The organism is Caballeronia sp. 11_S32 (genome assembly GCF_056930355.1).
The window spans coordinates 451978-564407 of record NZ_JBXOWH010000003.1; the positions used below are offsets into that span (position 1 = coordinate 451978).

The 112430-nt window shown below is 63.5% G+C and carries 107 protein-coding genes, 3 tRNA genes and 1 pseudogene (1 of these 111 running past the window's edge); 59 read left to right on the forward strand and 52 right to left on the reverse strand.

The features are described from left to right. The 6 genes from AC1Z32_RS13680 to AC1Z32_RS13705 form a co-directional block, all read left to right on the forward strand. A protein-coding gene (locus AC1Z32_RS13680; protein WP_483479167.1) for a YraN family protein crosses the window boundary here: on the forward strand, nt 1-81 show its end. The gene continues 306 nt to the left of window position 1, outside the view; the window shows 81 of its 387 coding nt (coding positions 307-387); its start codon lies beyond the left edge, outside the window; the stop codon is at nt 79-81. Between the two features lie 102 nt (nt 82-183). Next, the gene (locus AC1Z32_RS13685; protein ID WP_483479168.1) at nt 184-771 is read left to right on the forward strand and encodes a phosphoheptose isomerase; all 588 of its coding nucleotides are present in this window, start codon (nt 184-186) and stop codon (nt 769-771) included. 23 nt (nt 772-794) lie between these two features. Further along, a complete protein-coding gene (locus AC1Z32_RS13690; protein ID WP_483479169.1) occupies nt 795-1601 on the forward strand; it encodes a BON domain-containing protein in 807 nt (268 codons plus the stop codon). Nucleotides 1602-1603: 2 nt separating this feature from the next. Continuing rightward, the gene (locus tag AC1Z32_RS13695; RefSeq protein WP_483479170.1) at nt 1604-1948 is read left to right on the forward strand and encodes a c-type cytochrome; all 345 of its coding nucleotides are present in this window, start codon (nt 1604-1606) and stop codon (nt 1946-1948) included. Nucleotides 1949-2017: 69 nt separating this feature from the next. Beyond that, a tRNA-Ala gene (locus AC1Z32_RS13700) sits at nt 2018-2093 on the forward strand. A 111-nt stretch (nt 2094-2204) separates the two neighbouring features. Further along, complete coding sequence (locus tag AC1Z32_RS13705) at nt 2205-2612, forward strand: VOC family protein (protein WP_483479171.1); 408 nt, start codon at nt 2205-2207, stop codon at nt 2610-2612. A 3-nt stretch (nt 2613-2615) separates the two neighbouring features. On the opposite strand, the gene AC1Z32_RS13710 is transcribed toward AC1Z32_RS13705, so the two are convergent. Continuing rightward, the gene (locus tag AC1Z32_RS13710; protein ID WP_483479172.1) at nt 2616-3167 is read right to left on the reverse strand and encodes a YaeQ family protein; all 552 of its coding nucleotides are present in this window, start codon (nt 3165-3167) and stop codon (nt 2616-2618) included. Nucleotides 3168-3437: 270 nt separating this feature from the next. After that, nucleotides 3438-3782: a surface attachment protein Sap1 gene (gene sap1 / locus AC1Z32_RS13715; RefSeq protein ID WP_483479173.1), complete on the reverse strand. Its 345-nt coding sequence runs from the start codon at nt 3780-3782 to the stop codon at nt 3438-3440. 400 nt (nt 3783-4182) lie between these two features. On the opposite strand from sap1, the gene AC1Z32_RS13720 reads away from it, so the two are divergent. Both AC1Z32_RS13720 and AC1Z32_RS13725 read left to right on the forward strand, forming a co-directional pair. Further along, entirely contained in the window at nt 4183-4809 is a 627-nt protein-coding gene (locus AC1Z32_RS13720; protein WP_062601506.1) for a LysE family translocator, read from the forward strand. Beyond that, nucleotides 4806-5276 (forward strand): SgcJ/EcaC family oxidoreductase, encoded by a 471-nt coding sequence (locus tag AC1Z32_RS13725; protein ID WP_483479174.1) that lies wholly within the window; start codon nt 4806-4808, stop codon nt 5274-5276. The genes AC1Z32_RS13720 and AC1Z32_RS13725 overlap by 4 nt, the downstream gene beginning before the upstream one ends. Nucleotides 5277-5288: 12 nt before the next feature. Here the strand turns inward: AC1Z32_RS13725 and mnmE are convergent, their stop codons facing one another. Further along, on the reverse strand, nt 5289-6674 hold the full coding sequence (gene mnmE, locus AC1Z32_RS13730) for a tRNA uridine-5-carboxymethylaminomethyl(34) synthesis GTPase MnmE (protein WP_483479175.1): 1386 nt from the start codon (nt 6672-6674) through the stop codon (nt 5289-5291). A 310-nt stretch (nt 6675-6984) separates the two neighbouring features. Here mnmE and AC1Z32_RS13735 point away from each other — a divergent pair, with 310 nt between their 5' ends. After that, nucleotides 6985-7401 (forward strand): transcriptional regulator, encoded by a 417-nt coding sequence (locus tag AC1Z32_RS13735; RefSeq protein ID WP_483479176.1) that lies wholly within the window; start codon nt 6985-6987, stop codon nt 7399-7401. Between the two features lie 109 nt (nt 7402-7510). Then, on the forward strand, nt 7511-8044 hold the full coding sequence (locus AC1Z32_RS13740; protein WP_483479177.1) for a hypothetical protein: 534 nt from the start codon (nt 7511-7513) through the stop codon (nt 8042-8044). 77 nt (nt 8045-8121) lie between these two features. Here AC1Z32_RS13740 and yidC read toward each other — a convergent pair whose 3' ends face one another. From yidC to rpmH, 4 genes and pseudogenes are all read right to left on the reverse strand, one after another. Next, on the reverse strand, nt 8122-9792 hold the full coding sequence (yidC, locus tag AC1Z32_RS13745) for a membrane protein insertase YidC (protein WP_483479178.1): 1671 nt from the start codon (nt 9790-9792) through the stop codon (nt 8122-8124). A gap of 83 nt (nt 9793-9875) precedes the next feature. Next, nucleotides 9876-10127 (reverse strand): annotated as a pseudogene (gene yidD / locus AC1Z32_RS13750) (membrane protein insertion efficiency factor YidD); the annotation flags it as partial. Nucleotides 10128-10185: 58 nt separating this feature from the next. Next, nucleotides 10186-10710 (reverse strand): ribonuclease P protein component, encoded by a 525-nt coding sequence (gene rnpA / locus AC1Z32_RS13755; RefSeq protein WP_483479179.1) that lies wholly within the window; start codon nt 10708-10710, stop codon nt 10186-10188. 23 nt (nt 10711-10733) lie between these two features. Next, nucleotides 10734-10868, reverse strand: a complete 135-nt coding sequence (gene rpmH, locus AC1Z32_RS13760) for a 50S ribosomal protein L34 (RefSeq protein ID WP_006998755.1) — start codon at nt 10866-10868, stop codon at nt 10734-10736. A gap of 406 nt (nt 10869-11274) precedes the next feature. Here rpmH and dnaA point away from each other — a divergent pair, with 406 nt between their 5' ends. From dnaA to AC1Z32_RS13780, 4 genes are all read left to right on the forward strand, one after another. Continuing rightward, a complete protein-coding gene (dnaA, locus tag AC1Z32_RS13765) occupies nt 11275-12855 on the forward strand; it encodes a chromosomal replication initiator protein DnaA (protein ID WP_483479180.1) in 1581 nt (526 codons plus the stop codon). 265 nt (nt 12856-13120) lie between these two features. Beyond that, on the forward strand, nt 13121-14224 hold the full coding sequence (gene dnaN / locus AC1Z32_RS13770) for a DNA polymerase III subunit beta (RefSeq protein WP_483479181.1): 1104 nt from the start codon (nt 13121-13123) through the stop codon (nt 14222-14224). Between the two features lie 113 nt (nt 14225-14337). Beyond that, entirely contained in the window at nt 14338-16821 is a 2484-nt protein-coding gene (gene gyrB / locus AC1Z32_RS13775; protein ID WP_483479182.1) for a DNA topoisomerase (ATP-hydrolyzing) subunit B, read from the forward strand. Nucleotides 16822-16906: 85 nt separating this feature from the next. Continuing rightward, nucleotides 16907-17830 (forward strand): phosphorothioated DNA-binding restriction endonuclease, encoded by a 924-nt coding sequence (locus AC1Z32_RS13780; RefSeq protein WP_483479183.1) that lies wholly within the window; start codon nt 16907-16909, stop codon nt 17828-17830. A gap of 2 nt (nt 17831-17832) precedes the next feature. Here AC1Z32_RS13780 and AC1Z32_RS13785 read toward each other — a convergent pair whose 3' ends face one another. Continuing rightward, nucleotides 17833-18693 (reverse strand): AraC family transcriptional regulator, encoded by an 861-nt coding sequence (locus AC1Z32_RS13785; protein ID WP_483479184.1) that lies wholly within the window; start codon nt 18691-18693, stop codon nt 17833-17835. 151 nt (nt 18694-18844) lie between these two features. On the opposite strand from AC1Z32_RS13785, the gene AC1Z32_RS13790 reads away from it, so the two are divergent. Together AC1Z32_RS13790 and dbpA are read left to right on the forward strand one after the other, a co-directional pair. Next, nucleotides 18845-19039, forward strand: coding sequence for a hypothetical protein (locus tag AC1Z32_RS13790; RefSeq protein WP_062601496.1), 195 nt, complete (start codon nt 18845-18847; stop codon nt 19037-19039). Between the two features lie 4 nt (nt 19040-19043). Continuing rightward, a complete protein-coding gene (gene dbpA / locus AC1Z32_RS13795; protein WP_483479185.1) occupies nt 19044-20426 on the forward strand; it encodes an ATP-dependent RNA helicase DbpA in 1383 nt (460 codons plus the stop codon). Between the two features lie 3 nt (nt 20427-20429). On the opposite strand, the gene AC1Z32_RS13800 is transcribed toward dbpA, so the two are convergent. Further along, nucleotides 20430-21812: an MFS transporter gene (locus tag AC1Z32_RS13800; protein ID WP_483481626.1), complete on the reverse strand. Its 1383-nt coding sequence runs from the start codon at nt 21810-21812 to the stop codon at nt 20430-20432. 194 nt (nt 21813-22006) lie between these two features. On the opposite strand from AC1Z32_RS13800, the gene AC1Z32_RS13805 reads away from it, so the two are divergent. The 7 genes from AC1Z32_RS13805 (at nt 22007) to AC1Z32_RS13835 (ending at nt 27498) form a co-directional block, all read left to right on the forward strand. Beyond that, a complete protein-coding gene (locus AC1Z32_RS13805) occupies nt 22007-22393 on the forward strand; it encodes a DUF488 domain-containing protein (RefSeq protein ID WP_483479186.1) in 387 nt (128 codons plus the stop codon). Between the two features lie 276 nt (nt 22394-22669). Beyond that, nucleotides 22670-24025, forward strand: a complete 1356-nt coding sequence (locus AC1Z32_RS13810) for a tyrosine-type recombinase/integrase (protein WP_483481627.1) — start codon at nt 22670-22672, stop codon at nt 24023-24025. 74 nt (nt 24026-24099) lie between these two features. Continuing rightward, nucleotides 24100-24651 carry a hypothetical protein gene (locus tag AC1Z32_RS13815; RefSeq protein ID WP_483479187.1) on the forward strand — a complete coding sequence of 184 codons (552 nt, stop codon included), beginning with the start codon at nt 24100-24102 and terminating at the stop codon, nt 24649-24651. Between the two features lie 112 nt (nt 24652-24763). Continuing rightward, nucleotides 24764-24991 (forward strand): helix-turn-helix domain-containing protein, encoded by a 228-nt coding sequence (locus tag AC1Z32_RS13820; protein WP_483479188.1) that lies wholly within the window; start codon nt 24764-24766, stop codon nt 24989-24991. Then, complete coding sequence (locus AC1Z32_RS13825) at nt 24988-25251, forward strand: hypothetical protein (protein ID WP_483479189.1); 264 nt, start codon at nt 24988-24990, stop codon at nt 25249-25251. The genes AC1Z32_RS13820 and AC1Z32_RS13825 overlap by 4 nt, the downstream gene beginning before the upstream one ends. 243 nt (nt 25252-25494) lie before the next feature. Then, on the forward strand, nt 25495-26715 hold the full coding sequence (locus tag AC1Z32_RS13830) for an AAA family ATPase (protein ID WP_483479190.1): 1221 nt from the start codon (nt 25495-25497) through the stop codon (nt 26713-26715). Between the two features lie 258 nt (nt 26716-26973). Then, nucleotides 26974-27498 (forward strand): hypothetical protein, encoded by a 525-nt coding sequence (locus AC1Z32_RS13835; protein WP_483479191.1) that lies wholly within the window; start codon nt 26974-26976, stop codon nt 27496-27498. Between the two features lie 7 nt (nt 27499-27505). Here the strand turns inward: AC1Z32_RS13835 and AC1Z32_RS13840 are convergent, their stop codons facing one another. Then, entirely contained in the window at nt 27506-27829 is a 324-nt protein-coding gene (locus tag AC1Z32_RS13840) for a hypothetical protein (RefSeq protein WP_483479192.1), read from the reverse strand. A 481-nt stretch (nt 27830-28310) separates the two neighbouring features. After that, nucleotides 28311-28386, reverse strand: a tRNA-Lys gene (locus tag AC1Z32_RS13845). Nucleotides 28387-28566: 180 nt separating this feature from the next. Between AC1Z32_RS13845 and AC1Z32_RS13850 the strand changes: the two genes are divergently transcribed. The 3 genes from AC1Z32_RS13850 to AC1Z32_RS13860 are packed head-to-tail and all read left to right on the forward strand — an operon-like array spanning nt 28567 to nt 30331. Then, nucleotides 28567-28974: a PaaI family thioesterase gene (locus AC1Z32_RS13850; protein ID WP_483479193.1), complete on the forward strand. Its 408-nt coding sequence runs from the start codon at nt 28567-28569 to the stop codon at nt 28972-28974. Further along, a complete protein-coding gene (locus AC1Z32_RS13855) occupies nt 28975-29844 on the forward strand; it encodes a patatin-like phospholipase family protein (protein WP_483479194.1) in 870 nt (289 codons plus the stop codon). A 10-nt stretch (nt 29845-29854) separates the two neighbouring features. Then, nucleotides 29855-30331, forward strand: a complete 477-nt coding sequence (locus tag AC1Z32_RS13860) for an OsmC family protein (protein WP_483479195.1) — start codon at nt 29855-29857, stop codon at nt 30329-30331. Between the two features lie 12 nt (nt 30332-30343). On the opposite strand, the gene AC1Z32_RS13865 is transcribed toward AC1Z32_RS13860, so the two are convergent. Beyond that, a complete protein-coding gene (locus AC1Z32_RS13865; RefSeq protein ID WP_483479196.1) occupies nt 30344-31360 on the reverse strand; it encodes a D-2-hydroxyacid dehydrogenase family protein in 1017 nt (338 codons plus the stop codon). A 487-nt stretch (nt 31361-31847) separates the two neighbouring features. On the opposite strand from AC1Z32_RS13865, the gene AC1Z32_RS13870 reads away from it, so the two are divergent. Then, nucleotides 31848-33719: a phosphoenolpyruvate carboxykinase (GTP) gene (locus AC1Z32_RS13870; protein ID WP_483479197.1), complete on the forward strand. Its 1872-nt coding sequence runs from the start codon at nt 31848-31850 to the stop codon at nt 33717-33719. A 322-nt stretch (nt 33720-34041) separates the two neighbouring features. Continuing rightward, entirely contained in the window at nt 34042-35127 is a 1086-nt protein-coding gene (locus AC1Z32_RS13875; protein ID WP_483479198.1) for a LysR family transcriptional regulator, read from the forward strand. Nucleotides 35128-35214: 87 nt separating this feature from the next. Here the strand turns inward: AC1Z32_RS13875 and AC1Z32_RS13880 are convergent, their stop codons facing one another. From AC1Z32_RS13880 to dprA, 3 genes are all read right to left on the reverse strand, one after another. Next, nucleotides 35215-37860 (reverse strand): DNA topoisomerase III, encoded by a 2646-nt coding sequence (locus tag AC1Z32_RS13880; protein ID WP_483479199.1) that lies wholly within the window; start codon nt 37858-37860, stop codon nt 35215-35217. A gap of 171 nt (nt 37861-38031) precedes the next feature. After that, nucleotides 38032-38409 carry a thioredoxin family protein gene (locus AC1Z32_RS13885; RefSeq protein ID WP_483479200.1) on the reverse strand — a complete coding sequence of 126 codons (378 nt, stop codon included), beginning with the start codon at nt 38407-38409 and terminating at the stop codon, nt 38032-38034. Nucleotides 38410-38482: 73 nt separating this feature from the next. Continuing rightward, complete coding sequence (gene dprA, locus AC1Z32_RS13890) at nt 38483-39694, reverse strand: DNA-processing protein DprA (RefSeq protein ID WP_483479201.1); 1212 nt, start codon at nt 39692-39694, stop codon at nt 38483-38485. Between the two features lie 201 nt (nt 39695-39895). Here dprA and def point away from each other — a divergent pair, with 201 nt between their 5' ends. The 9 genes from def to AC1Z32_RS13935 all read left to right on the forward strand — a co-directional run bounded on the left by def (nt 39896) and on the right by AC1Z32_RS13935 (nt 48576). Beyond that, nucleotides 39896-40399 (forward strand): peptide deformylase, encoded by a 504-nt coding sequence (gene def / locus AC1Z32_RS13895; protein ID WP_062601484.1) that lies wholly within the window; start codon nt 39896-39898, stop codon nt 40397-40399. A 3-nt stretch (nt 40400-40402) separates the two neighbouring features. Then, a complete protein-coding gene (gene fmt, locus AC1Z32_RS13900; protein WP_483479202.1) occupies nt 40403-41371 on the forward strand; it encodes a methionyl-tRNA formyltransferase in 969 nt (322 codons plus the stop codon). A 70-nt stretch (nt 41372-41441) separates the two neighbouring features. Next, entirely contained in the window at nt 41442-42089 is a 648-nt protein-coding gene (locus AC1Z32_RS13905) for a LysE family translocator (protein ID WP_483479203.1), read from the forward strand. Nucleotides 42090-42231: 142 nt separating this feature from the next. After that, nucleotides 42232-43086, forward strand: coding sequence for a zinc metalloprotease HtpX (htpX, locus tag AC1Z32_RS13910; RefSeq protein ID WP_062601481.1), 855 nt, complete (start codon nt 42232-42234; stop codon nt 43084-43086). A 152-nt stretch (nt 43087-43238) separates the two neighbouring features. After that, the gene (gene rsmB, locus AC1Z32_RS13915; RefSeq protein ID WP_483479204.1) at nt 43239-44657 is read left to right on the forward strand and encodes a 16S rRNA (cytosine(967)-C(5))-methyltransferase RsmB; all 1419 of its coding nucleotides are present in this window, start codon (nt 43239-43241) and stop codon (nt 44655-44657) included. Beyond that, entirely contained in the window at nt 44654-45250 is a 597-nt protein-coding gene (locus AC1Z32_RS13920; RefSeq protein ID WP_483479205.1) for a DUF4390 domain-containing protein, read from the forward strand. Before rsmB ends, AC1Z32_RS13920 begins: the two co-directional genes overlap by 4 nt. A 22-nt stretch (nt 45251-45272) precedes the next feature. Next, nucleotides 45273-47702, forward strand: coding sequence for a sensor histidine kinase (locus tag AC1Z32_RS13925; RefSeq protein ID WP_483479206.1), 2430 nt, complete (start codon nt 45273-45275; stop codon nt 47700-47702). Further along, nucleotides 47703-48416 (forward strand): response regulator transcription factor EsaR, encoded by a 714-nt coding sequence (gene esaR / locus AC1Z32_RS13930; protein WP_483479207.1) that lies wholly within the window; start codon nt 47703-47705, stop codon nt 48414-48416. An 84-nt stretch (nt 48417-48500) separates the two neighbouring features. Then, a tRNA-Phe gene (locus AC1Z32_RS13935) sits at nt 48501-48576 on the forward strand. Nucleotides 48577-48705: 129 nt separating this feature from the next. Here AC1Z32_RS13935 and AC1Z32_RS13940 read toward each other — a convergent pair. Beyond that, nucleotides 48706-50094 carry an Ig-like domain-containing protein gene (locus tag AC1Z32_RS13940; RefSeq protein WP_483479208.1) on the reverse strand — a complete coding sequence of 463 codons (1389 nt, stop codon included), beginning with the start codon at nt 50092-50094 and terminating at the stop codon, nt 48706-48708. A 1077-nt stretch (nt 50095-51171) separates the two neighbouring features. On the opposite strand from AC1Z32_RS13940, the gene queC reads away from it, so the two are divergent. The 5 genes from queC to AC1Z32_RS13965 all read left to right on the forward strand — a co-directional run bounded on the left by queC (nt 51172) and on the right by AC1Z32_RS13965 (nt 54675). Further along, nucleotides 51172-51906 (forward strand): 7-cyano-7-deazaguanine synthase QueC, encoded by a 735-nt coding sequence (queC, locus tag AC1Z32_RS13945; protein ID WP_483479209.1) that lies wholly within the window; start codon nt 51172-51174, stop codon nt 51904-51906. Nucleotides 51907-51931: 25 nt separating this feature from the next. Further along, nucleotides 51932-52564 carry a 7-carboxy-7-deazaguanine synthase gene (gene queE / locus AC1Z32_RS13950; RefSeq protein WP_483479210.1) on the forward strand — a complete coding sequence of 211 codons (633 nt, stop codon included), beginning with the start codon at nt 51932-51934 and terminating at the stop codon, nt 52562-52564. Between the two features lie 17 nt (nt 52565-52581). Next, the gene (gene queD, locus AC1Z32_RS13955; RefSeq protein ID WP_483479211.1) at nt 52582-53028 is read left to right on the forward strand and encodes a 6-carboxytetrahydropterin synthase QueD; all 447 of its coding nucleotides are present in this window, start codon (nt 52582-52584) and stop codon (nt 53026-53028) included. Nucleotides 53029-53215: 187 nt separating this feature from the next. Beyond that, the gene (locus AC1Z32_RS13960; RefSeq protein WP_483479212.1) at nt 53216-53998 is read left to right on the forward strand and encodes an HpcH/HpaI aldolase family protein; all 783 of its coding nucleotides are present in this window, start codon (nt 53216-53218) and stop codon (nt 53996-53998) included. After that, complete coding sequence (locus tag AC1Z32_RS13965) at nt 53995-54675, forward strand: tetratricopeptide repeat protein (RefSeq protein WP_483479213.1); 681 nt, start codon at nt 53995-53997, stop codon at nt 54673-54675. Before AC1Z32_RS13960 ends, AC1Z32_RS13965 begins: the two co-directional genes overlap by 4 nt. 71 nt (nt 54676-54746) lie before the next feature. Here the strand turns inward: AC1Z32_RS13965 and rodA are convergent, their stop codons facing one another. From rodA to AC1Z32_RS13990, 5 genes are all read right to left on the reverse strand, one after another. Further along, nucleotides 54747-55895, reverse strand: a complete 1149-nt coding sequence (gene rodA, locus AC1Z32_RS13970) for a rod shape-determining protein RodA (protein ID WP_483481628.1) — start codon at nt 55893-55895, stop codon at nt 54747-54749. 23 nt (nt 55896-55918) lie between these two features. After that, complete coding sequence (gene mrdA / locus AC1Z32_RS13975) at nt 55919-58210, reverse strand: penicillin-binding protein 2 (RefSeq protein WP_483479214.1); 2292 nt, start codon at nt 58208-58210, stop codon at nt 55919-55921. A gap of 89 nt (nt 58211-58299) precedes the next feature. After that, on the reverse strand, nt 58300-58812 hold the full coding sequence (mreD, locus tag AC1Z32_RS13980) for a rod shape-determining protein MreD (RefSeq protein ID WP_483479215.1): 513 nt from the start codon (nt 58810-58812) through the stop codon (nt 58300-58302). Then, on the reverse strand, nt 58809-59930 hold the full coding sequence (gene mreC / locus AC1Z32_RS13985) for a rod shape-determining protein MreC (protein ID WP_483479216.1): 1122 nt from the start codon (nt 59928-59930) through the stop codon (nt 58809-58811). Before mreC ends, mreD begins: the two co-directional genes overlap by 4 nt. Nucleotides 59931-60128: 198 nt before the next feature. After that, nucleotides 60129-61172 (reverse strand): rod shape-determining protein, encoded by a 1044-nt coding sequence (locus tag AC1Z32_RS13990; RefSeq protein WP_004189550.1) that lies wholly within the window; start codon nt 61170-61172, stop codon nt 60129-60131. Between the two features lie 376 nt (nt 61173-61548). Between AC1Z32_RS13990 and gatC the strand changes: the two genes are divergently transcribed. The 5 genes from gatC (at nt 61549) to AC1Z32_RS14015 (ending at nt 66678) form a co-directional block, all read left to right on the forward strand. After that, nucleotides 61549-61848: an Asp-tRNA(Asn)/Glu-tRNA(Gln) amidotransferase subunit GatC gene (gene gatC, locus AC1Z32_RS13995; RefSeq protein ID WP_483479217.1), complete on the forward strand. Its 300-nt coding sequence runs from the start codon at nt 61549-61551 to the stop codon at nt 61846-61848. 60 nt (nt 61849-61908) lie between these two features. After that, a complete protein-coding gene (gatA, locus tag AC1Z32_RS14000; RefSeq protein WP_483479218.1) occupies nt 61909-63402 on the forward strand; it encodes an Asp-tRNA(Asn)/Glu-tRNA(Gln) amidotransferase subunit GatA in 1494 nt (497 codons plus the stop codon). 2 nt (nt 63403-63404) lie between these two features. Next, nucleotides 63405-64874, forward strand: a complete 1470-nt coding sequence (gatB, locus tag AC1Z32_RS14005) for an Asp-tRNA(Asn)/Glu-tRNA(Gln) amidotransferase subunit GatB (protein ID WP_483479219.1) — start codon at nt 63405-63407, stop codon at nt 64872-64874. A 153-nt stretch (nt 64875-65027) separates the two neighbouring features. Further along, complete coding sequence (locus tag AC1Z32_RS14010; RefSeq protein WP_483479220.1) at nt 65028-65867, forward strand: PPK2 family polyphosphate kinase; 840 nt, start codon at nt 65028-65030, stop codon at nt 65865-65867. 25 nt (nt 65868-65892) lie between these two features. Continuing rightward, entirely contained in the window at nt 65893-66678 is a 786-nt protein-coding gene (locus AC1Z32_RS14015) for an exodeoxyribonuclease III (RefSeq protein ID WP_483479221.1), read from the forward strand. Between the two features lie 12 nt (nt 66679-66690). Here the strand turns inward: AC1Z32_RS14015 and AC1Z32_RS14020 are convergent, their stop codons facing one another. Genes AC1Z32_RS14020 through metX form a run of 4 tightly spaced genes read right to left on the reverse strand, consistent with a single transcriptional unit; the run spans nt 66691 to nt 70691 of the window. Next, nucleotides 66691-67608 (reverse strand): M48 family metallopeptidase, encoded by a 918-nt coding sequence (locus tag AC1Z32_RS14020; RefSeq protein ID WP_483479222.1) that lies wholly within the window; start codon nt 67606-67608, stop codon nt 66691-66693. Beyond that, a complete protein-coding gene (locus AC1Z32_RS14025; RefSeq protein ID WP_483479223.1) occupies nt 67605-68891 on the reverse strand; it encodes an AmpG family muropeptide MFS transporter in 1287 nt (428 codons plus the stop codon). The genes AC1Z32_RS14020 and AC1Z32_RS14025 overlap by 4 nt, the downstream gene beginning before the upstream one ends. A gap of 49 nt (nt 68892-68940) precedes the next feature. Beyond that, complete coding sequence (metW, locus tag AC1Z32_RS14030; protein ID WP_321794122.1) at nt 68941-69549, reverse strand: methionine biosynthesis protein MetW; 609 nt, start codon at nt 69547-69549, stop codon at nt 68941-68943. Next, entirely contained in the window at nt 69546-70691 is a 1146-nt protein-coding gene (gene metX, locus AC1Z32_RS14035; RefSeq protein ID WP_483479224.1) for a homoserine O-succinyltransferase MetX, read from the reverse strand. Before metX ends, metW begins: the two co-directional genes overlap by 4 nt. A 296-nt stretch (nt 70692-70987) precedes the next feature. Here metX and AC1Z32_RS14040 point away from each other — a divergent pair, with 296 nt between their 5' ends. Together AC1Z32_RS14040 and AC1Z32_RS14045 are read left to right on the forward strand one after the other, a co-directional pair. Next, complete coding sequence (locus AC1Z32_RS14040) at nt 70988-71269, forward strand: type II toxin-antitoxin system Phd/YefM family antitoxin (RefSeq protein WP_483479225.1); 282 nt, start codon at nt 70988-70990, stop codon at nt 71267-71269. Then, the gene (locus tag AC1Z32_RS14045) at nt 71266-71586 is read left to right on the forward strand and encodes a type II toxin-antitoxin system RelE/ParE family toxin (RefSeq protein ID WP_483479226.1); all 321 of its coding nucleotides are present in this window, start codon (nt 71266-71268) and stop codon (nt 71584-71586) included. Before AC1Z32_RS14040 ends, AC1Z32_RS14045 begins: the two co-directional genes overlap by 4 nt. Before the next feature lie 20 nt (nt 71587-71606). Here AC1Z32_RS14045 and AC1Z32_RS14050 read toward each other — a convergent pair whose 3' ends face one another. Both AC1Z32_RS14050 and argB read right to left on the reverse strand, forming a co-directional pair. Beyond that, complete coding sequence (locus AC1Z32_RS14050) at nt 71607-72353, reverse strand: pyrimidine 5'-nucleotidase (RefSeq protein WP_483479227.1); 747 nt, start codon at nt 72351-72353, stop codon at nt 71607-71609. A gap of 49 nt (nt 72354-72402) precedes the next feature. Then, nucleotides 72403-73302 carry an acetylglutamate kinase gene (gene argB / locus AC1Z32_RS14055; protein WP_014190130.1) on the reverse strand — a complete coding sequence of 300 codons (900 nt, stop codon included), beginning with the start codon at nt 73300-73302 and terminating at the stop codon, nt 72403-72405. Nucleotides 73303-73446: 144 nt separating this feature from the next. On the opposite strand from argB, the gene AC1Z32_RS14060 reads away from it, so the two are divergent. From AC1Z32_RS14060 to AC1Z32_RS14080, 5 genes are all read left to right on the forward strand, one after another. Further along, nucleotides 73447-73668: a cysteine-rich CWC family protein gene (locus AC1Z32_RS14060; protein WP_483479228.1), complete on the forward strand. Its 222-nt coding sequence runs from the start codon at nt 73447-73449 to the stop codon at nt 73666-73668. Nucleotides 73669-73805: 137 nt separating this feature from the next. Beyond that, complete coding sequence (locus tag AC1Z32_RS14065; protein WP_483479229.1) at nt 73806-75104, forward strand: ATP-binding protein; 1299 nt, start codon at nt 73806-73808, stop codon at nt 75102-75104. Between the two features lie 44 nt (nt 75105-75148). After that, entirely contained in the window at nt 75149-75691 is a 543-nt protein-coding gene (locus AC1Z32_RS14070) for a response regulator transcription factor (RefSeq protein ID WP_062601455.1), read from the forward strand. A 526-nt stretch (nt 75692-76217) separates the two neighbouring features. Continuing rightward, on the forward strand, nt 76218-77777 hold the full coding sequence (locus AC1Z32_RS14075) for a methyl-accepting chemotaxis protein (RefSeq protein ID WP_483479230.1): 1560 nt from the start codon (nt 76218-76220) through the stop codon (nt 77775-77777). A 161-nt stretch (nt 77778-77938) separates the two neighbouring features. Then, complete coding sequence (locus tag AC1Z32_RS14080; RefSeq protein WP_483479231.1) at nt 77939-79240, forward strand: solute carrier family 23 protein; 1302 nt, start codon at nt 77939-77941, stop codon at nt 79238-79240. A 777-nt stretch (nt 79241-80017) separates the two neighbouring features. Here AC1Z32_RS14080 and AC1Z32_RS14085 read toward each other — a convergent pair. Next, nucleotides 80018-81670 (reverse strand): Na+/H+ antiporter, encoded by a 1653-nt coding sequence (locus tag AC1Z32_RS14085; RefSeq protein ID WP_483479232.1) that lies wholly within the window; start codon nt 81668-81670, stop codon nt 80018-80020. 378 nt (nt 81671-82048) lie between these two features. Here AC1Z32_RS14085 and AC1Z32_RS14090 point away from each other — a divergent pair, with 378 nt between their 5' ends. Next, nucleotides 82049-83371: an EAL domain-containing protein gene (locus AC1Z32_RS14090; protein ID WP_483479233.1), complete on the forward strand. Its 1323-nt coding sequence runs from the start codon at nt 82049-82051 to the stop codon at nt 83369-83371. Nucleotides 83372-83380: 9 nt separating this feature from the next. Here the strand turns inward: AC1Z32_RS14090 and AC1Z32_RS14095 are convergent, their stop codons facing one another. Further along, nucleotides 83381-86950, reverse strand: coding sequence for an indolepyruvate ferredoxin oxidoreductase family protein (locus tag AC1Z32_RS14095; protein ID WP_483479234.1), 3570 nt, complete (start codon nt 86948-86950; stop codon nt 83381-83383). Between the two features lie 244 nt (nt 86951-87194). On the opposite strand from AC1Z32_RS14095, the gene AC1Z32_RS14100 reads away from it, so the two are divergent. Further along, nucleotides 87195-87845, forward strand: coding sequence for a glutathione S-transferase family protein (locus tag AC1Z32_RS14100; RefSeq protein ID WP_483479235.1), 651 nt, complete (start codon nt 87195-87197; stop codon nt 87843-87845). A gap of 14 nt (nt 87846-87859) precedes the next feature. On the opposite strand, the gene AC1Z32_RS14105 is transcribed toward AC1Z32_RS14100, so the two are convergent. From AC1Z32_RS14105 to AC1Z32_RS14145, 9 genes are all read right to left on the reverse strand, one after another. After that, nucleotides 87860-88105, reverse strand: a complete 246-nt coding sequence (locus AC1Z32_RS14105; RefSeq protein WP_483479236.1) for a hypothetical protein — start codon at nt 88103-88105, stop codon at nt 87860-87862. A gap of 73 nt (nt 88106-88178) precedes the next feature. Continuing rightward, nucleotides 88179-88400 (reverse strand): hypothetical protein, encoded by a 222-nt coding sequence (locus AC1Z32_RS14110; protein ID WP_062611169.1) that lies wholly within the window; start codon nt 88398-88400, stop codon nt 88179-88181. Between the two features lie 65 nt (nt 88401-88465). After that, entirely contained in the window at nt 88466-89377 is a 912-nt protein-coding gene (locus AC1Z32_RS14115) for a carbohydrate kinase family protein (RefSeq protein WP_483479237.1), read from the reverse strand. A gap of 17 nt (nt 89378-89394) precedes the next feature. After that, the gene (locus tag AC1Z32_RS14120) at nt 89395-90648 is read right to left on the reverse strand and encodes an AGE family epimerase/isomerase (RefSeq protein WP_483479238.1); all 1254 of its coding nucleotides are present in this window, start codon (nt 90646-90648) and stop codon (nt 89395-89397) included. Further along, complete coding sequence (locus AC1Z32_RS14125) at nt 90645-91664, reverse strand: LacI family DNA-binding transcriptional regulator (protein ID WP_483479239.1); 1020 nt, start codon at nt 91662-91664, stop codon at nt 90645-90647. Before AC1Z32_RS14125 ends, AC1Z32_RS14120 begins: the two co-directional genes overlap by 4 nt. Nucleotides 91665-91867: 203 nt before the next feature. Continuing rightward, nucleotides 91868-92479: a class I SAM-dependent methyltransferase gene (locus tag AC1Z32_RS14130; RefSeq protein WP_483479240.1), complete on the reverse strand. Its 612-nt coding sequence runs from the start codon at nt 92477-92479 to the stop codon at nt 91868-91870. Continuing rightward, complete coding sequence (locus AC1Z32_RS14135; protein WP_483479241.1) at nt 92476-93267, reverse strand: PIG-L deacetylase family protein; 792 nt, start codon at nt 93265-93267, stop codon at nt 92476-92478. Before AC1Z32_RS14135 ends, AC1Z32_RS14130 begins: the two co-directional genes overlap by 4 nt. Next, nucleotides 93255-94292, reverse strand: coding sequence for an acyl-CoA dehydrogenase (locus AC1Z32_RS14140; protein WP_483479242.1), 1038 nt, complete (start codon nt 94290-94292; stop codon nt 93255-93257). Before AC1Z32_RS14140 ends, AC1Z32_RS14135 begins: the two co-directional genes overlap by 13 nt. Before the next feature lie 325 nt (nt 94293-94617). Then, nucleotides 94618-95637, reverse strand: coding sequence for a bile acid:sodium symporter family protein (locus AC1Z32_RS14145; protein WP_483479243.1), 1020 nt, complete (start codon nt 95635-95637; stop codon nt 94618-94620). Nucleotides 95638-96151: 514 nt separating this feature from the next. Between AC1Z32_RS14145 and AC1Z32_RS14150 the strand changes: the two genes are divergently transcribed. Both AC1Z32_RS14150 and AC1Z32_RS14155 read left to right on the forward strand, forming a co-directional pair. Next, a complete protein-coding gene (locus AC1Z32_RS14150) occupies nt 96152-96520 on the forward strand; it encodes a hypothetical protein (RefSeq protein ID WP_483479244.1) in 369 nt (122 codons plus the stop codon). Between the two features lie 490 nt (nt 96521-97010). Beyond that, the gene (locus tag AC1Z32_RS14155; protein ID WP_483479245.1) at nt 97011-98108 is read left to right on the forward strand and encodes a porin; all 1098 of its coding nucleotides are present in this window, start codon (nt 97011-97013) and stop codon (nt 98106-98108) included. 70 nt (nt 98109-98178) lie between these two features. Here AC1Z32_RS14155 and AC1Z32_RS14160 read toward each other — a convergent pair whose 3' ends face one another. Continuing rightward, nucleotides 98179-99141: an NAD(P)H-dependent flavin oxidoreductase gene (locus AC1Z32_RS14160; protein WP_483479246.1), complete on the reverse strand. Its 963-nt coding sequence runs from the start codon at nt 99139-99141 to the stop codon at nt 98179-98181. 263 nt (nt 99142-99404) lie between these two features. Here AC1Z32_RS14160 and AC1Z32_RS14165 point away from each other — a divergent pair, with 263 nt between their 5' ends. Then, complete coding sequence (locus AC1Z32_RS14165; protein WP_483479247.1) at nt 99405-100295, forward strand: alpha/beta fold hydrolase; 891 nt, start codon at nt 99405-99407, stop codon at nt 100293-100295. A gap of 177 nt (nt 100296-100472) precedes the next feature. On the opposite strand, the gene AC1Z32_RS14170 is transcribed toward AC1Z32_RS14165, so the two are convergent. The 13 genes from AC1Z32_RS14170 to AC1Z32_RS14230 form a co-directional block, all read right to left on the reverse strand. Then, nucleotides 100473-101363 (reverse strand): MBL fold metallo-hydrolase, encoded by an 891-nt coding sequence (locus AC1Z32_RS14170; protein ID WP_483481629.1) that lies wholly within the window; start codon nt 101361-101363, stop codon nt 100473-100475. A gap of 29 nt (nt 101364-101392) precedes the next feature. Continuing rightward, nucleotides 101393-101950, reverse strand: a complete 558-nt coding sequence (locus tag AC1Z32_RS14175) for a DUF1289 domain-containing protein (RefSeq protein WP_483479248.1) — start codon at nt 101948-101950, stop codon at nt 101393-101395. Nucleotides 101951-101985: 35 nt separating this feature from the next. Then, a complete protein-coding gene (locus AC1Z32_RS14180) occupies nt 101986-102483 on the reverse strand; it encodes a YbaK/EbsC family protein (RefSeq protein WP_483479249.1) in 498 nt (165 codons plus the stop codon). Between the two features lie 16 nt (nt 102484-102499). After that, nucleotides 102500-103423 carry a hydroxymethylglutaryl-CoA lyase gene (locus AC1Z32_RS14185; RefSeq protein WP_483479250.1) on the reverse strand — a complete coding sequence of 308 codons (924 nt, stop codon included), beginning with the start codon at nt 103421-103423 and terminating at the stop codon, nt 102500-102502. Nucleotides 103424-103456: 33 nt separating this feature from the next. After that, complete coding sequence (locus AC1Z32_RS14190; protein ID WP_483479251.1) at nt 103457-104398, reverse strand: 2-hydroxyacid dehydrogenase; 942 nt, start codon at nt 104396-104398, stop codon at nt 103457-103459. Between the two features lie 106 nt (nt 104399-104504). Further along, complete coding sequence (gene bioB, locus AC1Z32_RS14195; RefSeq protein ID WP_483479252.1) at nt 104505-105560, reverse strand: biotin synthase BioB; 1056 nt, start codon at nt 105558-105560, stop codon at nt 104505-104507. Nucleotides 105561-105564: 4 nt separating this feature from the next. Next, on the reverse strand, nt 105565-106266 hold the full coding sequence (bioD, locus tag AC1Z32_RS14200) for a dethiobiotin synthase (RefSeq protein WP_483479253.1): 702 nt from the start codon (nt 106264-106266) through the stop codon (nt 105565-105567). Further along, a complete protein-coding gene (bioF, locus tag AC1Z32_RS14205; RefSeq protein WP_483479254.1) occupies nt 106263-107453 on the reverse strand; it encodes an 8-amino-7-oxononanoate synthase in 1191 nt (396 codons plus the stop codon). The genes bioD and bioF overlap by 4 nt, the downstream gene beginning before the upstream one ends. After that, nucleotides 107450-108757 carry an adenosylmethionine--8-amino-7-oxononanoate transaminase gene (locus tag AC1Z32_RS14210; protein ID WP_483479255.1) on the reverse strand — a complete coding sequence of 436 codons (1308 nt, stop codon included), beginning with the start codon at nt 108755-108757 and terminating at the stop codon, nt 107450-107452. Before AC1Z32_RS14210 ends, bioF begins: the two co-directional genes overlap by 4 nt. 286 nt (nt 108758-109043) lie before the next feature. After that, on the reverse strand, nt 109044-110300 hold the full coding sequence (locus AC1Z32_RS14215) for a dienelactone hydrolase family protein (protein WP_483479256.1): 1257 nt from the start codon (nt 110298-110300) through the stop codon (nt 109044-109046). Between the two features lie 329 nt (nt 110301-110629). After that, nucleotides 110630-111049: a YchJ family protein gene (locus AC1Z32_RS14220; RefSeq protein WP_483479257.1), complete on the reverse strand. Its 420-nt coding sequence runs from the start codon at nt 111047-111049 to the stop codon at nt 110630-110632. Beyond that, the gene (locus AC1Z32_RS14225; protein ID WP_483479258.1) at nt 111046-111654 is read right to left on the reverse strand and encodes a glutathione S-transferase family protein; all 609 of its coding nucleotides are present in this window, start codon (nt 111652-111654) and stop codon (nt 111046-111048) included. Before AC1Z32_RS14225 ends, AC1Z32_RS14220 begins: the two co-directional genes overlap by 4 nt. A 13-nt stretch (nt 111655-111667) precedes the next feature. Beyond that, nucleotides 111668-112345 carry an SDR family oxidoreductase gene (locus AC1Z32_RS14230; RefSeq protein WP_483479259.1) on the reverse strand — a complete coding sequence of 226 codons (678 nt, stop codon included), beginning with the start codon at nt 112343-112345 and terminating at the stop codon, nt 111668-111670. Nucleotides 112346-112430 lie beyond the last annotated feature (85 nt).

Below are 112430 nucleotides of genomic sequence, written 5' to 3' on the forward strand. Positions count from 1 at the left end.
GCGTGCCGCTTCGATATCGTCGCGTTCGATGCGGGTCGCATCCACTGGATGCCCGATGCGTTTCGCGCCGACGAAGCATGAGCGCGGTTCGCAGCATGATGCATGCGGTAAACTGCGCAACAACCGACGCTTCGGGCGTCATGCCATAGACCGCCGCGCGCCGCGGCCGATGATCGAGAGTCGATGTCAATCGAACGTATTCAACAGCAATTCCGCGACAGCGCGGCACTCAAACTCGACGCACTCGATGCGCTGGCGGTTCCGATCGCGGCCGCTGTCGATACGCTCTTCGGCGCACTCGCCAACGGCAACAAGATTCTCGTCTGCGGCAACGGCGGTTCGGCTGCCGACGCGCAACGGTTCGCGGCGCAACTGATCGGCCGCTTCGAGCGTGAGCGGCCGGGCTTGCCGGCCATCGCGCTCACGACAGATACATCGATTCTCACGGCTATCGGCAACGACTATGCATTCGAGCAGATCTTCTCGAATCAGGTCCGCGCGCTCGGCCAGTCGGGCGACGTGCTGCTTGCGATCAGCACGTCGGGGAACTCGGTCAACGTGCTCGCGGCGATTCAGGAAGCGCACGGCCGCGAGATGATCGTGATTGCGCTCTCGGGCAAGGGCGGCGGCGTGATGTCCGAAGTGCTCGCCGAAACCGACATTCATATCTGCGTGCCGTCCGACCGGACCGCGCGCATTCAGGAAGTCCATCTGCTGACCATTCACTGTCTGTGCGACGGCATCGATGCGATGCTGCTCGGAGACGACTGAAACTGAAAGGGGGAACGGAGTTGATGAACAAGACACGCGTCAAGGCGACGCTGGCCCAAGCCACGCTAGTGGTGAGCATGTTGTCGGGAGTCGCATTGACGTTGCAGGGCTGCGCGCTCGCGGTCGTCGGCGCGGCGGCCGGCGGCACTTTGATTGCCACGGATCGCCGCACGCTCGGCGCGCAGACCGAAGACCGCGAGATCCAGGTGAAGGCGCTTTCGCGGATCAACGAGAATCTGCCCGATACGGCGCATGTCAACGTGACTGTGTTTAACCGTCGCGTGCTGCTGACCGGTGAAGTCCCCGATGATGCGTCGAAGCAGAAGGCCGAGGCGGTGGCGCGCGATATCAACAACGTCGGCAGCATCGTCAACGAGCTGGCGGTTCAGGGCGCGAGCTCGATCTCGTCGCGCGCGAACGACTCGTATCTCGAAGGCCGTGTGAAGACCGCGATGGTCGGCGAGACGGACTTGCGCGCGAACTACTACAAGGTCGTGTGCGAACGGAGCGTCATCTATCTGATGGGGCTTGTCACGCAGGATGAAGGCGCGCATGGCGCGGATGTCGCCGCGCGCACCGCGGGCGTCGAGCAGGTTGTGAAGGTGTTCCAGTACATCAAGCCGGAAGAGGCGCAGGCGCTGGAAGCTGCGGCCGCATCCGATGCGAGCGCGGTGTCCGCTGCGAGCGCGCCGGCGCCGGCCGAAGCGACGGTCGGCACGGTGCCGGATTCGGGCGTGACATCGCGTCCGCTGGATATGCAGTCGCCCGCGCCCGTGAAGAGCTCGGATGTGCATCCGGGTAATCCGAGTCCGGCAAAGGCGGTGAAGTGAGCATGTTGCGTGTGATTTTCGGCGCGGTGCTCGTCGCCGCATCTTTGGCTGCGTCTGCTGCGGAGCAGCCCGTTTCCAACACGAGTGCAAATGCGATGGCGATCGCACGCGGCAATGCGTGCATGGGCTGTCACGCTATCGATCGGAAGCTGGTGGGGCCGTCGTTTCAGCAGGTCGCCGAGAAGTACAAGGGCCAGCCCCAGGCGAACGCGCAGCTCGAAAAGAAAGTGAAGAACGGCGGCGCGGGCGTCTGGGGCCCGATTCCGATGCCGTCGCATCCCAGGATGAGCGATGGGGATATAAAGACCGTCGTCGCGTGGATTTTGACGGGAGCGCCGCAGAAGTGAAAGCGGAGCGGAAGCGTCCGCTGGGGCTTGCCTGAGGGCGAATTTGCTGTGGTACAATTTTGATTCGTTGGGGGGGTAGCTCAGCTGGGAGAGCGTCGCGTTCGCAATGCGAAGGTCGGGAGTTCGATCCTCCTCCTCTCCACCACGAATTCGAAGGGCTTGGCCTGAACCCCAAGCCCTTTTTCATTCCCCCGCCCGCCAGCCTCTCCTCCCCATCGCGCTAAACTGACCCCCACATCGAACGTGAGAGGGCGACATGCACTTCAACATCCGCGAAATCGATCACGTTGTGATTCGTTGCGCCGATCTCGACAACATGGTGCATTTCTATCGCACCGTGCTTAACTGTCCGATCGAGAAGGAGCAGCGCGATCTCGGTCTCGTGCAGATGCGCGCCGGCAGCTCACTGATCGATTTACTGGCCGTCGGCGCGAAAATCGATCGGCCCGAGAGCGGCCAGCCGGGCGCGGGCCGCAACATGGATCATTTGTGCGTGCGCGTCGAGCCGTTCGATGCGCACGCGCTGCGCGCGCACCTGGAAAAGCATGGCGCGCGCATCGGCGAGGAAGCGCGGCGTTATGGCGCCGAAGGCTTCGGCCCGTCGCTTTATCTCTTCGACCCCGAAGGCAACATGATCGAACTCAAAGGGCCGCCCGAAGCGTGAATGTCAGGCCGCGCCGGCCTTGAGCACGTTCCAGCGGAGAGCAACAGGGTCGACAGTCTCGCTACCCAGCGATGCCTCATGGTCCTGCACCATCAACTGCAAACGCATCGTCCGTTCGGCCAGCTTGCCGAGCGCTTCGGCGACGCCATCCGCGAGCGACCAGACCGTCACGTTCTGCAGACGTTCGACTTTACCCTTCACGCCGTTCCACCAGATGTCCGCCGTCTTCCCCGCGTAAGCGATGACGATCACGCGCTCCGAACGGCCGCTCGCCTTCGCGATGCGGCGTTCGTCGGGCTGGCCGACTTCGATCCAGGTCTGAATCTGCCCGGTGAGATCCTTCTGCCAGAGATCGGGCTCGTCGGTGTCGGAAAGTCCCTTGCAGAACTCGAGACGCTCGTCGGCGAAGAGCCCGAACGCGGCGACGCGCACCATCATCCGTTCGTCGGTTTCCGAAGAATGACGTGCAATGGTCAGGGAGTGATCGCCGTAGTAGTGGCGATCCATGTCGGCGATCTGGAGGTCAGCCTTGTAGATCGTGGATTTGAGAGCCATTCAGCATGGGACGCCGGTTCGTCGGCCGGCGGAAAAGGATTGTCGATGTAGCGCGATCGATCGCGCGCGAAACCGACATTGTGCGGGGAATCGGTGCGGATGTGGAAGACGGCCAGACGCGCGCGATCGCTCGGCAAACGCGGCGAAGAAAAGATGGCGTGAATGCGCGTCCGGATTATGCCGACAATTAAATCGCGGATAACCCGAAGCGCCGGCGCGATTCAAAAAATCGCGCCGGAATGCCAGATGATTAAAAGTCCGGGAAGCGGATTATTGATCGATGAAGCGATCGGCGGTCCACATGCCTTGTGTATCGCTATTAGCGGCGTTGACGAATTCGACGTCATGCCCCACCACGCGAATTACGCGAAAATGCGAATCGACCGGCGTTGAAATGCATTCGAAGCCCTCGAAAAACTGCTGCATCTTCTGATGCTCGCCGGCTTTCGCGTGCTGGTCGGCCGAGTCGAACTTGTCTTTGGACAAGCAGCCATACGAGTTGGGCCGGAAAGTGAAGGTCTGCTGAGCCTGAATAACGCTGTCCTGGGCTTGCGCCGAGGATACGGCTGCAAACAAACCCATCATCGCGACAAGAGCAGTGGCGCGTTTCTTCATCTATATAGCCTCCAAACGAAACCGTTTCGAAATTAGCTATGTATTTAAAAGCGGCTGACCGCAAAAGTCATGCTAGTTGAGTGAGGGAAACTTGCAAGCACATGCTGTGTGCGATCGCAATACGTCAGAATGTCGCACTGCTTTTCGTGGACTCGCGATAAACGAGCTTTAAATGAAAATCGCCGAAATGGTGATCGGTAAGAAATGAAAACGCGCGTCTTGACCAGCGATACTGCGACAATTTGCCTCTGCGCCGACTTTGCTGCGCCGCATCAGATGCCCATGCGGGCAAGCCAACGCTTCCCGAGCGCGGCGCAACGCCGTCAAGCTGGCTGAACGGCCTATTGCCAGCGTCGCGCGTTCATGGATAAATCGACGCATCGAACTCAGGAGACCTAGCATGACCCTCGCTCAATGGCTGCCGTTCGCGATCGCGTCGGCAATTCTCGTCGCGATTCCCGGTCCGACCGTGCTGCTGGTCGTGTCCTACGCGCTCGGTCACGGCCGCAAGTACGCGTTCGCGACGACACTCGGCGTCGCGCTCGGCGATCTCACCGCGATGACCGCCTCGATGCTCGGGCTCGGCGTGCTGCTCGCGGCCTCCGCCGAGCTGTTCATGGTGGTGAAGTGGATCGGCGCAGCGTATCTCGTTTATCTCGGCATCAAGCTGTGGCGCGCCCCGGTCGTCGATACGGATGCCGTGCAGCCCACCGGCGAGCTGCGCACCGGCCGCATCATGGCGCACGCTTACGCGGTGACGACGCTGAACCCGAAGAGCATCATTTTCTTTGTCGCGTTCGTGCCGCAATTCGTCGATCCGCACGCGGCGAGCGTGTCGCAGATCGCGATTTTCGAAGCGACGTTCGTCGGGCTCGCAGCGGCCAACGCGTTCGCTTACGCGTTGCTCGCATCCGGTGCGCGCAAGGCCATCCGCAAGCCGTCCGTGCAACGCGCGGTGAATCGCACGGGCGGCGCGCTGCTCATGGGCGCGGGCATCTTTGCGGCGGCATGGAAGAAGGCAGCATGAGTCAGCCCGACGATTGGACCGCGAGCGCGCGGCGCGTGTACTTCGGCCTGCTCGAAGACTGGAACAGGCAGGACGCAGCGGCGATGGCGGCGCGCTTCACGGAGCGCGGCAGCCTGGTCGGCTTTGACGGCAGCGCCATCGACGGGCGTACGTGCATCGAGGCGCACCTTCTGCCGATCTTCGCCCAGCATCCGACGCCGCGTTTCGTGGCGAAGGTGCGCGAGGTAAGGCGCATGGCGAACGGGCAGACGCTGCTTGTGCGCGCCGTCGCGGGTATGTGGCCGCGTGGCGCGACGGAGCTAAACCCCGCCTTGAACGCGGTTCAGACAATGTTGCTTTCGCTGTGCGACGGCGCGTATCGGATCGAAATGTTCCAGAACACGCCGGCGGCGTTTCACGGACGGCCGGAGGAGAGCGAGAAGCTCAGTGCCGAATTGCGCGAGGTCGGCAAACCCGGGGGCGCATAGTCGTTTTCGCCGCTATTTGCCGATGCAAAAGCGGCTGAAAATCACGCCCAACAGATCATCGGATGTGAATTCGCCCGTGATCGCATTGAGATTGTCCTGCGCGAGCCGCAATTCCTCGGCGAACAGATCGAGCACCTGTGAGTGCTGATCGGCATGCCCGGCGGCGAGTGCCAGATGATCGCGCGCCTCGCGCAGCGCGATCAGATGGCGCTCGCGCGCGAGATAGACGCTCTCCGCGCCAGCCTGCCACCCTGCGATCTTCAAAAGCTCGTCGCGCAGCAGCGAGATGCCGTCGCCGGTCTTGGCCGACAGATTGACTTCGCGCGCGTGATCGCCGTCACGCGCGCCAGCCGATGCGCCCGCGAGATCCGTCTTGTTCATTACCCGCACGACCGGCACGCCTGCGGGAAATCGCGCCGCGATTGCCTGATCCTCCGGCGTCACGCCCTCGCGTGCATCCAGCAGATGCAACACGACGTCGGCGCGTTCGATCTCACCCCACGTGCGTTCGATGCCGATACGCTCCACTTCGTCCTGCGTCTCGCGCAGCCCGGCCGTATCGATGATATGCAGCGGAATGCCTTCGACCTGAATGGTCTGCGCGACCTTGTCGCGCGTGGTGCCGGCGATCGGCGTGACGATTGCGAGCTCCGCGCCCGCCAGCGCATTCAAGAGTGACGATTTGCCCACGTTCGGCTGTCCCGCGAGCACCACCGACAAACCTTCGCGCAAAAGCGCGCCCTGACGCGCGTCGGCGAGGACCTTGTCCAGCCGCTCGCGAATGCACGCAAGCTTGCCGCGTGCATCGGCCGCTTCGAGAAAGTCGATCTCTTCCTCGGGAAAGTCCAGCGTGGCCTCGACGAGCATCCGCAGGTTGATGACGTCTTCGACGAGCGCGTGGATCTCGCGCGAGAACGCGCCTTCCAGCGAGCGGCCTGCCGAGCGGGCCGCGGCTTCCGTGCTCGCTTCGATCAGATCCGCGACGGCTTCCGCCTGTGCGAGATCGAGCTTGTCGTTGAGAAAGGCGCGCCGCGTGAATTCGCCGGGCTCGGCGAGCCGCAGGCCGAACTCGCGGCCGGCTTCTATCGCGCGTTGCAGTACCAGCTGCAGCACGATCGGACCGCCATGGCCTTGCAGTTCCAGCACATGCTCGCCCGTATACGAGTACGGCGCGGGGAAATAGAGCGCGATGCCGCGATCGAGCGCTTCGCCGTTGCCATCGACGAACGGCACGTAGCTCGCATGGCGCGGCGCGAGCGCCTCACCGCACAGCGCCCGCATGGCTTTTTGCGCGGCGGCTTCGCCCGAGCGGCCGAACGACAGACGCACGACGCCGATCCCGCCACGTCCAGGCGCGGTGGCGATTGCGACGATCGGATCGGTGTCGTTGCTCAGCATGGCGATAGGGCGGCGGGATGATTTCAGAAAACGCGCATTGTATCGCGGCGGCGGAATCGAACGTTTCAGGTCGGCGTAGTGGGATCGCAGCCGTTATCTTTTTTGAGATACGGGGACATGTCGCGCGTTGAAGTCGATTTTTTGCGGTGCCGGCCTCCGAAACCCCGATGTGACGCGTCATTCGGCAGAACCATGCTGCCAAAAAGCAGGAAAATCCGATGCGTATATAAGATAAATACAGGCGACTTCGCGACAAATCTATCGCATACGGTTGACTCCCAACCAACGATTGCCTCGCACAATCCAGCCCATGCCTACACCACAAGAAAAGGCCGATTTCTCAGAACGGCTGAAATTCTCGATGACCCGCGCGCCCGAAAAGATGCGCGGCGCGACCGATCTCGCTTTGCATTTCAACTTGCGCTATCGCGGCGAACCGGTTTCGCCGCAGACCGCGCACAAGTGGCTGACCGCGCGCTCGATTCCGACGGCCGACAAGCTCCAGACGCTCTCCGAATGGTTCAAGGTCGACCAGCACTGGTTGCATTATGGGCCGCCGCCCAGCGGCAATCCGCAGGTGACGCCAAAACCGCTCGCGCGTGACGAACACTATCCGGCGACCGAAGAGACGCTTGAGCTGGCGACGAAGATCGAGGCGCTGTCGCCGCATCATCGGTATTTGCTCGAGGAACTGGTCGAGCAGTTTTATGGATCGATGAAGCGATGAGCGGCGCAGGACTGCTCGCGACGAAATTTTTCATTTAAACCAGATAGAAATATCGCCATCTATTGAAGATGCAACCCTCTGACGCTAGAGGGTTTTTTCCCGAAGTCTAATGATGAAGTTTGAACTCGCGCCCACGCAGTTTGAACTTGACCACGCCCGAGGCGTTCTGCCCGAGACTGCCACCATGGTTAGCGATCGTTACAAGAAAGCGTTTGGAATCCGGGTGACGCGTTTAGTCGCGGAGGCCGCTTCCCGCTTCGAGAAAAAATATCCGCGATTCAGGGATCGAGGTTTTCTGCCCACGGCGACCAACTTTCACTACGTGTGGGATATGGAGTCGCCCGAAGTGCCGGTTTCCAAGAACGCGATGCAAGCCTGGTTCGACGGAAGGGCTATCGCAAAAGGACCGCGTCGTCAGAAGCTGGCAGCCATTCTGGAGGTCTCCGTTGAATATTTGCTGGACGGGAAGCCGGCCGACAGTGATGTCGCTGTCGAAGCCATGCAAGCCTCGCCACAGTTCGGGACGCAAGAATCGGAGACGGCGCTTCTTCGTCGTTTTGGCGAACTGAAAACGGCGGCCAAACATCTCTCCGTCAAAATGGACGAGTTCGAGGACGAGCTCAAGCGACAAGCCCTTGCCTGAAGCTAGAAAAGAGCTCGAAAAAACAAAACGCCCGGCAAGCCGGGCGTTTTTACATTCAGATCAAACCAGAAGAAGCCTCAAGCCGCCTTCTTCCTGCTCTGTCCCATCATGCGCGTGATGTAGTACTGCTGGGCGATCGACAGCACGTTGTTCACCACGTAATACAGCACGAGACCGGCTGGGAAGAAGAAGAACATGACCGAGAACGCGATCGGCATGAACATCATCATCTTCGCCTGAACGGGGTCGGGCGGCGTCGGGTTCAGCTTGGTCTGCACGAACATCGAGACGGCCATCAGCACCGGCAGGATGAAGTACGGGTCTTGCTGCGACAAGTCATGAATCCAGCCGATCCACGGCGCACCGCGCATTTCCACCGACGACAGCAGCACCCAGTACAGCGAGATGAACACCGGAATCTGCACGACCACCGGCAGGCAGCCGCCGAACGGATTGACCTTCTCGGTCTTGTACAGCGACATCAGCTCGGCGTTCATCTTCTGCGGGTCGCTCTTGAAGCGCTCGCGAATCTGCTGCATGCGCGGCGTGATTTCCTTCATGCGCGCCATCGACTTGTAGCTCGCCGCCGACAGCGGGAAGAACACCGCCTTGATGAGCAGCGTCAGCAGCACGATCGCCCAGCCCCAGTTGCCCACGTAGCCGTGAATCTTTTCGAGCAGCCAGAAGAGCGGCTTGGCGATGATCGTCACCATGCCGTAGTCCTTCACGAGCTCCAGACCCGGCGCGATGCCTTCGAGCATGCGTTCTTCTTCCGGACCGGCGAAGAGGCGCGCATCGACATTCACGGTTTGTCCCGGTGCGATCGTCTGTGCCGGCAGCGTCACGCCGACGCGATACAGCTCCGGATCGATCTTCTGCACGTAGATGTCGCGCTTCACGCCCTGCTGCGGAATCCATGCCGACGCGAAGTAGTGCTGCACCATCGCGATCCAGCCGTTATCCGAGGACGGCTCGAACGATGCCTTGTTCTTGTCGATGTCGGAGAAGTCGATCTTCTGGAAGTGCTTCTGATCCGTGTAGACCGCCGGCCCAATGAACGTGTGCGAGAAGCGCGGCGTCTCGACCGGCGTGTTGTCGCGCACGAGTTCCATATAGAGCTTGGGCGTGACCGGCGCCGTGCCGACGTTCTCGATCTTCGTATCGACGTTGATCACATAGCTGCCGCGCGTGAACGTGTAGGTCTTGATGACCTTCACACCGCCCTTCACCGGCGATTCGAACGCGATCTTCAGCGTCTTTTCGTCGCCCGTCAGCGACGTCTGGCCGGGAACCGGCGTGAAGATGTCGTTGTGGTTCGGGAAATCGCCGCCGAGCAGGCCCGTGCGCGCGAGATACGTGTGGTTCGCGGTGTGATCGAAGAGCGTGATGTACAGGTCCGGCTGCTTGCCGTCGCCTTCCTTCATCAGCGAGAGCTTCGAAAGCGTGCCGCCGCGCGTGTCGATCTCACCGGAGTACACGTCGGTCGTGAACTTGACGAGCTGCGATTGCGCCGTGGCGGGCGGCGTCGCCGTGCCGGGCGCGGCCGTGCCCGCGGGCGCGTTCGGCAGTTCGGACGGCTGTGCGCCGGATGCAGCCGAGCCCGGTGCGGGGTTGCTGGCGGTCTTGGCCGGTTGCGTCGCGCTCGGGAAGAACATCGACGGGCGCCCATGGTCGCGTTGCCAGTTGTCGAACAGCAGGACAACTGACACGAAGAAGATGACCCATAGGACGGTGCGTTTGATATCCATGCGTTGTCTCAGTGTCGATCGGAAAGCGCTTGTGCGCCGTTTGGTGTTGAAAGCTTGTCTTGCCCGGAATCGTCGGACTTCGGGCGCGATTCGGACGCCTGTTCAGAGCCGGCATGTCCGCAGGGAGGCGGCACGAGATCGACGCCGCCAGCCGAAAAAGGATGGCAGCGGCAGAGCCGCTTCACGGCGAGATACGAGCCGCGCGCGGCGCCATGATACTGGATTGCTTCGCGCGCGTAGTCGGAACAGGAAGGATAAAAGCGGCACCGGTTGCCGAGCAGAGGGCTCACAGCAACCTTGTAGAAGCGCAACAACGCGATGAGTGCCGTTTGCATAAGCTTCGCGCCGCACGCCGGATTCACCAAGAGAGGCAAATTCGGCGCGATCCGCGCTTCATGACCCTGACGGGCCGGATGTTTCGTCGACGGCGGGCGCCGGAGGCGGCGCCGCCACGGTTTCGGCCTTGCGGCGCGCAGCTTCGCGCACGGCACGGTCGAACAATGTCTCCAGTTCGCTGCCGATGAGCGCCCGAAGCGGCGGGGAGCTCGCGCTCGGCATCGCCTTCCGGTCGATCTTCGCGTGCAGCCGAACGAGGATGTCGAATCCGTTCAACTGCTCGCGGCGCAGCCGGAACGCCTCGCGCGCAAGCCGTTTGATCAGATTGCGCGTGACGGCGCGCGGTGCCTGCTTCTTGCCGATCACCAGGCCGAGCCGCGCTTCCAGTCCGGACGGCTTGCCGTACAGGACAAAGTGCGGCGAGCGGCGCCAGGGGCGCAAACGAAAAACGGATGAGAACTCATCCGTTTTCAGTAGCCTTGCGGCCTTGGGGAACGCGGCCTGCGCCGGCAACTGAACGATGTCCTGTCTCAAGACTTCTGTGCGGCGCGTGAGCGGCTCGCCGTCGAGTGCAGCATCCAACCGCGAGCGAACACTCGGCAGACTCAGACTGCCAGGCGCTTGCGACCCTTCGCGCGGCGAGCGTTGATGACCTTGCGGCCGCCAGCGGTCTTCATGCGAACGCGGAAGCCATGGGTGCGCTTGCGACGGGTAACGGAAGGTTGGTAAGTACGTTTCATGGTGCTCTCACTTGAGTTGATCGACCGCGCGGGCTAAGGCTCCAGTGTGGTCACTGCAAGCGCGATGGCCGGAGGTTCAGGAATTCTGTTTTCGCGGAACCCGCTATTTAAACCGTTTTCCTATTGACCGTCAATAGTTTAGCGCCATAGAACATGGATCACGGCAGAATCGCGGCCCGTCCGACGTGCTGATTTGACCCTGTGGATAACTCGCGCGCCACCCTCGTTTGGCGTTAGAATCTCGCCTTACTCCCAAATATCCGCCCGCTGCTTCGGCCCGCCGTCCGCCCGCAAACCCTTGCGGCGTAAGCCTCCGAAGCACGCCTGCTCGGCTGTGCCGGGACTTGTCGGACGATTTCGACAAGCATGGCCCGCAGGTGCGGAGCAACCATAACGACCGCATTCGATGAACGATTTCTGGGAACACTGTTCCGCACTGCTCGCGCGCGAACTCACGCCGCAGCAGTACGTCACGTGGATCAAGCCGCTGACCCCGGTCGACTTCGATGCCGACGCGAACACCCTGCGCATCGCCGCTCCCAACCGCTTCAAGCTCGACTGGGTGAAAAGCCAGTTCTCGGGCCGTATCGCCGATGTCGCGCGCGATTTTTTCAGCGCGCCCATCGATGTTCAGTTCGTGCTCGATCCCAAAGCGACCGCGCGCAACGCGATCGGCGGCGGCCTGAATGCCGCGCCGCGTCCGACCGCGAGCGCGCCCGCCGCGCCCCGCGCTCCGGCGCCGTCTGCGGCCGCACCGCAGGCGCCGTCTGTCGTTGCACACGCGAACGCCACCGCGCACATCAACGCACTCGCAGCCGAAGCGGCGCAGCAGGCGCAAGCCACGCAGGAAGACCAGGCCGATCTCGACCTCCCGAGCCTCGACGCCAACGAAGCCGCCGCCGGGCGGCGCACGTGGCGTCCGGGCGGCGCGCCTTCGGCTTCCGGTGAAACCGATTCCGCTTACGAGCGTTCCAAGCTGAATCCGGTGCTGACGTTCGACAACTTCGTTACCGGTAAGGCGAACCAGCTCGCGCGCGCGGCGGCCATTCAGGTCGCCGACAACCCTGGCATTTCGTACAACCCGCTCTTCCTGTACGGCGGCGTGGGTCTCGGCAAGACGCACCTGATTCACGCCATCGGCAATCAGTTGCTGATGGACAAGGCGGGCGCGCGCATCCGCTACATTCACGCCGAGCAGTACGTGTCGGACGTGGTGAAGGCGTATCAGCGCAAGGCATTCGACGACTTCAAGCGCTACTACCACTCGCTCGATCTGCTGCTCATCGACGATATTCAGTTCTTCTCGGGCAAGTCGCGCACGCAGGAAGAGTTCTTCTACGCGTTCGAGGCGCTCGTCGCGAACAAGGCGCAGGTCATCATCACGAGCGACACGTATCCGAAGGAAATCTCCGGCATCGACGATCGCCTGATTTCACGCTTCGACTCCGGCCTGACCGTCGCGATCGAGCCGCCCGAGCTCGAAATGCGCGTCGCGATCCTGATGCGCAAGGCGCAGTCCGAAGGCGTGAGCCTGTCGGAAGATGTCGCGTTCTTTGTCGCGAAGCATCTGCGCTCGAACGTGCGCGAGCTCGAAGGCGCGCTGCGCAAGATCCTCGCGTACTCGAAGTTCCATGGCCGCGACATCACCATCGAGCTGACCAAGGAAGCGCTGAAAGACCTGTTGACGGTGCAGAACCGCCAGATCTCCGTCGAGAACATTCAAAAGACGGTGGCCGATTTTTACAACATCAAGGTCGCCGACATGTACTCGAAAAAGCGGCCGGCTAACATTGCGCGCCCGCGCCAGATCGCAATGTATCTGGCGAAGGAACTCACGCAAAAGAGCCTGCCCGAGATCGGCGAGCTGTTCGGCGGACGCGACCACACGACCGTGCTGCACGCGGTGCGCAAGATCGCGGCCGAGCGCGGCACCGATGCCCAGCTCAATCACGAACTGCACGTGCTCGAACAGACGCTGAAGGGCTGACGGCACCGGCCGGTGCGGCGCGGAGAACGCACACGCCATTTATTGCGCGCGCAGGGCTGTTTTTTGGCGAAAACGCCCCTATTTTTAGGGAGCGGTTCCGTTTTGAGGCACAATATAGGTTTAGCCGTCCAAGGCCTGGGCGGCGTAGCGCCAAGCTTTCGCGAGTGACCGGCGGGGGGCCGGCAACGCGTGTTACGAGGTTGTCCGTTGGGCAAATCGGGTGGCGAAACCGGCGGACAGGCCGTCACATCAACGAAGGAACTCTATGCAACTGGTCAAGACCGAACGAGATAATCTTCTAAGGCCGCTGCAAACCGTGAGCGGTATCGTAGAACGCCGCCATACGTTGCCGATCCTCGCGAATTTGCTCATCACCAAGAACGGCGGGGATGTGTCGTTCCTCTCGACCGACCTCGAACTCCAGATCACGACCCGCGCCGATTTCGGCGTCGGCAGCGACCAGGTCGCCACCACGGTCGCCGCGCGCAAGCTGCTCGACATCCTGCGCGCCATGCCCTCCGGCGAAGTCGTGCTCGATCTTTCGGACAAGCGCCTCACCGTGCGTTCCGGCAAGAGCCGTTTCGCGTTGCAGACGCTCGCCGCGGATGAGTTTCCCACGGTCAACCAGGCTACAGACTTCGGCGCGAGCCTTTCGGTTCCGCAGAAGACGTTCCGCCAGTTGCTCGGCATGGTGTACTTTGCGATGGCGCAGCAGGACATTCGCTACTACCTGAACGGCATGCTGCTCGTGGTGGATGGCGACGAACTGATGGCGGTCGCGACCGACGGCCACCGTCTCGCGTTCTCGTCGATGAAGATCGAAGGCTCGTTTGCGCGTCAGGAAGTCATCATCCCGCGCAAGACGATTCTCGAGCTCCAGCGTCTGCTGGAAGACATCGACGATTCGCTGAAGATCGACATCGCCGCGACGCAGGTGAAGTTCAGCTTCGGCCAGGTGGAACTCGTGTCGAAGCTCGTCGAGGGCAAGTTCCCCGACTTCCAGCGCGTGATTCCGAAGTCGCACAAGAACACGTTCGAAATCGGCCGTGAAGAGTTGCAACGCTCGCTGCAGCGCGCGGCCATTCTGACATCCGACAAGTTCAAGGGCGTGCGCTGCCTCGTCGAGCCGGGCCAGCTCAAGATCATGTCGACCAACGCCGATCAGGAAGAGGCGCAGGAAGAACTGGAAATCGCTTATCAGGGCGACACCGTCGATATCGGATTCAACGTCACGTATCTGCTCGACGTGCTCGCGAATCTGAAGGTCGACACGCTCAAGGTGAGCCTTGGCGACGCCAATTCCAGCGCGCTCATCACGATTCCCGAGAACGAGGAATTCAAGTACGTGGTGATGCCGATGCGCATCTGACGCGCTCAATACCAATAACTCTCCAAGGGGCGGCGCGCCCCTTTGGCGTTTTTAAGGTGTTTTGAAAAGTTCGAGCAGTAACCCAGGCAGTGACGCAGAACCGGAACATATCCATGACTGAAAACACAAATTCGCAACCCGACAACAAGCCCGACAACAGCTACGGCGCATCGTCCATTCAGATCCTCGAGGGTCTGGAGGCCGTGCGCAAGCGGCCGGGCATGTATATCGGCGACACGTCGGATGGCACCGGTTTGCATCACCTCGTTTTCGAAGTGCTGGACAACTCCATCGACGAAGCGCTCGCGGGCTATTGCGACGACATTCACGTCGTCATTCACGCGGACAACTCGATTTCCGTCACCGATAACGGCCGCGGCGTGCCGACTGGCCTCAAGCGCGACGACAAGCACGACCCGAAGCGCAGTGCCGCCGAAATCGTGATGACCGAATTGCACGCGGGCGGCAAGTTCGACCAGAACAGCTACAAGGTGTCGGGCGGTCTGCACGGCGTGGGCGTGTCGTGCGTGAACGCGCTGTCCGCATGGCTGCGCCTCACGGTGCGCCGCGACGGCAAGAAGCACTTCATGGAGTTCGCGCGCGGCGTGGTGCAGAACCGCGAGATCGTCGAGGAAGACGGCGTGCAGTATTCGCCGATGCCGGTTGTCGGCGATACGGAAAACCGCGGCACCGAAGTGCACTTCCTCGCGGATGCGACCATCTTCGGGAATGTCGAATTTCACTACGACATTCTGGCGAAGCGCATGCGCGAGCTTTCGTTCCTGAACAACGGCGTGCGTATCCGTTTGACGGACCAGCGCACCGGCAAGGAAGACGATTTCGCGTTCGCGGGCGGCGTGAAGGGCTTCGTCGAGTACATCAACAAGGCGAAGCAGGTGCTGCACCCGACCGTGTTCCACGCGATTGGCGAGCGCGACAACGTGACCGTCGAAGTGGCGATGCAGTGGAACGACAGCTTCAACGAAAGCGTGCTGTGCTTCACGAACAACATTCCTCAGCGCGACGGCGGCACGCACCTCACGGGTCTGCGCGCGGCGATGACGCGCGTCATCAACAAGTACATCACCGACAACGAGATCGCGAAGAAGGCGAAGGTCGAGACGACCGGCGACGATATGCGTGAAGGTCTGTCGTGCGTGCTGTCGGTGAAGGTGCCGGAGCCGAAGTTCAGCTCGCAGACGAAGGACAAGCTCGTGTCGTCCGAAGTGCGCGCGCCGGTGGAAGAGATCGTCGCGAAGGCGCTCGAAGACTATCTGCAGGAGACGCCGAACGACGCGAAGATCATCACGGGCAAGATCGTCGACGCGGCGCGTGCACGTGATGCCGCGCGCAAGGCGCGTGAGATGACGCGTCGCAAGGGCGTGCTCGATGGCATCGGCCTGCCGGGCAAGCTCGCGGATTGCCAGGAGAAGGATCCGGCGAAGTCGGAGATTTATATCGTCGAGGGTGACTCGGCGGGTGGATCCGCGAAGCAGGGGCGCGACCGCAAGTTCCAGGCGATTCTGCCGCTGCGCGGCAAGGTGCTCAACGTTGAGAAGGCGCGCTTCGACAAGCTGATTTCTTCGGAGCAGATCGTGACGCTGGTGACGGCGCTCGGCTGCGGTATCGGCAAGGATGATTACAACCTCGACAAGCTGCGTTATCACCGCATCATCATCATGACTGACGCGGACGTCGACGGCGCGCACATCCGCACGCTGCTGTTGACGTTCTTCTATCGGCAGATGCCGGAGATCGTCGAGCGCGGGTATATCTATATCGCGCAGCCGCCGCTTTACAAGATCAAGGCAGGCAAGGACGAGCGGTATATGAAGGACGCGCACGAGCTCAATCAGCATATGTTGAAGCTCGCGTTGCAAGGGTCCGAACTGATTGCAAGCGAAGGCGCTGATCCGATTTCGGGCGATGCATTGGGCGAGCTCGCGCGTGCGTATCTTCTGGCGCAGGCCGTGGTCGATCGTTTGAGCCGTATCTACGATGCCGCCGCGCTGGAAGCGGTGATGGATGGCGTGGTCATCGATCTGTCATCGCAGGAAGCGGCCGAGAGTTCGGCGAAGCGGCTGGAAGAGCGGCTGCGTGCTGATCCGCTGAAGCCCGAAGTGAGCGTCCAAGCGGCCTACGATCAGGTGCGTGAACTGCGCTCGCTGCATATCAAGCGGCGTCATCATGGCAACGTGAAGGTTTCCGTGTTTGACGAAGACCTTCAGTTGACCGCGGACTACAAGCAGCTCGTTTCCACCGCGGATACGTTCAAGGGGCTGATCGGTGAAGGCGCGCTGATCAAGCGCGGCGAGCGGTCGATGGCGGTGACCGACTTCAAGAGCGCGATGAAATGGTTGATCGCGGATGCGGAGCGTAACGTCAGCAAGCAGCGCTATAAGGGTCTCGGCGAGATGAACCCCGAGCAACTCTGGGAAACGACGATGGATCCGAACGTGCGGCGCTTGCTGCGCGTGCAGATCGAAGACGCGATTGCCGCCGATGGCATCTTCACCACGCTCATGGGGGATGACGTCGAGCCGCGCAGAGCGTTTATCGAGAACAATGCGTTGCGGGCGGGGAATATTGATGTTTGAGGTTTAAACGTCTTCGCGCCATCCAAACCCGTGTACGCACAGCGCGTCACGGGTTTTTCTTTGTCATCGATTGTTTGTTCGAAGTATGAACGCTTCCGACCTTACTGAAGTGCTCCAGCGTTTCGCCGATTTGAACATCTGGCAGCGCAACGGTGAACGCGCGCCTCATAAGCCTCTTCTCGTATTGCTGGCGCTCGGGTTGTTCACGCAAGGCATCAAAGACGTGCCCTTCCGTCAGTACGAGGGCAAGTTGAGCGAACTTCTGCGGGAGTTTGCTCCGCAACGTCGGACGCTTTATCCAGAGATGCCATTCATTCGTTTGAAAAACGACGACGTATGGGAGGTCACGGTCGACGGAGCACCCGATCCAATCGCCCGGCGAAACGATCTGAAAAAGACCGAACTGCGGGGCCTTAACGCAACGGGACATTTTTCGCGCGAGGTACAGCAACTTCTCCTGTGTGACCCCAAAGCGATCAACGCAATCGCTCGCCTGCTGCTCACTGCGCATTTTCCGGATAGCATTCACAACGATGTTCTCGATGCAGTCGGACTCGCACTCGACGACGAGACGGCATGCACGCTCGTCAGCGACACGTCGGTTACCCGTCGGCGGCGCGATCCTGAGTTTCGGAGCGCCGTGCTCACCGCGTATCAATATCGATGCGCGTTATGCGATCTGGATCTGCGCATCGGCAACATGACGATCGGCCTCGAAGCTGCGCACATCAAGTGGCATCAAGCGAGCGGCCCGGATGTCGTCGAGAACGGCATCGCGCTGTGCTGTCTGCATCACAAGCTCTTCGATATCGGCGCGTTCACGTTGGACGCTGATCGTCGCGTGCTCGTTTCGGAGAAAGCGCACGGAAGCCAGCGTTTCGACGAAATTTTGCTCAGGCACCACGGCGGACAATTGAACGCGCCCGTGCGAAAGGAACATCATCCGGCGCAGCCCTTCATCGATTGGCATCGCGACCAGGTGTTCAAAGGCGCCGCGCGGCCGATCTGACATCACACCGCTTCCCTCAACGGCAACCAGATTTCCGTCACCAGATCCGCCGGCGCGGTCTCCCTCGGATCGCTCACATAGACCTCGAACACGGGCGCCTCGCCCGTCTCGCGTCCGGACTTCGGCAGCCATTCCCCATAAAGCCACTGATACGCGAAGCAAAGCTGCGCATACGGCCCGACATGCGTAAGCACCGCAAACTCGCCACCCGCGACTTCCATACGCGACACCGGCGCCTCGAATTTCACCGCATCCGGCTCGAACAACTCACAACAGGCCATCGATCGCAGCTCATCTTCGGCCACAGCCGCCGGATCATCGAAATAAATTCCGAGCGATCGCGCCCGCGGATCGACAAGCCCGCGCGTCGCGAGCCAATGAAACAGCATCTCGAACGCCCGCCCGATGTTCATATACGAGCCGCGATGCTCCATTGCCGCGACAGTAAAGCCACGCTGAGTACGAATATCGACTTGATGCATTGCCGTATCTCCTGATCGAATCCCATCCAAAGGAATAAACATCGAAGCGCCGCCTTCGCTGCGAAACTGCGCCGGCGCCATTCGGTAACTCGCCTGAAACGCCCGCGAAAACGCCTGCACGCTGCTGTACCCGGCGCGCTCGGCAATCGAATCGATCGGCACGGAACCCTGCAATAGCGCATTCGCCGCCCGATGCAAGCGCAGCCTTCGCACGGTCGCCGCCGCCGTCTCGCCGTAAAACGCGTGATAAATCCGATGCCAGTGATACGGCGACAAACACGCCACCTCGGCGAGCCGATTGAGATCCAGCTCGTCGTCGAGATGATCGTGGATATGCGCGACCACGCGCGCGAGCCGTGTTTCGTAGAGCCTGCTGCTCATCGTCTGTCCCCCGACAATCTCGATGCAAGCAAAGTAGCACGAGCCGCTTTAGCATTTCTTGCTGACTTGCTCCGACCGCGCGGACACGAGACACGCGTACACTTTCGCCTTTGAGCGCACGATCGCGCCACGAAACCAGAGAAATACGAACATGTTCACCTGTCGAAATCAGTCCTGCGGCGCAGCGTGGGAGCTATCGGACGTCGTCATCAAAAACGAGGGCCAGGGCCTGCTGTTCCGCTGTCCGATGTGCGGCGCGCGCAACTACGTGACACGCCACCAGACAAAGGAAGGCGAAACCACGTACGAGCAGGTCACCGAAATCCCGCCCTACGGCAAGCGCTAACGCCATGACGACCGATACGAACTTCACCAGCCTGCCGCTCTCGCCGGCGATGCAGTCGAATCTGCAGCAACTCGGCTATCTGTCGATGACGCCGATCCAGGCCGCGAGCCTGCCGCCCGCGCTCGCGGGCCACGATCTCATCGCGCAGGCGAAAACCGGCAGCGGCAAGACCGCGGCGTTCACGCTGCCATTGCTCTCCAAACTCGACGCGAGCCGGTTCGCGGTGCAGGCGCTCGTGCTCTGCCCGACGCGTGAACTCGCCGATCAGGTCACGCAGGAAATCCGCCGCCTCGCGCGCGCGGAAGAAAACGTCAAAGTGCTGACGCTATGCGGCGGCACGCCGATGCGTCCGCAGGTCGCGAGCCTGGAGCACGGCGCGCACATCATCGTCGGGACGCCGGGGCGCATCATGGATCACCTTCAGCGCGAAACGCTCGCGCTCGACGCGGTCCGCACGCTCGTCCTCGATGAAGCCGACCGCATGCTCGACATGGGCTTCTTCGACGACATCGCGTCCGTGGCGCGCCAGTGCCCGAAGGACCGCCAGACCTTGCTGTTCTCGGCGACGTATCCCGAAGGCATCGCGAAACTCAGCCAGCAGTTCCTGCGCAATCCGCGCGAGATCAAGCTCACCGAGCAGCACAGCAACGCGAAGATCAAGCAGCGCTTCTATCAGGTCGAGGATGATGAGCGCCTGCACGCGGTCGGCTTGCTGCTCGATCACTATCGGCCGGTGAGCACCATCGCGTTCTGCAACACGAAGCAGCAATGCCGCGATCTGCTCGACGTGCTGCGTGCACAAGGCTTCGAAGCGCTGACCTTGCACGGCGAACTGGAGCAACGCGAGCGCGATCAGGTGCTCGTGCAGTTCGCGAATCGCAGCTGCTCGGTGCTCGTCGCGACCGATGTCGCCGCGCGCGGTCTCGATATCGCGCAACTCGAAGCGGTCATCAATGTCGATGTGACGCCGGACCCCGAAGTACACGTGCATCGAATCGGACGGACGGGGCGCGCGGGCGAGGAGGGCTGGGCGCTGTCGCTCGCGAGCATGGACGAGATGGGGCGCGTCGGCGCGATCGAAGAGTCGCTGCGCGCGGAAGTGGAATGGCATCCGCTGGCCGAGCTGACATCGGCGGAACCGGGCCATCTGAAGCCGCCGATGGCGACGCTGCAAATCCTCGGCGGCCGCAAGGACAAGATCCGTCCGGGCGACGTGCTCGGCGCGCTCACCGGCGAAGCGGGCTACGACGGCAAGCAGATCGGCAAGATCAACGTGATGGACATGGTCACGTACGTGGCCGTCGAACGGAATATCGCCGATGATGCCGTGCGCCGACTGGGCGCGGGCAAGCTGAAAGGCCGCAAAGTCAAAGTGCGGCGCATGTAAGGGTCAGGCTTTCCGCGATGGCTCGCCCGCGATTGCGTCGGGCGCGGCCTTCGACGGACTGCGCTTCACAAGCCGCAGGCCGCTCGCAATACTGCCCGCGCCCGCGAACGCCGCACCGATCGACAACGCGAGCGTCGGCCCATGCTTTCCGGCGATGCTGAAGCACAGCGCGACGAGCGCCGCGCCCGTCGCCTGCCCGATCAGGCGCGACGTCGCAATCGTGCCGCTCGCGCCGCCGCTGCGCTCGCGCGGCGCGCTCGACATGAACGCCTTCAGATTCGGCGACTGAAAGAAGCCGAAGCCCGCGCCGCAGATTGCCATGCGGATACAGATTTCCAGCACATGCGGCTCTGCTGGCAGCATCGCGAGCGATACCATCCCGACACACAGAATCGCCAGCCCGACGCCGCCGAGCAAGCCGGGCGCATGGCGGTCTGACAAGCGTCCCGCGATCGGCGCCATCAGCGCGACGAGCGCGGACCACGGCGTCATCAGAAATCCGGTTTCGACCTGGCTGCGGCCCAGCACGCTCTCGAAGAAAAACGGCAGCGACACGAACGCGAGCCCTTGCGCGGCGAACGAGCAGACGGCGGTCATCGTCGAAAGCGCGAACATCGGGCGGCGAAAGAGATCGACGGGCAGCATTGGCGCGGGATGGCCGCGTTCACGTCGCAGCAGCAGCGCACCCGCGATCAGCGCGACGCCGAACGACGCGAGCACGGTGTGCGTCGCGGCGCGCTGGGCCGCTTCGCCGAGCGCGAAGATCAGCGCAGCGAACGTGACGACGTTGAGCAGCGCGGCGATGCGGTCGAAGCCATGCTCGGCGCGCTTCGTCTGCGGCAGCGACGGCCACGCGATCATCAACGCGAACACGCCGACGGGCAGATTGACCGCGAAGAGCCACGGCCACGTGCCGAGCGAGAGGACGATCGACGCGACCGTCGGCCCCACCGCGAACGCGATGCCGACGACGAGCGCATTCAGCCCGACGCCGCGCCCCAGCCGATGCGGCGGAAAGATCGCGCTGATGAGCGCCGCGTTGACGCTCATGATCGCGCTCGCGCCGAGGCCTTGCAGCAGACGCGCGGCGACTAGCGTCGGCAGCGACCACGAGAGCGCGCACACCGCGGACGCGATCAGAAACACGACGAGGCCACCGAGATACACGCGACGATGCCCGAGGATCCCGCCGAGCGCCGCGAAGGGCAGCAGCGTCGCGACCATCGCGAGCTGATACGCGTTGATGATCCAGACCGACGCGGCGGGCGTCGTGTGCAGATCGGCAGCGATGGCCGGCAGCGCGGTGTTGGCGATGGCGGTATCGAGCGTCGCGAGCGAGACCGACAGCAGGATCGCGGCCATGCCGCGGCGCTCGAGCGGGGTCATCGGCGAGTCGGGATCGCGGGGCGGCGTGTGGCGGTGTTCTTCGGTGGGCACGGCGGGCTTTCGGATGTAAGCGGAAGGAGAATAATCCGAAACAATACGGGAAGATTTGAGTTTTCGCTGAGCGAGGTCGCGGGAGCTTTCAAAGCGATGTCAGCGGTTATGCTGTGCAGACGAGCCTTAGAGGAGACCGGTGGATGACTATTCGAATCGTGAGACTGGGGACGCCGCGCGCGAAGGATGAGGGGCTGCGTGTCGGGACGGTGCGGCGTCCGCCGCGCGGCGTGCCGAAGTCCGAATTCGCGACGCGCGATTTTTATGACGTGTGGTATCCGGTGCTTTCGCCGACGCAGGAGTTGGTGACCGAAGCTCTTCACGCCGAAAGCGATAAGGAGTGGGGCGCGTTCGTGAAGAAGTTCAAGGCGGAGATGGCTGAATCGGATGCGAGCAAGACGCTGGATTTACTGGCGGCGTTGTCGCATCAGACGAATTTTTCAGTCGGGTGCTATTGCGAGGATGAGGCGCGGTGTCATCGCTCGGTGCTGCGGGAGCTGTTGACGGCGCGCGGGGCGGAGGTGGTCTGAAGCAGAAATACGGCGGAAACGAAAAAGGGCTGCGCGATGCGCAGCCCTTCGAATCTGGTGGTGGGGCGTGAGTGACTCGAACACTCGACCTACGGATTAAGAGTCCTTGCGTTTTTGTGTTTCATGACGTTGCTTGAAGTTGTGTAGGCAGTAAAAATTCTTTAAAAAACATGGTGATAATGGGTATACCCACGGATTATCATGTTGCTCGATGTTGCCTGATTCGCCTAAAATTTGCCTACACCGTGCCTACACGGTTCGAGTCACAGGCGAATGATGGCAAAGACAAACCTCACGGCGGCGCGCGTGGCGTCGCTTCAATGCGATCCCGGAAAGAAGCAAACAATCGTCTTCGACGCGAAGACGCGCGGTTTCGGCCTTCGTGTAACGGCAGCAGGTGCGCGCTCCTACATTCTGGAGAGCCGCTTGCACGGGCGCACCGTGCGCTTGACGATTGGCGAGCCGAGCACATGGAAACTCGAAGACGCCCGCAAGCAAGCGGAAGCGTTTCGCGTTCTCCTCGACAAAGGTACAGACCCGCGCGAGCAGGAGGCGCAGAACCGCGCCGCCGCTGATGCGAAGCGCGATTTCGAACAACGGAAGGAAGCTACGGTTGGCGCAGCATGGGCGGCCTATCTGGAGTTCCAAGCGGGCCGCCAGCGGCGCGGCGTTGACAAAGCATGGGGCGCGCGCCACATGGACGACCATGTTCGTCTGGCGGCGAAGGGCGGCGAACCGAAGAAGCGCGGTAAGGGGCTTACTCAGGCGGGGCCGCTGGCCGAGTTGATGCCGCTTCGTCTCTCCGAGCTATCGAGCCAACGGATAGCGCAATGGCTCGATGCGCACCGTGCGGACCGTCCCACAATGTCCGCGCTCGCTTTTCGGCTGCTGCGCGCCTTCATTCGTTGGTGCGACGAGCACGACGATGAGAAGGGTCACGAACAAGCGGCGGCGAAGTATCGCGGACTGATCCCCGCAGAGGTATATAAGGCGCGTGTAGTGAAAGACGCGGTGGCAAGACCTAAAGCGAAGGATGGCGACTGCCTGCAACGCGAACAATTGCGCGTGTGGTTCGCGGGTGTGCGTCAGATCGGCAACCCGGTTATTTCGGCCTATTTGCAAACCTTGCTTTTGACTGGACCGCGCCGTGAGGAGTTGGCCGCGCTACGGTGGACCGACGTTGATTTTCAATGGGGTAGCTTGTCATTGAGTGACAAGGTGGAAAGCGAGGGGCGCGTAATTCCGCTTACGCCATACGTCGCGTCGCTGCTGGCCGCGCTGCCACGTCGTAACGGATGGGTTTTCAGTAGTCCATTATCCGAGGACGGCAAGCTGGCAGAGCCGCGCATTGCGCACGCCAAAATGCTGCGCGCCGCCGGTCTGCCGCATATCTCCTTGCATGGCCTACGCCGGTCGTTCGGGACGTTGTCGGAATGGTGCGAAGTGCCAGTTGGTGTGGTTGCGCAGATTCAAGGCCACAAGCCGAGCGCGATTGCCGAAAAGCACTACCGCCGCCGCCCGCTTGATCTACTGCGCATGTGGCATAACAAAATCGAAGCATGGATGCTCGGACAGGCTGCCGTGGACTTTGTAGCCAGTGAGACGAAATCGGCGCTGCATGCCGTGAAATAGTAAGCAGAAGCGGCGGCGCGCATCGCTCCCGCGATGCGTGACGCCTAACCAATGCCGCCTTGATGGAGGTTGCAGTGGCTGATCCCGATGATACTGCGCGCGCACCTATCGAATTGACGTTGTGTCTTCCTCCGGCGCAGTGTCTCATGAGTCTTTCGGAAACAACGGACGCGCTGACCGGTCCCAACTCGAACCTAGGCATGGTCTGGTTCCTCCGGATAATCAATGCCGTCAACGCTGGTCAGTTGCGCGTGAGATACGAAAGCGGTCTGACTGTTGAGGCCGGAACAATCGGCGTGGAATTGGGCATGGGAACGCATTTCCTTGCGTCGGACGTGGCCGCATGGTTGCGCACAGAAGGTTGGAATGTGACGTTCGCGGAAACAAAAGCGAAGCGAGAACGAGCCGTGCCGGTATCGCGTCAGAACGAGCGCGCGATTCTTCGAGAACTCGAAGACCTTGGTATTAATCCGCTCGCCCTGCCTACGCCGAAAAGCGGTAAGAGAGGCGTTAAGGCGAAGGTTAGGGAGCGGCTTTCACTTTCGGCGAGTGCGTTCGATCATGCATGGCAGCGGCTGCGCGACCAAGGCTCGATAGCCGATCAAAAGAAACACGGCTCTGCTTGAGGCTCCTCACCCAACTTAGGTGAAGGGTGACACCTTGTGGGAGTTGATACCTTCCGGCGTTAAATAAGCATCGTCAATCAACAGTCCGCGCTGTGCGGGTGGGAGAACGACGATGCTAACCGATAGATCAATACAGACGAACCATGCCGTGCTTATCGCGCGCGGCATCGAGCCCGGTCTGACAACTGCCGAGGCTGCGTCGGCGCTACGTCTTGCGCAACAGACGTTGCGGCGCTGGGCAGCATACGAAACCGGGCCGATTCGTCCGGTTCGCGTCGGTCGGCGGCTTGTATGGTCTGCCGCCGATATTCGCCGCCTGTTGGAAGGAGGCCAATCATGATCCTCCATCCATTTCTGGAACAACGGGTTTGCGTGAAAGACGGCCAGTACGCCGGGGCAAGGGGGAGCGTTGTTCGCATCCTCGACGACCACGGCGTGAACGGCTTTGTCGAATTGGCTTTCGAAAAACGTAAGGGCGAAGCGACGCCCAAGAATGACCTTGTGCCTGTGGCCTATCTGGATTTAGTCAGTTCGGACGGGCGCGCGCCTAAGCCGAAAAGCGAGCGAGTCGAACCGCTCCCCGCGTCCTCCCTGTTTTGACGGAGGTGGCATGGGCCAACGGCGACCGATTGAAGTGCAGAAGACGCGCCGCTTAGGGAGTGAGGCGTTGCGCGCATGGTTTGAGCGCCGGATTGCGCGGGAGTTGCAGCGCTGCGAGCAGTGCATGACCCCCGAGGAATGGCGCAACTATCGCGGTTGGGTCGAGGAGTACGCTCGCCGCAGTCTATGGGACGCACTCGAACAGCGCGCGTCACGGGGCGAGCTTCGAAAGCTGGAGGTGATATGCACAACGGCGACGGCCTAGCGCGCTACACGAACCTGCTCGATATTGACGATGCTCGACGCGACCAGATCGACGCTGCCAAGCAGCGCGTGACTAAGGCGGACGCAAGGCGCAGCGCGCACGCAACAACGTCCCAGAATAGCAAGCACGCGAGCACGACAGCGGCGCACGGCGTGATCCTTCAATGCGCTGCGGACGTGCGACCCGAGCCCATTTTGTGGCTGTGGCCGGATTGGCTCCCGGCGGGCAAGTTGACGATTCTCGCGGGCGCGGCGGGCACGGGAAAGACGACGCTGGCACTGACCTTTGCTGCCGTGGTCTCGTGCGGCGGTCGCTGGCCAGATGGAAGCGCGTGCGTCAACGGTGGCAACGTGCTGATATGGTCGGGCGAAGATGACCCGGCGGATACCATCGTCCCGCGCCTGATACTTGCCGATGCCGATTTGAACGATGTGCATTTCGTGCGCAACGTGGCAAGCACGGACGGCGAACTGATTGCGTTCGATCCGGGGCGCGACATGCCGATGCTGAACGAGCGCATTGCGGACATGGGCGGCGCGCGGCTGCTAGTCGTCGATCCGGTATTGAGCGCGGTAAGCGGCGATGCGCATCGCGCCAACGATGTTCGTCGCGATCTTCAACCGCTGGTCGATCTGGCGGCGGCGCACGGCTGTGCGGTCATCGGTATTTCGCACTTCTCGAAGGGCACGCAAGGCAGGACGCCTACGGAGCGCGTGATCGGCTCTCAAGCGTTCGGCGCGCTCGCGCGCATGGTGCTGGTCACGGCAAAAGACGAGGGCGCGGAACGCCGCATTCTGGCGCGCGCCAAGTCGAACATCGCGCCGGATGATGGCGGGTTCGCCTACACGCTCGAACGCGCCGAGGCGCAACCGGGCATTGTGTCGAATCGCGTCGTATGGGGTGGGCGAATCGAGGGAAGCGCTCGCACGATCCTAGGCGACATTGAGGGCGATCCTGACGACGAAAGAGAGCGCACCGAGCGCGACGACGCGGCGAGGTTTCTACGGTCGCTGCTTTCGGATGGCGCTGTCCGCGTGAAGCAAATTCAGGCCGACGCACGCGGAGCGGGTTATGCGTGGCGGACTATTGAGCGTGCAAAACGTGATCTTGGCGTCGAAGCTCGCAAGGCAGGGATGAATGACGGATGGATGTGGTCTCTTCCCTCCGAAGACCGCCACGGCGAAAGCGAAGACCGCTAAACACTTTGAGGTGGCGGTCTTCGAGTTAGGTGGCGGTCTTCGCTAACCGCGTGAGTTTGCGGGTTGGGAGGAGCGCCCGAACCAGACCTAAACCGCGAAGGCCGCCAAGGTCGACAGTGTGGCGGTCTGAAAAATGAAACGCTTCGCTTGCAAGAAGGCTGAACGCGGCGGCGCGTTGGGTCCTTCCGTCATATGGTGTCATTGCGGAGGAGTGAACCCGCGAAATCTGGCTAGCTACGAATGTTGAGAGGTGTTCGCATGACGCACAAGGTGAAACGGCGTGGCGTGTCAATGCGCGAGTTCGCACGGCGTGACGGCTGCTCGGAAACGCTGGTGCGGCGCGCGGTTAGGCAAGGACGCCTCATTCCCTACCCTGACGGCTCGCTTAACCCACGGTTTGCGGGAACCACGTGGCGTGCCCGCTTGGGCACGCTTAAACGCGCGAACGGTGTCGACGTTCGGCGGCGCGCTACTGAATTGCCGCACTTGAGTTACCACGACGCACTGACGGAGCAGGCAATTTGGCGAGCCGAACTCGCAAGGCTTGACTACGAAACCAAGGTCGCCGCGTACATTGAGCGTGACGTTGCGGAATCATTTCTCGACAATACTTGGTGTGCGTTCCGCGAGTCGTGGCTGGCGTGGCCGGACAGAATCGCGCCGTTGGTGGCGGCGCAGTTGGCTATCGGCGATGCAGACCGGTTGCGGGTGGTCCTATCCGCCTACGTGAAGCGGCAACTGGAGGAATTGCGCCAGCCGACAGACCTGCTTGATTCTCTGTAGTGTCGCATTACGGTTGCTGCTGTGGCGGCGTGTATCCGTCCGGGGTAACGCCGCTATCAACGAGTTCTTCGACTAGCCGCTGCTCGGCGGCATCCATCGGACGTAGGAAGGGACGTACTGATTGGAAAAGCCGCATGGACAATTTTGCGCTCACCAGTGTACCGGCCAAGCTGAGCTCAATGGCATTGAGCCGCGCCGCCTGTTCGTCGCAGAGCGTTCGCTTGTGATGCGCAATCGCTTCTTGCGCTCGTTTGATGGTTACGGCGATTTGGCTTAGCCGATGGTCGATTTTTACTGCACCCGTGGCCGTAAGGACTTCTCGATTGCCCAATGTCTCGCTCCTGTGCAATGCCCAGAACCGCCCCATTCAAAAGAAGGGGCGGGCGGGCACAGTGGCAGGGTTGACAGACCGGGACGTTACTACCATTACCGGCGAGCCTTTCGGCTCCCCCACCACGGCCCGCCCATAGGCGAACACAAGCGCCGCTACGCCGATGGTCAAGCGGCGAGCGGGGTACAGCATTGCGCGCCGCCTACATTGCGTAGGCGGTCACGGGTAGGAGAAACGTCGACAGGCTGTCAAACCTGTTCCAACGCACCACGCGCCGGACTCAACAGAATACGATACGGCCCCGCGCCGCCGATTCTAAAGCCGTGTCAAAGTTTGTCTTGGCGGCCAGCGAACCTTCTTCGAAAGGCAAACGCGAATCCAGAGCGCCCGACGTTGCCCGATTTTGCCTACACAGTGCCTACATGGAATCCAGAAAGCAAAAAGCCCGGTCGCAGTGACCGGGCTAAGTGCTTGAATTTGTTGGTGGGGCGTGAGTGACTCGAACACTCGACCTACGGATTAAGAGTCCGCTGCTCTACCAACTGAGCTAACGCCCCAACAGAAGCGAAATTATAGCGGGAGCTTTTGCAGCAGCGCAAGCCCCCGCGCGGAAAATTCTTAGATTTTTGACGAAACCTTCAAACGGGGCGCATCTCCGGTCACGCGGCAGCCCGGTATCATGGCGCATCCTTCGCGACCGCGACGCCCCCGACGCAAGAACAATCCCAGAAAGCACCATGGACGAAACCGCCATCCGCGCCTTGCTCGACAGCATCCTCGCCCCGTGGGTCAAGGAGCTGCGCCTCGCGCCCGAATCCATCGCCGAAAAGGCCGTCACGCTGCGCCTGCCGTACTCCGATCACCTGCGCCACGCGGGCGGCGTCATCTGCGGGCAAGTTTTCATGGCGGCAGCGGACACCGCAATGGTTGTCGCCATTTCTCACGTCCTCGGCGGCTTCCAGCCAATGACCACCGTCTCGCTGAACACCACATTCATGCGCCCGGTAAAGACAGGCGACGTGCTGATCACGGCGCACATCCAGCGTCGCGGCCGCAACCTCGTCTTCGGCGAAATCGACATGCACGACGACCAGGGCGAACTCGCCGCCCACGCGACAACCACCTACGCGCTCATCAATAAATAAATGTTCGACCAGGTCGTATTTGCCGGCGGCGGGAACCGCTGCTGGTGGCAAGCCGGTTTCTGGGACGTCATCCAGCCGGAACTGAATCTCCGGCCGCGCATCATCGCGGGCATATCGGCGGGCGCCGCGACGGCCTGCATGCTCTACACGAACGAGTCGCGCCGGGTCATGGACTACTACGCCCACGTCCTGCGCGACAACACCCGCAACGCCTACTGGGGCAACCTGCTGCGCGGCCAATCGGTGTTTCCGCACTACCGCATCTATCGTCAGGCGCTGCTCGACATCTTCGCGGAGCGCTTCCACGATCTCGCGAAAGCGCCTGAAATCCGCATCGGCGTGTCGCATCTGCCGCGCTGGCTCGGTGCCCGCAGCGCGGTGGCGGCGGGGCTCATCGCGTATAACATCGAAAAGTACGTGCGCAAGACGTTGCACCCGACGCTCGGCCAGGCGCTCGGTTTTCATCCGGAATTCGTGAAGGCGCAGGAATGCGAGACGATCGAAGATCTCGCCGATCTGATCCTGCAATCGTCGAGCACGCCGCCTTTCACGCCGATCCTCCGACGCAACGGCCGCCCGGTCCTCGACGGCGGCATGGTCGACAACGTGCCCGTCTCCGCACTCGATGCATCGCCCGGCCTCGTCCTCGTGATGGTCACGCGCCTCTATCCGCGCGAGCGCATGTTTGTCGTGCCGCACGCGGAGCAGCAGCGCATTTACATTCAGCCATCGCGCAAGGTGCCGATTTCGAGCTGGGACTATACGAGCCCCTCGCAAATGCAACATGCTTACGACCTGGGCCGCGCGGACGGCGAGGATTTTCTCGAGCGCCTTCCGCGTCTGATGGAGACCGCAGCGCATCTCGCTTGAGGAGCAGACCGTGGCGAAGAAGCACACGTATCAACTGACCGTCGACTGGACCGGCAATCTCGGCTCCGGCACCTCCGCCTACGATGCCTATTCGCGCGATCATCTCGTGCGCGTCGGCACGAAGGCCGCGATCGAAGCATCGAGCGATCCGGCTTTCCGCGGCGATCCCGCCCGTCACAATCCTGAAGAACTGTTCGTGGCATCGCTGTCGTCGTGCCACATGCTCTGGTATCTGCATCTGTGCGCGACGAACAAGATCGTCGTGACGGGCTATGTCGATGAAGCCATCGGCACGATGCAGGAAGAGTCGAAGGGAGACGGGCGCTTCGTCGATGTGCTGCTGCGCCCGCGCGTGACAATCGGCGCAGGCGGCGACGCCGGTCTCGCGACGCGCCTTCACGAAGAGGCGCACCGCTTCTGCTTCATCGCGAACTCGGTGAATTTTCCGGTGCGCTGCGAACCGTCGATCGAAATCTCGACGCTCTGACGCCGGCGAAACTCAACGGCGGCGCGCGTGCTGGAGCGCTTCTTCGTTGAAGACGCTCGACGTATCGCCCGCATCGAACGCGAGGATGTTTCTGAACGCCGCGCCGAAGTAGAGTTCGTAGCTTTCGCGCTCCACATAACCGATGTGCGGCGTGCAGATCACATTCTCGAGGCGCAGCAGGCCGTAGCCTTGCAGAATCGGCTCGCTTTCGAAGACATCGACCGCGACCATGCCCGGCCGGTTGTGATGCAGCGAGTTGAGCAGCGCATTCTCCTCCAGCAATTCCGCGCGGCTCGTGTTGACGAAGAGCGCGGTCGGCTTCATGCGCATCAGATCGTCCTGCTTGACGATGCCCGTGGTCTCATCGGTCAGGCGCAGATGCAGCGTGAGCACATCGCTTTGCTCGAAGAGCGCCTCGCGGCTTTCGGCGACGGCGAAGCCATCCTCGCGCGCCGCGCTCTGCGAGTGCTCGCGCCCGTAGACGAGCACGTTCATGCCGAACGCCTTGCCGTAGCCCGCCACCAGCTTGCCGATCTTGCCGTATCCCCAGATGCCGAGTGTCTGCCCGCGCAGCACTTGCCCGAGACCGAAGTTCGGCGGCAGCGCGGACGTCTTCAGCCCCGACTGCTGCCACGCGCCCTGCTTCAGATTCGCGACGTACTGCGGAATGCGCCGCTGCGCCGACATGATGAGCGCCCACGTCAGTTCGGCCGGCGCAACCGGCGAGCCCGTGCCCTCCAGCACCGCGATGCCGCGCTCCGTGCACGCATCGATATCGATGTGGCCGCCGCCTGCGCGTCCCGTCTGGCTGATCATGCGCAGCTTGGGGCATTTGTCTAGCAATTGCGAACTGATGCGGGTGCGTTCGCGGATCAGCACGAGGGCGTCGACTTCCGAAAGTCTGCTGGCCAACTGTCCGAGACCACGCACCGTGTTATTGAAGACTTTCACCTCATGGTCATCGAGCAAATGGAAGCAATCGAGCTTCCGGACGGCGTCCTGGTAGTCGTCGAGAATGGCGATTTTCATGGGCATTGATTGGCTTTTGTTAGGCATCAAACGTGCTGCGTTTTGATCGGGCGCGAGAATAGAGCACTTAACTTCGGGTAAATACCGATAAATTGCGCTCTTTTCCGAGTTATTGCGCTGCATCACATGGTTCAGGCGATGCGGTGTTATGCTTGACTCCCCATTTTTCGGGAGCCTCGTGTGTCCGCGCCAGAATAAAGAAATTCTGCGCAACTAGCGGAAAACACGGTAATCCGCGAGGAGACAGGCCACTTAGTATCTCTTTTTAACAGTTTGTTCCTTTGCGACGCAAGCCGCGAAAGGTACGGTTTGCTGTGTAAAGAATTCATGTCCGTGACGCCGCATTGGCTCGCGAACCGCTTTTCGTGCGATGAAAGAGCGCATCACAACTGCACGAAAGCGCCCGGCGGTTCGAGTCGCAAACGCCTCTCGCATGCAGCGTCGATGGGCGAAAGGTTTTTCATTGCAGAAGAACGGAGACAACTCGATGAACCAGCCCGCAGTAGTCGAAGACAACGATAAAAGCGCCGTCGAAATCGAAGCGCCGGCTTATGTCCGGCACCGACGACTCATCGAATGGGTGCAGCGTGTCGCGGCTCTGACCAAGCCGGACCGCATCGAATGGTGCGACGGTTCGCAGGAAGAATACGACCGGCTTTGCGCACAGATGGTCGAAGCCGGCACGATGAAGAAGCTCAATCCCGAGAAGCGCCCGAATTCCTTCCTGGCCTGCTCGGATCCCTCGGATGTGGCGCGCGTCGAAGACCGCACCTTCATCTGCTCGCAGCGCCGCGAAGACGCCGGCCCCACGAACAACTGGATCGATCCGCAGGAAATGCGCGTCACGCTCGACGGCCTGTTCGACGGCGCGATGCGCGGCCGCACGATGTACGTCGTGCCATTCTCGATGGGCCCGCTCGGTTCGCCGATCGCGCATATTGGCGTGGAGCTTTCGGATAGTCCGTATGTCGTGACGAACATGCGCATCATGACGCGCATGGGCCGCGCCGTGTACGACGTGCTCGGCGAAAACGGCGCGTTCGTACCGTGCGTGCATTCGGTGGGCGCGCCGCTCGCCGATGGCCGCAAGGACGTCGCGTGGCCGTGCAACGATACGAAGTACATCGTTCATTTCCCGGAATCGCGCGAGATCTGGAGCTTCGGCTCGGGCTACGGCGGCAACGCGCTCCTCGGCAAGAAGTGCTTCGCGCTGCGCATCGCGTCGACGATGGGGCGCGACGAAGGCTGGCTCGCCGAGCACATGCTGATTCTCGGCGTGACGTCGCCGCAGGGCCGCAAGTATCACGTCGCGGCGGCGTTCCCATCCGCGTGCGGCAAGACCAACTTCGCGATGCTGATTCCGCCGAGCGATCTCAACGGCTGGAAGGTCACGACCATCGGCGATGACATCGCGTGGATCAAGCCGGGCCGCGACGGCCGCCTGTACGCGATCAACCCGGAGGCGGGCTATTTCGGCGTCGCGCCGGGAACGAGCGAAAAGACCAACTTCAATGCGATGGCCACGTTGAAGGAAAACGTGATCTTCACGAACGTCGCGCTGACCGACGATGGCGATGTCTGGTGGGAGGGCATGACCGACACGCCGCCCGCGCATCTGATCGACTGGCAAGGCCGCGACTGGACGCCGGCGATCGCGAAGGAAACCGGCGCGAAGGCCGCGCATCCGAACGCGCGCTTCACGGCGCCGGCTTCGCAGTGCCCGTCGATCGATCCGGACTGGGAGAACCCGGCGGGCGTGCCGATCGACGCGTTCATCTTCGGCGGACGCCGCTCGAACACCGTGCCGCTCGTAACCGAAGCGCGCAACTGGAAGGAAGGCGTCTACATGGCGGCGACCATGGGCTCGGAAACCACCGCCGCCGCGGCCGGCCAGCAAGGTGTCGTGCGCCGCGATCCGTTCGCGATGCTGCCGTTCTGCGGCTACAACATGGCCGACTACTTCGGTCACTGGCTGAAGGTGGGCGAGCGTCTCGAATCCGCGAACGCGAGGGCGCCGAAGTTCTTCTGCGTCAACTGGTTCCGCAAGGGCGACGACGGCAAGTTCGTCTGGCCGGGATTCGGCGAGAACATGCGCGTGCTGAACTGGATGATCGGTCGTGTCGAAGGCACGGCGAAGGGCGAAGAGCACGCGTTCGGCATTTCGCCGCGCTACGAGGACATCGACTGGGGAGTCCTCGGCTTCACGCGCGAGCAGTTCGAGCAGGTCATCTCGGTGAACGACACGGCCTGGCGCGACGAATTGGCGCTGCACGCCGAACTCTTCGCAAAGCTGAAGCACGGCCTGCCGGAAGCCTTGCCCGAGGCGAAAGCGGGCATGGAGAAACGTCTTGCGGCGTGATGCCACAGCGGATTGATGACGAAAACTGAATCAATCCCGAAAAAAACGGGCCCGTGCGAACGGGCCCGTTTTTTCTTGCCTACACCGCCAAAATCATTGCCGCCAGTGCTTTTCGAAGTTTCGCCTATCGGCGTAGGCTGATCCTTGTGTTGTGTAAAACGCAACAATCGGTGATCTTTCATCGGCGTAAGCGGCCTAACTGCCAGATTTTTTTCGACTTTTTCGTGCCTAGCGGCAACTTCTGCATGATTGCCCCGGTCCTAGGATAATCCTGAATTGCTTTGCAGCAGAATTCGAGCCGTCTAGCGGCAGGAGTTGTCTTATGGATCATTTGCAGTCGATGAGAGTGTTTGTCCGCGTCGCCGATCTCGGGAGTTTCGCCCGGGCCGCGAGCGCGATGGACATCTCCAATGCGGTGGCGACGCGCCACGTCGCGGACCTGGAAGGCCGCCTCGGCACGCGCTTGCTCAACCGCACGACGCGCAGCCTTTCGCTCACGGAGTCCGGTCAGGTCTATCTGGAGCGGGCCCGTCAAATTCTCGACGAGCTTGAAGACGTCGAACAAATGGTGGTGGCGCGCAATCACGAACCGCTCGGTTCGCTCAGGATCGTCGCGCCCGTGGTATTCGGGCTGCACAATCTCGCGCCGGTCCTCCAGACCTACGCGCAACGTTATCCGAAGGTCGTCCCCGACGTGACGCTGGTCGACCGTCAGGTGGATCTCGTCGAGGAAGGTTTCGATGTCGGCATCGTTATCGCGCGTCAGGTGAAGAGCGCGAGCATCGTGACGCGGCGTCTGACGACCGGTTGCATGACCGTCTGCGCGACGCCCGCGTATCTGGAAAAGCACGGCACGCCGACGCGTCCCGAGCATCTGCTCGAGCATCCGTGCCTGAGCCTGCCGTCCGAATATTGGGGCGACGAGCGCGTGTTCACCGGTCCGGAGGGCGAGGTGCGCGTGCGGCCGCAGAACGTGATCATTGCGAACAACACGGAAATGCTGCGGCAGTTCGCGCTGCTCGGCATGGGCATCGCGATTCTGCCGAGCTATCTGATCGGCAACGACACGACGCGCGGCCAGCTCGTGCGCCTGCTCGGCGACTATCAGTTGCCGCAGGTCGAGATCAACGTCGCGTATCCGAGCCGCCGTCATTTGCCGGCGAAGGTGCGCACGTTCATCGATCACCTCGTCGAGCATTTCAGCCAGACGCCGAATCATCAGGTGAGCGAGCAGTGGATTCGCGATGGCCGCGGCAGGCCCGCGCCGGCTGCGCACGCCCACTACGAGCACGCCGATGAAGACGCGGCGCCCGCGCCGCGCTCGCGTCCTATCGACGGCGAACTGGCGCCGAAGCTTTCGAAACCGTCGCGAACGCGAGGGCGCATGCCGGCGGCATCGCCGTTTTGAAAGGCTCGCGCGAAGCGCAAATGAGCAAATGAAAAACCCCCGCGAATCGCTTCGCGGGGGTTTTTCTTTACGGCCTGGAAAAAAGGATCAGCTCGACTTCTTCGCCGCGGTCTTCTTCACCGCGGCCTTTTTCGCGGGCGCCTTCTTCGCCGCGGTCTTCGCGGACGTCGTCTTGGCGGCTACGGCGACATCGCTATCGCCGGCTTCATCGCCGCTGTCGGCTTGCGCCTCCGCTGCCGCGCCGCGCTTCGCCGCCGTTTTCGCCGCCGGCTTGCCTTCCTTCTTCTCGAACTCGAAGCCGATCTTGCCGTCCGGCTGCTTCACGAGAAACGCCTTGAAGTTGCGTCCGGTGCGCGACGACTTGAAGTTCGTCAGAAGATCAGTGCGGCCTTCGTTCAGCAGCTTTTCCATCTGCTCGCGCGCGATTTCCTGCTGGAGAATCACCTTGCCCGAGCGGAAATCGCAAGTCTTCGGGTTCGACACCGAGTTCTCGCACACGTAGCTCATGCCGTGCTCGAACACGCGCGACTGGCACTTCGGACATGCGCCGACGGGCGTCTGCTCCGAGAAGTCGGGCGGCTCGCCGTCTTCGCCGCCGCTGTCCTGGCCGAAGTCGAATTCGAGCTTGTAATTCTTGATCTCGTCGTCGAGGGCGAGCTTGAGAATGGCCGAGAACGGACGGCCCATCTTGCTGCGGAAGCCCGACAGCGGCCCGATGGTTTTCTCGCGCAGCAGTTCCTCGACTTCCGGAATCTCGAACTGGCGTCCGCCCGGAATCTTCGAAATGGAGAACTCGCACTTCGTGCACGCGAAGCGGCGATAGTTTTCCTTCACCTGCGCGCCGCAATTCGGGCACGGCGTTTCGAGCGTCGCGTAATCGCCGGGGATCGTGTCGGAGTCGTATTCCTTCGCGCGCTTGACGATGGTCTGCGTCATGCGCGCGATTTCCTGCATGAACGCATCGCGATGCAGGTTGCCGCGCTCCATCTGCGAAAGCTTGTGCTCCCATTGACCGGTCAGCTCGGGCGCGGTGAGTTCCTCGACGCCCAGGCCACGCAACAGCGTCATCAACTGGAACGCCTTCGCCGTCGGGATCAGTTCGCGGCCTTCGCGCACCATGTACTTTTCGCCGAGCAGACCTTCGATGATCGCCGCGCGCGTCGCCGGCGTGCCGAGGCCCTTCGCGGCCATCGCGTCACGCAATTCTTCGTCTTCCACGAGCTTGCCGGCGCCTTCCATCGCGGAAAGCAGCGACGCTTCGTTGTAGCGCGCGGGCGGCTTGGTCACGAGACCCTGCGCCGCGACCTTCTCGACATCGACCTTTTCGTCCTTCTGCACCGGCACGAGATTGCCGTCCTCGCCCGCGGCTTCGCGGCCGTAGATCTGCAGCCAGCCCGGCTCGACGAGCACCTTGCCTTCGGTCTTGAAGTGATGCCCCGAGACTTCGGTGATGCGCGTGGTCACGAGATATTCCGCAGCCGGGAAGAACACCGACAGGAAGCGCTTCACGACGAGGTCGTACAGCTTCTGCTCCGGCTCGGACAGCGATTTCGGCGCCTGCAAAGTGGGGATGATGGCGAAGTGATCGCTGATCTTCGAGTTGTCGAAGATGCGCTTGTTCGGCTTCACCCAGCCTTTGTCGAGCACCTGCTTGGCGAACGGCAGATAGTTGTTGCTCTCCTTGAGCATGGTCATCGTGTCCTTGACCGTATTCAAGTAGTCCTCGGGCAGCGCGCGCGCATCGGTACGCGGGTAGGTCAGGACCTTGTGCTTTTCATACAGTGCCTGCGCGAGGCCGAGCGTGTTCTTGGCCGAAAAGCCGAAGCGGCTGTTGGCTTCGCGCTGCAAGCTGGTCAGGTCGAACAGGAGCGGCGACATTTGCGTCGACGGCTTCGATTCCTCGGTGACGGTGCCGGTCTTGCCGCGGCACGCCGCCACGATCGACTCCGCTGCCGCGAGGCTCCAGAGGCGCGAATCGCGCTGCTCGGGGTCGTTTTCTACGCGCTTGAACTTCGGATCGAACCAGCGGCCCTCGTACAGCCCTTTCGCGGCGATGAACTCGGCACGCACTTCCCAATAGTCGCGCGGCACGAAGCGGCGGATTTTCTCCTCGCGTTCGACGACGATCGACAACGTTGGCGTCTGAACGCGGCCGACGGTCGTCAGGAAGAAACCGCCGCCCTTGCTGTTGAACGCGGTCATCGCGCGCGTGCCGTTGATGCCGACGAGCCAGTCGGCTTCCGAGCGGCAACGGGCGGCATCGGCGAGCGGCTGCATGTCGGCGTCGCTGCGCAGATTCGCGAAACCTTCGCGGATCGCGGCGGGCGTCATCGATTGCAGCCACAGGCGCTGGACCGGCTGCTTCGCCTTCGCGTGCTGCGCGATCAGGCGGAAGATCAGCTCGCCCTCGCGCCCCGCGTCACATGCGTTGATGAGGCGGTCGATGTCCTTGCGCTTCATCAGCTTCGTCAGGACTTTCAGGCGCGATTCGCTCTTCGCGATCGGGTTCAGGTCGAAATGCGGCGGAATGACCGGCAGGTTGGCGAAGCTCCATTTGCCGCGCTTGACGTCGTACTCTTCCGGCGCCGCGATCTCCAGCAGGTGGCCGACCGCGGAGGAGAGCACATAGTCGTCGCTCTCGTAGTACTCGTCATGCTTGGTGAAGCCGCCCAGCGCACGCGCGATGTCGTTCGCGACGGAGGGCTTCTCAGCGATGATCAGGGCTTTGGACATGACTCAATATAGTTGGGAACTGGCAGCGGCCCGGTTTGGACTGCTTTAACGTCCGCTTTATAGCACAGGCTTTGCGCGGTGGGCGCCGAAGCGCGAATCCGGGCGTTTCAATATGTGGTCGGCGACGCGCGCTTCGAACGGGGCCAAATGCGTGTTTCGCACGCGCCGCGATCAAGCCGCAGCAAGCGCCGGGCGCAGTTTCGGCGCACCGACCATGCCCGGCAGCGCGGTCAGATCCGTCAGCATCCGCTCGACGATGGACGCCTGCGGCAGCACCGTGCCGAAGAAGCGCGTGGTCACCGAATCCTCGATCAGGATGGTCGGAAAATTTTCCACGTCGAGGTCATCGAAGCGGTCGGCGTGATTCTCGATATCGATCCACGCAAAGCAGATATCCGGATGCGCGTCCGCGAGCTTGTCGAAGCCCTCGCGATATTCGCGGCAAGTCCCGCACCATTCGGCGCACAGGCAGGCGACGAACAGCGTGCCGGGCACGGCAATGCGCTCCGCGATGCGATCGGCATCGGTATCGAGATTCAACGCGGACATGGCGGTGCGGGATCCTTTTCGGTATCGACTGCGGGGACGGCTCATTTTTCCGCGAATGTAGCACGACGCAGCTTCATGAGCGCTCCACCGCCGTGTAGCGGCCGCCAGGAAGCACGGCCACATGCCCCGAAAGCTCGAGTTGCAGCAACGCGCCCTGGAGCGCCGCGCCGTCCAGATCGGTGCGCGCGGCGAGAATTTCAAGCGTGGCGGGCGCGTGACCGAGCGCATCGAGCACGCGGCCGGCATCGCCGCACATGGCGGAATCGGACAATGCCGCCGATGCCCATGACACGCCGGCCGGACGCGGCTCCGCACGTTTCCTGGCCGTCCCGGCCAATGTCGCGCTTCTGGCCGGGACACCGAACTCCTCGAGGACTTCCTCCGGCGTCTCGACGAGCTTCGCCCCCTGCTTGATCAACCGATGACAGCCCTGCGAAAGCGGCGCGTGAATCGAGCCGGGAATCGCGAAAACATCGCGCCCCATGTCGTTCGCGAGACGAGCGGTGATGAGCGAGCCGGAGCGCATGGCCGCCTCGACGATCAGCACGCCGCAGGACAGGCCCGCGATCAGGCGGTTGCGCTGCGGGAAGTTGGCCGAGCGCGCGGGCGTGCCGAGCGGCCATTCGGAGAGAATCGCGCCGTCGCGGGCGATTTCATGCGCGAGCGTGTGATGCGCCGCCGGATACACGAGATCCGCGCCCGTGCCGATCACCGAGAGCGTGCCGGCGGCACCCTCCAGCGCACCTCGATGCGCGGATGCGTCGATGCCGAGCGCGAGACCCGAAACGACGACGATGCCGGCATCCGACAGCACGCGAGCGAAGCGCCGCGCATCTTCGAGCCCTTGCGGCGTGGCGTGCCGGCTGCCGACGATCGCGACCGCGCGCATTTGCAGCAAGTCGAGCCGGCCTTTCGCGTAGAGCAGCGGCGGCGGGTCCGGCATGGTGAGCAGCGCCTGGGGATAGGCGGAATCGGCGAGGGTCAGAATGTGATTCCCGGGTTCCGACGCCCATATCAGAGCCGCTTCAATATAGTCGCCGAACGGGACGCTTTCGATATCGGGCGGCGGCGCGAGCACGGCCTCGGCGGCGCTGGCGTCCGCAGCCTCGGTGAGCGATGCAAAACTCTCCGTCAACACTTCGAGTGGCCCGCCGAACGCGCCGAGCAGCGTGCGCAGCGCGAGCGGCCGCAAGCCCTTGGCATGCGCGAGCCGCAGCCAGGCGCGCAGTTCTTCGGCATCGAGTGTGGAGGCGGCTTCCCCGGTCGGCAGTGCGGCGGTCGTCATGTTAAGATTTTTGATCCGGAACAGATAAAGAATCGTCGCCCGGCCTTGGTCCAAAGGCCCGAAGCGACGCCCAATGGCCGCTTGCCGGCGGCGTTGAATCCACTGGATTCGCCCGCATATCTTCGGCATGCCGCCAACCACCCGCAACCTGGCCAAATGGCCGATTCACACGCGTCACGGCGCGCGTAGACAATCCGAATCATGGCTCTGCTCAAGATACTCAACTACCCGGACAAGCGGCTGAACAAGGTGGCGAAGCCCGTCGCCGTGGTCGACGACCGCATCCGCAAGCTCGTCGCCGACATGGCGGAGACGATGTACGCCGCGCCCGGCGTCGGCCTCGCCGCGACGCAGGTGGACGTGCACGAGCGCGTGATCGTGATCGACGTCTCCGACGAGCACAACGAACTGATGGTCTTCATCAACCCGGAACTCGTCTGGACGAGCGCGGAAAAGAAGGAATGGGAAGAGGGCTGCCTGTCGGTGCCGGGCATCTACGATTTCGTCGAGCGCCCTGACAAGGTGCGCGTGAAGGCGCTGAACGAGAAGGGCGAGACCTTCGAACTCGATTGCGACGGCCTGCTCGCGGTGTGCATCCAGCATGAGATGGATCATCTGGCTGGGCATGTGTTCGTCGAATATCTGTCGCAGCTCAAGCAGACGCGCATTCGCGGCAAGATGAAGAAGCTGGAAAAGGCGCTGTAACCAATGACTCAATCGCTGCGCGTGGTGTTCGCCGGAACGCCCGAATTTGCTGCCGCCGCGCTCGCCGCCATTCAGGCGGCCGGTTTTTCCGTGCCGCTCGTTCTGACTCAGCCGGACCGGCCCGCCGGACGCGGCATGAAGCTGGCGGCGAGTCCGGTGAAGCGCTTCGCCGTCGAGCATGGCCTCCGGGTCGCGCAACCCACTTCGCTGCGTCGCGCGGGAAAGTATCCGCAGGAGGCGGCCGAAGCAATCGACCTGTTGAAGGCCACGCCGCACGACGTAATGGTCGTCGCGGCTTACGGTCTGATCCTGCCGCAGGAGGTGCTCGATATTCCGCCGCGCGGCGCGATCAACATTCACGCGTCGCTTCTGCCGCGCTGGCGAGGTGCCGCGCCGATCCATCGCGCGATCGAAGCGGGCGATGAAGAAACCGGCATCACGCTGATGCAGATGGACGCCGGCCTCGACACCGGCGCGATGATCCGCGAAGCGCGCACGCCGATTCTCGCCGACGACACCACCGCGACGCTGCATGACCGGCTCGCACAAATGGGCGCGGAACTGATCGTCGCTGGACTGCGCGATCTCGAACGCGACGGCGCGCTGCCGTCCACGCCGCAGCCGGATGAAGGCACGACCTACGCCGAGAAAATCGCGAAAAACGAAGCGGCGCTCGACTGGCGCCGTCCGGCGGAAGAACTCGCGCGCCAAGTCCGCGCGTTCGATCCGTTCCCGGGTGCGTCGGGCACGCTCGATGGCGCCGCCATCAAGATCTGGGCGGCGCAGGCCGTCGCTGGCGCGGGCGAGCCGGGCGTGATCGCGGAGGTATCGCCGGAAGGCATCGTCGTGATGTGCGGCCGCGGTGCGCTCAAGCTCACGATTCTCCAGAAACCGGGCGGCAAGCGTCTGCCCGTGCGCGAATTCCTCGCGGGTGCGCCACTCGCGAAAGGCCAGCGCTTCGCGCTGCAGTAACGGACGCCAGAGCAGGTGCGGCGCTAAAATAAATAGCTGTCAATACGCGCCTGTCTGTCTGGAGTTTCCGATGCTCGGCATTACCGGTTTCACCTTCTTCCTGATCGCCGTCTTTCTTCTCAACGTCACGCCCGGCCCCGATACGGCTTATATCGTCGGACGCAGCGTCGCGCAGGGGCGTGGCGCGGGCATCGTGTCGGCGCTCGGCATTTCGGCGGGCTGCATCGTTCATACGCTCGCGTGCGCGTTCGGCCTGACGGCGATTCTCGCCGCATCGGCGACGGCGTTCACCGTGATCAAGATCGCCGGCGCGATTTATCTGATTTATCTCGGCGTGCGCCTCATTTTCGCGAAGCACGACAACGCCGACGCGACGCGTGAGAAGCAGGCGAGCGAGAAAGCCGCGCCGAAGTCGCTGCGCCAGCTCTTCGCGCAAGGTTTCGTCACGAACGTGCTCAACCCCAAGGTGGTGCTGTTCTTCGTGTCGTTCTTCCCGCAGTTCGTCGCCGCCGACAGCGAGCACAAGACGCTCGCGTTTCTCACGCTCGGCATCGTGTTCATCGCGATGAGCACGGTCTGGAACAGCTTCGTCGCGTGGATCGCGGGCAGCGTCACCGAGCGCTTCGCAGGCAAGTCGGGCGTGAAGAAGTGGCTGGACCGCGGCGTTGGCAGCGCGTTCGTCGGCCTGGGCATCAAGCTCGCGACGACGCATGGATAAATCGCTTCAAATTGCGTCGGCGCGGATTGAATTATTGATGGATGCCCCTATCTAACATTTTGCTTACAATTGTCGTCCCGGCCATGTCGGCCGGGGCCACCGCGCATTTCGCGCAGCGTATTCAAGGAGAGGAGCTCCGGACATGTTCAACTGGGTCAAAACCGCGATGCTGATGGCTGCGATCACGGCCCTCTTTGTCGTGATCGGCGGAATGATCGGCGGATCGAAGGGCATGATGCTCGCGCTGATCATCGCGCTCGGCATGAATTTCTTTTCGTACTGGTTCTCGGACAAGATGGTTCTGCGCATGTACAACGCGCAGGAAGTGGACGAGACCACCGCGCCGCAGTTCTATCGCATGGTGCGCGAGCTCGCCACGCGCGCTCAATTGCCGATGCCGCGCGTCTACCTCATCAACGAAGACGCGCCGAACGCGTTCGCCACGGGCCGCAACCCCGAGCACGCGGCGGTCGCGGCGACCACGGGCATTCTGCGCGTGCTGTCCGAGCGCGAGATGCGCGGCGTGATGGCGCACGAACTGGCGCACGTGAAGCACCGCGACATCCTGATCTCGACGATCTCCGCGACGATGGCCGGCGCGATCTCCGCGCTCGCGAACTTCGCGATGTTCTTCGGCGGGCGCGACGACGAGGGCCGTCCGTCCAATCCTATCGCGAGCATTCTCGTGGCGATCCTCGCGCCGATCGCGGGCGCGATGATCCAGATGGCGATTTCCCGCGCGCGCGAGTTCGAAGCCGACCGCGGCGGCGCGGAGATTTCGGGCGATCCGCAGGCGCTCGCGAGCGCGCTCGAGAAGATTCACGCCTACGCGACCGGCGTGCCGTTCCCGACGGCGGAAGCGCATCCGGCAACCGCGCAGATGATGATCATGAATCCGCTTTCGGGCGGCGGTATCGCGAATCTGTTCTCGACGCACCCGGCAACAGAGGAGCGCGTCGCGCGTCTGATGGAGATGGCGCGCACGGGCCGCTTCTGACGCGTTTCATGTCGTAATGAAGGCCGTTCCGGTTTCGCCGGAACGGCCTTTTTCTCGTTCCTCGGCCGCCCGTCCGGGCGCGCGATGCCCGCACGTTACAATCCCCGTTCACGCAAGCTGTCCGCTTGCTGCTCGACCGTTCCCGTTTCGCCATGACCGACAAGCCTTCCCGGCGGCACGCCGCCGCGCATACCCGTCTGAGCGCGCTGCGTCTCGCGCCCGATTCGCTCGCGTTCGCGCTCGACTGCGCGGCGCAAGCCGTGGGCGCGGTGCGCGCGGGTTCGGCGCTGCCGGCCGCGTTGCAGACGGTCGTCGCGTCGGGAAAGCAGGCCGCGGCGCGCGGCGCGGTGCAGGACATCGCGTATCGCGCGATGCGCCGTCTCGCGCTCGCCGATGCGCTGCTGCACAAACTCGTGAAGAAGGCGCCGCCGCCGCATGTGGCGAACGTGCTGGTCTGCGCGCTTACGCTCCTGACCGACGACGAAGCGCACGCGGCCTACGCGCCGTTCACCGTTGTCGATCAGGCGGTGAGCGCGATCGCCGCGCGGCGCGAATTCGCGTTCGCGAAGGGGCTGGTGAACGCGGTGCTGCGCAACTTTCTGCGCGAGCGCGATGCGCTCATCGGCGAGGCGCGCAAGCATCCCGTCGCGCGATGGAATTATCCGCAATGGTGGATCGACGCCGTGAAGCGCGGCCAGCCCGACGCATGGGAGCGCCTTCTCGATGCGGGCAACGCGCAAGGTCCGCTCACGTTGCGCGTGAATGCGCGCCACGCCAGCGTCGATGAATATCTCTCGCGCCTGCGCGACGCGCATATCGAAGCCGATGCAGCCGGCCCGCACGCGGTGCGCCTGAAAACGCCGATGCCCGTCGATCGCATTCCCGGCTTCGACGAAGGCGTCGTGTCGGTGCAGGACGCGGGCGCGCAACTCGCCGCGCAACTGCTCGACGTGAAAGACGGCATGCGCGTACTGGACGCGTGCGCCGCGCCGGGCGGCAAGACGGGCCATCTCCTCGAACTCGCGAACCTCGATCTGATCGCGCTCGAAAGCGATGCCGAGCGCTCGGGGCGCATCGGGCAGAATCTGTCGCGGCTGAAACTCGATGCGCAGATCAAGGTGGGCGACGCCGGCGATCCCGCGCAATGGTTCGATGGCGCGCCGTTCGATCGCATTCTCGCGGATGTGCCGTGTTCGGCGTCGGGCATCGTGCGGCGTCATCCGGACATTCGCTGGCTGCGGCGCGAATCGGATATCGGCGCGCTCGTCGAAGAGCAGCGGCGCATCCTGAACGCGCTGTGGCCGCTCGTCGCGAAGGGCGGCGAGCTGCTTTACGTGACATGTTCCATCTTTCCCGAGGAGGGCGAAGAGCAGGCTCGCTGGTTTGGAGCCGCGCATCAAGATGCGGTACGATTGGACGCGCCGGGGCAATTGTTGCCGACAGCGGCGCGTGCCAGCGCGGGCGCGGCGCAAGGTTCACCGGACGGTACAAATCTCGCGAGCCCGGACCGGGACGCGAAGCCCTTCGCGGACCACGACGGATTCTTCTACGCGCGCTTTCAGAAACGGTGACGATCAAACGCTCTTTTCCGCTTCGGCTCGCGGCCGTCATCTGGACTGCGCTGACGCTCTGGCTGACTTTCGCCGCAGCCGAACCCGCGTTTGCCGAGACGATTGCCGTGCAGCGCGCGTCGCTGCAAGCGGACAATGCCGGCTGGAGTCTCGATGCGCACTTCGACTTCGACCTCAACACCAGTCTCGAAGATGCCGTGAACCGCAGCGTGCCGCTCTATTTCACGATCGACTTCAATCTTTCGAGACCGCGCTGGTACTGGTTCGACGAAGAGCCGGTCAACGTGTCGCAGAGCATCCGACTTTCCTATCAACCGCTCACGAACGAATATCGTGTGTCGACGGGCGGCCTGCAATTGCGCTTCGCATCGCTCAATGAGGCGCTCGCGGTCATCAAGCATGTGACCTCGTGGCATGTCATCGACAGAAATCAGGTGCATGGCGGAGAAACCTATAACGCATCGGTGCGCATGCAGCTCGATATCGCATTGATGCCCAAGCCGTTCCAGATCGACGCGGTGAACAACCGCGACTGGAACCTTTCCTCGGACTGGAAGCGTTTTACTTTTACGGCGGCAGAACGTGCGAAATAGATTTCGACGCGGCCGCACGGACATGAAGAGTTTCGTCGTCCGGCTGCTGGTCTCCACGGTAGCGCTCACGGCGGTTCTGCTGCTCGTGATGCTCGCGCTCGCCAGCGCGAACACCGAGTTCTTCGACCGCTACTACGGCTGGCTCTATGCGGCGAACGTCGCGGTGGCGATCGTCTTCATGCTGATCGTCATCAGCCTCGTCGTCATTATCGTGTCGCGGGTGAGGCAGGGGCGCTTCGGCACGCGGTTGCTGGCGAAGCTCGCGCTTATCTTCGCGCTCGTCGGCGTGGTGCCGGGCGCGATCATCTACGTGGTTTCGTATCAGTTCGTGTCGCGCAGTATCGAATCGTGGTTCGACGTGAACGTCGAGACGGCGCTCACATCGGGCCTGACGCTCGGGCGCGGCATGCTCGAAACCTCGCTCGCCGATTTCAAGAACCGCGGCCGTCAGATGAGCGATCAGCTCGCGAGCGCCGATCCGTCTAGTCTCACGCTGTCGCTGCTGCGCCTGCGCGATCAATACGGCGTGCAGGATGCGGTCGTGTTCGAGCGTCCGCGCGATCAATACAACCGCGAGGATCTCGCGTCGAGCAGCGGCTCGCAGCGTGTGGCGGGCTTGCGCACGGTCGCGCAGGCTTCGGGCAATTACTACGCGCTGCTGCCGGCCAACGAGCCGACCAGCACGATGCTGAAGGAGGCGCAGGATCATCCGTACGGCGCGATCGAAGGCGAGATCGACGGCGATCCGAAATCGAACGGACCCAAGGGCGCGCTGCGGCTGCGCGTGGTCACGAAGATTCCCGATCCGACGACGACCACGGAATTCCAGCACGTCGACCGCTTCCTGCAGATCGAGCAGCCCGTGAGCCAGGAGCTCGCGCGCAACGCCGACGCCGTGCAGCGCGCGTATCGCGAGTATCAGGAGAAGCGGCTCGGGCGCACGGGCTTGCGCAAGATGTATATCGGCACGCTGACGCTCGCGCTCTTCCTCGCGACCTTCATCGCGATGATGCTCGCGCTCGCGCTTGGCAACCAGTTGGCGCGACCATTGTTCCTGCTCGCGCAGGGCACGAAGGAGGTGGCCGAAGGCGACTACACGCCCAAACGCGAGATCAATTCGCGCGACGAACTCGGCTTCCTTACGCAGTCCTTCAATGCGATGACGCGGCAGCTATCCGAGGCACGCGCGGCGGTCGAGAACAATCGCATCGCGCTGGAGCACTCGAAGGCGTATCTGGAAAGTATTCTCGCGAACCTCACGGCGGGCGTGTTCGTGTTCGATCGCCAGTTCCGCCTGACCACCGCGAATCGCGGCGCGGAGCGCATCTTCCGCCAGCCCTTCGGCGCGCTGCTCAATCACCCGCTCGATCGGATCGACGTGCTGGCCGAGTTCGGCGCGATGGTGAGGAAGGCGTTCGCCGAGCGCGATGCGGCGGCGGTCGGCAGCGGGCATCCGGTTGGCGACCGCGGACACTGGCAGCAGCAGGTCGCGGTCACCGTGCCGGGCGAGAACGATCCGCTGACGCTGCTCGTGCGCGGCACGCAGTTGCTGAGCGTGACGGAGAGCGAATCCGAGGATGCGGAGACGACCGGCTACGTCGTCGTGTTCGACGACATCTCCGACGTGATCTCCGCGCAGCGTTCCGTCGCGTGGGGCGAAGTCGCGCGGCGTCTCGCGCACGAGATCAAGAATCCGCTCACGCCCATTCAGCTCTCCGCCGAGCGCCTGCAAATGAAGCTCGCGGACAAACTCGCGCCGCCGGACGCGGACGTGCTCAAGCGTGCGTCGACGACTATCGTCAATCAGGTGCAGGCGATGAAGCAGATGGTCGATGACTTCCGCGAATACGCGCGCACGCCGCCCGCGGTGCTCGGCAATCTTCAACTGAACGATCTCGTCGCCGAAGTGCTGACGTTGTACGGCATCGAAGAAGGCAAGAGCCCGATCAAGGTCGACCTCGCGAAACTGCCGGTGATTCGCGGCGACGCGACGCAGATCCGCCAGGTGATCCACAACCTGCTGCAGAACGCGCAGGACGCCGTGGCCGAAGTCGCGGAGCCGCGCGTGCTGCTCGAAACGAGAACAGTAGAATATGGCGAGCCCGATGCATCGGGTCATGCGCGAGTCGCTGTTCGTCTGACGGTCTCGGATAATGGTTCGGGCTTCCCGGCGCGCATACTTTCGCGTGCTTTCGAGCCTTACGTGACAACGAAAGCGAAAGGCACGGGCCTGGGACTTGCAACGGTGAAGAAGATCGTCGACGAGCACGGCGCGCGCATCGACATACGCAACCGCTCGAAGGCAGCGGATGTGATCGAAGGGGCGCAGATATCGATTCTGTTTCTACAACTCGCGGACGATACCGCAGCGCCCGGCGCGACGCCTCCGGGGGCCGGTGCGGCGGCGAATCAGGGAACGACAAAAGCAACAGTGCAGACAAGGGCAGCGTAAATGGCAACCATCCTGGTGGTAGACGATGAAATGGGGATCCGGGAACTGCTCTCCGAGATCCTGAGCGACGAAGGCCATGTCGTGGATGTGGCGGAGAACGCGCAGGTCGCGCGCGACTACCGTCTGCAGCAGACGCCCGATCTCGTATTGCTCGACATCTGGATGCCCGACACCGATGGCGTGACCCTGCTCAAGGAGTGGGCCGCGCAGGGCAAGCTCACGATGCCGGTGATCATGATGTCGGGTCACGCGACCATCGACACCGCAGTCGAAGCGACGAAGATCGGCGCGCTCAACTTCCTCGAAAAGCCCATCGCGCTGCAAAAGCTGCTGAAGGCCGTCGAGCAGGGGCTTGCGCACGGCACCGCGGCGGCGCCGGTAGCGGCAGCCGCGAAGCCGCCGGCGAGCGCGAGCGCATCGGGCGTGCCGGTGGCGGCCGCATTGCCGACGGCATCGGCGTTGCATGCATCGAACGATGCTGCGGCGGGCGGCGCGGGGCAGAATCAGGCGGGACAGACTGCATCCATCTCGTTCGACATCCCGTTGCGTGACGCACGCGATGCGTTCGAGCGCGCGTACTTCGAGTATCACCTCGCGCGCGAGAACGGCAGCATGACGCGCGTCGCGGAAAAGACAGGGCTCGAGCGCACGCATTTGTATCGCAAGCTCAAGCAGTTGGGTGTCGATCTCGGGAAGAACAAGAACGAGGTTTGAGCGCCATGTTCGAAGTTTTTTAGAAAAATGCGCAGAGGGGCTTGAGGGGCGCGATAGTCTCTGCTATAGTTTCACCTCTTCGTTGGCCCGGTAGCTCAGTTGGTAGAGCAGCGGATTGAAAATCCGCGTGTCGGTGGTTCGATTCCGCCCCAGGCCACCAGAATGCAAGAAGCCCGAGAGTGTTATCACTCTCGGGCTTTTTCTTTTCTTGTTCTTTTCCGCACGTACAGATTCGAAAGCGGACAGTTCGTGGCAACGAACCGCCCGCTTTTTTTCACCTGGCCGATCCTTACTTCGGATTTGCCGCGACGAAGTTCTTGAACGCCGTGTACTGCGCCTTCTGCGTTATACCGTCGTTCTTCAGGAGACCGTACGCGCCTTCGCCGCCAACAGGGTCGTCATACAGCTCGTACGTCTGAATCGCCTGAATGTTGTACTTCGCCGCCACCGCGACGAACTCCGCCATCATCTTGTTGCCGACGAGATAGTCCGCGATCTGTTGATCCGTGCCGAGCCACGGACGCACGCCGAATTCGTTGAGCCAGATCGGTTTGCCCATCTGTTGCAGCGTCGCGAGGACGTCGTGGCAACCCGTGCCGCCGCACGCGTTGCTGATGTCGCCCATATCCGAGTACCAGTGCCACGCCGTGATGTCCCAATTCACGATGGGATGGCCAGTCGAGCCATCCGGCTGCGTGCCGTTGGCGAGCATCTGGTCGAAGCCGTAGTGCAACCACGTGCCACCGCCCATGATGATCTTGCCGTTCGGATCCACCGACTTCACACCCGCGATCATCCCGCGAATCACGCCCCGCGCGATCTGGAACCTGGTGTTGTCGAACTGCTGCGCATAGACGCCGTCCACGTTGCCGGCGAGCGCCTCCGCTTCCAGTTCGTTCGACACCTCGTAGTACGGGTATCGATACGCGGTGGCCGTCCACACGCCGAGCTGATAGCCGGCATTGTAGGCGTCGGTTTCACTGGTGAAGTCGATGCCCATCAGCATCACCGGATACACGGTCACGCCGCCCGCCGCCATTGTCTTCGCGATGCCCGCGAGCTTGTTCGCGCCCCACTGGCTGAACACCTCGTTGCGATACAGCTTCACGCCGAGATCCTGCAACTGCGAGAGCTGCAGCGCCGGGCTGGAGATGTCGTACGCGCCGCCTTCGTTGTTATGGCCGTTCGCACCGTAGAAGATGCTGCTCACCGCCGCAGTGTTCTTCACGACGACGCTCACGTTCTGCACCGAGCGCGTGCCGCCCGACGAGTCCGTGGCCGTGACCTGCCAGGTATGCGTGCCGTTGCTCTGAGCCGTCGTGTCGACGGTCGTCGAGAACGCGCCGTTCGAGGGCGTGGCGTCGCCCGCGACCTTCTTGCCCGTGGTCATGTCGACGACGGAGACTTTCGCCCACTTCGTTCCCGTCGTGCCCTTCACCGTCACGGTGCCGGAGACGGTGGCGTTCGCGGTCGGCGCAGTCACGGTGAACGCGGTTGCGCTGCGGCTCGCCGCATTCACGGTCGATGCCGTGTCGAAGGCGTCGTTGGCGCTGCCACCGCCGCAGGCTGCGAGCATCAGGCTGGTTGCGACCGCGGCGGCGATCAGGCTCGCCTTCGGTGCGGAAAGAACGTCGAGGGCGCAAACGGCGCGAAGATTGGTCTGTGTGAGTTTTTTCATTTTTAGTCTTACTGGTCGTGTGGTGGTGCGTCGGCGATGCCGGTGCCTTCTCCGGAGCGCCGCGAGGGAAGGGCGGATCGGAAACGGACCTGCGGTTCCGCGTGACCCAGCGGATGGGTTCTGAGCTAGAAAGCTATTTCGGACTGCGAAGTGCTGATCCCCGTGGCGTGGCGAGGCGCCCTGACGTCATCGGCGGATGTTGCCTCTGGCGGTCGGATGCGCTGCCAAACGATTGCGCGGTCGTCCGCGCGTCGAGCAATATTTACTCGTTCATGTTACGAATTGAAACAAGCATCGACCTGTATATCGACGTGGCGGCGAGGAGGTTTAGCGAGATTTCTAAAAATTGCGGGCTTTATTCGTTCGTGTTGCAGCAATAATTTCCACATGCCGGTGTCGATTCGCATATCGGCGACGGCGTTCTTTTCGCGGAAATGCAAAGCGGGCAGGCCGCTGGAACGAGAGTCCAGCCTGCCTGCCCGCTTTGCCGACCGAGTGAAGCGTCGGGCTCGAGAGGTCGTATCCGCAGCCTTCGTTGTTGTGGCCGTTCGAGCCGTAGAAGATGGGCGTCGCCGCCGGGGGCTCGCCGGTAGCGGTGACCGCGCTGCTGGCGGCGTCAGCGTTCGCCGCAGCGGTACAAAATGCCTTTAAGCGGCTCTGGCAGCGGCCGAATTTTCCCGGCCGACCTCGCTGGCACGTTCTTCGACGGAACGCGGGATAGCCGCGGCGCAATGGAAAGCCGCCCATACCGCGCCGAGCTCGGCGAACCATCGTGCTCCGTGCTAAAATTCGCGCCGAATTAAGGACTTGCCTCGTCCTCGGACCCGCAAGTCCTTTCCTTTTCGAAGCCCCAAAAACGCGTGCGCGACGCGCCGGAACGAATCCGCGGCGCTCGACCATCCCGCTTCTGTTCCGCTATCGGCGGCATAAATGGCGCGCGCGTCCGGGCGAAGGTCGCCGGCCTATACTGGACTCGCGGGCGTCGCCGCCCGCGCCGCGCATCGCGAAGTCCGGTCACTCCGACTGCCTGTGCGGCGTGCCACGCCAATCTCATTCACGGAGTACGGAGTTTTCACGGTGACTCGGATAGACGCTAAAGACAGCGCGCTCGTGCTGTTCTCCGGCGGCCAGGACTCGGCCACTTGCCTCGCCTGGGCGCTCGAACGTTACAAAACGGTCGAGACACTCGGTTTCGATTACGGACAGCGCCATCGCGTGGAACTGGAATGCCGCGACGGTTTTCGCGCGGCCATCATGCGCGCGTTCCCGCAATGGGCCGAGCGCCTTGGCGAAGATCACACGATCGATCTGTCGGTGCTCGGCGCGATCAGCGATACGGCGATGACCCGCGAAATCGAGATTCAGTCGACGGCGAGCGGCTTGCCGAACACGTTCGTGCCGGGCCGAAATCTGCTGTTCATGACGATTGCTGCAGCAGTGGCGTATCGGCGTGGATTGAAGGTGCTGGTCGGCGGCATGTGCGAGACCGATTTTTCCGGCTATCCGGATTGCCGCGACGACACGATGAAAGCGCTGCAAGTCGCGCTCAATCTCGGGATGGAGACGCGCTACGCACTGGAAACGCCGCTCATGTGGCTCGACAAGGCCGACACATGGCGGCTCGCGGAAACGCTCGGCGGCGAGACGCTCGTCGAGTTGATCCGCGTCGAAACGCACACCTGCTATGTCGGCGAGCGCGCCGAACTGCACGACTGGGGCTTCGGCTGCGGCCAATGCCCGGCATGCAAACTGCGCAAACGCGGCTACGAGGCGTATCGCGCGGGCGAACAGGTCACGACCGCGCCGGTCTGATTTTTACGAGGTTCACGAAGCAGTCATGACGTACGCGGTAAAGGAAATTTTCTACACGTTGCAGGGCGAAGGCGCCAATGCCGGGCGTCCGGCCGTGTTCTGCCGTTTCGCGGGCTGCAATCTGTGGTCGGGACGCGAGGAAGATCGCGCGGACGCCGTCTGCCAGTTCTGCGATACCGATTTCGTCGGCACCGATGGCGAGAACGGCGGCAAGTACAAGACGCCGGCGGAACTCGTCGCGAAGATCGCATCGCTGTGGCCGGAAGGCGCGGCGCACCGGTTCGTCGTGTGCACGGGCGGCGAGCCGATGCTGCAGATCGACCAGCCTTTCGTCGACGCGCTGCATGACGCGGGCTTCGAGATGGCCATCGAGACGAACGGCTCGCTGCCGGTGCTCGATAGCATCGACTGGATTTGCGTGAGCCCGAAGGCGGATGCGCCGCTCGTCGTCACGAAGGGCAACGAGCTGAAGGTCGTCGTGCCGCAGGACAACCAGCGCCTTGCGGAGTACGAGAAGCTCGACTTCGACTACTTCCTCGTGCAGCCGATGGACGGCCCGTCGCGCGACATCAACACGAAGCTCGCGATCGACTGGTGCAAGCGCCATCCGAAGTGGCGCCTGTCGATGCAGACGCACAAATATTTGAACATCCCCTGATTAAACGGTCAGCCGACGTGCAGACGATTACCCGAAAACTCGAATTCGACGCGGGCCACCGCATTCCCGATCACCGCAGCCAGTGCCGCAACCTGCACGGGCATCGCTATGTGCTCGAAATCACGCTGCAAGGCGATCTGGTGGACGTGGAAGGCGCGCCCGATCGCGGCATGGTGATGGATTTCGCCGACGTGAAAGCGCTGGCGATGGAGCATCTCGTCAACAAATGGGATCATGCGTTCATCGTCTATGAAGGCGATGTCAAAGTGCGCGAATTCCTGCAAACGCTGTCGGATCACAAGACCGTCGTGCTCGATCGCATTCCTACGGTCGAGAATCTCGCCGCGGTCGCTTTCGATATCCTCGCGGACGTCTACGACGCGCATTACGGCGTCAATCTGAAGCTCAAGCGCGTGCGTCTCTACGAAACGCCGAACTGCTGGGCCGACGTCGAACGCGGCTGATTGCCCGAGCGCGAGCCGCTCGGAGCACGTCCGGCGCGCGCGCTTCTGTCACGGTATGATCGTCCGATGAGTCGCCCACTATCCGAGGCGGCGAGACACGGAGCGCACGCATGCCGTCACTTCTTCTGTCGTTTTCCTTTTCGCGGCCGCGCGCGGTCATCCTTCAAATCCTCGAAGGAGCCGCGCGATGAGCACGTTCACCAATCCCCTCAAGCAGCGCTTCGCAGAACCGGGCACCGCGTTCGGCCTGTGGCTGTCGCTCGGCAGCGCCGATGCCGCCGAGGCGCTCGCGCACGCGGGCTTCGACTGGCTGTGCATCGACATGGAGCATTCGCCGAACGATAGCGCGGATGTCGTCGCGCAGCTGCGCGCGATCGCCGCCGCGCATCTGCCGAGCGAACCTATCGTGCGCGTGCCGTCCAGCGAGGGCTGGCTCGTGAAGCGCGCGCTCGACGCGGGCGCGCGCACGTTGATGTTCCCGAACGTGCAATCGGCGCAAGAGGCGGCGCGCATCGTAAGCCTCACGCAGTACCCGACCGAAGCGGCGCTGCATGGTCTGCGCGGCGTCGCGGGCATGGTGAGGGCCGCGGCATACGGTATGCGTCGCGATTACGCGACGAGCGCGAACGCGCAGATCGCGACGATCGTGCAGATCGAATCGGCGGCGGCGCTCGAAGCTGTCGACGAGATCGCCGCGACGCCGGGCGTCGATTGCCTGTTCATCGGCCCGGCGGACCTCGCCGCGAGCCTCGGCCATCTCGGCGACGGCAAGCATCCCGACGTGCAGGCGGCAATCACGAAAATCGTCGATGCGGCGAATCGCGCGGGCATCGCTAGCGGCATCTTCGCGCTCGACGCCGCGAGTGCGAAGCAGTACGCGCAGGCGGGCATCAAGCTCGTCGCTATCGGCGCGGATGTGATGTGGCTGTTGAAGGCGACGCGTCAGGCGTTGCAGGAGGCGAGATCATGAAAACCGCCATGGCGTCGGTGGCCGCGGCGCTGAGCCTGTCGATTTCGGGCGGCGCGGCGTACGCCGACAACGCGCCCAGGCCAACCGATATCGCGACGCAAAACGCCGTCGCCGATTACAACGCGGGCAATCTCGGCGCGGCGCGCTCGGAGTTTCGTCGCGCGGCGCAGCGGGGCAGCCGGCTCGCCGAATTCAACTACGCGATGATGCTGCTCAATGGCGAAGGCGGCCCGGTCGACGTGCCCGAAGGGAAGAAATGGCTGCGCCGCGCCGCAGACGCGAACATGACCCACGCACAATACGTGTACGGCAAGATGTACGACGACGGGCAGTTCGTGGACAAGGATCCGGCGGAGGCGCATCGCTGGTTCCTGCGCGCCGCGAATCAGGGCCACGTGCAGGCCGAACTGGCGCTCGCCAATCAGTTTCTCGACGGACGCGGCACCGCCCGCGACAACGTGCAGGCGTTCAACTGGTACAAGAAGGCGGCCGAAGGCGGCGACATGACCGCGCAGTACGTCGCGGGATCGTTCTACGAGCGCGGCGGCGATGGCGTCGAACGCAATCTGAACGTCGCGCGCGCGTATTACGCCGCGGCGGCCGCGCAGGGCGATCCGGCCGCCAAGCTCAAGTATTTGCAACTCAGCGCCGAACTCGGGCAGCAGAAGCCGCAGTGACGCGGCGAGAAAACAAAAAAGCCGCGGACGTATCCACGGCTTTGAGTTGGAATCGGGCCAAGAGACGCTCGCTAACTCTGCATCAGGCGCTTCTGCCGCGCGACGCTCATGATCAGCCCGACCGCGACGCCGAGCGTCGTCAACGCCGTGCCGCCATAGCTCATGAACGGCAGCGGCACGCCGACCACGGGCAGAATCCCGCTCACCATGCCGATATTCACGAACGCGTAGGTAAAGAACGCGAGCGTGAGCGATCCGGCCAATAATCGCCCGAAGAAGGTCGCGCCGTTCGCCGCGATATACAGCCCGCGCGCGATCAGCGCCATGTAGAGGAAGAGCAGCACGAGCCCGCCCGCGAGGCCGAACTCCTCGGCGAATACGGCGAAGATGAAGTCCGTGTGCTTCTCGGGGATGAATTCGAGGTGCGCCTGCGTGCCCTGCAGCCAGCCCTTGCCGAGCGTGCCGCCCGAGCCGATGGCGATCACCGCCTGAATCGTGTGGAAGCCCTTGCCGAGCGGATCGGAGGTCGGGTCGAGCAACGTGCAGATACGGTGCTTCTGGTAGTCGTGCATCATCGGCCAGACGACGTCCGGCTGACAGATCTTGTTCTGGAACACGGCGACGCCTGCCACCGCGATGACCGCCGCAATGAGCACCGGCACGATCAGCTTGAAGCTCAATCCGGCGAAGTAGATGACGAACATGCCCGCCGCGAACACGAGCACCGCCGTGCCGAGGTCAGGCTGCTTCGCGATGAGCCCGACCGGCAGCATCAGAATCAGAAAGCCGACGATGTAATCCCACCAGCGGATATTGCTCTCGCGCTTCTGGTAGTACCACGCGAGCATCAGCGGCATCGCGATCTTCATGATCTCCGACGGCTGGATCACCACGCCGACATTCAGCCAGCGCTTCGCGCCCTTGCGCGTCAGACCGAACGCGGCCACCGCGACCAGCAGCGCGACACCGACCGTATAGAGCGGCACGGCGAAGCGCATCAGCATTTGCGGCGGGATGTTGGCGAGCACCCACATCAGCCCGAACGTCAGCATGATGTTGCGCAGCTGGTCCTCGACGCGGCCGGGCATGTCGAGGCTCGCGCTGTAGAGCGTCACGATGCCGACGCACAACAGCAGGAACACGATGAGCGCGAGCGGTTTGTCGAAGCCCGCGAACATGCGCTTCGCGCGGTCGAACAGTTCGCGCTTGTCGAATTGCATGTGCAGTTGCATGGCGGTTTCCTTTACTCGTCGATGCCGCCGGACGGCGCAAGAACGCGCACGCCGTCCTTGTCATTGCCGCGCACCATGGAGGGCGTCGGCTCCGTCGGGCGCTTTTTCGGCGCGGGCGCGCGGTTGGACGCGGACGCGGGCAGCGCGGCTGCGGGTGTGGCGGGTGTCGTGGGCGTCGCCGATGCGGCGCGAGGCTTCGCGGCCTTCGGTGCGGATGCCGGAAGCGCAGGAGCGGACGCCGCCTTCGCGACATCTGGATTCGACGCCGCCTGAGGCGAAAACGCCGGCGACGAATTCGCGACCGATGCGGGCAACGCCACGGAGGCGGGCGGCTGCGTGCCGCCGATCATCGGCAGGCCGTCGTCGCCGGTGGCCGATGCCGCCGCCGCGACCGCCGCGGCTTCCGCGCCCGGCTTGAGACGGTCGACCAGATAGTAGTCGAGCACCTTGCGCGCGATCGGGCCCGCCGATTCCGCGCCCCAGCCGCCGTTTTCGACGATCAGCGCGAGCGCGATCTTCGGTTGCTCGGCCGGCGCGAACGCGATGAACAGCGCGTGGTCGCGCAGATGCTCGGCGGTCGCGTGTCCCTTGTAATTCGCGCCCTGCAGCGAATAGACCTGCGCCGTGCCGGTCTTGCCGGCGGCGAGATACGACGCGCCCGCGAACACCTTCGCCGCCGTGCCGTTCGTCACGACCCCTTCCATCGCATGTTTGATGACGTCGATGTCCTTCTGCTGCACCGGAATCTTGTCGCTCGGATCGCGCACCACGGCGCGCATGGCCTTCGAGATCGGATTTTCGATATCGCGCACGAGGTGCGGCTTCATCACGATGCCGTTGTTCGCGAGCGTGGCCGTCGCGTGCGCGAGTTGCAGGATCGTGAACGAGTTGTAGCCCTGGCCGATGCCGAGGCTGATCGTCTCGCCCTCATACCAGCGCTGCTGCTCGGGCTTGCGATACGCCTTGCGCTTCCATTCCGTCGACGGAAGGATGCCGCGCGCCTCGCCCGCGATATCGATGCCGGTGATCTGGCCGAAACCCCACGGCTTCATGAAGCCCGCCATCGCATTGACGCCGAGATCGCGCGCGAGCATGTAGAAGTAGGTGTCGTTCGACACGACGATCGCGCGGTTCATGTCGACCCAGCCCTGGCCCGAGCGGACGTCGTTGCGGAAGGTATGGCCGCCGAAAGTGAAGTAGCCCGGATCCTGGAAACCCCAGCCCGGCGTGCGCTTGTGCAGCGAGAGGGCGGCGAGCGCCATGAACGGCTTGTACGTGGAGCCCGGCGGATATGTGCCGTGCAACGGACGGTTCAGCAGCGGGTGATCCGCAGAGTTGTTGAGCGCGTCCCACGTTTGCTGATCGATGCCGTCGACGAACGAATTCGGGTCGAAGCTCGGCGCCGAAACGAACGCGAGAACGTCGCCGGTGGAAGGCTCGATCGCGACGAGCGCGCCGCGCTTGCCCGCGAACGCCTGCTCGGCGATCTGCTGCAAGCCGATATCGAGCGACAGCACGAGATTGTTGCCCGGCGTCGCCTGCGTGCGCGACATCGTGCGCACCGGGCGGCCGCCCGCCGTCACTTCCACTTCCTCGAAACCCGTCAGCCCGTGCAGCTCGGTTTCATAGCTCTGCTCGACGCCGATCTTGCCGACGTAATCCGTGCCCTTGTAGTTGTTGGCGTCGACACGCGGATCGTAGTGATCGGAGCTTTCGTCGTTGGCGTCGCTCGCGTCGTCGATGCGCTCCTGGTCGCGCTGCGAAATACGCCCGATGTAGCCGATCACGTGCGCGGCGGTCGTGCCGAGCGGATATTGGCGGAACAGACGCGCGCGCACTTCCACGCCCGGAAAACGGAAACGCTGCGCGGTGAACTTCGCGACTTCCTCGTCGGTGAGACGCGTGCGGATGGGCAGGCTTTCGAAATTCTTCGAGTCTTCGAGCAGCTTCTTGAAACGGCGGCGGTCGCGTGCGTCGATCGAAATGACTTGCGAGAGTTCGTCGATGGTTTCATCGAGCGTGCCGTTGATCTTCGAGCGCGTGATCTCCAGTGTGTACGCCGAATAGTTCTTCGCCAGCACGACGCCGTTGCGATCCGTGATGATGCCGCGGTTCGGCACGATCGGCGCAACGGAAATGCGATTCTCGTTCGCCTGCAACGAGTATTTGCTGAAATGCCAGACTTGCAGATAGAGAAAGCGCAGCCCGATCAGCCCGAAGCAGACGAACACGAACAGTCCCGCCGCCGCGACGCGCAGGCGGAACTTCGACAACTGTTGCTCGGTGTTCTTTATTTCGGTCATGCAGCTTTCGCGGGTTTCTCGCGATCTTTCGCGATTCAAGTGTAGTTCGCGCGCGGGCGTTTATCCGGCGACGGCGCGCGCTGTCGCGCTCAGATCGGGCGCGTGTCGTCAGGATCGGCGGCGCGCCGTTGCGGCATCAGCAGGAGAAAGCTCGCGATCGGCCAGAGCAACGCTTCGACGAATCCGTTGATCAGATAGCTCCAGCCGGGAAACGCGGCGCCGGTCATCAGGCGGATCACGAACGGCACGAGATGCGCGCCCACGAGCAGCGGCGCGACGACGAACATCTGCACGGGCAGCGCCATCCACAGCACGCGGCGGTGAATTGTGATCGCGCCGTAGGACAGAAGCGTGTAGGCCAGCGCGTGCTCACCGAGCAAGTTCGCGTTATGGACGTCCATCAGGATGCCGAGCATGAACGCGATGCCCATGCCGACCTTGCGCGGCTGATGCACGTTCCAGAACAGCAGCACGAGCGCGACGAAATCCGGCACGCCGATGAGCCGTCCCCAGGGCATCAGGTTCAGCAGAAACGCAGCCGCGAGGCTGAACGTGATGAAGTACGGATTGACCGGCTGCAGAATGTATTGCGGACGATTCATCGCGCGGCTCCCGAGGAAGCGGGCTTGGCCGGTTGCGCCTTCTTCGACGGTTTCGCCGCCGCGCCCGATGCCGCCTTCGGCGCGGACGCCGGTGCCGGCTTTGCCGGGGCCGCCGCTGCGACAGGCGCTGAGCCCGGCGCCGGGCCCGACGCGGCCGCAGGCGCCGATGCGCCGCTTGCGCCGGCAGCAGGCGCCGCCTTCGGCGCGGCTTTCTTCTTGCCCTTGTTTTCCTTTGCTTCCTTGGCGGCCGCGGCCGCTTCGACTTCGATCGGATTCGGTGGCACGTTCACGTTGTAGTGCAGCACGAGCAACTGGCGCGCGCCGCGCACAGCCGCGATTGGCACGCAGACGACGCGCGCGAACGCCGTGTCCGCCTGCTTGTCGACGCGCAGCACCTTCGCGACCGGCAGGCCCGGCGGATAGATGCCGTCGAGGCCGCTCGTCACGAGTTCGTCGCCGGCTTGCACATCGGCGCTGATCGGCACGAAGCGAAGATCGAGCGTATCGCCCTTCGGCGTGCCGTAGATCACGCTGCGCAAGCCGGTGCGCGCGATCTGCACGGGCACCGCCTGATCCTTGTCGGTGAGCAGCGTGACTTCCGATTGCAGCGGAAACACGCGCGTGACCTGGCCGATCACGCCGTCTTCCGTGACGACCGGCGCGCCATCCTGGATATTCTGTTGCGAACCCTTGCCGATCACGACCTTCTGCGTGAACGGATCGCGCGTGTCGTACTGAATTTCGGCGGGTGTTTCTTCGGTGGTCGCGCGCGATTGCAAGTTCAGCAGCGCGCGCAGATGTGCATTCTCGATCGCGAGTTGCGCCGCATCGCCGGCCTTCACGGACAGTTCCAGGTTCTTGTCGGCGAGCTTCTGGTTCTGGCTGCGCAAAGTCGCGCTCGTCACGGCGAGGTCAGCGGCGCCCATGAAGATATCGCGCGGCACGAGCGCCGCGCGCTGCAACGGATATAACCCCGCGCCGAGCATGCCGCGCACGATTTCCAGCGTGCTGAAGCGCGCATCCGAGATGAGCAGCGCGATGGCGAGCACCACGAAGAAAATCAGGCGCGCGAGCGCGGAAGGGCCTTGCTTGAAAAGTGGCGGCGGACTGTATTCCATGGTCGGCGCCGAGGGCGTGAACGGATGGATCGATGCTGCAGGTGATTCGCCGGCGGCGAAACCTGCCCTACGCTGTTCCGACAACGGCCCGGACAATTGCCGGGCCGTGCGCGCGTCGCGTTACGCGGGTGCGTTTGCTTGTCGCGCCGAAGGGCATGACGCTCAAGGGAAGGTGAGCGAAAACCTTCGGCCGGGAGATCACTCGTACGAGAAGATGCTGCCGAGCTTGTCCATGCGCTCGAGCGCCATGCCCGAGCCACGCACCACGCAGGTCAGCGGGTCTTCGGCGACGAGCACCGGCAGGCCGGTTTCTTCCGCGAGCAGGCGATCGAGATCGCGCAGGAGCGCGCCGCCGCCCGTCAGCATCATGCCGCGCTCGGCGATGTCCGCACCGAGTTCCGGGGGCGTCTGTTCCAGCGCGATCTTCACCGACGACACGATCTGGTTCAGCGGGTCCGTCAGCGCTTCGAGAATTTCATTGCTCGAAATGGTGAAGCTGCGCGGAATGCCTTCGGACAGGTTGCGGCCCTTGACTTCCATTTCCTTCACTTCGGAGCCGGGGAAGGCCGAGCCGATTTCCTTCTTGATGGCTTCAGCGGTCTGCTCGCCGATCAGCATGCCGTAGTTGCGGCGGATGTAGTTGACGATTGCTTCGTCGAACTTGTCACCGCCGACGCGCACCGAGCCCTTGTACACGATGCCGCCGAGCGAGATGACGCCGACTTCCGTCGTGCCGCCGCCGATGTCGACGACCATGGAGCCCGTTGCTTCCGACACCGGCAGGCCCGCGCCGATCGCGGCGGCCATCGGCTCTTCGATCAGATAGACCTGCGACGCGCCCGCGCCGTGAGCCGCTTCCTTGATCGCGCGGCGCTCGACCTGCGTGGAACCGCACGGCACGCAGATGATGATGCGCGGCGACGGCGAGAACATGCGGGATTCGTGAGCGGTCTTGATGAACTGCTTGATCATCTGCTCCGTGACGGTGAAGTCGGCGATGACGCCGTCCTTCATCGGGCGGATCGCCTCGATGTTGCCCGGCACCTTGCCGAGCATCTGCTTGGCTTCCTTGCCTACCGCCTGAATGGTCTTCTTTCCGTTGGGGCCGCCTTCCTGGCGAATCGAAACGACCGATGGCTCGTCGAGGACGATGCCCTTGCCGCGCATGTAGATCAGCGTGTTGGCGGTGCCGAGGTCAATCGCCAGGTCGTTGGAGAAATAGCTGCGCAAAAAACCGAACATTCAAAAATCCTGTCTCGCTGGGTGGCCGTTCGTCGCGAGGGGCGCCGGGAACGGCAGCGGAAAAAATAACGGTTTGCCCGGGCGGCGAAGGCTCGCCGTGAAGTGCAAATCCGGGAAGAAATCTACCGCAGAATGGAACGCCATACGCAAACGTTTCTCGCAATTGACTGATTCAGGGAGAAAGCCGCTGACAGAGCGTTCCAGAGGTGAGTCGAACGTGTAATGATACCTTATAATTTGTGGGCATCTATAGGAAAAGGCTGGCAGTTTTTGCCATCGCCATACCTGCTTCCGAGGGCTCCTCCCGAGATCGTAACTAGCTGTCACAGCGAAAGTTTTCGAGATTGGGGCTGTCCACGCTTTCTCCGGTGATTCCATGTCTTTGACCCTGACCGACGTAAAACGCATCGCGCACCTGGCGCGGCTCGAATTGCCCGATAACGAGGCCGAACCCACGCTCGCGCGGCTCAACGATTTTTTCGGTCTCGTCGAGCAGATGCAGGCGGTCGACACGACCGGCATCGAGCCGCTCGCGCATCCGATCGAGCAGATCGAGGAAGTCGCGCTTCGTTTGCGTGACGACGCTGTCTCAGAGCGTGTCGAGCGCGAAGAGTTCCAGCGCTCCGCGCCCGCGGTGCAGGACGGGCTGTATCTCGTGCCGAAAGTCATCGAGTAACCGTCGAATATCCAGCGCAAAGCGCGTGGCACAAAGTGCCGCGCTCATCAGGGAACTGCAATGCATCAGAAAAGCTTGACCGAATTGCGCGCCGCGCTCGACTCGAAGGAGATCTCCGCGGTCGAACTGGCGCAGTCGTATCTGCAACGCATCGAGGCCGCGAAGGACCTGAACGCGTTCATCGGCATCGATCGCGAACTCACGCTCGAACAGGCGAAGGCCGCCGACGCGCTCATCGCGCAAGGCAACGCGGGCGCGCTCACCGGCGTGCCGGTCGCGCACAAGGACGTGTTCGTCACGCGCGGCTGGACGTCCACGGCCGGCTCGCACATGCTCGAAAACTACGCGAGCCCGTTCGATGCGACCGTCGTCGATCGTCTGAAAAACGCCGGCATGGTCACGCTCGGCAAGACCAACATGGACGAGTTCGCAATGGGCTCGTCCAACGAGAATTCGTACTTCGGCGCGGTGAAAAACCCGTGGGACCTGAAGGCGGTGCCGGGCGGCTCCTCCGGCGGCTCGGCCGCTGCCGTGGCCGCGCGTCTCGCGCCCGCCGCGACCGGCACGGACACCGGCGGCTCGATCCGCCAGCCCGCGTCGTTCACCGGCATCACCGGCATCAAGCCGACTTACGGCCGCGTTTCGCGTTACGGAATGATCGCGTTCGCGTCGTCGCTGGATCAGGGCGGGCCGATGGCGCAAAGCGCCGCCGACTGCGCGCTCCTGCTCAACGCGATGGGCGGCTTCGACGAGCGCGATTCCACGAGCCTGCAACGCGAGAATGAAGACTACACGCGCTATCTCGGCAAGACGTGGAATGGCGGCGATGCCGCGAAGCCGCTCGCGGGCCTGCGCATCGGCATGCCGAAGGAGTACTTCGGCGCCGGTCTCGCCGACGACGTGCGCGCTTCCATCGACACCGCGCTGAAACAATACGAAGCGCTCGGCGCGACGCTCGTCGAAGTGTCGCTGCCGAAGACGGAACTTTCGATTCCCGTGTACTACATCATCGCGCCGGCGGAGGCATCGTCGAATCTGTCGCGCTTCGATGGCGTGCGCTACGGGCATCGCGCTGCGCAGTACAAGGACTTGCTCGACATGTACAAGAAGTCGCGCGCCGAAGGCTTCGGGCCGGAAGTGAAGCGGCGGATTCTCGTCGGCACGTACGTGCTCTCGCACGGCTACTACGACGCGTACTACCTCCAGGCGCAGAAGATTCGCCGCATCATCGCGCGCGATTTCCAGGAAGCGTTCAAGCAGTGCGATGTCATCATGGGGCCGGTCGCGCCGTCGGTTGCGTGGAATCTCGGCGAGAAGGCCGACGATCCCGTGCAGATGTACCTCGCCGATATCTACACGCTCTCCGTGAGCCTCGCGGGTCTGCCGGGCATGAGCGTACCGTGCGGCTTCGGCGCGGGCGCGAATGCGAATCGGCCGGTCGGTCTGCAGATTATCGGCAACTATTTCAACGAAGCCCGGATGCTCCAGGTCGCCGACGCGTTCCAGCGCGCGACCGACTGGCACCGCAAGGCACCATCGGCATCGGGAGTGTGAACATGCAGTGGGAAGTCGTCATCGGTCTGGAAACGCACGCGCAGCTTTCCACCGTCTCCAAGATTTTCTCGGGCGCGCCCACTCAGTTCGGCGCGAGCCCGAACTCGCAGGCGAGTCCCGTCGATCTCGCGCTGCCCGGCGTGCTGCCCGTGATGAACAGGGGCGCCGTCGAGCGCGCGATCCGCTTCGGCCTTTCGATCGGCGCGCATATCGCGCCGCGCAGCATCTTCGCGCGCAAGAACTACTTCTATCCGGATCTTCCGAAGGGCTATCAGATCAGCCAGTACGAGATTCCGGTCGTGCAGGGCGGTCAGATCACGATCCAGGTTCCGGCCAATGAAAAGGCGGGCTGGCAAGCGTATTCGAAGACCGTCAACCTGACGCGCGCGCACCTCGAAGAGGACGCGGGCAAGTCGCTGCACGAGGACTTCGCGGGCATGACGGGCATCGACCTGAACCGCGCGGGCACGCCGCTGCTCGAGATCGTCACCGAGCCGGAAATGCGCAGCGCCGCGGAAGCGGTGGCGTATGCGAAGGCGCTGCACGGGCTTGTCGTGTGGCTCGGCATTTGCGACGGCAACATGCAGGAAGGCTCGTTCCGCTGCGACGCCAACGTGTCGGTGCGTCCGGTGGGCCAGAAGGAATTCGGCACGCGCGCCGAGATCAAGAACCTGAACTCGTTCCGCTTCCTCGAAGAGGCGATCCAGTACGAAGTGCGCCGCCAGATCGAGTTGATCGAGGACGGCGGCACCGTGGTTCAGGAAACGCGTCTCTACGATCCGGACAAGCGCGAAACGCGCTCGATGCGCAGCAAGGAAGACGCGCACGATTACCGCTATTTCCCGGATCCGGACCTGATGCCGCTCGTGATCGAATCGTCGTGGATCGAGCGCGTGAAGGGCGAAATGCCTGAGCTTCCGGCGGACATGCAGAAGCGCATCGTCGATACCTACGGCCTCACGCCGTATGACGCGGGCGTGCTGACTTCGTCGAAGGCGATGGCATCGTACTTCGAGGCGCTCGTGCAAAAGGCGGGCGCGGCGCAAGCGAAGATCGCCGCGAACTGGATGATGGGCGACGTCTCCGCGCAACTGAACCGCGAATCGCTCGAGATCAGCGAATCGCCGGTATCGGCGGCGCAGTTGGCGCTGATCGTGCAGCGCATCGCCGATGGCACCATCTCGAACAAGATCGCGAAGGACATCTTCCAGACGATCTGGGACGAAAAGGCGACGGACGAAGGCGCGGCGGATCGCATCATCGAGGCGAAGGGCCTGAAGCAGATTTCCGACACCGGCGCGCTCGAAGCGATCATCGACGAGGTGCTCGCGGCGAATCAGAAGTCGGTCGACGAATTCCGCGCGGGCAAGGAGAAGGCGTTCAACGCGCTGATCGGCCAGGCCATGAAGGCGACGAAGGGCAAGGCGAATCCGCAGCAGGTGAATGAATTGCTGAAGAAGAAGCTGTCCTGAGCGCACCTGTGCATCGTTGCTCCGCGCGTGCGGAGACGGACTTTGCCCTGAGCACGTTCGGGCGTTTCACGGTCCGAAAGATGTAATGATGAACGGGCTGTTGCCGGTCGAGCCAGGCAGCAGCCCGTTTTCATTGGCGAGAGGAAAAAAGACATGGCTAAGAAACCCGAACTCGACGACTTTCGCGTGCCTTTCTTCGACGGCGGCAAGAAGCTGAAGCCCTTCGATCTGAGCTCAGTCGATCCCTCCGCGAAACCGTTCTCGACCGGCATGAAGGACGCGGACCGCGAACGTCTCGCGGTGATCGGCGCACAGCTCGACGACCTTCAGGAGAAACTGCACGCGCAGCGCCGCCGCCGCGTGTTGTTGATCCTGCAAGGCACCGACACCAGCGGCAAGGACGGCACCGTGCGCGCGGTGTTCCAGAATGTCGATCCGCTCGGACTGCGCATCGTGCCGTTTCGCGCGCCCTCGGAGCGGGAGGCCGCGCACGATTTCCTGTGGCGCGTGCACGCGCAGGCGCCGATGGCCGGCGAACTGGCGATCTTCAATCGCAGCCACTACGAAGACGTGCTCGTGCCGCGCGTGCTGAAGACGATCGATGCCGACGAATGCGAGCGGCGCTATCGTCATATCCGCGAATTCGAGTCGCTGCTTGCGGATAGCGGCACGACCATCGTCAAATGCTTCCTGCATATTTCGAAGGACGAGCAGCGCGAGCGACTGCAGGCGCGCATCGACGATCCGACGAAGCACTGGAAGTTCGATGTCTCCGATCTCGACGCGCGCAAGCAATGGGACGACTATCAGGCGGCGTATGCGGACGCGCTCGGCGCGACCTCGACCGAATACGCGCCGTGGTACATCATCCCGGGCAATTCGAAGACGCATCGCAACGTGATGATCGCCGAGCTGCTGTTGCGCACGATGCAGGGCATGAAGCTCGAATTCCCGCCGGCGAAGGAATCGCTGAAAGGCGTGAAGGTCGAGTAATACGAACTCAAGAAAAAGGAAGCGTATGTTTCGCGTGATTACCGCCAATCTCAACGGCATCCGTTCGGCCGCCAAGAAAGGTTTCTTCGACTGGTTCGGCGAGCAGAAATCCGACGTCGTGTGCGTGCAGGAAATCAAATGCTCGCAGGATGATCTGACGCCGGAATTCCTCGCGCCGCACGGTTTCCAGGGCTACTTCCAGCATGCGGTGAAGAAGGGCTACAGCGGAGCGGGCCTCTATACGCGCCACGAGCCGGATGACGTGGTCATCGGCTTCGGCTCGGAGGAGTTCGACCCGGAAGGGCGCTATGTGGAAGCGCGCTTCGGCAAGCTGTCGGTGGTGTCTGTGTATGTGCCGTCGGGGTCGAGCGGCGACGAGCGTCAGCAGGCGAAATACCGCTTCATGGACGAGTTCATGCCGCATCTCCACGAGCTTTCGAAAGAGCGCGAAGTCATTCTGTGCGGCGACGTGAACATCGTGCACAAGGAAATCGACATCAAGAACTGGAAGAGCAACCAGAAAAATTCCGGCTGCCTGCCCGAGGAGCGCGAGTGGCTCACGAAGCTTTTCGACGACGTCGGTTATGTCGATGTGTTCCGCACGCTGGATCAGCGTCCCGAGCAGTACACGTGGTGGAGCAACCGCGGCCAGGCGTACGCGAAGAACGTCGGGTGGCGTATCGACTATCAGATCGCGACGAAAGAAGTCGCCGCGACCGCGAAGAAGACATCGATTTTCAGGGACATCAAGTTCAGCGACCACGCGCCGCTGACCATAGACTACGACTGGAAACTCGGCAAGAAGAAGTGACGCAGGCGCGGATCAGCGGCCGGTCTTCTTGAACCGGCCCATGCCCGCGTAATTCGGCAACTGGTCGATGGTCTTGCCGAGCGCCTTCGCATAGAGCGGCATCATGTCCGGCATGCGCTTGAGCAGATCCTGCCTGCGTTCCGGCCCATACGGATGCAGCCAGATGAAGCCGTCATCCGCGCGCCGCGTTCCCGAATCGATCTTGTTCCACAAAGTCACGGCCGCGCGCGGATCGTAACCCGCGCGCGAGGCGATCTCGCTGCCAATCACATCGGCTTCGGTTTCGTCGGCGGGCGAATACCGCATCGAAAGCAGTTCGTCGCCGATATCCGGCTGCTGCGACGAATAGTTCGAAAAGCCGAAAAGCTGCGGCATTCCGTTCGAGGAGAGTTGCGCCGCCTGCTGCCGCCCGAGGCGCTCACGCGCGTGCTCGCGCAACGCGTGCGCGATCTCGTGGCCGGTCATCATGCCGATCTCGTTATCGTTCAGACGCAGCTTGTCGACGAGCCCGCTATACACGACGATCTTCCCGCCCGGCAGGCAGACCATGCGCGTGTCCGGCGACTTGATGACGTTGATCTCCCACTTCCAGTTCTTCGCCCGATCGTTCCACTTGAGCGCGAACGGAATCTCGTGATTCGCGATATCGCGCACGCGTTTGACGAGCGGATTGTTATCGGGAAGCAGGGTTTTGTTGCGTTCGGCGTCGTGGATGACCTGCGCGTATTCCTCGGCGGACTGCGCCTCGAGCGTCGCGGGTGGAATCAGGTTGCGAAAGAGCGCCGTATTGCCGAAACGGATCTGACTGTTCGGCGCGGAGTACGGCGGCGGCGTCTTCGTTTCGTCCTGAGCATGCGCGGACAAGGGCGCGAGCGATGCCGCCAGTGTCCATGCGCAAACCGAGGCGCGAAGCTTGAAAGAAACCGTCATCGTTGAGTTCTCCAGGGCGCGATTTTCGGCAACAGTAACATGCCCGGTATCGACAGCACGACGCAGATCATGAAGTACGGAAACCAGCCCGTTTCATTCACGATATAGCCGCTGCCCGCCGCGGCGAAGGTGCGCGGCACGGCCGCGAGGCTCGTGAAGAGCGCGAATTGCGTCGCGGTGTAGCGCGGGTCCGTCGTGCTGGCGATGTACGCAGTGAAGGTGGCGAGCGTCAGACCGGTCGCGAAGGTTTCGAAGCCGTACAACACGCCCAGCGCCAGCGGCGACGGCCCGATCTTCGCGAGCCACGCGAAGCCGAGCGTCGCGATGATTTGCAGCGCGCCGAAGATCCACAGTCCGCGCGCGATGCCGATCTTCACCAGCGCGATGCCGCCGAGCAGGCCGCCCGCGATGCTTGCCCAGAACGCGACTGCCTTTGCGATCACGCCGATCTGCGCGAGCGAAAAGCCGATGTCGAGGAAGAACTTCGTGGCGAGCGCGGTCGCCATCGTGTCGCCGAGTTTGTAGAGGAAGATGAAGCCGAGCACGAGCAGCGCCGCGCGCCAGCCGTCGCGTGTGACGAACTCGTGAAACGGTTCGACGATCGCCTCGCGCAGATTCTTCGGCGGCGCGCCGTGGATCGCCGGTTCCTTGACGACGAGCGTCATGACGAGGCCCGGCAGCATGAACGCCGCGGTGATCAGGAACACGGTTTTCCACGGCAGAAAGGCCGCGAGGATCAGCGAGAGCGAGCCGGGCACGAGCCCCGCCACTTTGTACGCATTGACGTGCACCGCGTTGCCGAGCCCCTGCTCGGTATCGGCGAGCAGTTCGCGGCGGTAGGCATCGATGACGATATCCTGGCTCGCGCTGAAGAACGCGACGAGCGCGGCAATCGCCGCGACGGCCCACAGGTTCTGCTCAGGCGAGAAGAACCCGAAAGAGCCGATGGCAACCATCACGAGCACTTGGGTGAGGAACATCCAGCCGCGCCGTCTGCCGGGACTCCAGCCAGGGAAGCGTGGAATGAAGCGGTCCATCAGTGGCGACCACACGAACTTCCAGGTGTACGGAAGTCCGATGAGCGCGAAGAGGCCGATCTCCTTCACGTTGATGTGCGCGGTCGTGAGCCACGCCTGCAGCAGGCTGTAGAGCGTGAAGAGCGGCAATCCGGACGAAAAGCCGAGAAAGACGCAAATGAGGATGCGCGTGTTGAGAAACGCGCGCCATCCGGGATGATCTTCGTGTGCGGTTAGAGCGGGCGCCTCGTGTGGCGTGTCGGGCATGTCGAATCTGGAGAAGCGGTGTTGTCGATGCGCGATACGCCGGGACGAATCACCGGCGCTTCACGCGATAGACCGCAAGACTACCACGCCAGTTCGCGCCCCAACGGACCGACTGCCCGTCGTGCAGCACCACGCGGTCCAGAATCTCGATGCCGACTTCCGGCGCGAGCGCTTCGAAGTCCTTGATCGTGAGCACGCGCACGTTCGGCGTGTTGTGCCATTGATAAGGCAGCGACTTCGACACCGGCATGCGTCCCTGAATCACCGAGAGCCGATGCTGCCAGTACCCGAAATTCGGAAACGACACGATGCATTGGCGCCCAACGCGCACCGTCTCGCGCAGGATCGCGGCGGTTTGATGAATCGTCTGCAGCGTCTGCGAGAGAATCGCGAAATCGAAGCTGTCATCTTCGAAGAGACGCAATCCGTCTTCGAGATTCTGCTGGATCACGTTCACGCCTTTTTGCGCGCACGCGAGCACGCCGGCATCGTTGATTTCGATACCGTAACCCTTCACTTCGAGTTCTTCGCCAAGGAGCGAGAGCAGCGACCCGTCGCCGCAGCCGAGATCGAGCACCGTCGAGCGCGGCTCGACCCAGCGCGCGATGGCGCGAAAGTCCGAGCGCAGCGCGAGCGAATCAAGTGTGTGCTGGTTCATGCGCCGACCTCCGTGGCGATGCGTTCGTAGTAGGCGCGCATCAGGTTGTGATAGCGCGCGTCGTCGAGCAGGAAGGCGTCGTGGCCGTGCGGCGCGTCGATTTCCGCGTAGCTCACCGTGCGCTTGTGGTCGAGCAGCGCCTTCACGATCTCGCGCGAGCGCGCGGGCGCGAAACGCCAGTCCGTCGTGAAGCTGGTGATGAGATATTTCGCGCTCGTGTTGGCCAGCGCTTTCGTGAGATCGCCGTCGAAGGCTTTCGCGGGATCGAAATAATCGAGCGCGCGCGTGATGAGCAGATACGTGTTCGCGTCGAAGTATTCGGCGAACTTGTCGGCCTGATAGCGCAGATACGACTCCACCTCGAACTCGACATCGAAGCTGAAGTTGTATGCGTCGAGCGCGCCTTCGGCACGGCGCAGCGCGCGGCCGAATTTCACGGCCATGTCGTCGTCCGACAGATACGTGATGTGGCCGATCATGCGCGCGACGCGCAAGCCGCGGCGCGGCTTCACGCCATGCGCGTAATAATCGCCGCCGTGGAAATCGGGATCGGAGAGGATCGCGGAGCGCGCCGTTTCGTTGAACGCGATGTTCTGCGCGGACAGCTTGGGCGTTGACGCGACGACGATGCAATGCGCGAGCCGCTCCGGATACATCATGCTCCACGCGAGCGCCTGCATGCCGCCGAGGCTGCCGCCCATCACGGCCGCGAAGCGCTCGATGCCGAAGCGGTCGGCGAGACGCGCCTGCGCGTTCACCCAGTCTTCGACCGTGACGACGGGAAAGCTCGCGCCATAAGGCTTGCCGGTTGCGCGGTCGATGCTCATCGGCCCGGTCGAGCCGAAGCACGAGCCGAGATTGTTCACGCCGATCACGAAGAAGCGATTGGTATCGAGCGGCTTGCCGGGACCCACCATGTTGTCCCACCAGCCGACATTCTTCGGGTTATCGGCATGAATGCCCGCGACGTGGTGCGATGCGTTCAATGCATGGCACACGAGCACGGCGTTCGAGCGCGCGGCGTTGAGCTCGCCATACGTTTCGACGACGAGCTCGTAGTCGCCGAGCGACGACCCGTTCTGCATCGCGAGCGGCTCGGTGAAGCGCAGTGTTTGGGGAGTGACGATGCCGATCGATTCCATTCATTCCGCCTTTGACCAAGCGGCTAAACGGTGTCGGCGATGCGCGGAGATACAGCGATGGCGCGGCTGACGACCTCTTTAGCCGCATTTATAGTGAACCTTCAGCGATGAAGCACTGAGGCTCGCGCGCCCGCAATCGAGTCAGCAAATCGGCGCGTTGTTGATGTTCGAGAAACTCTCGTTAGCGGTGAAGTATAGCGGAAAACGTCATAACGCCGCGAATCGGCGCGCTGCCTGGATGCGGCCCGCTTTTATGCCTATATTGACTAATCGTCTCGATTTGCGGAGATGCGCAAATGAAACCGAGCCGGGTTAGACCGCTGAGTCATCTGAAGAGCCGCGCGGCGGAGATGATCCGCAACATCGTCGAGAGCCGCGAGCCGATGCTCATCACGCAGAACGGCGAAGGCAGGGTCGTCGTGCAGGACGTGCAGTCCTACGAGGATCTGCATCAGACGCTCGCGCTCCTGAAGATTCTGGCGATGGGGCAGAAGACTATCGAAGCCGGTCAGTGCACGAGCGCAGGCGATGTGTTCGCCGAAATCGACCGCATGGACCGCGAGGAAGGCGTCAAGTGAAGACCATCTTTCTCGATCCCGTTCGCGCGGACCTGCAGGATTTCCGCCGCTACGTCATCAACAAGTTCGGCGGCACCGCGTGGACCGCGACGCGCGACAAGATCGCGGACACCATCGCCGAAATCGAAGCCGCGCCACGCAATGGCTCGACGCCGCCCGAGCTCGTCGACTTCCGTATGTCGGGCTACTACGAAGTCCTGAGCGGCACGAACCGTATCATCTACAAGGTGGATGGCGACATCATCTACGTGCACCTCGTCGTCGATACGCGTTCGGACCTCGAGGACATACTCGCGCGGCGGCTGTTTCGGATGTAGAGGCAATCGGCGCAATTGCGTCAGATCGCGGCGCCGCGCATGGAGAGCGTCAGCGCGCGCAACGAGCGCACCGTTCGATCTACATAGTGCGGCCTGCCGACGCCCGGCTTGCGCATCGACAGCCCGCCGCTCGATGTCTTCGTGACCGGCAGATGCCCGACGATCCACACCGTGCGAATTCCCAATCGCCGATAGCGCTTCAGGTGCCCGCGCGTATCCTCGACGAGAATCGCATCCGAAAGGCGCACATGAGCGCGGCGCATCGCGCGGCGCAGCATCGGCGCATCGGGCTTCGCGCGCCAGTGCTCGCCCTCGCGCATGTCCTCGATCGCGATCACGCGCTCGAACAGGTTCGCGATGCCCAGTTCCGCGAGCACGGAGCGCGCATATAGCGTCGGCGCGTTGGTCAGCACGATCTTGCGGCCGGGCAGCGCGCGCAGCATGCGCCCGAGACCGCGCTCGGCACGCACCATCGAGGGCAGATCGGCGAAGGTATGAACCTCGCGGAGGAAATCGGCGGCATCGATGCCGTGATGCCGGGTGAGGCCGAGCAGCGTCGCGCCGTACCGCACCGTGTAGCCGACGCGCAGCCGGTTCGCCTCGTCGACATCGACGGAAAGGCGATCCATGATGTACTGCGTCATCCCGCGATTGATCGCCGGGAAAATGGCGTGCGACGCGTGGTGCAGCGTGTTGTCGAGATCGAAGAGCCAGACGGGGCCGCGCGTTTTGACGCGGCGTCGGCGGGAGGGGCAATGCGCGTTCATATGTGAAAACGCCCGCGCATGGGCGGGCGTTCGGGAAACGGAAAAAAGCTCAATGCGAGCGGATCATCGTGCCGAACGGCTGTTCGGTGAGAATCTCGAGCAGCACCGAATGCTCGATACGCCCGTCGATGATGTGCACCGAGCGCACGCCGCTCTTCGCCGCATCCAGCGCGGAGGAAATCTTCGGCAGCATGCCGCCGGAGATGGTGCCGTCGGCGAAGAGGGCGTCGATCTCGCGCGCGGACAGGTCGGTCAGCAGATTGCCTTCCTTGTCCATCACGCCGGGGATGTTCGTCATCATGACGAGCTTCTCGGCGTTCAGCACGACAGCCAGCTTGCCCGCGACGAGGTCCGCGTTGATGTTGTACGAGAGGCCGTCCTCGCCAAAGCCGATCGGCGAAATGACGGGAATGAACGCGTCGTCCTGCAAGGCCTTCACGACCGCCGGGTTGATCGCCTCGACTTCGCCCACCTGGCCGATGTCGATGAACTGGCCCGGATTATCGCGGTCCGGCATCAGCAGCTTGCGCGCGTGAATGAGGCCGCCGTCCTTGCCGGTCAGACCGACCGCGTGGCCGCCGAAGTGATTGATCAGCGTGACGATGTCCTGCTGCACCTCGCCGCCGAGCACCCATTCGACGACTTCCATGGTTTCTTCGTCGGTGACGCGCATGCCCTGGATGAAGGTGCCCTGCTTGCCGATCTTCTTGAGCGCCTGGTCGATCTGCGGGCCGCCGCCGTGCACGATCACCGGATTGATGCCGACGAGCTTCAGCAAGATGACGTCGCGCGCGAAGCCCTGCTTCAGGCGCTCTTCGGTCATGGCATTGCCGCCGTATTTGATCACGACCGTCTTGCCGTGATACTGGCGGATGTAAGGCAGCGCCTCGGCCAGGATTTCAGCCTTCAGGGTAGGCGCGATTTGCGTGAGGTCGGGAAGCTCGGACATGGCGGCAAATGAGGCGAAGGGCGTTTAAACACGCCGAATTGTACAGGACTGACGCAGCGCAGCAGGACGAATTGCCGCGCCGGCGCCACGTTTTCCGGCCGGGCGGCCGGCATGCGATCATCGTTCGAGCGGATTGATGACAAGATGATGAACGTACCCCCGGAATCGAACGCGCCGGAAGCACGAGGCGCGCAGGTTTGCGCACGCTGCGGCGCGCCGTTTCGCTGCGGCAAGCTCGCCGGCGACGCGGTCTGCTGGTGCGCCGGACTGCCCGCGCTGCCGGCCGATCGCCTGCTGCCCGGCATGCGTTGCCTGTGTCCGGCGTGTCTCGCGGCGGAAATCGAGCGCATCGTCCGTGCGGATTAGCAGTCGACGTGCCGTGTCGGCTGCGCGAGCCGAGGTGCGACAAATCGCGCCAGATGCCGCAGCAAGCCCGATGCAAGCGGGATAATGTCGCATGGAGCGCCAGGACGCGCTCAAGGCACGATCAGACACTCAATCAGATGCATCGCATAACCACCACCGGACGGGTCAATCTCGGTCATCTCTTCTGGCTTCGCTCGCTCGCGATCATCGGCCAGCTGACGACCATCGCCGTCGTGCAGATCTTCTTCGGCGCGAAGCTCCCGCTGCCCGCGATGCTGCTCGTGATCGCGCTGGAGATGATCTTCAACGGCCTCACGTTTTTGCGCGTCGCGCGGGCGCGGCCGGAGACCAATCTCGAACTGTTCGGCCAGATGTGGGTCGACCTCGGCGCGCTCTCGGCGCTGCTGTTCCTGTCCGGCGGCGCGACCAATCCGTTCGTCACGCTCTATCTGCCGTCGCTGGCCATTGCCGCCGCCGTGCTGCCGTGGACCATGATGGCCTGCCTCGCGCTCTTCGCCGTCGCCTGCTACGCGCTGCTGTCGTACAACTACGTGCCGCTCAACATCGAAAATCCGGCCAATCTCTTCGATTATTTCCGCACCGGCCTGTGGGTCAACTTCATGGTGAGCGTCGGGCTGATCGGCTGGTTCGTCGCGCGCATGTCGCGGGCGCTGCGCGTGCGCGACGCCGCGCTCGCCGAAGCCCAGCAGCGCCATCTGCGCGACGAGCGGGCGGTCGCGCTCGGCGTGCAGGCGGCGACCGTCGCGCACGAGATGGGCACGCCGCTCTCGACCATCGCCATGCTGTCCGAGGAATTGCGCGACTCCGCCGCGCACGACAAGAACCTCGCGCCCTACGCGGCGGACTTCGAACTGCTCGAGCAGCAGATGGCGCTCTGCACCTCGGCGCTCGCGCGCCTGCGCAGCCGCGCGGGCGGACCGTCGAGCCGCCAGGCGCTCGACGAATGGCTTCCGAGCTTCATCGAGCAATGGCGTCTGCGGCATCCGCAGGTGAAATTCGCGCGCATCGGCGAGACGCCCGAGCATGCGTCGATCGACGATGCCGTCGCCGTCGGCCAGATCTTGACGATCCTGCTCGACAACGCGGCGCGCGCAAGCAGCGAATCGGTGACGCTGCAGGCGTCGGCGGAGACCATCGACACAATGGATTACGTGCGCTTCGACGTGTGCGACCGCGGTCCGGGCATTCCGCCCGCGCTGCGCGCCACGTTGGGCGCGAGCCCGGTCGACAGCACGCAAGGCGGGCACGGCGTCGGGCTTTATCTGGCGTTCGCGGCGGCGGCGCGGCTTTCCGGATCGATCGAGCTCATCGACGGAAAACCGCGCGGCACGTGCGCGGTGTTGCGCCTGCCGAACCGCGGCGCGGTCGCGGCGCCGGCGCAGGCGGCAAGGACTGAACGCAGCGGCGCGGCCTGAACTCGAACTCGGGCGCGCGAAAGCGGCACTACGGAGAAAAAAGCATGAGCGATACGAACTTCCTGATCATCGACGACGACGAAGTCTTTTCGGGCATTCTCGCCCGCGGCCTCACGCGGCGCGGCTATACCACACATCAGGCGCACGACGCCGACGAAGCGTTGAAGCTCGCCAATCAGCACAAGTTCGGTCAGATCACGGTCGACCTGCATTTGGGCAACGATTCCGGCCTGCGGCTCGTGTCGCCGCTGCGCGACCTTCAGCCCGACGCGCGCATTCTCGTGCTGACCGGTTACGCGAGCATCGCAACGGCCGTGCAGGCGGTGAAGGACGGCGCCGACAACTATCTCGCGAAGCCGGCGAACGTCGAAACGATTCTCGCCGCGCTGCACGAGCAGGCAAGCGAGCAGACAGCCGAAGAAGCGATCGAGAACCCGACGCTCTTGTCCGTCGCGCGGCTCGAATGGGAGCATATCCAGCGGGCGCTGGCCGAGAACAACGGCAATATTTCAGCGACGGCGCGTGCGCTCAACATGCATCGGCGCACGCTGCAGCGCAAGCTCGCGAAGAAGCCGGTGCGTCAGTAGCCAGGAAAACGCGCGCATGAGCGGCATGTCGCTCTGCGCGCGAACGCGCCGGACGAATTCGGGAAAAGGCGGGGACTATTCGGGACCGGGACGGCGGACACAGGTGCAAAACCGTTCGCCCAAAAAAGAACCGCCCAAGCCGGGTGCCAAGGGCGGAAATCGGAGAGTTGCAACGACTACATGCGCATACATGGGAACACGCACGTAGAAAGCATACGTTGTGGAGTTGTATGCACAAATAAGAGAACTCTTAATTAAGAATCCGCCTAGATTGTCTGCTTTTGAGCAATTTTTTTCGGACAAACTTTCGCGGATCTTTCGTCGATATTCGCGCCTTCATCCACGAGGCGTTATCTCCTGCATACGCGCTCAAGAAAGTCGAAACGAGCGCCGTAAAGCCACTTTGAGCGCGAACCGGGGTTCGCGCCGCGCCGTCCGCGGGCGTCGTCTGCGGGGCGCTGGCTTATGCGTGAAAGCTGGAGCAGGGCGATCAGTCGCCTGCTTCGGCCGACGAGAGGAGACATCGATGAAATGGTTTGACCGGCTGTCCGTGCTCAGCAAGCTCTTGCTGTCTTTCGCGGTGGTGATTCTGTTCACCGCGTGCGTGGGCGCCACCGGCGTGGTTTCGCTCGCGAAGATGAACGGCCTGATCGACGAAATCGGCGACCGTCACATGGACGGTCTCTATTGGGTCGCGGAGGTCAACAAGAACAAGCTCAACACGGATCTCGCCGCCGCGAACCTCACCTTCGCCGACGATGCCGGCAAGGCAAAGCTGAAGGAAGGCATGTCGGGCTCGCTCGACAACATGCACCGTGCGTTCGAGCGCATGCGCCCGACGATCCGCTCCGCCGACGGTCTCGCGCTCTACGACGCCGCAAGCAAGTCCGTCGCGGCGTGGGAAGACATCGTGCTGATGCAGATGGGCAGGAAGCCGATGCCGGTCGACGTCGACCAGATGGGCCTCATCGCGCGCGCGATCGCCGCGAGCGAGAAGGCGCGCGATTCGCTGGAACGTCTCGCCGATTTCAAGCGCAAGCGCGCAACCGAGGCGCGCAATGACGCGGCCTCGGAATATGAAACGATGCGCGTCGTCATGCTCGCGCTGGTATTCGGCGCGATGATCGCGGGCGCGCTGCTCGCGGTGCTGATCGGCCGGCGTCTTTCCGCGCAGCTTGGCGGCGAGCCGGCGTACGCGGCCGACATTGCCGACCGCATCGCGCGCGGCGATCTGAGCACGCGCGTCGCCACGCGCCAGGGCGACGACAGCAGCATGCTCGCGAGCCTCGGCAACATGAGCGCGAAGCTCGCGGAAATCGTCGGCGGGATTCGTCATTCGAGCGATTCGATCCTGCACGCGTCGCGCGAAATCGCGCAGGGCAACACCGATCTGTCGCAGCGCACGGAAGAGCAGGCGGCGTCGCTGGAGGAAACCGCGTCGAGCATGGAGCAGCTCACGCAGACCGTGCGCCAGAACGCGAGCAATGCGGACGAAGCGAGCGGGCTTGCGCGCGGCGCATCGGATGTGTCGGCGCGCGGCAGCGAGCTCGTCGGCGAGGTGGTCGACAACATGCGCGAGCTGGCGTCGGGCAGCAAGCGCATGACGGACATCATCGCGGTGATCGAAGGCATCGCGTTCCAGACGAACATCCTCGCGCTGAACGCCGCCGTGGAAGCGGCGCGCGCAGGCGAGGAAGGGCGCGGGTTCGCGGTGGTCGCGGGCGAAGTGCGCTCGCTCGCGCAGCGCAGCGCGACGTCGGCGAAGGAGATCAAGGAGCTGATCGAGGCATCGACGGCGCGCGTCGACAGCGGCGCGGCGCTCGCCGAGCGTGCCGGTGCGACGATGGCCGAAGTCACGCAGGCCGTGCAGCGCGTGACGGACATCATGGCGCAGATTTCGTCGGCGTCGCACGAGCAGAGCGCGGGTATCGAGCAGGTGAATCGCGCGGTCGCGCAGATGGATCAGGTGACGCAGCAGAACGCGGCGCTCGTCGAGCAGGCCGCCGCCGCCGCGGGCGCGATGGCCGATCAGGCGGAGCATCTGAAGAGCGCCGTCGCGGTGTTCGAGCTCGCGCGCGGCGCCTGAAACGCAGGGACGAAGATGACGCGTGGCGGGCGAACGACGGCCAAACGGTCGTAATATCGGCTCGCTTGCCACCCGAGAGCCCGCTCCGTACACTCGCGCCTGTTTTTCAGATCAAGCGCGCCGCACGGTCGGCGCCTCACCGCCGAGAAGGAGCCCCGCCGATGTCCGATTCCTATTTCCCGCGCTGGCCGGTTCAGCCGGATGCCCAGGAGGGGCGCATCGTCGCGCCTGACCAGCGTTTGCCCTGGCCGCAGATGATCGCGATGGGCATTCAGCACGTCGTCGCGATGTTCGGCTCGACCGTGCTCGCGCCGCTCCTGATGGGCTTCGATCCCAATCTGTGCATCTTCATGTCGGGCATCGGCACGTTGTTGTTTTTCGTGCTGGTCGGCGGGCGCGTGCCGAGCTATCTCGGTTCGAGCTTCGCGTTTATCGGTCTGGTGATCGCGATCACGGGTTATGGCGGTCAGGGACCGAACATGAACATTCCCGTGGCGCTTGGCGGGATCATCGCGTGCGGTGTGGCTTACGCGATCATCGGCGTGATCGTTGCGGCGGTCGGCACGAAGTGGATCGAAACGTTGATGCCGCCGGTTGTCACGGGCGCGATCGTCTGCGTGATCGGGCTCAATCTCGCGCCGATTGCCGTGAAGGGCGTGATGGGCAGCAGCTTCGAATCGTGGATGGCGCTCGTCACCGTGCTGTGCGTGGGCGGCGTCGCGGTGTTCGCGCGCGGCATGGCGCAGCGGTTGCTGATTCTGATCGGCCTCGCGATCGCGTATCTCATCTATGCCGCGCTGACCAACGGCATGGGCATGGGCAAGCCGATCGACTTTGCGATCGTGGCGAACGCCGCGTGGTTCGGCATGCCGCACTTCACCGCGCCCGTGTTCGAAGCCCCGGCGATGACGCTCATCGCGCCCGTCGCGATTATTCTCGTGGCGGAGAATCTCGGGCACATCAAGGCCGTCGGCGCGATGACGGGCAAGAGCCTCGACAAGTACATCGGGCGCGCGTTCATTGGCGATGGTCTGGCGACGATCGTTTCCGGGTTCGCGGGCGGGACCGGCGTGACGACGTATGCCGAGAATATCGGCGTGATGGCCGTCACCAAGATCTATTCGACGCTCGTGTTCGTGATCGCGGCGCTCTTTGCGATCGTGCTCGGGTTTTCGCCGAAGTTCGGCGCGTTGATTCAGACGATTCCAGGGCCGGTTTTGGGCGGGGTTTCGATCGTCGTGTTCGGACTCATCGCGGTGACGGGGGCGCGGATCTGGGTCGTCAATAAGGTGAATTTTTCGGATAACCGGAATTTGATCGTCGCGGCGGTGACGCTCGTGCTCGGCACTGGCGATTTCACACTTAAGCTCGGTGGGTTCGCCCTTGGCGGGATCGGGACGGCTACGTTTGGCGCGATCATCTTTTATGCGCTGTTGCGGCGGCGTCAGGCGGGCGTGATTTAAAGCTTTTGCCGTTGGGATGCGGTTGCTCGCTTTTGCTTTCGCCGGATCCCAATTTCGCGTCGGTTTATTCGCGTTGCCCCTATGCGGGGCGGCAGTCACTTTCTTTGCTGCTGCAAAGAAAGTAACCAAAGAAACAGCTATCCCCATCCAAAGTACTTCATGCCGGCCCCGGCACAGAAGATCGCACGTGGTCCGGCAGTAGCGAGTGCCCTCACAAAACTCACCGGGCTTGGATCGCGCACGGTCTGTCACATCGCACCGCTCAACTGACTGGTAAGGCGCCAAATAGCTCCAGCCCGCTTCGCGGCCGACCGGTCAATCGGGTCGGCGCGCGCCCTTTTGCTAACGCTTCTATCTCTCCGCATTCACCCACCGTTGGTTTCCCTTGCAAACCCAACGGCAGCGCGTAGCGCTGTGCCGGAGCTATTTGGTGCTGAACCAGCGCCCTCAATGTTCTAGCTTGTCAGACCGTGCGCGGTCCAAGCCCGGTTAGGCCTGTGAGGGCACTCGCTACTGCCGGACCACTTGCTATCTTCTGTGCCGGGGCCGGCATGAAGCACTTTGGATGGGACAAGCTGTTTCTTTGGTTACTTTCTTTGCAGCAGCAAAGAAAGTGACTGCCGCCCCGCACAGGGGCAGTGCTAATAAACCGACGCGAAATTGGGATCCGGCGAAAGAATGCACGGGCAAACCACCGCCGCCCCGCACAGGGGCAGTGCAAACAGACCAACGCGAAACCGGGATCCGGCGAAAGAAAGCACAGGCAAACCACCCCCGTCACCCAGCCCCTCCCCCCCGCTTCCGATTCACAATCGCGGTCTCCGAAAGATCAACCTCCCGCATCAACTTGTTCAACGTCTCATCATTGATGTCCTGAAGCGACCGCATCTTCAGCAATTCAGCACGTTCGGCCCGCAGCGCCGCCATCTTCAACCGCGTCTCGACCATCTCGCTTTTCTTCGCAGCAGCCCGCGGCGCCTCATCATCGCCGAGCGAGGCCAAACGCCGCCGATACATCCCCATCACACGCGCCGTCGAATCGGCGCAACGGGCCGACGCCGCTTCATCCATCTGCTCGATCAACTCATCATGCGTGTCGTCGATCGCGCGAATCGCCGCCTGCGCCGCGCGACGTCGCGCCATGCGTTCCTCCGCCGCGTGCGGATTCTTCTCGCGCTCGATGCCGCGCAGCATCAGCGGCAAGCCGACGACCGCGATCAGCAGCGACACCAGAATCACCGCCGACGCCACGAAGATCGCGACATCACGCCCCGCGAGCGTCACCGGCAGCGACAGCACGCCCGCGAGCGTCACGGCGCCGCGCACGCCGCCGATCGTCGTCAGCGCGAGCGTGCGAAAGCCGGGCGCGGCGCTGTCGATGCCCTGCTTCGCCGTCTTGCGCGCGGCGACCCAGCGCAGCGAATACACCCAGACGAAACGCAGCGCGTAAAGCGCGACCAGCGTCGCGAACACATAGCCGATCAGCAGGCCGACCTGCGCGTTGCCGTCGTGATGCGCCTCGATCAGCGCCTGCCCGATGATGTGCGGAAACTGCAGCCCGAGCAGGATGAACACCATGCCGTTGAAAACGAACTCGATCATCGTCCACGTGCTCGTCATGCGCACGCGCACCGCGCTCGGAATGCCTTCGCGCAGGCTTTGAATGTTCATCATCATGCCCGCCGACACCGCCGCCAGAATGCCCGAGCAACCCACGTGCTCGGCCATCACGTAGGACGCGAACGGAATCAGGATCGTCAGGATCACGCCCGCGGCCGGGTCGTCGTCCTCGGAGAATTTCAGCAGGCGCGACGGAATCTCGGTGACCGCCCAGCTGATCGCCGCGCCGATCGCGAGCCCGCCCGCCGCGATGATGAAAAAGCTGATCGTCGCGTCGCGCATCGAGAACACGCCCGTCAGCGCGGCCGCGATCGCAAACTTCAGCGCGACGAGGCCCGACGCGTCGTTCATCAGCGCCTCGCCTTCGAGTATGTGCATCAGGTTCGCCGGAATGCGGTTGCGACCGGCAATGCCCGTCAGCGCGACGGCATCGGTCGGCGAGAGCACGGCCGCGAGCGCGAACGCGACGGGCAGCGGCATCGTCGGAATCATCGCGTGAAGGAAGTAGCCGAGCACGCCGACGGTAATGAACACGAGCCCGAGCGCCAGCATCAGGATCGCGCGGCGCTGCATGTACAGCTCGCGCTTGGGAATGCGCCAGCCGTCCGCGAACAGCAGCGGCGGAATGAACAGCAGCATGAAGAGCTCGGGATCGAACGTGACGTGCAATCCGAAGCCGGGCCACGCGAGGCACGCGCCGATCGCGATCTGAATGAGCGGCAGCGGCAGCTTCACCGGAAGCAGGCTCAGGCCGAAGCCCGACAGCGCGACGGCCAGCAGAAGAATGAGGACGGTGAAAACGATTTCCATGTGTGCGATACAGCACGAGGACGCACGACGCACGCATGCGGCCGGCGCACTCGGCGTCTAGCATTTATTTCGATGAGCCGAAAGTTTAGCCCGTGCTCGCGATGCGGGCAGCGACCGAGTTCTTCGACTTCGCACCGAGACGGTGCGCGTGCACGTGAAATCGCCTGTCGACGGTGCATGCGGCGCGTGAAAGCCCGATGAAACACGGCACGCTCTGCGCATGGAGCTTGCTTGATCGTCGGCACGGGACACTGAGACTCCCGACGAGATCATCGAGGGCTGTTCTATGAAAATGGTTTGGACCGGATCCGGCGCGGATCCGCAGGGCATGAAGCAGCCGGGCGCGCATGGCCGGAACGTTCGGGCGGAGGCGTCGGCATGATGATCGCAAACCCCGAGAAGACGACGATATCCGCGCGCAGCTTCGAGCTTGGCGTGACATCGGGATTCGACCGCTATTCGGTCGAGCACGGCGACTTGACGCTATCGAGCGTCTTTCAGCCGGTGTTCAGCCTGTCGCACATGCGCGCGGTCGGCTACGAAGGCCTCTTGCGCGCGCACGATTCGCTCGATCGCCCGGTGTCGCCGCTCGACGTGTTCGGGCAGGCGTCGCGCGTCGGCGAAGCGCTGCAGATCGACCGGCTCGCGCAGGCGCTGCATCTCGAAAACTTCAAGATGCTCGGCGCGAGAGACGAATGGCTCTTTCTCAACGTGCATCCGGGCGCGCTGACCGAGCCGTATCACGCGGCGGCGCTGCTTGCGAATCTCAGGCGCCTCGATCTCGAGCCGCGCCGAGTCGTGCTCGAAGTGCTGGAGCAGAGCGCGGAAGATATCGAGCGGCTCGCGCTCGCGGTGCAGCAGTTCCGCGATCACGGCTTTCTCATCGCGCTCGACGATTTCGGCGCGGGGCATACCAACATCGAGCGGATCTGGCAGCTCGATCCGGATATCGTCAAGCTCGATCGCGTGATGCTTTCGCACGCCGGCCAGAACGTGCATGCGCCATTGTCGGCGCGCACGCTCAAGCAGCGGCAGAACATGGAGGCGGTGCTCTCGGGCATCGTGTCGCTGCTGCACGAGGCGGGCAAGCTCGTGCTGATCGAAGGCGTCGAAACCGAGCACGAAGCGCAACTCGCGCTCGCGAGCGGCGCGGACTTCGTGCAGGGCTTCTTCTTTGCGCGGCCGCATCCGGGTCTTGCGGACAGCGTGCACGCGAGAGACGTGATCGGCGAGCTGACCGAGCGCTACCGCATGCAGACCGAAGTGCGCGAGCGGCGCGTCGCGACGCGGCTTCAGCCGTATATCCGCGCGTTCGAGCGCGCGGCCGAGCGGCTCGCGGCGGGCGAGCCGCTCGACGAAGTGTGCTGGAACTTCCTCGCGCTCGACAACGCCGCGCGCTGCTTCCTGCTCGATCAGAACGGCAGGCAGGCAGGCCGCAATGTCGTGCTGCGCGCGGACCGCGCCGCGCACGAGGCGCGCTTTCTGCCGCTCATCGACGCGCAGGGCGCGAACTGGCTGCGCCGCCCGTACTTCCGCGCCGCGCTCGGCGATCCCGAGCGCGTGCATGTGACGAAGCCGTATCTTTCGATCAACGAGGCGATGCCGTGCGTCACGCTGTCGGTGGAGACGCGCTCGCAGGGCAAGCGCTGCGTGCTGTGCGGCGACATCGACTGGCTTCCCGATGACGATGTCGCCGACTGACCGCCCGCCTTATTTCGCGACGACCACCGGAATGCCCTTCAGCGACGACGCGCCCTTCATCGTATCGATGGCGGCGCGCACCGCGTCGCCCGTCGCCGCTTCGATGCCGATGCGCGCGGCGACGTCGCGTTCGCTGCGCTTGACCATCGCGACGTTCGCGAGCTTAACGTGACCGTAGCCGCGTACCTTCTCGAACAGCGCGGCGAGCGCTTTAACCTCGCCCGCATTGCCGGCGTCCAGCTTCGAAAGAGCGCGCGTCATCGTGATTTCGAAGTCGTCGGCGAGCCGGCGCTCCATGCGGCGTTCGAGCGTCTTGCCGAAGACATCGAGCGCGGTGCCGCGCAGCGCGCGGAACTTCGCGAGGCCGCCGAGCACCGGCCACATCCACTGGCCGAAGGTTTTCTTCTTCGGCGCGCCGCCATGTGAAAGAACCGGCGGCGCGAAGTTGAACTTCACGGTGTAGCTCTCGCCCGCGGTGCCTTCGAACTGCGCGCCGAGCGCGGCGCGGAACGCCGGGTCCGCGTGCAGGCGCGCGACTTCGTACTCGTCCTTCACGGCGAGCAACTTGTAGAACGAGATCGCGATGGCGCGCGCGATGGCTTCGTTGCCAGCCGCCGCGTTCACCAGCTTGCGATAACGCGCGACGTACTTCGAACCGCCATAGGCCAGCAACCGTTCCTCGCGATCGCGGATCAGTTCGGGCAAGGACATCTGCTCCATCGTGACGTGCTTCGCCAGCACTTGCGCCGTCAACGCTTCGAGCGCGGCCATGTCCGCAGCCGCGAGACGGCCGATCGAAAACGCGAGCTTGTTCGCCGCGATCGCCACGTTGTTCAGCTCGATCGCGCGCATCAACGCCGCGAGCGACAGCGGCACGAGGCCGAGCTGCCATGCGAAACCGAGCATCAGAATGTTCGCGCCGATGGTGTCGCCGAGAAAGCGCTGGGCGAGCGCCTGCGCGTCGCAACTGCGCATCGCGTCGTGCGCGCCGGGGCCTGCCGCGTGGCGCATCTTGTCGAGCAAGGCATCGGCGTGAAGGTTCGCTTCAGGGTTCTGCACGAAGCTCGCGTTCGGAATCGCGTGCGTGTTCACGACGATCTTCGTGCGATCGTGCCGCACCGTCTGCAGCGCTTCCGGGCTCGCGCCGACGACCATGTCGCACGCGAGCAGCAAGTCGGCCTGCTGCGTGTCGATGCGCACCTGGTTGAGCAGCGCGTCCGTCGCGGCGAAGCGCACGAACGACAGCACCGAGCCGCCTTTCTGTGCGAAGCCCATGAAATCGAGCACCGACGCGCTCTTGCCTTCCAGATGCGCCGCCATGCTGATGAGCGCGCCGACCGTCACGACGCCCGTGCCGCCGACACCCGTCACGAGAATGTCGTATGGCGCCGCGTCGAGCTGGCCTTGCGGCAGCGGCAGCGCATCGACGCGGAGCGCGAGTTCGGCGGGATCGAATGCGTGGCCTTCGGCCTTCTTGAGCTTCGCGCCTTCGACGGTGACGAAGCTCGGGCAGAAGCCGTTCACGCACGAATAGTCCTTGTTGCACGACGACTGATCGATGCGGCGCTTCCTTCCCAGTTCCGTTTCGACCGGCTCGACGGACAGGCAATTCGACTGCACGCCGCAATCGCCGCAGCCTTCGCAGACGGCTTCGTTGATGAAAAGGCGTTTGTCCGGATCGGGAAATTCGCCCTTCTTGCGGCGGCGGCGCTTTTCGGCGGCGCACGTCTGATCGTAGATGAGCACGGTGACGCCCGGCGTGTCGCGCAGACGGCGCTGCACGTCGTCGAGTTCGCCGCGATGATGAAACGTCGTGCCGCGCGGAAACTGATCTTCGTGGCCGATGTACTTCTCCGGCTCGTCGCTCACGACGACGAGCAGCGCAATGCCTTCCGCTTCCACCTGCCGCGCGATCTGCGGCACCGAAATGCTGCCGTCGACAGGCTGGCCGCCCGTCATCGCGACGGCGTCGTTATAGAGAATCTTGTAGGTGATGTTCGCCTTCGCGGCCACGGCCTGACGAATCGCGAGAATGCCCGAATGGAAGTACGTGCCGTCGCCGAGATTCTGGAAGACGTGCGGCGTTTTCGTGAACATCGAGTGCGATGCCCAGTCGACGCCTTCGCCGCCCATCTGAATCAGGCCGGTCGTGTCGCGCTCCATCCACGAAGCCATGAAGTGGCAGCCGATGCCCGCCTGCGCGACCGAGCCTTCCGGCACCTTCGTCGACGTGTTGTGCGGGCAGCCCGAGCAGAAGTAGGGCGTGCGCTTCACGGCATCGGCGATATTCGAGAGGATTTGCGGCGCGACGAGATCGACCACCTTGTCGCGGCGATCCAGCGCGGGCTTGTGGCGCGCGAGCCATTCTGCGAACACCGGCAGCACCCGCGACGGACGCAGCTCGCCGAGCGCGGACAGAAGCTGCGCGCCGTCGCGCGCATTCTTGCCGATCACGACCGGCCGCGCGCCATCGACGCGGTTGTACAGATGATCCTTGATCTGCTGCTCGATGACCGGCCCTTTCTCCTCGATCACCAGCACTTCGCTCAGACCTTCGACGAAGGTTTCCAGCCGCGTCGTTTCCAGCGGATACGACAGCCCGACCTTGTAGATGCGCACGCCGGCGGCATCGAGGTCATCGACGGTGAGATCGAGGCGGCGCAACGCTTCCATCAGATCGAGATGCGCCTTGCCGCACGTCACGATGCCCACGTTCGCGCGCGGGCTCGGCGCGATCCACTTGTCGATGCTGTTCGCCCGCGCGAAGTGGCGCACGGCGTCGATCTTCGCGGCGAGGCGCGCTTCGATCGTCAGGCTCGGCAGATCGGGCCAGCGGTTGTGCAGGCCGCCGGGCGGCGGCGTGAATCCTTCTGGGACGTTCCAGTCGGTGCGGATGGCGTCGAGATCGACGGTCGAGCCGGATTCCACGGTCTCCGAAATCGCCTTGAAGCCGACCCACGCGCCCGAGAAGCGCGACAGCGCCCAGCCGTAGACGCCGAACTCCAGCATGTCCGCGACGTTCGACGGGTTCACCACCGGCATGTGCCAGGAGATCATCGTCTGATCGCTCTGGTGCGGCATCGACGACGACACGCAGCCGTGGTCATCGCCCGCGACGACGAGCACGCCGCCATGCGGCGACGAGCCGTACGCGTTGCCGTGCTTGAGCGCATCGCCCGCGCGGTCGACGCCCGGGCCCTTGCCGTACCACATTGCGAACACGCCATCGACGGTGCGTTCCGCATCGGATTCCACGCGCTGCGTGCCGAGCACGGCGGTGCCGCCGAGTTCCTCGTTGATCGCGGGCAGAAAGCGCACGTCATGCGACGCGAGCAGTTTCTTCGCCTTCCACAACTGCTGATCGACCATGCCGAGCGGCGAGCCGCGATAGCCGCTGATGAAGCCTGCGGTGTTCAGATTCGCGGCGCGGTCGAGTTCGCGCTGCATCAGCACGAGACGCACGAGCGCCTGCGTGCCGGTCAGGAAAATGCGGCCTTTGGTGGCGCTCAGGTTGTCGCTCAGTTGATAGTCCGACAGCGCGGGAGGAAAGAAGGCATCGGCGGGGACGCGTGCGTTCAATTGAATCTCCAAATTTGTTATGTGAGGCAATGCGACATTCTTTGCCGACAAATGCGGAATGTTTTTGCGCACTCGTCGCGATTCGCCCCGCATCGAGAAATAACGCTGTCTTTTTCGAGATGAGTGAGAGGAATTTTCTCGATCGGCCGGAGCTCCGCGTAAACCCGAAGCGATCCGCCGCGCGATTCGCATGAATTTGGGACTAACCTGAATGCCTCGAAAGCCAACGAAAACGACGACGCCGATGAAGCTCTTCTACTGGCCGAAGACGCGCGCCTTTCGCGCGCTGTGGATGCTCGAGGAAATGCGCGTGCCGTATCAGCTCGAGTTCGTGAATATCCGCGCCGGGGCGCAGAACGATCCGAACTTCTGCCGCATCAATCCGATGTCGAAACTGCCCGCGCTGGAAGACGGCAGCGTGCGCGTGGCCGAATCGGGCGCGGTGCTGCTCTATCTCGCGGACCGGTATCCTGAAACCGCGCTCGGCGTGCCGATGCACGATCCGTCGCGCGGCCGATTTCTGCAATGGATGTTTTTCACCGGCTCGTGCCTCGAACCCGCGATGGCCGAGCGCATGGCCGGCGTGCAAGGCAACACCGTGAGCTTCGGATGGGGCGATCTCGGGCGCGTCGAGCACGCGATCGAAAACGCGCTGGAGGAAGGGCCGTGGCTGCTCGGCGACCAGTTCACCGCCGCCGATATTCTCGCGGCGAGCACGCTGCAGATCGCGTTCATCGCGAAGCTGATCGAGCCGCAGGGCGTGCTGTTCGATTACGTCGAGCGCTCGCTCGCGCGTGAAGGCTACGAGCGCGCGTCAGCGATCGATCATCGCGAGGCCGAGCGGCTCGGGATAGGACACCACGCGGGCATCGTGCACATCGCGGACGAGTCGTAGCCGAAGAACGAAGATCAGGGAAACGCGCGCGGCTTCGGAATGCCGGCGCCGGCTTCGATATCCGACACCGCCCGCTGATGCGCAAGCTCGACGGCCTCGGCCTTGTCGGCGAGACCGTCATCGCCGCCGACGGTCGTCCACGTCTGCACCGCCTTGTCGTGATGACGGATCTCGTACTCTGCGTCCCAGCGCGAGTCGGCGAGCTCCACCGGTCTCACGTGGATCGCGTAGACGCCGTAAAGAAAGATCTGCTCCGGCATGATGTTCTCCGATGCAGCGGGGAAGCGCCGCGAAGCGAGGTGAAGTGCGCCACGCGCCGCCGTGGCCGCCTGGCTACAGTTCGATTTCCCCGAGGATGCGATGTGCGAGCGCGCGCGCTTCGTTGAGCGCTTCCTCCTCGTTCTCCGATACGGCTTCCACTTCGTAGAGCGTCGCATCGGTATCCTCGCCGTCGTCGCGAGCGAGCGAGACGAGACCCTGATACTTGCCGCCGTCGATGGCGCGTATGCCGATCGTCGCGGTATAGATGCCTTTCGTGTAGGTGGTGTCTTCCATGTTGGATTCGCCTCCAGGCAAGGACGAACCCATGCTAGCACGCTGATATGTAACGCGTGCGACGGTCATTCGAGCAGCTCTTCGACCTCTTCCAGCGAAGGTGAATGCGCGCCCGAATGGCGGCACGCCGCCGCGCCCGCCGCGAGCGCGAACTTCAGATGATCGGGCCACTCGCCGTGACGCGCCATGAGGCTGTAGAGCAATCCGCCGATGGACGCATCGCCCGCGCCGACCGTATCCGCCACTTCGACGCTCGGCGGGCGCGCGCTGAATTGCTCGTCGCCTGCATAGAGCGTGGCTTGCGCCGATCCGCGCGTGACGAGAACGGTGGCTTGCGGGTTCATCGCGCGGACTTTGGAGAGCGCGTCCTGTTCGGGCATGCCCTTGAAGAGCATGTGCAGATCTTCGTCCGATACCTTGATGAGATCCGCGAGGCTCGCCATGTTGCGCAGGATCGGCTCGTAGCCGCGCTCCATCAGATTGCGATAGTTCGGGTCGAAGCTGATCTTCACGCCGTGCTCGCGCAACTGGCGGGCGAGCGCGGCGAGCGTTGCGCCGAGCGGCTGGCGCACAAGGCTGATGCAGCCGAAATGCGCCCACTTCACGCGCTCCATCCAGCCCTGCGGCAGCCGCGACGGATCGAACGCGAGATCCGCGCCGTTTTCGCCCATGAAGTAGTAGGTCGGTGGCTGCGTCTTGTGGACGATCGCGAGCAGCGGCGGGCGCTCGACGCGCTGCATGAAGCGCATGTCGAGGCCTGAGGCAACGCTCGCTTCCCACAGGTCGTCGGAAAAATTGTCCACGCCCAGGGAGCCGGCGCAGGCGGTCGGCAGGCCGAGGCGCGCGACCGCGCGCGCGACGTTCCAGCCCGCGCCGCCCGGACGCGAGAGCCAGCTCGACACGTCCGTGCGGATCATGTCGGTGAGGATGTCGCCGGCGGAGACGAATTGCGGGAAGGTGGTTTGCTCGCTTGCCATTCTTGTCACCGTTGAGATCATCGTTGAATCGGGGCCGGTCCGAGCGCGTTCAGCACTTCATAGCACGCGCCCATCGTGTGATAGTCGGTCTTGCCGGCGGGACTTTTCTCGTCGCCGTACTTGCGGTTGTCGCACGTAAGAATGCGATACCACGCGCCGTATTCGTGATCGACGAAGTGCTTCCAGCTATAGCGCCAAAGCTCGTCGTAGCAGTCCCAGAAGCGCTCGCGGCCCGTGCGTGCGCCGAGCAGCGCCGCCGCCGCGAAGCTTTCCGCCTGCACCCAGAAATACTTGTCGTGGTCGCAGATGGTGTCGTCGGGGCCGAAGCCGTAGTAGAGGCCGCCGTGACGGCTGTCCCACGCGCGGCTGAAGCCCGCATCGAACAGTTCGACGGCGCGCGGCGCGAGCCACGGCAACGCGCGATGCCGTTCGAGAATCAGCAGGAGCTTCGCCCATTCGGTCTGATGCCCCGGCTGGAAGCCCCACGGACGGAAGATGTTCGAACTGTCCGATTCGTTGTAATGCCAGTCCACCGACCAGTCGCGGTGAAAGTGCTCCCACACGAGCCCGTTCGACAGCTTCGCCTGCCGCAGCGTGATGTTGCCCGCGAGCATTGAAGCGCGATCCAGATAGATGACGTGGCCGGTCGCCTCGTACGCGGCGAGCAGCGCCTCGGTCGCGTGCATGTTCGCGTTCTGCCCGCGATAGTCCGAAAGCTGCCAGTCAGGCGAGGCTTCGTCGGCGTAGAGGCCGGCGCCGGCGTCCCAGAAACGCTTCTCCATCAGCGCGAAGGTCTCGTCGATCACCGGCTTCGCTTCGTCGATGCCCGCCATCGCCGCATGCGCGCACGCAAGCAGCACGAACGCCATGCCGTAGCAATGGCGCGTGCCGTCGAGCGTGCGCTTCTGTCCGTCGCGCCACTCGATTTCCCAGTCGTAGCCTTCGTTCGCGGCGTCCCAGTGCGCGTCGCGCAGGAACAGAAAAGCGTGGCGCGCGTCGTCTTGAAAACGAGCGTCGCCGAAATGCCGGTACGCCATCGCGTAATTGAAGACGAAGCGCGTGCTGCTGACGAGATGGCGCGTCGTGCGGTCGTAGACGCTGCCGTCGTCCTTGAAGAAATGAAAGAAGCCGCCGGAGGGATCGCGGGCGGTGGGCGCGTAGAACGCGAGCGTGTCGCGCACATGCGAGAGCAGAAAGTCGCGGCTGCGGAAATCGATCGCGCGTTCCGCTGACACTTCTTCCGCGATGGCAGGTGAGGCGTTCATGTTCATGGCGTGCTGATGTCCTGTTTCGTGCCCGAACTCGCGCGAGGAACGAAATTGACGGCGACGAGCGTGTCGGCCTGGCTCGGCGGGCTCGATTGATCTTCCAACAGCAACTCGACCCCGCGGCGCCCGAGCGCTTCCTTGTCGACGGTCACGGTCGAGAGCGGCGGCGTGCTTTGCGCGGCGGCCGGAATGTCGTCGAAACCGACGAACGCGATGTCGTCCGGCACGCGCAATCCGTGCGCGAGACAGACGCGCATCGCGGCGAGGGCCGCTGCATCGTTATAGGCGAAAACGGCGTCGGGCAGCGGACTGGATTGCGTGCGCGCGTCGGCGATCAGGCGCTCCATGGCGTCGGCGGCAGCGAGATCGGCGGGCAGGCCGGGCTGCGTGACGATTTCGAGTGTCGGGTCGAAGAGCAGGCCGGCGTCGAAATACGCCTTGCGATAGCCAAGCGCGCGCTGCGCGATGCTGTAATGCGCGAGCGAGCCGCCGATGAACGCGACGCGCCGCCGCCCTTGAGCGAACAGATGCTGCATCGCGAGCGACGCGCCTTTCACATTGTCGATATTCACCGAGCGGAAGCCCGGCGCGCGCAGGTCGATGAGCACGGTAGGCCGCGCGAGCGAATGCAGATGCGCGAGCAGTTCCGGCTCGACGAAGCCCGCGACCGCGATGGCATCGGGTGCGTGCAGACGCATTTGCTGCGCGAGATCGTGAGTCGGCCCGGCGGTGAGCACGGACGGCACGAGGCGCCGTTCGCGGCACGCTTCCTCGAAGCCGTTCAGCACGTGCGAAAAGAATGGGCTGACAGCGAAATTGTTGTGCTGCCGATGCAGCAGAAAGGTCACGCGACGAATGCGCGTACGCAACTGCCCGGAGTCGTAGCCGAGTTGCTGCGCGACTTCGACGACGCGCACGCGTGTTGCCTCGGACAAGCCCGGTTGATTCTTGAGCGCGCGCGACACCGTCCCGATCGAGACGCTTGCCGCACGCGCGACATCGCGAATGGTGGTGGCCATCGTGGTGTTCTCTGTCTCCGCCTGTTTCCGGCTGTTCGTCTGACGGGCGCCGTGTTTATTGCGCCTGCCGAGTTCGCTTGTTCGAGGCGATTGTATAGTAAAACAGCAGGAAAATTACCTGAAAAGGCTCAGAGAAAACCAGTAGATGCTTGTCTATTATGGGATTTTTTGCGATTAATATGTTTAGTAAAAATCGCAAAACACTACGCGGCAGCTTCGCGGTCGTGAATGGAACGCTTGTCCGGCGTCCACACGTCGAGGACCAGATCGTCGTCCCAGTAATGGCAAAGCACCGGCATGCTCATGCGGCCGCGCAGCTTCGCGTGAACTTCGTCGCCGTTTTGACCCCAGCCTTCGATCGGCCTGCGCCAATGACACGCGACGACCGCGCCGTCGCGCGAAAGAGTCTGATGTATGTGCTCGACGATATGCCATAGCTGCGGCTCGTCAAGGTAGTAACCAATTTCGCTGATCACGACGAGATCGAACTTGCCGCTCGGCCAGAGGTCTGGCAGCAGCATCTGTTGGACTTTCACGTTCGGACACTGAGCGACGCGCTGCCGCGTGAGCGCGACGGCGTCTTCGGCGATGTCCGTCGCGATGAGTTCGTCGCAGCGCGGCGCGAGCAGCGCGGTCAGCTCGCCGTTGCCGCAGCCGGGCTCGTAGGCGCGCGTGTAGCGCTCGTGCGGAAGCGACGCGAGCATGAGCGCGCGCTTACGCCGTTCATACCAGCGATGCCTGATTTTCCAGGGATCTTCATTTTCTCGATACAGATGATCGAAGTACTGCTGAGCATTTTTGTTGGTGTTGTTCATATGAGTACGACTTCGAAAGGCCGAGTCAGCCTGGCCAGCACATGTTCTGGCAGCACTGGCGCCTGGCCGGTCGCGGCGTCGGGTTCGAGTTGGCTTCGGAAAGCCTGCACGGCCCGGAGCTTCCGGGCATGCGTCGCGCCGTCGAGGATGATGCGGCGGGCGCGGCTCCACGGCACGCGCGTATCATCCGGCGAGGCCCAGTGCCATGTCCAGAGCGGCACTTCGACACATGGCAGCTCGAGTGCCTCTGCCGCGAAATGAACGGCGCGCCCGGCTGCCTCGTGATCGGGGTGCCCATCATAGCGCCAAGTCGTGAAGACGATATCTGCCTTCTCAAGATATCTGGATAGCAATCCTGATAGATTCGATTCGATGCGCCGTGGATCGCCGTCCTGCAGACCGAGCCTCACCACCTGCACCTGACGCAGATGCAAGCGCTGCAGCGCCGCGCGCGTTTCCTGCGGACGCACGTGTGCAAGGCGCTCCGGCGGCCATTCGGGAGAATGCGGGTGGCTCGCGGTGCCGTCCGTCACGGCGATGATGAGTATGTTCCGGCTGATCTCCGAGAGACGCGCGAGCAGTCCGCCGGTGCCGAGCACTTCGTCGTCGGGGTGTGGCGCAACTACGACAGCCCGCGCGCCGAATGGCACCAGTTCTCCGGGTTCGACCTCGGGCAGCGCGTTGAGGCGCGCCCATCCCTGCCACGCCGCTTCGGGTGTGCCTTCGCCCAGGATCGCGCGGTCGATGGCCGTTTGATCCGTCGGCCCTCGCGTGCTCACACTTGCCATGAAGTCCATTCCTCCTCGATGACGCGCTCGGCGAGCGCCGCTTCGTCGCGCTCCGCGTGGCTTTGTCGAATGAAAACCGGTAGATCGGCCATGAGTTGGGCGAAATGCGCGTCGCGGCACAGCGGGCCCGCGCCCAGCGCACGGCCCGCGCGCTCGACGACGAGGGCGGCAGCATGCTCCGCCGCGAGCCGTGCGCGCATGGCGGGCGCCATGGCGTCGGCGTGGGGCTCGCGATCGACGAACGCCGCCGTCTCGCGCAGCAATGCGGCCGTGGCGCACAGCGTCGTGTCCATGGCGCCGAGATGCGCGAGCTTGTGCGGGCCCGCGCGATGTCTCGCGTCTCGCGCGACGAACGTCGCGATGGCCGCCGCCGCGCCAAACCAGCATGCGGCGATTCCCGCGCCGCCCTGCCAGAAACCGGGACGCTCCAGATACCCGCGCGGCGGCCCGACCAGCCGCGCGGGCACGCGCTCGAAACGCACGTCGACGCTCGCGCTCGCATGCATGCCCACCGCGTGCCAGCCGGCATGGGTGATCTGCACGCCTTGCTGCTTCAGGCCGACGGCGGCGAGCACCGGTTCGTCATGTTCGTTCCATGCCGTCACCAGCGCATGCGTGACCGAGGCCGCGCCGGAGCACCACGCCTTCGTGCCGTGCAGCAGTGCGGTCTGCGTATCGGTGCCGCGCAGCGCCGAAAGCCGCGCGCTCGGCGGCTCGGCGGCCCACACGGCCCAGGCGCTGTTCTCTTCCGGCGGTTCGGCGCCAAGCTCGGCAAGGATCGCGAGGGCATCGGTATGGCCTTCGTACAGCTTGACGAGCGACAGGTCGAACCCGGCCACCGCGCCGAGCGCGCGCCAGCGCTCGGCGGTGTTGCCGCGGCCCGGCAAGGGCAGACGATCCAGACCCGCCGCGATCAGCGCCTGCAGCGCGTGCCCTGTGTCCGGCGCGCTGCCGCGCTGAAACCGCAGCTCGCCGAGAAAGCCGCGCAGGGCGGAAGCTGTCGCCTGTGGGTCGACGTGATTCATTTCTTCTTCCGCGATCGATGGCTGACGGGATGTGTCCGCATGGTTCGTCCTATGTCCGTTTCTGCACGGTTCTGAACGATAGTGTGGCAAGGCACATGCCCGGGCGCCATTCGGCCCAATGGCATAGGCCGAAGCGTCGGACGCACGGCAGCGTTCGTACGAAATTCGATGTGGAAAGTCAGATTTTCTGGCTTATGCCATTCGGCTGAGTCGACGCCGGCGCGCGGCTGGGATCAAATGACGAAAAGGCCGCGCATGGCGGCCTTCACTGGAAGAGGAAAAAGCGACGCTGAAGCAGCTGATGCCGCTTGCGAAAAAGCGTGAATCAGCGGCGCGCCGGAGCGCCGACGTTCTTGCCTTCGCGCGCGGGTTCGGGCGCGGTCTTGCGCGCGCCCCAGCGTTGTGCGAGTACGGCGCAGACCATGAGCTGGATCTGATGAAACAGCATGAGCGGCAGCACGACCGCGCCCACCGAGTGCGACGCGAAGATTACCTTCGCCATCGGAATGCCCGAGGCGAGACTCTTCTTCGAGCCGCAGAAGATGATCGTGATCTGGTCCGCGCGGGAAAAGCCCAGACGCTTCGCCGTGAACGCGGTGAGGAACAGTGCGGCCGCCAGCAGCAGGACATTGACCGCGAGCAGGCCGGCGAGCGTCGACAGCGAGATCGAATGCCAGATGCCTTCGTTCACGGCCTCGCTGAACGCGACGTACACGACGAGCAGAATCGAGCCCTGATCGACGAACTTGAGCATCGCGCGGTGCTTGTCGATCCATTTGCCGATAGCCGGCCGCAACAGTTGCCCGGCAATGAACGGCACGAGCAGTTGCAGCGTGATGTTGCCAACGGTATGCCACGGCGAGCCGGTCGTCGCGCCATGATTGCTCACGACGAGCCCGACGAGCGCCGGCGTGATGAAAATGCCGAGCAGGCTCGACGCGGACGCGCTGCACACGGCCGCCGGCACGTTGCCCTTCGCCATCGACGTGAACGCAATCGACGATTGCACCGTGGAGGGCAGCGTGCAGAGGAACAGGATGCCGGTGTAGAGCGCGGGCGTGACGAGCGGCGTGAGCACCGGTTTCAGAACGAGCCCGAGCAGCGGGAAGAGCGCGAACGTGCTCAAAAGGACGACGAGGTGCAGCCGCCAGTGTGTCGCCCCGGCAATGATCGCCTCGCGCGAAAGTTTTGCGCCATGCAGAAAGAACAGCAGGCCGATGGCAATATCGGTGATCCAGTTGAATGCCACCGCCACGCCGCCGCGGCAGGGCAGAAAGCTCGCGATGATGACGGTGCCGACGAGCGCAAGCGTGAAATTATCGGGAAGAAATTTGGGCCGTGCCATTCAGAGAGTCTCGAGCGTGGGCATGCCGGGCGCGGTGCCCGGCGTTTTCAGCGTCAAGTCAGGAAAACCATGATTTTCGCTTGCGCGCGATTGAATTGGCAAATTCATTTACACGATCAATTGATTACCATGGCGCATGAAAGCAACAGATTCGCTGAGAAACCGGCCCTCGCCACAGCAACATTCGGACCGTTCGCAGAACAATGTGGCCGCCCTTTGCGATAGTCTGCCCGGCCGGTTTTTTCGTCACATGATTGGTCGTCCGAAACGGTTGCGGGAGGCGAAAAACTCTGACGTAACATGGTGTTACAACCATCGAGCAGGCATAACACTTTTTGGCTCGACTGCCGCCGCGACGCGAAATAAATTGTTGGATACACCGGTTGGCGGGTTTTTGCATCAATTCGATGTCATGACCCGGATGTTCCGACTACGGCCGGTTGCCCGCATGGATCGTTAGCACGCGCTTTCGACGCCTCGGACGAGAATAGGGTCGGACGCAGGCAGTTTGGACATGGCGCTCACTGGCTTTCGCAAGACTACCCGGCTTTTCGCATCCGCTGCGCTCGGCGCGCTGGCGGTGGCGGGTTCGCTCGCGCTTGCGGGGCCCCGCGCCGAGTGGCTGTCGTCGGCGGTTTTCAGCGACTCCACCAGTAGCAGGCAATCGTTGCACTACACGCCGGTCGCCGCGAAAGACGGTTTGACGCCCGTGAGCGCCGAGGTTCGCCCGGTTCCGCGCGCCGAACAGGGCGTTCCCATGCGCGGTGCGGGCTCCATCCGTGCCGATATCACGCGCTACAACGAAGAGCGCAGTCTGCCGCGCCCGCCCGGGCGCCCGTCGGACGATGGCCGCGCGCCGGCCAACGGCAATTACCGCAACTGACCCTTCCGCCTCAAAAGCAACGGACGCCGTTCCGCGCGGAACGCAAAACGCTTGGCACGTCTAGTTCCGTTGTCACGATGACGTAATCTCGCCACAGTTACGCGTCGATTTTCTCTCGGACATTTCGCTCTTTTTTCCGCGCGCGGACAATGCGCCCTGCGCGGGTAAATGTCATTTTTCCTTTATTTCAAGTGCCTTTCGACGCTCGGAAAAGCGCGCCGATACTCGCTGCGCGTGGCGCCGGTCATCGAACTGGAAGGCGTGCGTGCGAAATAAAGCGGGCTGTTCTGTATTCGAGACCGGCCAGAAGTATTCGAACCGCTATACCCGCAATAACCAAAAACATTTTTGACCGGAAAAATGGTCCGTAAAGATGGTGCCGCTCCACATGCGATGCCTCTCTCGCCCACCTACCCATGCGGTCAGACGAGGCGAGTGCAACGCTCCTCGCCCGCCAAGCTTTCAATTTTCGACAAAGACAGGAGAGTTCATGAAGTCAACCGTCAACCGTGCGCCGAAGACTACGGTGAAAGCAACGGTAAAGGCCACCGCAGTTGCCGCAGCAATGCTGGGCCTCTTCGCCGCGGGGGCGGCACACGCGCAGTCGAGCGTTTCGCTTTACGGCCAGGTCGACGAATGGGTCGGCGCGCAGAAATTCCCGGGCGGTGATCGCGCATGGAACGTGAGCGGCGGCGGCATGTCGACGTCGTACTGGGGCATGAAGGGCGCCGAGGATCTGGGCGGCGGCTACAAGGCCATCTTCACGTTGGAAAGCTTCTTCCGCGCACAGAACGGCCAGTACGGACGCTTCCAGGGCGACACCTTCTTCGCGCGTAACGCGTACGTCGGCATTCAAGGTCCGATCGGCACGTTCACGGCCGGCCGCCTGACCACGCAACTCTTCGTCTCGACGATTCTCTTCAACCCCTTCGTCGATTCCTACGTCTTCTCGCCGATGGTCTACCACGTGTTCCTCGGCCAGGGCACGTTCCCGACGTACACGACCGATCAGGGCGTGGTCGGCGATTCGGGCTGGAACAACTCGGTGCAGTACACGTCGCCAGACTTCAACGGCCTGTCGGGCAGCGCGATGTATTCGTTCGGCAACAATGCAGGCGATGGCCGCTCGAAGAAGTGGAGCGCGCAGTTCCTGTACTTCCACGGCCCGTTCGCGGCGACCGGCGTTTATCAGTACGTGAACTACAACAACACGCCGGGCGACCTCACCAACTTCGTGCCGGGCTACAAGAGCCAGAGCGTCGCGCAACTGGGTGCATCGTACGACCTGAAGTACGTGAAGTTCTTCGCGCAGTACATGTACACGAAGAACGACATCGAGCCGACGTCGTTCCACGTCAACACCGGACAAGGCGGCGTGACCGTGCCGCTCGGCCCGGGCACGGTGATGGCCTCGTACGCGTACTCGCGCAGCAACGGCGGCCTCGACCAGACGCACAAGAGCTGGGCGGTCGGCTACGACTATCCGCTCTCGAAGCGCACCGACGTCTATGCCGCGTACCTGAACGACAAGTATACGAGCATGTCGACGGGCGATACCTTCGGCGTCGGCCTCCGCGCGAAGTTCTAAGCGCATCGAAGCATCAAGCAAAAACACCGCGCCAAGGCGCGGTGTTTTCGTTTCTGCCAGCGGGAAAAAATCAGCGGATCGCGAGCCGCGCCTTCGCGTCGTCGTACTCGCGCTTCAGGCGTTGCACCAGTTCGGCGACGCTCGGCACGTCCTCCATCAGCCCGACGCCTTGTCCCGCGCCCCAGATTTCCTTCCACGCCTTCGCCTTGCTCGTGCCTTCGGCGAAGTTCATCGCGTTCTTGTCGGAGACGGGCAGCGCATCGGGATCGAGCCCGGCTCTGACGATGCTCTCGCGGATGTAATTGCCGTGCACGCCCGTGAAGAGATTCGTGTAGATGATGTCGGCGGCGTTGGCATCGATGATCGCGCGCTTGTAGTCTTCGAGCGCGTGCGCTTCCTTCGTCGCGATGAAGCGCGTGCCCATGTAGGCGAGGTCCGCGCCCATGGCCTGCGCGGCGAGAATCGAGCCGCCGTTGGCGATCGCGCCGGACAGCACGATGGGGCCGTCGAAGATGCGCCGCACTTCGCCGACGAGCGCGAACGGCGAAGTCGTGCCCGCGTGTCCGCCCGCGCCCGCCGCGACGAGAATGAGGCCGTCGACGCCCGCTTCGAGCGCCTTCTGCGCGTGACGCAGATTGATGACGTCGTGCAGCACGATGCCGCCATACGAATGCACCGCGTCGATCATTTCTTTGACGGGCGCGCGCAGGCTCGTGATGAAAATCGGCACCTTGTGCTCGACGCACACGCGCACATCCTGTTCTAGCCGCGCATTGGACTGGTGCACGATCTGATTCACGGCGATCGGCCCGATGACCGCATCGGGGTTCGCCGCCTTGTGCTCCGCGAGCGATGCCTGAATCTGCGTGAGCCATTCGTCGAGCAATTCGGCGGGGCGCGCGTTGAGCGCCGGGAACGAGCCGACGATGCCCGCCTTGCATTGCGCGAGCACGAGCTCCGGATAACTGACGATGAACATCGGCGAACCGACGACAGGCAACGCGAGGTGCTGCAGGATGGCGGGCAGGGCCATGGCACGAATCTCCTGAATGTGTCCGGGCAGCGTGGAATGATTCTACGAGCGTCGCCGGCGAAACGGCATCTGCGAGCATTTTGCGGAAAGCGCGCGCGCCCGGCCAGCGAACGATCGTTCGATTATAGCCATGACACAGTTCGTGACACATCCGCCATTTCCCGAATAAGTCTTCGGTTTCCATGCTTGCAGGCCCGCGCGCGCATGAGCAAACGGGCGCCCGCGCCTACAATGGTCCGCAACGCCACGAACAAGAAAACACCATGTCTTTCGGAGACTACGAGCCGTTTCGCGTCGATGCGGCGGGTATCGAAATTGTCGGAATGAAAGGGGGAGACGGGCCGCCGCTCCTGCTCATGCACGGTCACCCGCAAACACACGAGATCTGGCACAAGTGCGCCGACGATCTCGCGCGGCACTTCACCGTGATCGCGACGGACCTGCGCGGCTACGGCGCATCGGCCAAGCCTGCGAGCGACGAGCGTCACACGCCGTATTCGAAGCGCGCGATGGCCGCGGATCAGGTGGCGGTGATGCGCCACTTCGGCTTCGATCGCTTTCTCGTCTGCGCGCACGATCGCGGCGCGCGCGTCGCGCATCGCATGGCGATGGACTTTCCCGATGCCGTCGACCGCCTGATGCTGCTCGATATCGCGCCGACGCTCGCGATGTACGAAGCGACCGACCGCGCATTCGCGACCGCGTACTTCCACTGGTTCTTCCTGATTCAGCCGACGCCGCTGCCCGAGTTGCTGATCGGCGGCAATCCGGACGCGTATATCGATCGCGTGATGGGCAATCGTCACGCGGGGCTCGCGCCGTTCGCGCCGCACGCGTTGCAGGCGTATCGCGACGCGCTGGCATCGCCCGGCGCGATCTTCGCGATGTGCGAGGACTACCGGACATCGGCGGGCATCGATCTGGAGCATGATCGCGCGGATCTCGAACGCGGGCTGAAAGTCGCGTGTCCGTTGCGCGTGTTGTGGGGGCAGGAAGGCGTGATCGAGCGATGTTTCGATGCGCTCGAAGAATGGCGGCGCGTCGCGCGCGATGTAAGCGGCCGCGCGCTGCCGTGCGGGCATTACATTCCCGAGGAACAGCCCGACATGCTGCTCGCGGAAATGCTCGCCTTCTTCGAGGCCGATGCGCCCTGAAACCCGCGCCCGCCGTGGGTCTTACGCCGGTTCAGGTAGCCGTTAAAATTTTGTAGGGAAAGCACCGATGCACGTGAAATAGCGTCGCGATACGATACTTCGGACGTTGATCACGTCCATATGATTCGCCGCTTGCCGTAGCTGACAAGCGGCTTTCTTTTTGTGCGCCCGGTTTGATCAGGCCGCAGACACGGTCGCGCCGCTCACCTGCACCGAGCCGCCGCGCGCCAGTTCCCCGACGATCTTTTCGATGAGCACCCGACGTTCGCCCGATGGCGCGAGCGCATCGGCGGCGGCGCGCATCGCGCGGGCTTGCGCGGTCATCGTGACGAGCGCATCGAGCGTCATCGCGCGCACTTCCATCAGCTTGAAGACGATCAGCACCTTGAGCGCGTTCTTTGCGTTGCGCGCGGGATCGGCACGCAGATAGTCGAGCCGCGATGAAGCGACGTCGAGCGCGCGCGCGACGTCCGTGAACGGCGCGCCGTGGCCGGGAATCACGACATCGACATCGAGCTTCGCAATCAGATCGAGCACGGCGCGCTCCTCCGCGAAGCCGCTTTCGCCCTCGAGCTCGGGAAAGATCACGCCGAAGCCGTTTTCCCACAAGGCGTCCGCGCTGATGAGCACGCGCGTCTCGGGGCAGTGAAGCATCAGCGAATGCGGATCGTGGCCCGGCGCGCCGAGCACGTTCCAGTCGAAGCCGCCGAGCGTGAGCGTCGCGCCGTTCTCGATCGTGCCCGTGAAGCCGAAGCGATCGCAGCGCTGGCCGGTCGCGCGGAACGTGAGCGCTTCCTCGTCCCAGTCGCGCACGGCATGCGCTTCGCTCGCGGGAATCAGCGTGTCGGAGGCGTATGTCTGCTGAAGGAGGGCATTGCCGCCGCAATGATCCGAATGCAGATGCGTATTGACGATGAGATCGAGCTTGCGCGCGCCGAGCTTCTGCTTCACGAGCGCAAGCGTCTGCGGCGCGTGCGACGCGTAGCCCGTATCGACGATCGCCGTGCGTTCAGCGCTAACGAAGAGCACGTTGTTCGACGAGAGCCAGCCGCGCTCGAGCACCGTCATCGAATCACGAAGCGCTTGCGGCAACACGTTCACGTCGCGTTCTCCCTCGGCATCACGACGATGGTCGCCGTCGCCTTCATCACCGGCTCGCCGAGCTGATTGCTCGCGCCGCCTTCGAGCTTCACGAGATCGCCGTTGAGGCTCGCCTTCCATTTCGCTTCGATCACGCGCCAGCGCATCGTGAGCACGTCGTTCGCCTTCACCGCGCGCGTCAGCTTGATGCCGAACTCGAGGCCGAGCGGCTGCGCGTCTTTCGAGAAATGCGCGGCGAGCATCGCCATCAGATGCGCGGTCGGCTGCGTGCCCGATGCGATCAGCGTGCCGAAGCGGCTCGCGCGCGCGTAGGCGTCGTCGTGATGCAGCGGGTTGAGATCGTTGACGAGCGTCGCGAAATGCCTGATCGATTCGGGCGGCAGCGCGAGCGTCGCTTCGAACGATTCGCCTATCGTCACGACGCGCGCGCCCTGACGCCGGCTCTCGACGCGCGCGAGCACCGCGCGCTTCTCGTCATCGTCATAGGACGCCCACGCGGCGATTTCGTCGATGGTGCGAAAGCAGCCGTCGCAGAAACCGGTGTCCGGATTCATGCGGCAGACATCGACGCACGGTGACGCCACTTCCGTCATGACTCCGCGTTCTCGCGCAACGCGACATCGACGACCGGCGCGCCCGTCAGCTCGATCAATTCCTGCGGCGACAGGTTGAACACCGCGTGCGGATGACCCGCCGCGGCCCACAGGCTCTCGAGCGAGAGCAGGTCTTCGTCGATCAGCGTGACCGGTTCGACCGCGTGGCCGATCGGGCACACGCCGCCGATCGCGTAGCCGGTCTTTTCGCGCACGAACTTCGCATCCGCGCGCGCCAGGGCGCCGACGCGCGCGGCGACCTTCGCCTCATCGACGCGATTCGCGCCGCTCGCGATCACGAGCACGGGCGCGTCGTCCTCGCGGCGGCGAAAGAGAATCGACTTCGCGATCTGCGCGACCGAGCAGCCGAGCCCGGCCGCCGCTTCCGCCGATGTCTTGCCGGTCTCCGGCAGCATCACGACGGCATGCGGATGGCCGCGTTCCTTCAACAAGAGCGCGACCCGGCGCGCGGAATCGGGTAACTGATCGATCATCGTGTTCCTTGTTTGTTCAGGCGCAGGCCGTGACGCTGTCGCGCTTCTTGGTGAAGATCGCCTTGCCGGCGCGCGACGAACTGGGCTTGCCGATCGCGCGCGAAATGAAATCGCCGATATCGACGAGCTGATCGAGATCGACGCCCGTCTCGATGCCGAGCCCGTTCATCAGATAGACGACGTCTTCCGTCGCGACATTGCCCGTCGCGCCCTTCGCATACGGGCAGCCGCCGAGCCCCGCGACCGACGCGTGAAAGATCTCGATGCCTTCGAGCAGCGCCGCATAGATATTGCCGATGGCCTGGCCGTACGTGTCGTGGAAGTGCCCGGAAAGCCGCTCGCGCGGAAACACCTTCTGCACCGCCGCGAGCACTTCGCGCGTGCGTTTCGGCGTGCCCACGCCGATCGTATCGGCAATGTCGATTTCATCGCAGCCGAGCCCCTTCATGCGCTCGACGACATCCACCACCGATTCAATGCTCACTTCGCCCTGATACGGGCAGCCGAGCGTGCACGAGATGCTGCCGCGCAGCCGCATGCCCGCGTCCTTCGCGGCCTTCGCGACCGGCTCGAAGCGCGCGATGCTCTCCGCGATGCTGCAGTTGATGTTCTTCTGCGAGAACGCCTCGCTCGCCGCGCCGAAGATCACGATTTCATCGGCTCTTGCTTCGAGCGCGCCTTCGAAGCCGCGCATGTTCGGCGTGAGCACCGAGTAAATGGTGCCCGGACGGCGCTCGATGCCGGCCATCACGGCGGCGGCGTCGGACATCTGCGGCACCCATTTGGGCGACACGAACGATGTCGATTCCACATTCACGATGCCCGCGCGCGCGAGCCGGTTCACCAGCTCGATCTTGATTTCGGTGGACACGAACTCCTTCTCGTTCTGCAGGCCGTCGCGCGGCGCGACGTCGACGATTTTCACTTTGGCCGGAATCATGGCTGTCTCCCTTTATATGCGATGCGTTGCTGTTCAGTATCCGCGCTTGAAATCGACGATGCCGCTGATCGGCTCGCCGCGCGCGAGCGCCCGGATCTTGCCGGCGATCTGCACGATGCTTTCGTCGCGCAACGTCTCCGCCGAGATATGCGGCGTCACCGACACGCGCGGATGCGTCCAGAACGGATGATCCTTCGGCAGCGGCTCGGTGTGGAATACGTCGAGCGTCGCGGCGGCGATCTGGCCGCTGTCGAGCGCGGCGATGAGATCGGCATCGACGAGATGCGGGCCGCGCGCCACGTTCACGAGATACGCGCCGCGCGTGAGCCTGCCGAACGCCCGCGCGTTCAGAATGCCTTCGGTGTCCGGCGTGTGCGGCAACAGGTTGATGAGCACCTTCACGCCGTCGAGGAACGCGTCGAACTGACCGGGGCCGGCGTGAACCTGCACGCCTTCGATCGTCTTCGGCGAGCGGCTGTAGCCGCGCACGGGCACGCCGAGATTCAACAGTCCCTTCGCGACTTCTGCGCCCAGCACGCCCAACCCGAGCACGCCGACCGTGAACGATTCGCGCGCGTGCTGCGGCCGCTTTTCCCAGCGGCGCTCGCGCTGCAACGCTTCGTATTCGTCGAAGCGGCGCATGTAGCGCAGCACGGAGTACGTCGCATATTCGACCATCTGCTGCGCCATGCCCGTGTCTTCGAGACGCACGAGCTTCGCGTTCGGCGGCAGCGTGCCGGGTTCCTTGCGCTCGACATCGAGAATCGCGTCGACGCCCGCGCCGAGGTTGAACACCGCCTGCAGATCGGGACGATTCGCGAAGAGCTCGCGCGGCGCGCGCCAGACGATCGCGTAATCGGCGGGCGCGGTGTCGCCCGGCTCCCAGACGCGCAGGTCCGCATCGGGCAATTCGCGTCGCAGGCCGTCAAGCCATGCGTCGGTATCGGCGTGTTGTTCGTAGAAGATGATTTTCATGCCGCTTGATTCGGTGAGTTCATCGGACGTTCGGACATTCTACGGTGCGCGATGCGGCGGCAAACCGGCTCGCCCGCGCGGAGCGAGCCGGTTGGACGCGCGAGCGTCAGTTGGCGTGCTCGTGCCCGCAGCCGTGACCGCAGCCGCGCTCGCTTTCCCGCGCGCTCGTGTTCTGCGCCGTTTCCGCACGCATGCCGAGACGCTCGATCAGCTTGCGGTCCGCTTCCGCCTGCGGGTTGCTCGTCGTCAGAAGCTGGTCGCCGTAGAAGATCGAGTTCGCGCCCGCGGCGAAGCACAGCGCCTGCAGCGCTTCGTCCATCTGCTCGCGGCCGGCGGAGAGACGCACCATCGCCTTCGGCATGGTGATGCGCGCGACCGCGATCGTCCTCACGAACTCGAACGGGTCGAGTGCCTCGACGCCGGTGAGCGGCGTGCCCGCAACCTGCACGAGATTGTTGATCGGCACCGATTCCGGATACGGCTCCATGTTCGCGAGCTGCGAGATCAGCCCCGCGCGCTCGCGCCGCGATTCGCCCATGCCGACAATCCCGCCGCAGCACACGTTGATGCCCGCATCGCGCACGTGTTCGAGCGTGTCGAGACGGTCCTGATACGTGCGCGTCGAGATGATCTGGCCGTAGAACTCCGGCGACGTATCGAGATTGTGGTTGTAGTAGTCGAGACCGGCGTCGCGCAGACCTTGCGCCTGATGCGCTTCGAGCATGCCGAGCGTCACGCAGGTTTCGAGGCCCATCGCCTTCACGCCGCGGATCATGTCCTTGATCGGCTCCAGATGACGGTCCTTCGGATTGCGCCACGCCGCGCCCATGCAGAAGCGCGTCGCGCCGTTGGACTTCGCGACTTCGGCCGCCTTCAGGACTTCTTCGACGTCCATCAGCTTTTCGGCCTTGAGGCCGGTCTCGTGATGCACCGACTGCGGGCAGTACGCGCAATCCTCCTCGCAGCCGCCCGTCTTGATGGAGAGCAGCGTGGAAAGCTGCACCGCGTTCGGATCGAAGTTCTCGCGATGCACGGTCTGCGCGCGAAACAGCAGATCGTTGAACGGCAGTTCGTAGAGCGCGACGACATCGGCGACGCGCCAGCGCTGCATCGGCTGCGGCGTGATCTGGGAAGGTGTCTCAGCGGTGATTTGCTGTGTCATGAGTTCAATCCTTTTGATGAAGCGGGTCAGTCAGAATGCCGATGTCGAGATGATCGGCGGCGCGCGCTGCATCGGCCGGCGCGAGATGGGGAATTACGCCGATGAGCGGCGCATCGATGCGGTGTTTCAGTGAAGCGAGATTTTCGTCGGGATAAAGCATGGCGGGATCGACGCGATTCGCGACCCAGCCCGCGAGCTTCAGCCCGCGCGACGCGATGGCTTCGGCGGTGAGCAGCGCATGGCTGATGCAGCCGAGGCGCATGCCGACGACGAGCACCACGGGAAGACTCAGCGCGACGGCTAGATCGGCGGTGTCGAGTTTATCGGTGAGCGGCACGCGAAAGCCGCCGACGCCTTCCACGACGACGATATCGGCTTTCGACATCGCGATGCGATGCGCGTCGACGATCCGCGCGATATCGAGCGTGATGCCTTCGCGCGCGGCGGCGATATGCGGCGCGATCGGCTCGCGCATCATGAACGGCGTGCGGATGTCGTTCGGCAGCGCGACGTTCGCGGCGGCATCGAGCTGATCGGCGTCTTCGTTGTGCAGCACGCCGTCGCGCTCGACTGCGCCCGACGCGATCGGTTTCATCGCGGCGGCGCGCAGGCCCGCGCGCGCGAAGCCGTGCAGCAGCGCGGAAGAGACGAGCGTCTTGCCGATTTCCGTATCGGTCCCGGCGACGAAGAAAGATAAAGCGGTCATAGCGTAGTCAAAGCGTGATCGAGGCGCGCGAGATCGTCCTCGCTGTGCGCGGCGGAAAGCGAGACGCGCAGCCGCGACGTGCCCGCGGGCACCGTGGGCGGACGAATCGCGGGAACCCAGAGGCCGTGCTTGTCGAGCGCGGCGGCGATTTCCAGCGTTTCGTCGTTGCCGCCGATCACGAGCGGCTGCACGGCGGTATGCGAATCGACGGGCATCCAGCGCGTGCGTTTCAGCATTGCGCGCGTCGTTTCGATGAGCGAGGCGAGATGCGCGCGTCTTTGATCGCCTTCGTCGCCCGCAATGATTTCGATGCTTTTCGAAACCGCATGCGCCACCGCGGGCGCGGACGCCGTCGTGAAGATATACGGACGCGCGCGCTGAATCAGCCATTCGACGACGGTTTCATCTGCCGCGACGAACGCGCCCGCGACGCCCGCCGCCTTGCCGAGCGTGCCGACGTAGACGAGATGCGGCGAGCGCAGCGCGTAGTGCGCCAGCGCGCCGCGCCCTTGCGGACCGAGCACGCCGAAGCCATGCGCATCATCGACGATGAGCCACGCGCCGTACTTTTCCGCAAGCTCGACGAGACGCGCGAGCGGCGCGATATCGCCGTCCATGCTGAACACGGTGTCGGTGACGATCAGCTTGGTCGATGCATCGTCGCGCGAGGCGTCGAGCATGGCGTCGAGCGCGTCCATGTCCGCGTGCGGATAGATCTGCGTCTCTCCGCGCGAAAGACGAACGCCGTCGATCAGCGACGCGTGATTCAGCGCATCGGAGAACACGATCGTGCCGCGTCCGGCGAGCGCGGTCACGACCGCGAGATTCGCCATGTAGCCGGTGCTGAAGTACAGCGCGCGCGGGTTGTCGACGAAGCCGCCCGAGAACGCGGCGAGATCGTCTTCGAGTTGCGCGTGCGCGCGCGAGTGGCCGCCGAGCAGATGCGAACCGCCGCTGCCCGCGCCATACAGGTTCGCGCCTTCGGCCAGCGCCGCGCGGATCGCGTCGTGCGCGGCGAGGCCGAGATAATCGTTGCTCGCAAAGCCGATGATCTCGCGGCCATCGACGGTCATATGCGCGGAGCACGCGCCATCGATCGTCTTGCGGCGGCGGCGCAGGCCGCGCGCGTCGATATCTTTCAAGCCCTGTTCGAGCGTTTCGTACAGCGCTCTCGCTGTCGTGCTCATGCGGCGTCCTCCGCGAGCGTGGCATCGAGCGTCTCGCGCGTGCGTTGCGCGAGAAGCGTGAGTTCGTCATCGGAAAGGATGTAGGGCGGCATCATGTACACCGTCGTGCCGATGGGGCGCATCAGCAGTTCGCGCTTCAATGCGTTGGCGAAGAAGCGGCGCGAGAACGTGCGGTCGTCGATATCGACATCGAACGCGAAGATCGTGCCGCGATTGCGAAGGTTGCGCACGCGCTCGTGTTTCGCGAGCGGCTGAAGCGCTTCATGCAGCAACGCGGACTTGCGGCGGTTCTCGGCAAGCACGTTCGCGCTGTCGAACAGATCGAGCGTCGCCAGCGCGGCGCGGCATGCGAGCGGATTGCCCGTGTACGAATGCGAATGCAGGAAGCCGCGCGTGACGTCGTCGTGGTAGAAGGCGGCGTAGATCTCGTCGCGCGTGAGCACGATAGAAAGCGGCAGGTAACCGCCGCTGATGCCCTTCGACAGGCAAATGAAATCGGGCCAGATATTCGCCTGCTCGCACGCGAAAAAAGTGCCGGTGCGCCCGCAGCCGACAGCGATTTCATCGGCGATCAGATGCACGCCGTATTCGTCGCACAACGCGCGCAACTGCGTGAGATACGACGCGTCGTACATCGCCATGCCCGCCGCGCACTGCACGAGCGGCTCGACGATCACGGCCGCGAGCGTCGACGCGCGTTGCTCGAAAAGCGCGCGCATCGCGGCGATGGCTTCATCGACGCCAACTGCCGCAGGCGACGCCACCACATGCGCGTGACGGATCAGCGGATCGTAAGCGTCCTTGAAGATGGCGACATCGGTGACGCCGAGCGCGCCGATCGTTTCGCCGTGATAGCTGTTGGCGAGGCACGCGAACTCGCGCTTCTCGGCGTGGCCGCGATTGCGCCAGAAGTGAAAGCTCATCTTCAGCGCGATCTCCACCGCCGACGCGCCATCCGACGCGAAAAACGCATGACCGAGCGTGCGATCGGTGAGCGCGGAAAGGCGCTCGGCCAGCTCGACCGCCGGCGCGTGCGTGCAGCCCGCGAGCATTGCGTGCTCGAGCGTGTCGAGCTGATCCTTCAGCGCGCGGTTGATGTCGTCGTTCGCGTGGCCGAAGAGGTTGACCCACCACGAGCTGATCGCATCGAGATAGCGGTTGCCCTGCGGATCGTAGAGCCACGCGCCCTTGCCGCGCGCGATCGGCACGAGCGGCACGCGCTCGTGATGTTTCATCTGGGTGCACGGATGCCACACGGCTGCAAGCGAGCGGGCGACCCAGTCTTGATTGGCTTCTGTGTTCAAAAACGGCTCCCAGGCCCGCGCGCGCGGTGCGGGCCGGATGCTTCGGGCAAGCGCCGGGACGCTTGCGTTGCTGGAAAAACTGCGCGAGTCAATTATCCCTAAAAGACGCGCAGGTTTCCGTAATCGGAAGGTTTTTTGGGCATGCGTGCGCGCCCATCGGAAATGCGAAAACGCGCTAACGCCCGCAACTTCGTGCAACTGCACGCGTTGTCGGGCGATCGGCGGCTGAAGATGCAAAAACGCCGGCGCGAGAGCCGGCGTTCGAAGGGCGCGGGAAAGGGCGCGTTCAGCGCGATGCCGTCTGGGTTTGAGCCGCCTGATCGTTCCACACGACGCGATTGTTCACCGCGTAGAGCTTGCACGGATCGGCGCTCTGCTTCTGGCAGCTCGCGATGGCGACGGACATCGGATCGTCGCCGCCTTCGGCCCACGACCACGCGCCCGAATCGGACACGGCGAACGCGCGGCTCGAATACTGCGAGAGGAAGTTGCGATAGCCCGCGCGGCCGCTTTCATCGACGTACGGAACGGACTGGACCGAATCGAGATCCGCGAAATCGGTCGCCCTCGGCATGCGCGGCTCGGAAACCTGATATTGCACGGCGGTGGGCATGCCGATCTGCGCGAGGAACGTCTTCACGCGCGGCCACCAGATCTGCACGCCGTCGCGATCGCCGACGAGACGATGCGCGTCGTTCTTGTAGCTGCCGAAATCGACCATGTTCGCGCGCGCGCCGTGCGACGTGTACGCGGCGTACATCTGCGACGAGAGATCGCCTTGCCAGACCGAATCGTTTTCGCCGTAGAGCCACAGCGACGGCAGGCGCACGTGCTCGCCGTAGTTGCCGAACGCGTTGACGAGATTCTTCTGCCAGCCCGCGCATTCGTCCTGACGCAGGCCGCCCGAGAAGTTGATGAGACCGCGCACGCCCGGCGCGGCGACCACGTCGCGCGCGCCATAGGCCATGGTCGTCAGGCCGCCGTGCGACGTGCCCGCGACCACGATATGCGTCTTGTCGACATACGATTGCTGGCTCATGTAAGCGACGGTCGCGGCGACGTCCTGCGCCTGCGCGAAGCCGTTCGCTTCGACATTGCAGCCGTGGCCGGCGTAATCGCCGCCCGAGCCCGCGAAGCCGCGGCGATTCGGCACGACGACCACATAGCCGTGGCGTACGAATTCACGCGCGAGCGCGACCGGGCGATTGCGCGGCTGCGCGTGCGAGTCGCCGGGGAGCTTGCCGTGATTGAAGACGATCATCGGGAACGGGCCCGCGCCGTCCGGCTTGAACACCGTGGTTTCGAGCGAGATATCGGCTTCGGGAATCTGGATGACGGCTTCGTTCAGGCTACTCGCGACGACGGGCAGGCCGGAGTCGAGCGAATCGGGAACCCGGGAAAGCGTCTGGCCGAACGCGGGTGCCTGGAGCCCTTCGGATTGACGCACGCCGCCGATCGGTTCGGCGCGCACGGCGGACGTGACGAAGGACGTCGCGAGCGCGCCTATCATGCTGCATCCGATCAACCAGGTTCTGATCGCCATCCGTGAACTCCGACTGCGCTTCCAATAAGGCGTTGATACGGCGTGGCCCCAAACGTCTGATTGAAGTCACAAACCTATCGCGCTGCTCGTGAAGAGCAGTATTGGCTGCGGGTTCCGGGAGTCATGCCCGGAAAAGGCATGACAATTGGCTTCAAAACGGGGCTTCGCTGCGAGGTCCGGGCACGGGAATGACTGCGCCCTGACGTGAACAGAGATTAACCGTTCAAAATTGCACTGCACAATAAGTGCAACCCCGTAACTGTTTAATATGAAAGGAAATTCTTAGGAAATTAATACCGCCGTCATTACGCTATTTCTTAAATTCGTATTTACTTTTCCTTGACCTGGCCATCAATGTAAATCCATTTGCCTGCGCTGTTTCGCGTGAAGCGGCTGGCTTCGTGCAACCGATGCGCGCGCCCGCCCACCTTGTAGCGCGCGACGAATTCGACTTCCTCGTGATCGGCATCGATGTGAGTGTGGCGCCGGATCTGAAGCCCGAGCCACCGCGTTTCGGTATCGGAGGCGTCGAGATCGGGCGGGCAGGTCGATTCGGCCCAGGTCGCGCGCAGATACGCCGTGTCGCCGAGCACGTAAGCGGTGTAGCGCGAGCGCATCAGTTCCATCGCGTTCGCGGGCGCTTCGCCGCCGTCGATGAAACGCCCGCAGCACGCTTCATAGCGCGGCGCGCGCGCATTCGGGCGCTGATCGGGCGCCGCGCCGCCGCACGGACATTCCGTAGGCTTCATAGATCGACGCCCGGCATGCAGACGTGACGCGGCTGGCTGCGCACGCGTTCGAGCCACGCGCGGATCGCCGGATAGCGAGACAGATCGAGGTTCGCTTCATCCGCAACGTGCGTGTACGCGTAGAGCGCGATATCCGCGACGGTGTAGCGCTCGCCGACGAAAAACGTGCGTGTCGCGAGATGCTGCTCCATCACGTCGAATGCGCGATACGAGCCCGCGATCTTGTCGGGCAGGCGCGCATCGTCGGGATTTTTCAGAAATTGCAGGATGAAGCGCGCCACCGCGACATACGGCTCGTGGCTGTACTGCTCGAAGAACATCCATTGCAGCACTTGCGCGCGTTCGAGGCGGTCGTCCGGCATGAGCGGCGTGCCGTCGGCGAGATAGCAGAGGATCGCGTCGGATTCGGAGAGCGTCGTGGTTTCGTCGATGACGAGCACCGGCACCTTGCCGTTCGGGTTCAGCTTTCGGAACGCGTCGGTGCGGGTGGCGCCGTTCATCATGTCGACTTCATGCCACACGTAGGGCAGGCCGAGCTGTTCGAGGACGAGGCGCACCTTGTGGCAGTTGCCCGAGGCGGAAACACCGTGTACCTGATAAGTCACGTTCACTCCCTTTTCACCATTCGATCTTCGTGCCGTCGTACTGCACGAATGTTCCGTTGAATTCGTCGCGCATCGCGCCCGCCTCGGCGATGACCGCGCGCATGCCCGCGACGCTGTGCGCGACATCGATCGCCGCCGACGGGCCGCCCATCTCCGTGCGCACCCAGCCCGGATGCAGCGCGATGCATGCCGAATGGCGCGATTCCAGCGAAGCCACCTTGAGCGCCGCATTGAGCGCCGCCTTGCTCGCCCGATAGAGCCAGCCGGTCGTGCCGCTCGTCTCGGCGATGCTGCCCATCTTGCTCGACACGACCGCGAGCACGCCGCGCGCGGCGTCGGTGAGCGGCAGGAGCACGGGGATCAGTTGCATCGGGCCGCGCACGTTGGTGTGCATCACCTGATCGAAGTCACCGGCGCCGATGGTTTCGACGCCTTCGGTGCGCGGGCCGTACACGCCCGATACGACGATCGCCACATCCAGCTTTTCCTCGTCCAGTTGCCAGGCGAGCGCGGCGATCTGCTCCGGCTGCGTGACGTCGAGCGGGAAGGTTTGCGCGCCCATCGCGTCGAGCGCGGACAGCGATGCCTTGTCGCGTGCCGTGGCCAGCACGCGCCAGCCGTCGCGGCAATATTCGCGCGCGAACTCGTGGCCGAGGCCGCGCGACGCGCCGACGATCAATACCGTTTTCATGAGCGAAGTGTTCCGTCTGTTGGCGACCTTGCGACTATAGCGCGCGACCCGCTGTCGCGGATGGTGCGTCGGCCTTTCGGATATC

Excerpts from the sequence above, each read along its gene's own strand:
- AC1Z32_RS13685 (WP_483479168.1), top strand. The coding sequence starts at position 184 with ATGTCAATCGAACGTATTCAACAGCAATTCCGCGACAGCGCGGCACTC.
- AC1Z32_RS13690 (WP_483479169.1), top strand. The coding sequence starts at position 795 with ATGAACAAGACACGCGTCAAGGCGACGCTGGCCCAAGCCACGCTAGTG.
- AC1Z32_RS13695 (WP_483479170.1), top strand. The coding sequence starts at position 1,604 with ATGTTGCGTGTGATTTTCGGCGCGGTGCTCGTCGCCGCATCTTTGGCT.
- AC1Z32_RS13705 (WP_483479171.1), top strand. The coding sequence starts at position 2,205 with ATGCACTTCAACATCCGCGAAATCGATCACGTTGTGATTCGTTGCGCC.
- AC1Z32_RS13710 (WP_483479172.1), bottom strand. The coding sequence starts at position 3,167 with ATGGCTCTCAAATCCACGATCTACAAGGCTGACCTCCAGATCGCCGAC.
- sap1 (WP_483479173.1), bottom strand. The coding sequence starts at position 3,782 with ATGAAGAAACGCGCCACTGCTCTTGTCGCGATGATGGGTTTGTTTGCA.
- AC1Z32_RS13720 (WP_062601506.1), top strand. The coding sequence starts at position 4,183 with ATGACCCTCGCTCAATGGCTGCCGTTCGCGATCGCGTCGGCAATTCTC.
- AC1Z32_RS13725 (WP_483479174.1), top strand. The coding sequence starts at position 4,806 with ATGAGTCAGCCCGACGATTGGACCGCGAGCGCGCGGCGCGTGTACTTC.
- mnmE (WP_483479175.1), bottom strand. The coding sequence starts at position 6,674 with ATGCTGAGCAACGACACCGATCCGATCGTCGCAATCGCCACCGCGCCT.
- AC1Z32_RS13735 (WP_483479176.1), top strand. The coding sequence starts at position 6,985 with ATGCCTACACCACAAGAAAAGGCCGATTTCTCAGAACGGCTGAAATTC.
- AC1Z32_RS13740 (WP_483479177.1), top strand. The coding sequence starts at position 7,511 with ATGATGAAGTTTGAACTCGCGCCCACGCAGTTTGAACTTGACCACGCC.
- yidC (WP_483479178.1), bottom strand. The coding sequence starts at position 9,792 with ATGGATATCAAACGCACCGTCCTATGGGTCATCTTCTTCGTGTCAGTT.
- rpmH (WP_006998755.1), bottom strand. The coding sequence starts at position 10,868 with ATGAAACGTACTTACCAACCTTCCGTTACCCGTCGCAAGCGCACCCAT.
- dnaA (WP_483479180.1), top strand. The coding sequence starts at position 11,275 with ATGAACGATTTCTGGGAACACTGTTCCGCACTGCTCGCGCGCGAACTC.
- dnaN (WP_483479181.1), top strand. The coding sequence starts at position 13,121 with ATGCAACTGGTCAAGACCGAACGAGATAATCTTCTAAGGCCGCTGCAA.
- gyrB (WP_483479182.1), top strand. The coding sequence starts at position 14,338 with ATGACTGAAAACACAAATTCGCAACCCGACAACAAGCCCGACAACAGC.
- AC1Z32_RS13780 (WP_483479183.1), top strand. The coding sequence starts at position 16,907 with ATGAACGCTTCCGACCTTACTGAAGTGCTCCAGCGTTTCGCCGATTTG.
- AC1Z32_RS13785 (WP_483479184.1), bottom strand. The coding sequence starts at position 18,693 with ATGAGCAGCAGGCTCTACGAAACACGGCTCGCGCGCGTGGTCGCGCAT.
- AC1Z32_RS13790 (WP_062601496.1), top strand. The coding sequence starts at position 18,845 with ATGTTCACCTGTCGAAATCAGTCCTGCGGCGCAGCGTGGGAGCTATCG.
- dbpA (WP_483479185.1), top strand. The coding sequence starts at position 19,044 with ATGACGACCGATACGAACTTCACCAGCCTGCCGCTCTCGCCGGCGATG.
- AC1Z32_RS13800 (WP_483481626.1), bottom strand. The coding sequence starts at position 21,812 with ATGACCCCGCTCGAGCGCCGCGGCATGGCCGCGATCCTGCTGTCGGTC.
- AC1Z32_RS13805 (WP_483479186.1), top strand. The coding sequence starts at position 22,007 with ATGACTATTCGAATCGTGAGACTGGGGACGCCGCGCGCGAAGGATGAG.
- AC1Z32_RS13810 (WP_483481627.1), top strand. The coding sequence starts at position 22,670 with ATGGCAAAGACAAACCTCACGGCGGCGCGCGTGGCGTCGCTTCAATGC.
- AC1Z32_RS13820 (WP_483479188.1), top strand. The coding sequence starts at position 24,764 with ATGCTAACCGATAGATCAATACAGACGAACCATGCCGTGCTTATCGCG.
- AC1Z32_RS13825 (WP_483479189.1), top strand. The coding sequence starts at position 24,988 with ATGATCCTCCATCCATTTCTGGAACAACGGGTTTGCGTGAAAGACGGC.
- AC1Z32_RS13830 (WP_483479190.1), top strand. The coding sequence starts at position 25,495 with ATGCACAACGGCGACGGCCTAGCGCGCTACACGAACCTGCTCGATATT.
- AC1Z32_RS13835 (WP_483479191.1), top strand. The coding sequence starts at position 26,974 with ATGACGCACAAGGTGAAACGGCGTGGCGTGTCAATGCGCGAGTTCGCA.
- AC1Z32_RS13850 (WP_483479193.1), top strand. The coding sequence starts at position 28,567 with ATGGACGAAACCGCCATCCGCGCCTTGCTCGACAGCATCCTCGCCCCG.
- AC1Z32_RS13855 (WP_483479194.1), top strand. The coding sequence starts at position 28,975 with ATGTTCGACCAGGTCGTATTTGCCGGCGGCGGGAACCGCTGCTGGTGG.
- AC1Z32_RS13865 (WP_483479196.1), bottom strand. The coding sequence starts at position 31,360 with ATGAAAATCGCCATTCTCGACGACTACCAGGACGCCGTCCGGAAGCTC.
- AC1Z32_RS13870 (WP_483479197.1), top strand. The coding sequence starts at position 31,848 with ATGAACCAGCCCGCAGTAGTCGAAGACAACGATAAAAGCGCCGTCGAA.
- AC1Z32_RS13875 (WP_483479198.1), top strand. The coding sequence starts at position 34,042 with ATGGATCATTTGCAGTCGATGAGAGTGTTTGTCCGCGTCGCCGATCTC.
- AC1Z32_RS13880 (WP_483479199.1), bottom strand. The coding sequence starts at position 37,860 with ATGTCCAAAGCCCTGATCATCGCTGAGAAGCCCTCCGTCGCGAACGAC.
- AC1Z32_RS13885 (WP_483479200.1), bottom strand. The coding sequence starts at position 38,409 with ATGTCCGCGTTGAATCTCGATACCGATGCCGATCGCATCGCGGAGCGC.
- dprA (WP_483479201.1), bottom strand. The coding sequence starts at position 39,694 with ATGACGACCGCCGCACTGCCGACCGGGGAAGCCGCCTCCACACTCGAT.
- def (WP_062601484.1), top strand. The coding sequence starts at position 39,896 with ATGGCTCTGCTCAAGATACTCAACTACCCGGACAAGCGGCTGAACAAG.
- fmt (WP_483479202.1), top strand. The coding sequence starts at position 40,403 with ATGACTCAATCGCTGCGCGTGGTGTTCGCCGGAACGCCCGAATTTGCT.
- AC1Z32_RS13905 (WP_483479203.1), top strand. The coding sequence starts at position 41,442 with ATGCTCGGCATTACCGGTTTCACCTTCTTCCTGATCGCCGTCTTTCTT.
- htpX (WP_062601481.1), top strand. The coding sequence starts at position 42,232 with ATGTTCAACTGGGTCAAAACCGCGATGCTGATGGCTGCGATCACGGCC.
- rsmB (WP_483479204.1), top strand. The coding sequence starts at position 43,239 with ATGACCGACAAGCCTTCCCGGCGGCACGCCGCCGCGCATACCCGTCTG.
- AC1Z32_RS13925 (WP_483479206.1), top strand. The coding sequence starts at position 45,273 with ATGAAGAGTTTCGTCGTCCGGCTGCTGGTCTCCACGGTAGCGCTCACG.
- esaR (WP_483479207.1), top strand. The coding sequence starts at position 47,703 with ATGGCAACCATCCTGGTGGTAGACGATGAAATGGGGATCCGGGAACTG.
- AC1Z32_RS13940 (WP_483479208.1), bottom strand. The coding sequence starts at position 50,094 with ATGAAAAAACTCACACAGACCAATCTTCGCGCCGTTTGCGCCCTCGAC.
- queE (WP_483479210.1), top strand. The coding sequence starts at position 51,932 with ATGACGTACGCGGTAAAGGAAATTTTCTACACGTTGCAGGGCGAAGGC.
- AC1Z32_RS13960 (WP_483479212.1), top strand. The coding sequence starts at position 53,216 with ATGAGCACGTTCACCAATCCCCTCAAGCAGCGCTTCGCAGAACCGGGC.
- AC1Z32_RS13965 (WP_483479213.1), top strand. The coding sequence starts at position 53,995 with ATGAAAACCGCCATGGCGTCGGTGGCCGCGGCGCTGAGCCTGTCGATT.
- rodA (WP_483481628.1), bottom strand. The coding sequence starts at position 55,895 with ATGCAATTCGACAAGCGCGAACTGTTCGACCGCGCGAAGCGCATGTTC.
- mrdA (WP_483479214.1), bottom strand. The coding sequence starts at position 58,210 with ATGACCGAAATAAAGAACACCGAGCAACAGTTGTCGAAGTTCCGCCTG.
- mreD (WP_483479215.1), bottom strand. The coding sequence starts at position 58,812 with ATGAATCGTCCGCAATACATTCTGCAGCCGGTCAATCCGTACTTCATC.
- mreC (WP_483479216.1), bottom strand. The coding sequence starts at position 59,930 with ATGGAATACAGTCCGCCGCCACTTTTCAAGCAAGGCCCTTCCGCGCTC.
- AC1Z32_RS13990 (WP_004189550.1), bottom strand. The coding sequence starts at position 61,172 with ATGTTCGGTTTTTTGCGCAGCTATTTCTCCAACGACCTGGCGATTGAC.
- gatC (WP_483479217.1), top strand. The coding sequence starts at position 61,549 with ATGTCTTTGACCCTGACCGACGTAAAACGCATCGCGCACCTGGCGCGG.
- gatA (WP_483479218.1), top strand. The coding sequence starts at position 61,909 with ATGCATCAGAAAAGCTTGACCGAATTGCGCGCCGCGCTCGACTCGAAG.
- gatB (WP_483479219.1), top strand. The coding sequence starts at position 63,405 with ATGCAGTGGGAAGTCGTCATCGGTCTGGAAACGCACGCGCAGCTTTCC.
- AC1Z32_RS14010 (WP_483479220.1), top strand. The coding sequence starts at position 65,028 with ATGGCTAAGAAACCCGAACTCGACGACTTTCGCGTGCCTTTCTTCGAC.
- AC1Z32_RS14015 (WP_483479221.1), top strand. The coding sequence starts at position 65,893 with ATGTTTCGCGTGATTACCGCCAATCTCAACGGCATCCGTTCGGCCGCC.
- AC1Z32_RS14020 (WP_483479222.1), bottom strand. The coding sequence starts at position 67,608 with ATGACGGTTTCTTTCAAGCTTCGCGCCTCGGTTTGCGCATGGACACTG.
- AC1Z32_RS14025 (WP_483479223.1), bottom strand. The coding sequence starts at position 68,891 with ATGCCCGACACGCCACACGAGGCGCCCGCTCTAACCGCACACGAAGAT.
- metW (WP_321794122.1), bottom strand. The coding sequence starts at position 69,549 with ATGAACCAGCACACACTTGATTCGCTCGCGCTGCGCTCGGACTTTCGC.
- metX (WP_483479224.1), bottom strand. The coding sequence starts at position 70,691 with ATGGAATCGATCGGCATCGTCACTCCCCAAACACTGCGCTTCACCGAG.
- AC1Z32_RS14040 (WP_483479225.1), top strand. The coding sequence starts at position 70,988 with ATGAAACCGAGCCGGGTTAGACCGCTGAGTCATCTGAAGAGCCGCGCG.
- AC1Z32_RS14050 (WP_483479227.1), bottom strand. The coding sequence starts at position 72,353 with ATGAACGCGCATTGCCCCTCCCGCCGACGCCGCGTCAAAACGCGCGGC.
- argB (WP_014190130.1), bottom strand. The coding sequence starts at position 73,302 with ATGTCCGAGCTTCCCGACCTCACGCAAATCGCGCCTACCCTGAAGGCT.
- AC1Z32_RS14060 (WP_483479228.1), top strand. The coding sequence starts at position 73,447 with ATGATGAACGTACCCCCGGAATCGAACGCGCCGGAAGCACGAGGCGCG.
- AC1Z32_RS14065 (WP_483479229.1), top strand. The coding sequence starts at position 73,806 with ATGCATCGCATAACCACCACCGGACGGGTCAATCTCGGTCATCTCTTC.
- AC1Z32_RS14070 (WP_062601455.1), top strand. The coding sequence starts at position 75,149 with ATGAGCGATACGAACTTCCTGATCATCGACGACGACGAAGTCTTTTCG.
- AC1Z32_RS14075 (WP_483479230.1), top strand. The coding sequence starts at position 76,218 with ATGAAATGGTTTGACCGGCTGTCCGTGCTCAGCAAGCTCTTGCTGTCT.
- AC1Z32_RS14080 (WP_483479231.1), top strand. The coding sequence starts at position 77,939 with ATGTCCGATTCCTATTTCCCGCGCTGGCCGGTTCAGCCGGATGCCCAG.
- AC1Z32_RS14085 (WP_483479232.1), bottom strand. The coding sequence starts at position 81,670 with ATGGAAATCGTTTTCACCGTCCTCATTCTTCTGCTGGCCGTCGCGCTG.
- AC1Z32_RS14090 (WP_483479233.1), top strand. The coding sequence starts at position 82,049 with ATGATGATCGCAAACCCCGAGAAGACGACGATATCCGCGCGCAGCTTC.
- AC1Z32_RS14100 (WP_483479235.1), top strand. The coding sequence starts at position 87,195 with ATGAAGCTCTTCTACTGGCCGAAGACGCGCGCCTTTCGCGCGCTGTGG.
- AC1Z32_RS14105 (WP_483479236.1), bottom strand. The coding sequence starts at position 88,105 with ATGCCGGAGCAGATCTTTCTTTACGGCGTCTACGCGATCCACGTGAGA.
- AC1Z32_RS14110 (WP_062611169.1), bottom strand. The coding sequence starts at position 88,400 with ATGGAAGACACCACCTACACGAAAGGCATCTATACCGCGACGATCGGC.
- AC1Z32_RS14115 (WP_483479237.1), bottom strand. The coding sequence starts at position 89,377 with ATGGCAAGCGAGCAAACCACCTTCCCGCAATTCGTCTCCGCCGGCGAC.
- AC1Z32_RS14120 (WP_483479238.1), bottom strand. The coding sequence starts at position 90,648 with ATGAACATGAACGCCTCACCTGCCATCGCGGAAGAAGTGTCAGCGGAA.
- AC1Z32_RS14125 (WP_483479239.1), bottom strand. The coding sequence starts at position 91,664 with ATGGCCACCACCATTCGCGATGTCGCGCGTGCGGCAAGCGTCTCGATC.
- AC1Z32_RS14130 (WP_483479240.1), bottom strand. The coding sequence starts at position 92,479 with ATGAACAACACCAACAAAAATGCTCAGCAGTACTTCGATCATCTGTAT.
- AC1Z32_RS14135 (WP_483479241.1), bottom strand. The coding sequence starts at position 93,267 with ATGGCAAGTGTGAGCACGCGAGGGCCGACGGATCAAACGGCCATCGAC.
- AC1Z32_RS14140 (WP_483479242.1), bottom strand. The coding sequence starts at position 94,292 with ATGAATCACGTCGACCCACAGGCGACAGCTTCCGCCCTGCGCGGCTTT.
- AC1Z32_RS14145 (WP_483479243.1), bottom strand. The coding sequence starts at position 95,637 with ATGGCACGGCCCAAATTTCTTCCCGATAATTTCACGCTTGCGCTCGTC.
- AC1Z32_RS14150 (WP_483479244.1), top strand. The coding sequence starts at position 96,152 with ATGGCGCTCACTGGCTTTCGCAAGACTACCCGGCTTTTCGCATCCGCT.
- AC1Z32_RS14155 (WP_483479245.1), top strand. The coding sequence starts at position 97,011 with ATGAAGTCAACCGTCAACCGTGCGCCGAAGACTACGGTGAAAGCAACG.
- AC1Z32_RS14160 (WP_483479246.1), bottom strand. The coding sequence starts at position 99,141 with ATGGCCCTGCCCGCCATCCTGCAGCACCTCGCGTTGCCTGTCGTCGGT.
- AC1Z32_RS14165 (WP_483479247.1), top strand. The coding sequence starts at position 99,405 with ATGTCTTTCGGAGACTACGAGCCGTTTCGCGTCGATGCGGCGGGTATC.
- AC1Z32_RS14170 (WP_483481629.1), bottom strand. The coding sequence starts at position 101,363 with ATGACGGTGCTCGAGCGCGGCTGGCTCTCGTCGAACAACGTGCTCTTC.
- AC1Z32_RS14175 (WP_483479248.1), bottom strand. The coding sequence starts at position 101,950 with ATGAATCCGGACACCGGTTTCTGCGACGGCTGCTTTCGCACCATCGAC.
- AC1Z32_RS14180 (WP_483479249.1), bottom strand. The coding sequence starts at position 102,483 with ATGATCGATCAGTTACCCGATTCCGCGCGCCGGGTCGCGCTCTTGTTG.
- AC1Z32_RS14185 (WP_483479250.1), bottom strand. The coding sequence starts at position 103,423 with ATGATTCCGGCCAAAGTGAAAATCGTCGACGTCGCGCCGCGCGACGGC.
- AC1Z32_RS14190 (WP_483479251.1), bottom strand. The coding sequence starts at position 104,398 with ATGAAAATCATCTTCTACGAACAACACGCCGATACCGACGCATGGCTT.
- bioB (WP_483479252.1), bottom strand. The coding sequence starts at position 105,560 with ATGACACAGCAAATCACCGCTGAGACACCTTCCCAGATCACGCCGCAG.
- bioD (WP_483479253.1), bottom strand. The coding sequence starts at position 106,266 with ATGACCGCTTTATCTTTCTTCGTCGCCGGGACCGATACGGAAATCGGC.
- bioF (WP_483479254.1), bottom strand. The coding sequence starts at position 107,453 with ATGAGCACGACAGCGAGAGCGCTGTACGAAACGCTCGAACAGGGCTTG.
- AC1Z32_RS14215 (WP_483479256.1), bottom strand. The coding sequence starts at position 110,300 with ATGGCGATCAGAACCTGGTTGATCGGATGCAGCATGATAGGCGCGCTC.
- AC1Z32_RS14220 (WP_483479257.1), bottom strand. The coding sequence starts at position 111,049 with ATGAAGCCTACGGAATGTCCGTGCGGCGGCGCGGCGCCCGATCAGCGC.
- AC1Z32_RS14230 (WP_483479259.1), bottom strand. The coding sequence starts at position 112,345 with ATGAAAACGGTATTGATCGTCGGCGCGTCGCGCGGCCTCGGCCACGAG.